This window comes from Variovorax sp. Varisp46, assembly GCF_059491885.1.
Window position 1 is genome coordinate 5129056 of the sequence record NZ_CP168515.1, and the last position, 109412, is coordinate 5238467.

The window sequence follows — 109412 nt, forward strand, 5'->3', positions numbered from 1 at the left end:
GTTCGATGCCAGCGCCGTAGTCGTCGCGGCAGCAGTAGTCGAGATACCAGCGCAGCTGCGCGTCGCTGAATCCTTCGCTGTCGAGCCAGCCCGCGAAGGTGATGGCGTCGAGCGCCAGCAGCTCGGGCGTGACGGCGACCTTGAGCGTGGGAATCGCAAAATGCGCCGCGTGCTGCAGCGCATCGATGCGCTGCGCGAACTTGCGGTACTGCGCGAGCGAGCCTTCGCCCACGCCGTGCATGGGCAACAGGCCGTCCTGCCACTCGCCGCGGAAGAACAGGCGCTCCTGCGGGCTGTGGCAGAGCGTGGCCTCGTCGTATTCCCAGCGGCCCGCCACGCGGCGGCGCAGGCCGAGTTCCTCGAGCAGGTCCTGCACTTCGCGCGCGTCGTCGCCCGGCACGGGCAGGTAGTGCGCACCGAGCGGGCAGGCGATGCCGTTGACCACGCCGCCGCGTGCGTTGCCGCCGGCGGTGTCCTCGAGCTCGAGCAGCGTGAAGTCGTCGATGCCCGAGAGCCGCAGGGCGCGTGCAGCCGCAAGGCCCGCGACGCCGCCGCCTGCGATCACCACGTGCGTGCGCTTCACGACGGCGGGCGCCTGGCTCTTGAGCGCGCCATCGCGCATCGCGTGGCCGCGCGCCATGTCGATGCCGGTGAAGCCACCTTCGACGGGCGTTGGCGGCGCCTCGCAGCCGGCAAGCGCCAGCGCGCCTGCCGCCATTCCGAGAAATTCGCGCCGTTGCATGACTCAGCTAGTGCGCCATCACCTTGCCCCACTCCTGCTCGTAGGTGGTGACAAGGGTCTGGTTCGACAGCCGGTTCACTTCGGCCGGCACGCGCGCCATGTCGAGCGGAAAGTCGAACATCAGCGGCAAGGTGGAAGGCGAGAGGAAGCGCAGGCCCGAAGGCAGCGCATCGGGCATGCGGTAGGGCCGCCGGCTCGCGATGATGTAGCCCCATTCGCCGAAGCTCGGCACATGCGCGTGGTACGGTGTGGCACGCAGGCCCACCGATTCGATGGTGGTGGCCACGGTCCAGTAGCTCTTGCGCGCCACCAGCGGCGAGGTGGTCTGGATCACCGCATAGCCGCTGGCCGAAAGGCGCCTCTCGAGCAGCGCGTAGAAGCTGTTGGTGTAGAGCTTGCCGATGGCGAAGTTGGTCGGATCGGGAAAGTCCACCACGATGACGTCGAAGGTGTCCCCGGGCTGCTGCAGCCACTGGAAGGCGTCGGTGTTGACGATCTTCACCTTGGGCGACGAGAGCGAGTGGCCGTTGAGCGCGGCCAGGGTCTCGTGCTCGGTGAAGAGTTGGGTCATGTTCGGGTCGAGCTCCACGAGCGTGACCGACTCGACCGAGGGGTACTTGAGAATCTCGCGCACCGCCATGCCATCGCCGCCGCCCAGCACGGCGACCTTCTTCGGCGCGCCCTGCGCGGCCATCACCGGATGCACGAGCGCCTCGTGATAGCGGTACTCGTCGCGCTCGGCGAACTGCAGGTTGCCGTTGAGGAACAGCCGGTGCCCGAGCAGCCCCCGCGTGACGACGATGCGCTGGTAGGGCGAGGTGGCACTGAAGACGATGCGGTCCTGGTAGAACTTGTCCTCGGCCAGCGTGGTGATGTGATCGGCCCAGGCGAAGGCCGCGACCAGCGCGGCCAGCGCGAGAAAGCACGCGACCGCATGCGCGCCGACGCGGCGCAGTTCATGCCGGAACAACCACAGCGCCCACACCGCCACGGCCGCGTTCATGAAGCCGAACAGCAGGCCGGTGCGGATCATGCCGAGCTGCGGCACGAGGACGAGCGGAAACGCCACCGACACCGCGAGCGCGCCGAGGTAGTCGAAGGTGAGCACCTGCGACACGAGGTTCTTGAGCACGATGTTGCGCTTCAGGATGCGCATCACCAGCGGAATCTCGAGCCCCACCAGCGTGCCCACGACCGTCACGAGGCCGTACAGCAGCAGCCGGAAGGCACTCGGCATGTACGCATTCGCGAGGAACAGGATCGCCGGCAGCGCACCGCCGATCAGCGCCACCATCAGTTCGATGCGAAGGAAGTGCGCCGGCAGCTGCCGCTCGAAATAGCGTGAGAGCCATGAGCCCACACCCATCGCGAACAGGTAGGTGCCGATGATGGTGCTGAACTGCAGCACCGAGTCGCCGAGCAGGTAGCTGCTCAGCGCGGCCGCGCTCAATTCGTAGACAAGCCCGCAGGCGGCGACCACGAACACGCTGGCGAGCAGCGCGATCTCCACGGGTTGCGGCCCCCGCGCATCCGGGGTGCGCGCGGGCAGGGCCGCGTCGCTCAATGGATTGCTGCGGCGACGATGATGCTGATGCCGAGGCTCATCGCGGCAACCACCAGCCCCAGCGCCACGTTCTGCTTCTCGACGATCTCGCCCCACAGGTCATACGGCGTGATCTTGTCGATGATCAGGAAGCAGAGCCAGAAGACCAGGACGCCGATCAGCGCATACACGAGCGATCCAAGGACCACGCCCGGTTTCAGCCATTCAAATCCCATGATGAGGACCTCCAGTCAAAGTTGATTCAGTTTGCACCCAGTCACCGCACAACGCGCGCCAGAACTGGCGCCCCCCAAGTCGGGGAACACCGCAGAACCGGCTTCGCCGGGCTGCAGGTGTTGCCCCCGGTGAGGGGGAAGGCGAAGCGACACGAAGTGCGCGAAGCCTGGGGGCGGTCATTTGTGCCCGCCGCCACTCGAATAGCCGCCGTATGACCCGCCCGAGCTGCGGTAACCGCCCGTGGAGCCGCTGGAACTGCTGCAGGTGCTCATGATGATCAGCACGATGATGATCACGACGACGATGAGGACGATGGTGCCGCAGCCCATGCCGGATGCGGCACTCACGGGCAGCGCGTCGGCGCGCTTGAACATGTCCTTGCGCGCGTCGAGCTTGAAGGCGGTGGCCACCAGGCCGCTGTCGAGCTTGCTGCCCGACGACCACGTGAGTTCGTTGGCCGAGCGCTCCATCGACAGCAGTGCGCCGCCGCTGGCGAAGTCGCGGTTGAAGGTTTTCTGCCCGCGCTCGACCTGCCAGTAGAACTCGCCCGCCACGTAGGTGGTCTCGGCGTTGTAGGCGTACTGCTGCTGGTAGCGCTTGTTGAGGTAGGTGGCGGTGTTGCCGCTCTCGGCCATCACGGGCGCGCCAGTGGTCGGCTTGACCATGCTCCAGCCGTCCTCGGCGTCCACCAGGAAGCTGAAGCCGCGCTTCTTGTTGTAGAGCAGGTACTCGTCCCAGCCGAACAACTCGTCGTCGCCGGGCGCGCTGCCCATGCGGTGCTGGAAGCCGACCACCTGCCACTGCGCGCCCTGCAGCTGGCCCATGCTGCCCAGCGCGATGAGCGGGCGCACGGGCTCGTCCTGCGTGGCGTGCTTGAGCTCGCCGCCGATGCCTTGCGACAGGTCGATGATGCTGTTGCACGAGCGGCAGGTGATGCTCTTGCTGTCGGCGAGGTTGACGGTGACGGGCGAGCCGCAGTTGGGGCAGTTGAAGCTGCGGCCCTTTTCGTCCTTTGCGGATTCCTCGCGCAGGCCGGTGAGCTGCAGGTCTTCGAGCTGCACCGAGCGGCCGAGGTAGCTCGCGGGCGGCTGCGTGCCGTAGTCGATGCTGAGGACCAGGCCCTTGTCGTTGCGCAGCTCGACCATCGCGAAGGAACGGCCGAGCTCGGGCAGGTGCGGCAGTTCGCCCTGCGCGGAGGTCAGCGCCACCTGCTCGTTCGAGGTGACGGCGTAGCTCTGGCCCGCGAAGGCGGTGGTGGCGCCCACGCGCAGTTCGTTCCAGGGCGGTGCGGTGCGCTGCAGGTCGAAGGGCAGCGCGAAGACGTAGGCACCGTTGTCCTCGCTGAGCACGCCGGTGCGGTCGCCGTCGAGCGCGGCGATCCACTCGGTCCAGCGGCCGCCGGGGTAGGTGTACTGCAACCGGCCGATCAGCGTGAAGGGCTTGCCCTGGATGCGGCCGGCGGCGAACAGCTGCAGCGGGCTGAAGTCGTCGAACAGCTCGGCCATCTTGCCGGTGCGCGCAAGCGTGTCGCCCTGGCGCACGACGGTGCTCTGGCAGTAGGGGCAGACCGCGTGCGTCGACTGCGCCGAGCGGAATTCGACGGGCGCGCCGCAGCCAGGGCAGGGCGCGCGGTAGTAGCGTTGGTTGCCGGTTTCCTCAGCCATGGCGGCTCAGGAGATCGACGGCTGTAACCACGGATGCAGTTGCGGGAAACACCACGGAACCGGCTTTGCCGGGCCGTCGGTGTTGCCCCCTGCAAGGGGGGAGGAGAAGCGACACGAAGTGCGCGAAGCCTGGGGGTTAGACCAATACTGGGTCAGACGAGCTTTTTGAGGAGTTCCACCTTCTTGGCGTCGAACTCTTCCTGCGTGAGGATGCCCTTGGCCTTGAGTTCGCCGAGCTTCTCGAGCGTGGTCATCACGTCGGTGGGGCTCACCACGGCCACGGCCGGCTGCTGCTGCGTCGCCGCAGCCTGGGCGGCCGCATTCGGGCTCAGGCCCTGCGCGAGGTTCTGCGCCAGCACCTGGCCGAGCGCCACGCCGGCGCCCAGGCCCATCGCGTCGCCCGCGATGCCGCTGCCGCCAGCGGCGCCTTCTGCGAATTTGGGAATGGCCTGCGCGGTCTGGTACTGCATGAACTTGCCCATGTCGTTGCCGACCATGCCCATGCCGATCTTCTGGTCGAGGATCTTCTGGAGCTCTTCGGGCAGCGAGACGTTCTGCACCGTGATGTTCTCGAGCTTGATGCCGATCTTCCCGAACTCGGGCACCAGCTGCGCGGCGAGCGCCTGCGCAAACTGGATCTGGTTGGCCGCGAGGTCGAGGAAAGGCACGCCGCTCGAAGCGATGGCGTTGCTGATGTTCTGCAGTACCAGCCCACGCAGCTGGCCGTCGAGGTCGGCCACCGAATAGATGTCGCGCGTGCCGGAGATCTCGGTGTGGAAGGCCTTGGCGTCGCCGATGCGGAAGCTGTAGTTGCCAAAGGCGCGCAGGCGCACGGCGCCGAAGTCCTTGTCGCGGATGGTGATCGGCTGGGGCGTGCCCCACTTCTGGTCGACCTGCTGGCGGGTGCTGAAGAAATAGACGTCGCTCTTGAAGGGGGACTCGAAGAGCTTGTCCCAGTTCTTCAGGTACGTGAGCACGGGCAGCGTCTGCGTCGTGAGCTTGTACGTGCCGGGGCCGAACACGTCGGCCACCTTGCCTTCGTTGACGAAGACGGCAACCTGCGATTCGCGAACGGTGAGCGAGGCGCCGTTCTGGATTTCCATCTCGGCCATCGGGAAGCGCCAGGCCAGCGTGCCGTCGCCGGTCTCGGTCCACTGGATGATGTCGATGAACTGCTTCTTGATGAAATCCATCAGTGCCATGGTCGCTCCTCGTTTTTTCAGGTTTTGTCCGAACCGTGCATATTGCCACACCGGTTTGACGGCGCACCCGGCTTTTCGCCATGGCTACCACCGGCCATGCGACGTATGGCCGGTGCGCAGCGAGGTCTACAATCGGCGCCCCCAGAAGAAGCGCCACCAGGAGCTACGGCACATGTCAGATTCGACCCCCTCGACCTCATCGACTCCCACGCCCGAAGACAAACGCGCCGAGTTGCGACGTGCCGCCCTCGAGTACCACGAGTTTCCCGTGCCCGGCAAGATTGCCATTGCGGCGACCAAGCAGATGATCAACCAGCGCGACCTGTCGCTGGCCTACTCGCCCGGCGTTGCCGCGCCCTGCGAGGAAATCGTCAAGGACCCGGCCAACGCGTTCAAGTACACCTCGCGCGGCAACCTCGTGGCCGTCATCAGCAACGGCACCGCCGTGCTGGGCCTGGGCGACATCGGCCCGCTGGCGTCCAAGCCGGTGATGGAAGGCAAGGGCGTTCTCTTCAAGAAGTTCGCCGGCGTGGACGTGTTCGACATCGAGATCGACGAGAAGGACCCGGCCAAGCTGGTCGACATCATCGCGTCGCTGGAGCCGACCTTCGGCGCCATCAACCTCGAAGACATCAAGGCCCCGGACTGCTTCTACGTCGAGCGCGAGCTGCGCAAGCGCATGAAGATCCCGGTGTTCCACGACGACCAGCACGGCACGGCCATCACGGTGGCGGCCGCCATGGTCAACGGCCTGAAGGTGGCGGGCAAGAAGATTGAGGAAGTCAAGCTGGTCGCTTCGGGCGCGGGCGCCGCGGCGCTGGCCTGCCTGAACCTGCTGCTGAAGGTCGGCCTGAAGCGCGAGAACGTGTTTGTCACCGACCTCGCCGGCGTGGTCTACGAAGGCCGCACCGAGCTGATGGACGACGACAAGCGCCAGTACATGCAGAAGACCGACGCGCGCACGCTCGCCGAGGTGATCGAGGGCGCCGACGTGTTCCTGGGCCTGTCGGCCGGCGGCGTACTGAAGCCCGCGATGGTCGCCAGGATGGCCAAGCGCCCGGTGATCTTCGCGCTGGCGAACCCGAATCCCGAGATCGCGCCCGAAGACGCCCATGCGGTGCGCGACGACGTCATCATGGCCACCGGCCGTACCGACTACCCGAACCAGGTCAACAACGTCCTGTGCTTCCCGTACATCTTCCGCGGTGCGCTGGACTGCGGCGCGACGACGATCACCGACGAGATGGAAATCGCCGCGGTGCACGCCATTGCCGACCTGGCACAGGCCGAGCAGAGCGAGCGCGTGGCTGCGGCCTACGTCGGTGAAAAGCTGTCCTTCGGCCCCGAATACCTGATTCCGAAGCCCTTCGATCCGCGTCTCATGATGAAGATCGCGCCCGCCGTGGCCAAGGCGGCCGAGGATAGCGGCGTGGCGTCGCGTCCGATCAAGGACATGGACGCCTACCGCGACAGGCTGCAGAGCTTCGTCTATGCCTCGGGCACCACGATGAAGCCGATTTTCGACAGCGCCCGGCGCGCGTCGAAGAAGCGCGTGGCGTACTGCGAAGGCGAGGAAGAACGCGTTCTGCGCGCCGCGCAGATCGTGGTCGACGAGGGCATTGCGCGTCCGACGCTGATCGGCCGCCCGGCCATCATCGCCCAGCGCATCGAGAAGTTCGGCCTGCGCCTGAAGGAAGAGCTCGACTACGACATCGTCAACGTCGAGCAGGACCACCGCTACCGCGATTTCTGGCAGACCTACCATCGCATGACCGAGCGCAAGGGCCAGACGGTGCAGACCGCCAAGATCGAGATGCGCCGCCGCCTCACGCTGATCGGCGCGATGCTGCTGCACAAGGACGAGGTGGACGGCATGATCTGCGGCACCTGGGGCACCACACTGATCCACCTGCACTACATCGACCAGGTGATCGGCAAGCGCCCCGGCGGCTGCGAAAGCACGCCGCAGGACGTGCCGGTGTACGCCTGCATGAACGGCCTGCTCCTGCCGGACCGCCAGGTGTTCCTGGTCGACACGCACGTCAACTACGACCCCTCGCCCGAGGAACTGGCCGAGATCACGACGATGGCGGCCGAGGAAATGATGCGCTTCGGCCTGAAGCCGAAGGCGGCGCTGCTGTCGCATTCGAACTTCGGCACCAGCAACGAGCCCAGCGCCATCAAGATGCGCAAGACGCTCGAACTGCTGCGCGTGCAGGCCCCCTGGCTCGAGGTGGATGGCGAAATGCACGGCGACGTGGCGCTCGACAGCAAGCAGCGCGCGATCGTCATGCCGCACAGCGCACTGGCCGGCGACGCCAACCTGTTGGTATTTCCGAACATCGATGCCGCCAATATTTCGTACAACCTGCTCAAGACGGCGGCTGGCGGCAATATCGCGATCGGCCCGGTTCTGCTTGGCGCGGCCAAACCTGTGCACATTCTCACGGCCAGCGCGACTGTTCGACGCATCGTGAACATGACAGCCTTGACAGTGGCTGACGCAAACGCCGAAAGATAGGCCCTTTGGCGAGAGTGGTCGCCAACTTAAAGTACCACTCACTCCCCTTGCGACTGCTCAAACTTTGAGCAGTCGCTTGCTATTTTCGCCAGCGTGGTGCACACTCGCGGGCTTGAATTTGCGGGTTAACCCCGACGTTGATCGCCGATTCGAACCCCCCGCTCTTTTCTTGTGGTGCCCCATGGCGGCTTACGCCTCGATCACGTCCTCGTTCACAAAGTTTGCGCTCACCAGCCTGATGTTGGCGGCGTTGACGACGGGGGCCGAGGCCCGCGGATGGTTCGGCGCCGGAAAAACGTCCGCCGAGGAAACAATTGCACTGTCCGACTTGCCAGTGCAAGGCCAGCGAACCTACCAGGCCATCCTCAGTGGCGGCCCCTTCCGGCATGACAAGGACGGCACCGTGTTCGGCAATCGCGAGCGTCTTTTGCCGCCGGCGCGCCGTGGCCACTACCGCGAGTACACGGTGCAGACGCCCGGTTCACGCAATCGTGGTGCACAACGGATCGTCTGCGGCGGCGAGCAGCGCACGGCGCCCGAGGCCTGCTGGTACACGGCAGATCACTATGCGAGTTTCAGACGGATTGCGCCATGAGCGATGAAAACGACCTGGGCGGCGCCCCGAAGCGCCCCGAAGAAATGATGATGACTATGGAAAGACCAGCGGAGATGACCTTATCCCTTCGTGCCGTACGCCCGAACATCGTGCAATCGATCCGCGCGTTCCGCGTGAGCGACCTGCAGGACGCTGCCAACGCAGCCGGCCAGCACTTCCTGTACGCCAACCTGGGCAACGCCCAGACCAAGCAGGACGTGCTCGACCTGATCGCGCAGCAGTTCACGTTCCCGGCCCATTTCGGGAAGAACTTCGACGCGCTGTACGACTGCATGACGGACCCATTGCATAAATCGGGCCCACAGCCTGGTTTCGTCATCGTCCTGGAGCAGATTCCGGCCAACGCCAAGTTCGACAAGGAAGCGCGCGAGCAGCTGCTCGACATCTTCCGCGACGCCTCGGACTACTGGGGCGACCGCAAGGTCCCGTTCCGGTGCTTCTATTCTTTTCTGTAGCCCGTTCTGCATCTACCAGCCAAGCAGAACGGGCGAACGAGGCTCAGCCGAACGCTGAAACCCTCGATGGCATCGAAGTGAACCCCAACGCCGCCGCAACGGCCGCCGCCGGCACCGAGCCGGCCGGTGAAAAAATGCCGACCGACAAACTGGTCGACGTGTCGCCCCTGGCGCTGCGCATGAGCAGCCCTTTCAACGCCGGCTACTGGCTCGCCGCCGCGTAATCGGTTCACCCCCAGGCTGCGCGCACTTCGTGTCGCTTCGCCTACCCCCTTCCGAGGGCGGTGCTGGCCGACCGGCAAAGCCGGATCGGCGGCACCATGGAATTGAAAAAGCCCCGCTTCTGCGGGGCTTTTTCATGGGGGAACAGCTTGGGCCAGGGTGACGTATTCGGCTACCGGCACCTCCTCGGCGCGGCGCTGCGCATCGAATTCGCCTGTGTAGCCGTGCGTTTCCAGCCATTTGCCCAGCGTGTGCCGCAGGATCTTCCGGCGCTGACTGAAAGCCACCTGCACGATCTCGCCGAGCCGCGCCGCATCCACGGCCGGCGGTTCGGCCAGCGGCACCATGCGCACCACGGCGCTGTCCACGCGCGGCGGCGGGTCGAAGCTCTCGGGCGGCACGAACAGCACGTTTTCCATCTCGTAGCGCCACTGCAGCATCACGCTCAGGCGGCTGTAGTCCGAGGTGGCGGGTTTCGCCACCATGCGGTCGATCACTTCCTTTTGCAGCATGAAGTGCTGGTCGGCGACCAGGTGGGCATAGCCCAGCAGGTGGAACAGGATCGGCGTGGAGATGTTGTAGGGCAGGTTGCCCACCACGCGCAGGGGCTTCGACGCCCTGGCCGCGAGTTCGGCGAAGTCCACCTTCAGCACGTCGGATTCGATGACATCGAGCTGCGGGTGCTCGCGCAGGCGCTTGGCCAGGTCACGGTCGAGCTCGATGACCGTCAGGCGGCCGAGCCGCTCGACCAGCGGCTGCGTCAGCGCCGCGAGCCCCGGGCCGATCTCGACCATCGGATCGCCGGGCTGCGGTGCAATCTCCTGCACGATCGCGTCGATGATCCCGCCGTCGGACAAGAAATGCTGCCCGAACCGCTTTCTGGCGATGTGCTGAGCCATACCGTCAAGCCACCGTCAATGAGAAGAAAGAGAAGTTGCGCCAGGAACGCCGCGGAACCGGCTCTGCCGGGCCGCTGGCGTTGCCCCCTGCAAGGGGGTGGGCGAAGCGACACGAAGTGCGCGCAGCCTGGGGGTGTGCCATCAAGACTGGGGCGGATCGCGGTATTCGACGTAGGCGCGCGCACGCACTTCCTGTACCCAGGTGGTGAAGGCTTCGTCCACGCGCTGTTCGCGCAGCGCGGCGCGCGCGGCTTCGCGCTGCTCCGACTGGCTGAGCTTGGCATCGCGGCGGCCGACCACCTGGATCAGGTGCACGCCGAAGCGCGACACCACGGGGTCGCTGATCTGGCCCGGCGCGAGCCGGTCCATGGCTTCCTCGAATTCGGGCACGAACTGGCCCGGGCGCGACCAGCCGAGGTCGCCGCCTGCCTTGGCGCTGGCGTCCTGCGAGTTGTCGCGGGCCAGGCCGGCGAAGTCGGCGGTGCCGGCCTGCACGCGGCGTTTGAATTCGGCCAGCTGCGCCACCGCCTGCGCCGTGGTGCGCTTGGGATCGTTGAGCAGCAGGATGTGGCGCACCTGAGTCTGGGTGACCGTCGCGTCGCCCGAACCGATCTGGGCCTTGGCCAGCACCTTGAGCACGTGGAAGCCGGCGCTGGAGCGCACCGGCCCGGCGATGCCGTTCACCGCCGTCGATTGCGTGGCCTCGACGAACAGCGACGGATAGCGGTCGGCACTGCGCATGCCGATGGCGCCGCCATTGGCGCGGTCTGGCGAATCGGAGTTCTCGCGCACCAGCTTGGCGAAGTCTTCGCCGGAGCGGGCGCGCTGGGCGAGGTCCTGTGCCTTCTTCTGCGCCGCGGCCACCTGCGCGTCGGTGGCATTCTCGGGAACGGCCACCAGCACCTGCGCGAGGTTGAGGTTTTCCAGCGCCGCATTCTTGACGGCGAGGTTGCGCTGGTCGCGCAGGTATTCGTCGGCCTCGGCGTCGCTGATCTTGATCTTCGATTCGACTTCGCGGTCGCGCAGGCGCGTGAGCAGCAGCTGATCGCGCAGGTCGTTGCGGAAATCCTGCAGCGCGATGCCCTCGTCGGCCACGCGGCGGCGCAGCTCGACGAGACTGATCTCGTTCTGGCGCGCCACGGTCTGCTCGGCCTGGTCGATGGCCACTTCGTCGACCTTGAGTCCGGCTTCCTTCGCGAGCTGAAGCTGCGCACGTTCCGTGATCAGCCGCTCGAGCACGAGCCGCGTGAGCTCGCCGCGGGGGACGCGTTCGGCGTCGGGGTTCTCCTTGATCAGCCGCGACACGCGCGTCTGCACGTCGGTGTTGGTGATCGGCTCCGAGTTGACCAGCGCAACGATGTATTCGGCCGAGCGCTGCACGGGCGCCGCAGCGGGCGCAGCCGCCGGCGCACGCGCTGCGGGCGGGCCCAGGCGCGGCCCGGCGCGCATGATGTCCGTGATGCCGCTGCCGGCGCGGTAGCCCTGCGCGCCCGAGCTTGCAGCGATTGCCGCGAGGCAGCCCAGGGTGATGATGGAACGGATGTATTTCATGGCGTCGCTCAGTCGTCTCAGTCGTAATTGGTGAAGCGGCTCGGCGCCTCGCCCGGTTGGCGCAAGGGTTCGTAGCGCTGGATGTTCTGCCGCAGGGCCTGCATGGGGCTGGAGCCGATGCTCGAGAAGCCGACGAATTCGAGCTGGAACATGATGCGGGTGTTCGCCGTCACCTGGCCCGTGGTGATGCGTTGCAGCACCACGCGCCCGATCCAGCAGCAGCCGTCGTACTCGAAACCGAGCACGCCGTCCGTGAGTTTCTTGTCCTGCAGGCTGTAGTTGAGCCGGCCGACCGCATACCAGCGGCCGCCGCCCTGGCCCTTGCCGGGGCCGAGGTTCTTGCCCTTGTCACCCCAGAGGTCGTTGATCGGCCATTGCCAGCCCACGTCGATCGACTTGTTGCCGTCGGTCGCGGTCGGGGTGCTGGGCGCCTGGTAGCGGAAGGCCGCGCTCAGGTTGTGGTACGGCTCGGGGTTGTAGCGCGCGCTGATGGCCGATCGCTCCGACTTGCGCGTGTCGGGGTTGTACTGCACGACGGTATCCAGGCTCCACTTGGGCGTCCAGTTGATCTGGGCGCCCACGAGCAGGTCGCTCTTGCGGTCGGTCACCGGCGTGCCGCCGGGCAGCGTGACCTTCTGGTCGCTGAAGCGCAGCCGCTGCGCGATGCCGAAGCGTGCGGCCTCGACGCCGGTTGCCGGATCGATCAGGCGCGAGGTCACGCCCAGCGTGAGGGCGTTGGTGTCCGAGATGCGGTCGCCGCCCGAGAACGCGTTCTCGGTGTAGATGGTCGCGAAGCTGAAGTCGTTGGCCGCCGAGTCGTAGTTCGGCAGCATGCTCTGGTTGCGGTACGGCGTGTAGACGTAGTACGCGCGCGGCTCCAGCGTCTGGCGGAAGGCGCGGCCGAAGTAGCTGGCGTCGCGCTCGAAGATCAGGCCGCTGTCGAGGCTGAAGGTCGGAACCGTCCGGTTGCTGGAGGTCGGGAAGAAATACAGCGAGTTGGCGTTGTAGGGCACGCCATTGACGTACTGGACCCCGTTGAGCGTCAGCTTCGGAATGTCCGACTGCGGCAGGTAGTAGTTGTACGAGGCCGCGTTCAGCATCAGCTTGGGAATGACGAACGAACTCGGCGTGATGAACGGCCGGCTGATCGAGGCGACGGCCGAGGCGCGGTCGCCGTCGGGTTGCGACTGCTGGGTGGCGTCGTAGCCGGGCTGCCCCGCCAGGATCGTGTTCACGCGAAAGCGCGTGTAGTCCAGGTTGAGCGCCACGTCGAAGCCGTGCCAGTCGTACTTGTTGTAGTTGGCCGTGACCTGCGGCAGCCGGTCGTACGCGGGCACGATCGGCGACAGGTTGTACTGCAGGTTCTGGTACTTCAGAGTGCGGACCATGCCGCTCCAGTCGCCCTTGCTCCAGTTGAGCGATGCGTCGTTGGGCAATTGGCGCTGCGTGAGCGACGGCGTGCGCGTGAAGTCGCGCCAGTAGTCGTTGTCGCTCACCCTGTTGATGGCGATATTGGCGGACAACGAATCCAGGCCCAGCGCCTTGGCATCGAAGTCCTGGTGATGCGTGGCCCACAAGCCCCAGCGCTTGGTGCTGCCGGGCGCCGGGGTCAGGTCCTTGGCCTGGATCTCCCCTTTGGCCAGCTGCTGGAGCTGGCTGGCGCGCAGCTCGTTGTAGCGCTGGCCCACGAGCCGGTCGCTGCCCATCAGGTCGAGGCGCATCGTTCCGCTGTAGCCTTTCTCGAGGTAGCGGAACTCGTTGCTGAAATCGACACCGCGCTTGCTCATGACCGTCGGCGTGAACGTGGCGTCGCGGTTGGGCGCGATGTTCCAGTAGTACGGCTGCGCGATCTCGATGCCGTTGATGTTGTCGACGCCGATGGTGGGCGGCAGCAGGCCGCTCTTGCGCTCGTTCGACAGCGGGAAGCTCACGCTCGGAAGCGGCGGCGTGGTGATGCCCATGAAGCTCAGCCGCGCATTCTTGGCCACGCCCTCGTTTTCCTCGGTGTCCGTGGTCATCGTGGTCGCGGTGAGCAGCCAGGCCGGCATCCAGCCCGGGAAGTCCTCGCGGCGGCAGGTGGTGTAGGTGGCTTCGCGGGCCACCGACACGTTGGCGTCGACGAAGTCGATGCGCTTGGCCTCGCCGTGCGCTTCGTTCGCGAGGAACTGGTAGCGCACGTTGTTGAAGAAACCCTCGAAGGTCTCGAGCTTGAGCTGCAGCTCGGGGCCTTCGTACACGTTGCCGGCCTGGTTGACCCGCACGTTGCCGGTGGCCTTGGCGCGGTCGTCCGGCTGGTAGTACTCGAGCCGGTCGGCAGTGATGGACACCGCGCCGCGCCGCAGCGTGGCGTTGCCTTCGACCACGGTCTCGAGGTCGGGCCGGCCGGAGATGCGGTCGCCGGTGATGATGCTGGGCATCTGGCTGCGGTCCGCGGGCGTCAGGGTTTCGGTCAGCAGCGGCGTGCGCTTCAGCGTGAGCGGCCCGTCGAGGTTGCCGGCCTGCTGCGCGGACGCGCCATGCGCGTGCATCAGGGCCAGCGACAGAACGGCCAGCGGCAGCGGCGGGGTGGAGCGCCGCAGGGCGACACGCCGGCGCATCAAGCCACCCGCCCCGCTGTTCCGAGGGAAGCCACCGACTCCCCGAGGGAGAGCGGCAGCGAGCGCACAAGGTGCCAAGCGTGGGGGCTTTGGGTCGTAGGCATCGGTTCGGAACGAAGGATCGTCGGGAGACGGCGCGGCAGGCCGGCGGGTTGCAGGGGCCAGCAGCAACCCGCATCGGCCGGAAGCCGGCCAAGGGGGATTGCCGCGCCAGGCGGATTTGTAGAATCGATTATCCATGACAGCACCCCCGCCCCCGGCCTCATTGGCCCCAAGCCCCGCCGAGACCATCCCCTGGACCGATCCGCAACGGGCCGAAGCGTTCCGGGCCTGGGTGGCCGCCGTCGCGCCTGCCCACCGGTTGCTGCCCGACACGGTGCGGCTCGCCTCGGCCGACGCGAGCTTCCGCCGCTATTTCCGCCTCGACACCGCCGACCCCGCCGCGCCGACGCGCATCGTGATGGACGCCCCGCCGGACAAGGAAAACAGCGCCCCCTTCGTCCAGGTGGCGCAGCTGATGGCCGGCGCCGGCGTACTCGCCCCCATGGTGCTCGAATGGGACCAGCCCCGCGGCTTCCTGCTGCTCGACGACCTGGGCCGCCAGACCATGCTGGACGTGATCGATCCGGCCCGGCCCGACGCGAGCCGCCCGCTCTACGACCAGGCCATCGACGCATTGATCCGCTGGCAGCTGGCCTCCAAACCCGGCGTGCTGCCGCCCTACGACCGGGCGCTGCTGGAGCGCGAGCTGGCGCTGTTCCCCGAGTGGTACATCGGCCGCCACCGCGGCATCGCGGTCGAGGGCAAGCTGAAGGAGCGGCTGGAGCGCAGCTTCAAGCTGATCGTCGAGAGCAACCTCGCATCGCCCAGCGTCTACGTGCACCGCGACTTCATGCCGCGCAACCTCATGGCCGGCAACGGTCCCGCGCTCGGCGTGCTCGACTTCCAGGACGCGGTCTACGGCCCCATCACCTACGACGTCGCCAGCCTGATGCGCGACGCCTTCCTGAGCTGGGACGAGGAATTCGTGCTCGACGTCACCATCCGCTACTGGACGGCGGCGCGCAAGGCTGGCCTGCCGGTCGACGAGGACTTCGGCGCCTTCTACCGCGCAGTCGAGTGGATGGGGCTGCAGCGCCACCTGAAGGTGGCCGGCATCTTCGCGCGCCTCACGCTGCGCGACGGCAAGCCCAAGTACCTGGCCGACACGCCGCGCTTCATCGCCTACATCCGCGCCACCGCCAGCCGCTACATGGAGCTGACGCCGCTGCTGCGCGTGATCGACGAAGTCGAGGGCACCTCGGCCCTCACCGGCTTCGCCTACGGCCGCGTCTGAAGGAAAACGGCTGCCCACGCCATCGATTTCACAGCATGCCGCGTTTTCACTGTTCCGTGCCGCTGACCGCCGGCGCCAGCCTGGCGCTGCCGGCCGGCGCCGCACGCCATGTTCAGGTGCTGCGGATGCAGCCCGGCGATGCGCTCACGCTGTTCGACGGCGCAGGCGGCGAATACGCGGCGACGGTCGAGCGCATGGGCCGCAGCGAGGTCGCGGTGACGGTCGGCGCGCACCAGCCGGTGGAGCGTGAAGCCCCGCGCGCCGTGCATCTCGCGGTCGGGATGCCGGCGAACGAGCGCATGGACTGGCTGGTGGAGAAAGCCACCGAGCTCGGCGTGGCGAGCATCCAGCCGCTGGCCACGGCCCACGGCGTGCTTCGCCTCTCGGGCGAGCGCGCCGAGAAGAAGCGGGCGCACTGGGAGGCGATCGCGGTCGCGGCCTGCGAGCAGTGCGGGCGCAACCGGGTGCCGGTGGTCCTTCCGGTGCAGTCCTTTTCGGGCTGGCTCGATGCGCAGCACGACACGGGATCGACCGCCGTGCGCCTCGTGCTGAGCCTTGCGGAGGGCACGCGCACCCTTCCTGCGGTGCAGATCCCCGATCGCCACGGCGCAGTCGTCCTGAGCGGCCCCGAAGGCGGCCTGAGCAGCTCGGAAGAACAGCAGGCCATCGCCCGCGGCTTCGCCCCCGTCACCCTCGGCACGCGCGTGCTGCGCGCCGAAACCGCGGCGCTGGCCGCGCTGGTGTGCCTCGCCGGGCCCTAGGCAGGCCGCGCAAGGTGGTGTTTTCCGCAACGCGCGCGCGGAAAGCCTGAGAAACAATCGTTACTCTACTGAGACAAAAGAAGGACTTTCGATGTCCCGCTCGCCTGGTCCACTGCGCCTCGCCCCTCTCGTCCTTGCCGCGCTGGTGTGCGCCGCACAGGGCGCGCTCGCCCAGAGCCCGGCTGTCGCCCCCACGCCCGCGCAGGTCAGCCCCGATGTCGACAAGGTCTATGCCCAACTGATGGCAGCACCGGCCATCCAGAAGCTGCTCGACGCGGTCAGGGCCGACCACGAGCGCTCGGTCGAAGACCTGAGGATGCTCACCGAGATCGAGGCGCCGCCGTTCAAGGAACAGAAGCGCGCCGAAGCCTTTCTCGCGCGCATGAAGGCGTTCGGCCTGACGCACGCGAAGATCGACGCCGAAGGCAACGTGGTCGGCCTGCGCAAGGGCACGGGCAACGGGCCGAAGCTGCTGATCTCCGCGCACCTCGACACGGTGTTCCCTGCAGGCACTGACGTGAAGGTGAAGGAGCGCGACGGCCGGCTCCACGCGCCGGGCATTGCGGACGACACCCGCGGGCTCGCCGTGCTGCTGTCATGGCTCAAGGTGCTCAACGACAACAAGGTCCAGACCGTGGGCGACCTGCTGTTCGTCGGCAACGTCGGCGAGGAAGAGCTCGGCAACCTGCGCGGCATCAAGGCCGTCTTCAACGACCACCTCGACATCGACGGCATGGTGGGGCTGGAGCCGTCGCCGCCGGGCGCGGTGCTGGTGCTCGGCACCGCGAGCCACCGCTACGAGGTCACGTTCCAGGGCCCGGGCGGCCACAGCTTCGGCGCCTTCGGCCAGGTGCCCAGCGCCATCCACGGCATGGGCCGCGCCATCGCGAAGATCGCCGAGATCCGCACGCCGAGCTTCCCGAAGACGACCTTCACCGTCGGCACCGTGGGCGGCGGGACCTCGGTCAACACCATCGCGCCGGATGCGCGCATGGCCATCGACATCCGCTCGGACGACATGGCCTCGCTGCTGGAGACCGAAAAGAAGATCCTCGCGGCCATCGACGAAGCCGTGGTCGAGGAAAACAAGCGCTGGAACGTCAACACGCTGAGCGTGAGCGCCAAGCTCATCGGCAACCGCCCCGGCGGCCGCACGCCGCCCGACTCGGTGATCGTGGAGGCCGCCGTCCGCTCGAACAGCGCCTTCGGTCACAAGACCCTGCTGCGCGGCGGCAGCACCGACGCCAACGTGCCGATCTCGCTGGGCATTCCGGCCATCATCGTCGGCGGCGGCGGCAAGGCCTCGGGATTCCATTCGCTGAGCGAGTCCATCGACGTGACAGACGCGTGGAAAGGCGCGCAGAATTCGCTGCTCACCGTGCTGGGCCTGGTGGGAGTGCAAGGGGTCAGTCCCGCATTGCTCCCCAAACGGACGGCCCGTACCAAGTAATTTGTCACGTTGCCAGTTTGAAAGTGATGTTCCACTTTCAGCTTATGGCCCGCGGCGCCTAACAATGCTGTCGGTCTGTCACACACCAAAAGGAAAAGCCATGGGATTGCTCGATTCAGTACTCGGTCAGGTGCTCGGGGGCGCGGCCCAGCAGCAGCAACCGCAAAGCGGTGGACTGGGCGATCTGGGAGGCCTGGCCGGCGCGCTGGGCGGCCTGCTCGCCAACAACGGCGGGCAGGGCGGCCTGGGCGGTCTGGTCTCGAAATTCGAGCAGGCGGGCATGGGCGACGTCATCGGCTCGTGGATCGGCAAGGGGGAAAACCAGCCGGTTTCGGGCGATCAGCTGCAAAACGCGCTGGGCAGCGACACCATCGCTGCCATCGCGTCCAAGCTCGGCATCAACGCGCAAACGCTGCTGCCGATGCTGGCCACCATGCTGCCAGCGCTGATCGACCAGCTCACGCCGCACGGCAAAGTCCCGGACCAGGGTCTGGGCAACCACGACGACCTGCTGGGTTCGCTCAGCGGCCTGCTGCAAGGCAGGCAGTCCTGACCGAAGGACTGTCTTCTCCTGAATTCATGCGCCCGCGAGGGCGCTTTTTTTTGGCCGCGCGTGTTGGCCGACAATCCCGCTGGCATCAATCGAGGGAAATGGCATGGCGGGCAGTCGCAAGTCGAAGGAAGAAGGTCTGGACGCGCAGCCCGATGGCACCGTGCGGTGGTCCAAGGGCATGCGCGAGGCGCTCGCGCAATTCAACGACCGGCCCTGCGGCCACTGCGGCGGCCTGCTCTGCGACGAACGCCGCCTCTGCGACAGCCTCGACTTCTTTCGCCGCCACCGCTCCCGCTTCTACCCCCCGCGCGCCGCGCGGCTGCGCATGCTCGACATGCACGGCGTCGCGGCGGCGGAACTGTTCTTCGAGCCGTCCCCGCACAAGGAAGCGGTGACCGACCTGCTGGCCATCCACGATCCGGCGGTCGTTGGCTTCTTCGTGGCCCAGGTCAAGCAGATCGACTGCAAGAACGCCCTCGTCAAGCAGGCGGGCCGCTGGCCGTTGTTCGTGCTGCGCGAGTTGCTGTCGGCGAACCCGGCGCGGCACCAGGCCGGCGCCGCGCTGGTCCTGGAGCTGCTGGCCGCGAACCCCGACTGGCAGAAACCGCTGGAAGCCTCTTGCGACGACGCCCAGCGCAAGACGCTCGCGCGCCTGCAGGAAGACAGCTCCGTCGGAGTGACCGATGCCGCTGTCGATGCCTGGCCCGCGCTGCTGCGGCGCCCGCCGTGGAAGAACCGGCAGGCGCTGCCCGTCATCCCGACGCTGGCCTTGCAGCCCCTGCCGCCGACGGCGCGGCTGCACTGGAGCGATCTGCCGCCACCGCAATACCTGCAGGCCACGGGCGAATCGTCCGACTGGCTGGCCCGCGAACTCCGGGTCTCGCGCGAAAGCGCCGACCGGTGGATGAACGAGTTCGCGCGCAACCAACCCGACGCGCCTGCAGAGGTGCGCGAGGGCGGCACGGTTCACAAGGCCTTGTGGATGCTGGGCCTGCGCCCCGAGCTCATCGAGGCCGTCGCAGCGAACGGCCGCGAGATCGGTCCGGAAGACTTCGGCACGCTGCCGGGCAGCCGCTGGGGCGTCGCCGAACGCATCTGGCACCTGCCCCTGCCGCTGGCTGTCGCGGTATTCATGCATGGGCCGCCCCCCATCCTGTACTCGGGCGATGTCTCGCGCGTGCGGCCCATCCTCCATGCGTTCGGCGCTGCCGCGCTGCCGGGGCTGCCGCGCTTTCTCAAGCAGGGCTCTCGCGCAATGTTCGAGCTGGCCTCGGTCATCGAATGGGATCCGCTCGCCGGCTGGATCGCCAGGGGCTTTCACACCAACCGCTGGGTCCGGCGCGAAGCCGGCGAGTGGCTGGCGCGCTATCCCGACACGGCTGCGCGCGGCCTTGTTCCCGTCGCGCTGGGCGAACCCGGCCCCGCGCGCGAGGCGGCGCAGGCCGCGCTGCGCTGGCTGCACGGCGCCGGCCACGCCGAAGCGGTGCGCAACCAGGCCCACGCCTACGGCGCCGAAGCCGCCAATGCGGTGGCGCAGCTGCTGGCCATCGCGCCCGAAGAACTCCTGCCCGACAACCTGCCCGTGGTGCCGAAGGCCTTGCCGCTGGTAGCGCTTCCCCGCCTGATCCTCAAGGCAGGCGGGGAAGCGCTACCGCAGGCGGTGGTGCCCGACGTGCTGATGGCGATGATGCTCGGCAAGCCCGACGCCCCCTATCCTGGGCTGGCCGGGCTGCTGGATGCACTCACGCCCGATTCCCTCGCGCGCTTCGGCCGCGCGCTGCTGGCCTGGTGGATCGGCAACGGCCGCCCGGCCAAGGAGCGCTGGATGTTCACGCTGCAGGGCCGCCTCGGCGACGGCGAGACCGCGCGCCAGCTCTACGGCCTGCTGCGCCAGTGGCGCGTTGCGCTCGACCGCGTGCGCGCCTACGACGCGATGGCGATGCTCGGCGAGATCGGCAGTGATGCCGCGCTGATGCACCTGGCCGAACTCGCGCGCCAGACCCGCCACGACGACCTGCGCACGCGCGCTGATCGCATGCTCGGCGAAGTGGCCGAACAGCGCGGCCTCAGCCTCGACCAGCTGGCCGATCGCACCGTCCCCGACCTCGGCCTCGACACGCGCGCCCGGCTGACGCTCGACTTCGGCCCGCGCAGCTTCGAAGTGCGCATGGACGACAACTTCCAGCCTGTGGTGCACGACGCCAGGGGCAAGGTGCTCAAGACGCTGCCCAAGCCGGGCGCCAACGACGACGCCGGCAAGGCCGCCGCTGCGACCACGCAGCTGAAGGAGCTGCGCAAGCTCGCGAAGACCGTGGCCACCACGCAGGTCAAGCGCCTCGAGGCCGCGATGTGCGCGCAGCGCCGCTGGGGCCCCGACGAATTCATTCCCTTCTTCGCCAACCATCCGGTGCTGCGGGTCTTCAGCCGGCCGCTGGTCTGGGGCCTGTTCGACGCATCGGGCAGGCAGCTCGAAGGCATCTTCCGCATCAGCGCCGAAGGCGAGCTGACCGACCTGCAGGACGACGCCGTCAAGCTGCCCGAGACCGCGCGCATCGGCCTGCCGCATCCGCTCGAAGTCGCGGCCCTCGACCCGTCGCTGGCAACTGCCTGGGCCGCCGTGCTGGCCGACTACGAAATCGTGCAGCCCTTCGAACAGCTGATGCGCCCGGTCTTCGTGCTCGACGAAGCGCTGCGCCCGCGCCGCGAGCTGCCGCACTGGGCCGGCCGCGCCATATCGAACGCCGCCCTCATGGGCCTGGAAACGCGCGGCTGGCAACGCGAGGTGGGCGACGGCGGCATGGTCGACAGCTTCAACAAGGCCGTGCCCGGCGGACGCCGCATCTGCCTGCAAATCGAAGAAGGCTGGTTCGTGCAGGACAGCCCCGACGGCAAGGAACTTCAGACCGTGCGCGCGGTGGCGCTCGACGGCACCGAAGGCACGCTGGGCGACCTGCCGCCTGTCGTTTTCAGTGAAATCGAACGCGACCTGCAACGCGCGATTCGGGACACACCATGAACCGCAACCTCTGGCTGCTCGCCATCTGCCAGGGCCTGCTCCTGACCAACAACGTCACCTTCATCGCCATCAACGGGCTGGTGGGCCTGAGCATCGCGCCGCGCGGCTGGATGGCGACGCTTCCGGTGATGAGCTACGTGATCGGCGGCGCGCTCAGCACCGGGCTGGTGGCCCGCACGCAGCAACGCCTCGGCCGGCGCGGCTCGTTCCAGACCGGGTTGGCGGTGGCGCTGGTGTCGGCCTTGCTGTGCTGCTACGCGGCTGCCACGAAGAATTTCTGGCTGCTGTGCTTCGCCACGGTGGTCGCGGGCTACTACAACGCCAATGCGGGGCTCTACCGTTTTGCCGCAGCCGAGCTCGCCGCGCCGGCGTGGCGCGAGAAGGCGGTGTCGGTGGTGATGGCGGGCGGGCTGATCGGCGCGGTCGCGGGGCCCAACCTCGCGACGGCCACGCGCCAGGTCTTTGCCGTGCCGTTCGCGGGCGCCTATATCGCGCTGGCCGCGGTGGCGCTGCTGTCGATGGCGGTGATGCACTTCATCGAATTCCCCGCCGCGCCCACGCGCACGGGGCCCGCCGGGGGCCGGCCACTGGGCGAGATCATGCGGCAGCCGGTGTTCATCGTGGCCGCCGCCGCGGGCGCGCTGGGCTACGGCGTGATGAACCTGCTGATGGCCGCAACGCCCATCGCGATGCAGATCTGCAGCCTGCCGTTCTCCGATGCCGCGCTGGTGCTCGAATGGCATGTGATCGGCATGTTCGCACCGGGGTTCTTCACCGGCCATTTGATCCGCCGCTTCGGCGCGCTGCCGGTGATGGGCGTGGGGCTGGTACTCAACCTCGGGTGCATCGCGATCGCGCTTTCGGGCGTCGAGCTGCACCACTTCGTCGTGGCGCTGTGCCTGCTGGGCGTGGGCTGGAATTTCCTGTTCACCGGCAGCACCACGCTCTCGCTCACGACCTACACCGCCGAGGAGCGCAACCGTGCACAGGGTGCGCTGAACTTCTGCGTGTTCGGCACGCTGGCGGTGACTTCGTTCGCCTCCGGCGTGCTGGTCACCACGCAGGGCTGGCGACTGCTGAACCTCGGTTCGCTGGTGCCGGTGGTGCTGACGGGCGCGGCGCTGGTCTGGCTGGCGCGCAGGCGTGCCGTCAGGCCGGCGACGGAAAGCGCCGGTTGAGCCAACGCTGCAGCGCCTCGAAGACAGGGTCGGCTTCGAGCTCGTTGAAGATCTCGTGGTACAGCTTGTCGAAGCAGTGCGCCTCGACCTTGCCGCCGGGCGCAGCGGCCGCGGCAAAGGCGCGGCTGGCGGCGGGCACCACGAGGCGGTCGTCGCCCGCGTAGAGCAGCAGTGTCGGCACGGGCCAGCTGGCGGCCCGCTGCTGCACCGTCGCGCCTTCGTACGCCAGGAAGCGCGCGAGCCGGCCGCCGATGCGGTCGTGCGTGAGCGGGTCGTCGCGGTAGGCCTGCACCACGGCCGGGTCGTGCGAGAGGTAGTTGTCGTCGAGCCCGTTGCCCACGCGCAGGTTGGGCGCAATGCGCGGCAGCACCGCGAGCAGCGCCTTCTGTAAACCGCCCAGGCCCGGATCGAGCCCTGGCGATGAAAGCACCAGCCCATCGACCGGCCGCACCCCGCGCGCCACCAGGCTCGCGGCCACCAGCCCGCCCAGGCTGTGGCCCAGCAGCACGAGCGGCAGGCCGGGGTTCTCGCGGCGCGCATCGTCGATCACGAGGGCGAGGTCGTCGACCAGCCGCAACTCGCCGGGCAGGCCGCCGCGCGCGCCGGTCGATTCGCCATGTCCGTGGTGGTCGTGCGCCCACACGGCGAAGTCCCATTCGTGCAGGCATTCCGCAAGCGCGTGGTAGCGGCCCGCGTGCTCGCCGAGCCCATGGACCACCACGATCACGGCGCGCGCCGGACCGGGCGCCGGCAGCCGGCGCAAGGCGAGCGTCTCGCCGTCCGGCGTGGACAGCGACACGCGCTGCGGCAAAGGCAGCGCCTCGCTCAAGCGGCGGCCGGCTCCGATGCAGCGGCGCGGTGCGCGGCCGGCAGCGCGGCGATCACCTCGGCCACGGCGGCGGTGAGCTTCTTGGCGTAGGGCACATGCAGGAACTCGTTCGGGCCGTGCGCGTTGCTCTTCGGACCGAGCACGCCGCAGACCATCATCTGCGCCTTGGGGAAGCCGGCGCTGAGCATGTTCATCAGCGGGATCGTGCCGCCCTGGCCGATGTAGCCGCATGAGGCGCCGAAGTGCGCCTGCGAGGCCTTGTTGAGCGCGTCCTCGAACCACGGCGTGATCGTCGGCGCGTTCCAGCCGGTGGCTCCGCCGCCGCTTTCGAATGTGACGCGGGCCTGGTAGGGTGCGTTGTCCTCGAGCAGCGCCTTGAGCTTCTGCACCGCTTCGGCCGCATCGACCAGCGGCGGCAGGCGCAGCGAGAGCTTGAACGCGGTGTACGGGCGCAGCACGTTGCCCGCGTCCTTCAGCGCCGGGAAGCCTTCGGCGCCGGTCACCGAAAGCGTCGGCTTCCAGGTGCGGTTGAGCAGCGCTTCCACCGGGTCGGTGGTGGTCGGCAGCGCGAACATGGTGGAGCCGCCGCAGTCGTAGTGCGCCCACGGGAAGCGCTTGTAGACCTCTTCGCCGAGGATCGCCGCGGTGGCCTTCGCCTGCGCCAGCCGGTCGGCCGGCACTTCGCAGTGGAAGCTCGCAGGCAGCAGGCGGCCGGTGGAGCTGTCCTCCAGGCGGTCGAGCACCTGCCGCATGATGCGGAAGCTCGAAGGCACGAGGCCCGAAGCGTCGCCCGAGTGGATGCCTTCGGTCAGCACCTCGACCTTGAGCGTGCCGCTGGCCATGCCGCGCAGCGAGGTGGTGAGCCAGAGCTGGTCGTAGTTGCCGGCGCCGGAGTCGAGGCAGATCACCAGTTCGACGCTGCCCAGCCGCGGACGCAGCGCGTCGACGTAGGGCAGCAGGTCGTAGGAGCCGCTTTCCTCGCAGGTCTCGATCAGGCCGACGATGCGCGGATGCGCCGCGCCCTGGTTCTTGAGCGCCTGCAACGCGGCGATGCTGGCGTACACGGCATAGCCGTCGTCGGCGCCGCCGCGGCCGTAGAGCAGGCCGTTCTCGTACTTGGGCGTCCAGGGGCCGAGGTCGTTGCGCCAGCCGGTGAATTCGGGCTGCTTGTCGAGGTGGCCGTACATCAGCACGGTCTCGCCCATGTCGGTGCCGGTGGCAGCCACTTCGAAGAACAGCACGGGGGTGCGACCTTCGAGGCGCACGATCTCCAGCTTCAGGCCCTCGACCTTCTGCGCCTCGACCCAGGCCGCGGCGTTGCGCAGCACGGTCTCGAGGTGGCCATTGGCCGACCAGTCCTTGTCGAAGCCGGGCGACTTGGCGGGAATGGCGATGTAGTCGGTAAGCTGCTTGAGGATGTCGCCGTCCCATCGGGCGGTGACGTCGGACAGGGCACGCTCGGCGTCGAGCGTGCCGGTGGGCATTTCGCGGTGCAGGGGGGCGTTCATCGAAGGGTTCTCCGCGGGTGACGAAAAAACGCATTTTGCGCCCGGCGGCGAGCCCGCGTAGAGTGCGGGCGATCTCAACCCGGAGCGCAATGTGAGCAAGGCAGCATCGACTCGGATCAAGGTGGGCATAGGAGGCTGGACCTACGAACCCTGGCGCGATAACTTCTATCCCAAGGGCCTCGCGCACGCGAAGGAGTTGAACTACGCAAGCCGACAGGTCAGCGCCATCGAGATCAACGGCACCTACTACAGCACCTTCAAGCCTGATACTTTCCGCAAGTGGCACGACGAAGCGCCCGAAGGCTTCGTGTTCTCGATGAAGGCCTCGCGCTTCACCACCAATCGCAAGGTGCTTGCCACCGCGGGAGACTCGATCAAGCGCTTCATCGACAGCGGCGTGAGCGAACTCGGCGACAAGCTCGGACCGATCGTGTGGCAGTTCATGCCGACCAAGCAGTTCGATGCGGAAGACTTCGAGGCTTTTCTAGAGCTGCTGCCCAAGAAGGAGGGCAGCCGCGTGCTGCGGCACGTGATGGACGTGCGGCACGAAAGCTTCATCGTGCCCGCCTACAAGGCACTCGCGAAGAAGCACAAGGTCTCGACCGTGTTCACGGACGCCGACAAGTTTCCATCGTTCGAGGAGCCCGAGGGCGATGTCGCCTACGCACGGCTCATGATGGCCGACGCCGAGCTCAAGACCGGCTACGCCCCCAAGGCGCTCGACACCTGGGCCGCACGCGCGCAGGGCTGGGCCGAGTCGCCCAGGAAGCGCGACGTGTTCGTCTACTTCATCAACGGCGCCAAAGAAAAGGCACCGGCCGCGGCCGGTGCCTTGCTGGAGCGCCTGGGATGGAAGCCTCCCGTGGTGGAGGCTTAAGCCGCCGCGTGCAGCGACGGCTTGGCGCCGAAGCTGATCTCGCCCGACAGCTGGCCGCCTTCTTCGATCACGATCTTGCCGTAGCGGATCTTGCCGGTGACCTTGCCGGTCGAGTGGATCACGAGCTTTTCGCGCACCGTGAGGCTGCCGTCGAACACGCCGCGGATTTCGGCGATATCGATCTCGGCCGAGCCCTTGAACTCGCCCTGCTCGGCGATCTGCATCAGGCGCGAGTCCATGGTGGCCTCGACGAGGCCTTCGACCACGAGCGTGTCGCAATCGGTGATCTCGACGCCCTTGAGCTTGATGTTCGGGCCGACGGTGAGCTTGCTGCCGCCTTCCTTGGCGGCAGGTGCGGCGGCCGCGTTCAGGCCGCCTTGCTGTGCGGTCAGCGACGAGGGATTGACGGGGGTTCCGGAGAGATTGGTGCCCGAACCGACGAGCGGTGCAGGGCGCGATGTCAACGAATCGGTGTCACGATCACGCTTGCCGAAGAAGGGGGACTGTGTAGCCAAGGGGGAGCTCCTCAAGAAAGGGACTATCGTAAGAACGCGCTCACGGCCTGCGGCACTTCATTGCGCAATAAGCGTAACCGAATAAGTCGGCCATGGACATGACAATGTGGCGCCATGAGCCGCTCGAACACCGACAACCTCTCCGCCGCGCACACCTCGCGCGCCATGTCGTCCGCCACCGATTCACGCTTCGACAAGCCCACGCACGGCTGGCGGCGCACGCTCTTCACGGTGATCTTCGAGGCCGACACGCGCGCCGGGCTGATGTTCGACCTGGCGCTGATCGCGGTGATCGTGACCAGCGTGCTGGTGGTGATCCTCGACAGCGTGCAGCCGATCCGAGAGCAGTGGCGGCCGCTGTTCAATGTGCTCGAGTGGGTGTTCACCATTCTCTTCACGCTGGAGTACCTCGCGCGGCTGAGCTGCGTGAACAAGCCGCTGCGCTATGCAACGAGCTTCTACGGCGTGATCGACCTGCTGGCGCTGCTGCCGACTTTTCTCGTGGCCTTCGCGCCCGAGATGGCCTACCTGATCGACGTGCGCATCCTGCGGCTGTTGCGCGTGTTCCGCATCTTCAAGCTGTCGCGCTACTCGGTGGAGTACCGCGCACTGGTGTCGGCGGTGGCATCGAGCCGGCGCAAGATCACCGTGTTCGTCGGCTTCGTGATGCTGGTGGTGCTGGTGATGGGCACACTGATGTACGTGGTCGAAGGGCCGGTGCATGGCTTCACCAGCATCCCGGTGGCGATCTACTGGGCCATCTCGACGATGGCCACGGTGGGCTTCGGCGACCTCGTGCCCAAGACCGACCTGGGCCGCGCGATCGCCTCCGTCATGATGCTGCTGGGCTGGGGCGTGCTCGCGGTACCGACCGGCATCGTGACCGCGGAGATGGCGCGGCGCGGACCCGATGACGAAGCAATGCCATTGGCGCCGCGCGGCATCCTCGCGATGACGGCGCCGCTCAGCGTGCCGCCGAAGCGCGTTACGCCTGCGGCCAGACGACGCGCCCTTGCGCAGCATCGCCGAGGCGGGCGATGAAGGCATCGGCATCGGGCTCGGGGAGCGAGAAGGCGAAGGCGACGTCGTCGCCATGCTGCACGCCGTCGAGCACCGCCCCGGCCGCGGCGAGTTCGCGCCGCACGAGTCCTTCGAGCGCATAGGGCACGGCGCAGCGCAGGCTGCGCTGGCGCAGCAACGGCACGAGCGTGGCGCCGAGCAGGGCCTGTGCAACCGCGTCGGTGTAGGCCCGCACGAGACCGCCCGCGCCGAGCTTCACGCCGCCGAAGTAGCGCACCACGGTCGCGAGCGCGCCTTCGACCTGCTGGTGGTGCAACACCTCCAGCATCGGTCGGCCGGCCGTGCCGCCGGGTTCGCCGTCGTCGTTCGCGGCCGACTGGCCGCCGGCCATCAGGGCCCAGCACACATGTGCGGCCGCGGGGTGTTCGGCGCGCAGCGAGGCAACCACGGCCAGCGCGGCCGCTCGGTCGGCCACCGGCTGCACGCAGCCGATGAAGCGGCTTTTCTTGATGAGCAGCTCGCTGTGGACCGGCTGTGCAAGCGTGAAGCTCATCCGGCGTTCTTCGTGGCGTTCAGCCGCCGCCGCGCTCGAACTTGAAGACCGCCGTGCTGGCGCGCGCGTTGGGCAGCCAGCGCACGTCGCGCCCGTTCTGCAGGCCGAAGGCGTCGAGCACGCGCAGGTTGTTCTTGCCGGCCAGCACCTCGAAGTCCTTGAAGGTGCCGACGCGGATATTGGGCGTGTCGTACCACTGGTAGGGCAGGCGGCGCGTCACCGGCATGCGGCCGCGCGCCACGCTCAGGCGGTTGGGCCAGTGCGCGAAGTTGGGAAAGGCGACGACGCCGATGCGGCCCACGCGCGCGGTCTCGCGCAGCATCACCTCGGCATTGCGCAGGTGCTGCAGAGTGTCGATCTGAAGCACCACGTCGAAGGAGGCGTCGTCGAACATCGCGAGGCCTTCGTCGAGGTTGAGCTGGATCACGTCGACGCCGCGGCGAATGCACTGCAGCACGTTGCCGTCGGCGATCTCCACGCCGTAGCCGGTACAGCCGCGCTCGCGCTGCAGCAGGTCGAGCAGGGCGCCGTCGCCGCAGCCCAGGTCGAGCACCCGCGCGCCTCGCGGCACCAGCTCGGCGATCAATCGTTGATGCTCGAGGTCGCTCATTGCAGGAACTCCTTGGCGACGCGCTCGAAGTAGGAGCGCACCACGCCCATGTAGCGCACGTCGTCGAGCAGGAAGGCGTCGTGGCCGTGCGGCGCATCGATCTCGGCGTAGCTGACGTTGCGGCGGTTGTCGAGCAGCGCCTTCACCAGTTCGCGGCTGCGCGCGGGCGAGAAGCGCCAGTCGGTCTTGAAGCTCACGAGCAGGAACTGGGCGGTGGCCTGGGCCAGCGCGGTGCTGAGCTTGCCGCCGTGGCTGCGTGCGGGGTCGAAGTAGTCGAGCGCGCGGGTGATCAGCAGGTAGGTGTTGGCGTCGAAGTACTCGCTGAACTTGTCGCCCTGGTAGCGCAGGTAGCTTTCGATCTGGAACTCGACGTCCTGCGTGGAGTAGCGGTAGTCGAGCCCCGCGGCCTCGCCCTCCACGGCGCTGCGCAGGATGCGGCCGAACTTGGCGTTCATCACGTCGTCGCTGAGATAGGTGATGTGGCCGATCATCCGCGCGATGCGCAGGCCGCGCTTGGGGATCACGCCGTGTTCGTAGAAGTGGCCGCCGTGGAAATCGGGGTCGGTGACGATCGCGCGGCGCGCAACCTCGTTGAAGGCGATGTTCTCGGCCGTGAGGTTGGGCGCGCTCGCCACGACGACGGCGTGGCGCACGCGGTCGGGATACTGCAGCGTCCACGAGAGCGCCTGCATGCCGCCGAGGCTGCCGCCCATCACAGCCGCGAGCGTGCGGATGCCGAGCGCGTCGAGCAGCACGGCCTGGGCGTCCACCCAGTCCTCGACCGTGACCACCGGGAAGTCGGCGCCGTAGACGCGGCCCGTGGCGGGGTTGGCGTGCATCGGTCCGGTCGAGCCGAAGCAGGAGCCGAGGTTGTTCACGCCGATGACGAAGAAGCGATCGGTGTCGACGGGCTTGCCGGGACCGACCATGTTGTCCCACCAGCCTTCGGAACGGGCCTGGCCTTCGTAGACGCCCGCGACGTGGTGCGACGCATTGAGCGCGTGGCAGACCAGCACCGCATTGCTGCGCTCGGCGTTCAGGGTGCCGTAGGTTTCGTAGGCGAGCGTGTAGTCGCTGATCGACGCGCCGCTGCGCAGGGCCAGGGGGCCTGCGAACTGCATCGACTGCGAGGTGACGACCAAGGATGGTGACGACGACATGAATGAAAAAACCCGGCCTCGCCAAAAACGAGCCGGGTCTGCCGCGCCTGTCTTTAGCTGGATTTATAAAGCGCCCGCAAGCTGAAGCAAATCGGCGCTGGACAAGTATATCCCCCAGGCTGCGCGCACTTCGTGTCGCTTCGCCAACCCCCTTCGGGGGCAACACCTGCGGCCCGGCAAAGCCGGTTCCGCGGTGTTTCTGGAAGGGCCCCCTGCCTTTTTCTTACCAGCCGATGATCATGATGATGCCCAGCACCAGGAAGATCGCGGCCGAGATGCCGTGCACGAGCTTGATCGGCACGCGCCGCACGATCTTCTCGCCGAGCCATACCACCGGCGCGTTGGCCAGCATCATGCCCAGCGTGGTGCCCGCCACCACCCAGAAATAGTCGTGCGTGAAGCGGGCGGCGAGCATGACGGTGGCGATCTGGGTCTTGTCGCCCATCTCGGCGAGGAAGAACGCGATCACGGTGGTGCCGAAGACCCCGAACTTCGACGCGCCCGGGGCGTCATCGTCGTCGAGCTTGTCTGGAATCAGCATCCACGCGGCCATCGCGATGAACGAGCCGCCCAGGATCCAGCGCAGCACATCAGGCCCAAGCCAGCGCGTGATGTAGTTGCCGACCGCGCCGGCAAGCGCGTGGTTGATGAGGGTGGCGGCGAAGATGCCGAGGACGATCGGCCAGGGTTTCCTGAAGCGGGCTGCGAGCAGGAGGGCCAGGAGTTGGGTCTTGTCGCCCATTTCGGCGAGCGCAACCACGCCGGTTGCAACCAGAAAAGCTTCCATGATGAGGGGTTCCTTGGGCCGAAGGACGCAATTGACCGTGCAACACCTTCGGCCATATTCCCGAAGTTGCACGGTCAAAGGTCTCGCCAGGTGTGTTCACTGCACGCGCCATGTCCTGTGGGGCAGGACAAGTCTGTTGACGCGGGCCCCTCTCGCAAATCGGAAGGCGGCTACTCCCCAATGACGGGCGGATTCTACATGTAGCACCAAGGACCTCGCCCCGCTCCGCAAGTAGGCGCCAGCTTCCAGAGGTTTTGACGGGTGCTACCTCAAGACGCAAATTCCTGCTTGCATTTCGGCTATTTCACCCATAATGCACGAGCCTCCCTCTTCATTTTGGTCGGGGGGCAAGTTCGGTGATCGGTCAGTTTCGCGCGGCTCGACGGCTCTCGTTTGAGTGATGCTTTCCGGGACTCCATCGCTTTTCTTGATGTGTTTATAGGAGTCCCTTGATGGGCAACAAACTGTACGTCGGCAACCTGCCTTACTCGGTGCGCGACGGAGATCTCGAACAGGCCTTCGGGCAGTTCGGCGCAGTGACCAGCGCCAAGGTCATGATGGAACGCGACACGGGCCGCTCGAAGGGCTTCGGCTTCGTCGAGATGGGCAGTGACGCAGAAGCACAAGCCGCCATCAACGGCATGAACGGCCAGCCCCTGGGCGGCCGCAGCGTCGTCGTCAATGAAGCACGTCCGATGGAAGCACGCCCCCCGCGCAGCGGTGGTGGCGGCGGTTACGGCGGCGGCGGTGGTGGTTATGGCGGCGGTGGTGGCGGTGGCTACGGCGGCGGTGGCGGCGGCTACGGCGGTGGTGGTGGCCGCAGCGGCGGCGGCGGTGGCGGCGGCTACGGCGGTGGTGGTGGCCGCAGCGGCGGCGGCGGTGGTGGTGGCGATGGCGGTTTCCGCAGCCCCTACGGCGCCGGCCCCCGTGGCGGTGGCGGCGGTGGCCGTTCCGGCGGCGGCGGTGGCGGCTACGGCGGCGGCAACAGCGGCTACTGAGCCCTGCACTGCAAGGCGCACACAGACAAAAGGCTCCCTTGGGAGCCTTTTTCATTGGCCGATCGCTCGGCACGCGCGGCTCGTCAGGCCTCGCCGCTGCGCTTCTTGCGCGCGCGCCCCTGCACCGCCCGGTCCAGCACGGCGTTGGGCAGCATGCGCATGATCTTGGCAACCACGCCCATCTGCCACGGGATCACGCGATAGCTCGTACCGGCCTCGATGGCGCGCAGCGCCTGGGCGGCGAAATCCTCGGCCTTCATGAGGAAGGGCATGCCGTAGCGGTTGCCCTGCGTCAGCGGCGTATCGATGTAGCCCGGGCACAGGGTGACGACCTTGACGCCGCTGCCGTGCAGCTCGCCGCGCAGGCTCTCGCAGTACGCCACCACGCCGGCCTTGCTGGCGCAGTACGCGCCGTGCCCCGGCAACCCGCGGATGGACGCCACGCTGCCGATGCCCACCAGCCGCCCGCTGCCGCGTTGCACCATCGCGCGCACGAATGGATGGAAGGTGGCGGCCAGGCCGACGTTGTTGGTGGCGAAGGTCTGCGCCAGCACGTCGAGGTCGGAACGCTCGGCCGTGTCGATGCCGACACTGATGCCCGCATTGGCGATCACCACGTCGGGCAGCCCCTGTTGCGCGATGCAGGCATTGCCGGCAGCGACGACGCTGTCGGTCTGCGCCACGTCGGCACTGTAGATCCGGTAGCGGTCTGCGCTCAGCTGGCGCGCCGCAGCCCACGATTCGATCTCGCCCGTGCGCCGGGCGACCAGCGCCAGGCGGTAGCCCGCATCGTAGAAGCTCGCAGCCAGCGCCTGGCCGATGCCGCTCGAGGCGCCGGTGATGAAGACAAGCGGGGATGGAGTCATTCAGCGCTTCCCTGAAGGAGCGGCCGCCGAAGGAATCAGCACACCGCGCACCCGGCCGTTCAGATTCGCCACGCCGCTCAGGTTGTCGTAGTCGAGCGTGTCGCCGGTGAACTGGTCGGTGCCGCGAATCAGCGTGACCGGCTTGTTCGACGTGACGCGCTCGGTGTCGACGTAGGCGTGCAGGAAGTCGCCACGGAACTCGAGGCGCGGCGCAGGCTTGCCACCGGGCCCCACGGACGGATCGCGGATGACGATCGCATTGCCGAACAGCTGGATCTCGCTGCCGTCGGAGTTCGACACGCCCCGGTCGGCCGTTGCGCGCGTCACGAGGCCTTCGGGCGACACCGTTCGCATGCGCACCTTGTCGACCTCCATGGTGTCCGAGTCCGGGTAGTGCCGGCCTTCGGTGCCATGCAGTTCGCTGCGCAGGTCGCCGTTGGGCAGGAAGTTCTTGATGACGAAATCGCGCATGAAGTAGTCGGGCTCGTGCGTGGGCGCGGCCTTGGCCGTGGGCTCCAGCAGCTTGGGCGCGTTGCGCACCAGCCAGTAGGTGCCGAGCGCGACGGCCGCCGTCAGGATGATCGGCAGGTAGATCGTGGCGCGGTCGAGGACGTCGCGCACCATGCCCCATGCGCGTTTGACATTGTTCATGTATTCGGGCCCCGGGCTGCGTCGAGCATGACGCGGTACTGGCCACAGGCCGTGAGCAGCAGGTCGCAGAACTCGCGCGCCGCGCCTTCGCCGCCCCGCGCGCGGGTGACGTAGCGCGCGATGCCGCGCACTTCCGCGTGGGCATTGGCCGGCGCCGCGGCGAAGCCCACGCGCAGGAGCACCGGCAGGTCGGGCCAGTCGTCGCCGATGGCCGCGGCCTGCGCCCAGGTGAAGCCGAGCTGGTCGAGCATGGCCTGCGCGGCGGGCAGCTTGTCTTCGGTGCCGTAGCGCACGTGCTCGATGCCCAGCGCCTCGAGCCGCACGCGCAGCGGCTTGGAGTCGCGTCCCGTGATCACGGCCGGCACGATGCCCGCCTTGCGCAGCAGCTTCAGGCCGTAGCCGTCGAGGATGCTGAAGCGCTTGAGCGTCTCGCCGTGCTCGGTGAAGTACACGCCGCCGTCGGTCAGCACGCCGTCGATGTCGAAGAAGACGATGCGCACGTCCTGCGCGGCGAGCAATGTCTCGGCCTGGAACTCGAGCGGCATCAGATGACCTTCGCGCGCATCAGGTCATTGGTATTGATGGCGCCGACGATCACGCCCTCGCCGTCGATCACGAACAGGCGGGTGATGCCGCACTGCTCCATGAGCTCGGCCGCCTCCACCGCCAGCGCGTCGACGCGGATGGTGCGCGGGTTGTGGTGCATCACTTCGGCCGCCTTGGGGCTGCGCAGGTCGGCACCGGCTTCGATCAGGCGGCGCAGGTCGCCGTCGGTGAAGATGCCGAGCGCGCGGCCGTCGGGCGCGACCACCGCCGCGGCGCCGAAGCCCTTGTTGCTCATGGCGCGCATCAGCTCGCCGATGCCAGCGTCGGGTGCCACGCGCGGCACATCGTCGTCGGAGCGCATGACGTCGCTCACGTGGGTGAGCAGCTTGCGCCCGAGCGCGCCGCCCGGGTGCGAGCGCGCGAAGTCTTCCGAACCGAAGCCGCGCGCGTCGAGCAGCGCCACGGCCAGCGCGTCGCCCATCGCCATCTGGGCGGTGGTGCTCGCGGTGGGGGCGAGGTTGAGCGGACAGGCCTCCTTGGACACGCCGGCGTCGATCACGATGTCGGCATGGCGCGCGAGGGTGGATTCAGGGCGGCCGGTCATGGCGATCAGGGGCACGCCCTGGCGCTTGACGACCGGCAGGATGACGGTGAGTTCTTCGACCTCGCCGCTGTTGGAAATGGCGAGCACCAGGTCGACGGCCTTGATCATGCCAAGGTCGCCGTGGCTGGCCTCGGCCGGGTGCACGAACATCGCGGGCGTGCCGGTGGAGGCGAGGGTGGCGGCGATCTTGCGACCGACGTGGCCGCTCTTGCCCATGCCCATCACGACCACGCGGCCGCGCACTTCGAGGATCTTGCGCACGGCCTCGACGAAGCTCGGGCCGACGCGGGTCTTCAGACCGGTGACGGCTTCGGCTTCGATGTCGAAGGTGAGACGTGCCCGAGCGAGGATGGCTTCGGGGTCGACCACGGGGGCCGGGACGGGACGGGAGCTCATTGCCGGATTTTACGGGTCGGAGGGTTGCCCCCACGCCCGGCACTGCGTGTCCTCGCTGCCCCCCCGAGGGGGCGCTCGCGCCTTGGGGCGGCCCGGCGGCGCTCGTTGCCCCCACGCTCGGCACTGCGTGTCCTCCCCGACGCGCTGCGCACGGGTCTTGCTCTAGCATCGCCGCCTATGTCTTCGTTCGATCTCACGCTGTTGTATCTCCTCGCCGCGGTGATCGGCGTGGTGGCGTGCCGCTCCCTCAAGCTGCCGCCGATGCTGGGCTATCTCTCGGCCGGCGTGCTGATCGGGCCGCATGCCTTCGCGCTGGCGCAGAACACCGAAGGCATCCAGCACCTGGGCGAATTCGGCGTGGTGTTCCTCATGTTCGTGATCGGGCTGGAGTTCAGCCTGCCCAAGCTGCGCGCGATGCGAAAACACGTTTTCGGCCTCGGCCTGCTGCAGGTGCTGCTGACGATGGCCATCGCCACGGCCGGCGCGCTGCTGATTGCCCACTGGCTGCCGCCGTCGTGGCGGCTCGGCTGGCAGACCGCGCTGGCGCTGTCGGGCGCGCTCACCATGAGCAGCACGGCCATCGTGGTCAAGCTGATGGCCGAGCGGCTCGAACTCGAGAGCGAACACGGCAAGCGGGTGATGGGCGTGCTGCTGTTCCAGGACCTGGCCGTGGTGCCGCTGCTGGTGCTGATTCCCGCACTGGGCGCGCCGCCCGAGGCGCTGGCCAAGGCGCTGGGCTTCGCGCTGCTGAAGGCGAGCTTCCTGATCGGCGTGCTGCTGTACGGCGGCCCGCGCATCATGCGCTGGTGGCTCACGCTGGTGGCGCGGCGGCGCAGCGAAGAACTCTTCATCCTGAACGTGCTGCTGATCACGCTGGGCCTGGCCTGGCTCACCGAACTGGCCGGCCTGAGCCTGGCGTTGGGCGCCTTCATCGCGGGCATGCTGGTGTCGGAGACCGAATACAAGCACCAGGTCGAGACCGACATCCGTCCTTTCCACGACGTGCTGCTGGGGCTGTTCTTCATCACCGTGGGCATGTCGCTCGACTGGCACATCGTGGTCGAACGCTGGCTGCTGGTGGCCGTGCTGCTGCTGATGCCGCTGGCGTTCAAGCTGGGGCTGGTGACGGTGCTGGCGCGGGTGCTGGGCGCCACCTCGGGCGTGTCGCTGCGCACCGGCCTCTACCTGGCGCAGGCCGGCGAGTTCGGCTTCGTGCTGCTGACGCTGGCGCAGGAGCGCAGCCTGTTGCCGCCATGGCTGGCCAACCCGGTGCTGGCGTCGATGGTGCTGTCGATGCTCACGACGCCGTTCATCATCATGTACAGCAACGCCATCGTGCGAAAGCTCGTGGCCAGCGACTGGCTGCAGCAGTCGCTGCAGATGACGACCATCGCGCGCAAGACCATCAACACGGCGCAGCACGTGATCATCTGCGGCTACGGGCGCTGCGGCCAGAACCTGGCGCGCATCCTCGAACGCGAGGGCATCCCGTACATGGCGCTCGACCTCGACCCCGACCGCGTGCGGCAGGCCGCCGCCGCCGGCGACTCGGTGGTGTTCGGCGATGCGGCGCGGCTGCAGGCCTTGATGGCGGCCGGCTTGGCGCGCGCGAGTGCCGTGGTCGTCACCTACCTCGACGTGCCCGGCGCGATGAAGGTGCTGGCCAACACGCGCGCCCATGCGCCGCACGTGCCGGTGATCGTGCGCACGCAGGACGATCACGACCTGGAAAAACTGCAGGCGGCCGGAGCGACGGAAGTGGTACCCGAGGCCATCGAAGGCTCGCTCATGCTCGCGAGCCATGCGCTGGCGCTGGTCGGCGTGCCGATGCGCCGCGTGATCCGCGTGGTGCAGGATCAGCGCGACGCCCGCTACAACCTGCTGCGCGGCTATTTCCACGGCGCCGACGACGACAACGCCGACGAACTCGATCACGAGCGCCTCAACAGCTTCACGCTCAACGCCGGCGCGCGCGCGGTGGGCCAGCCGCTGGAACGGCTGGCGCTGTCCACGCTCGGCGTGCGTGTGGCCAGCCTGCGCCGGCACGACGGCCAGCGCGCGCGGCTGGCCGACGGCACGGTGCTGTCGGAGGGCGATACGCTGGTGCTGTCCGGCAAGCCGGCTGCGCTGGCGATCGCCATCGACCGCCTGCAAAAAGGCTAGTTTCTTGTTCGGGAACGCCGCGGAACCCGCTTCGCAGGGTGCCCCCGGTAGAGGCGAGCTCAGTTGATCAGCGTCGGGTTGCGCTTTTCTTCTTCGATGCGCTGCTGGCGGCGCACCGCTTCGCACTGCGCGTGGGCCTTGAATTCGGGCTTCAGGCACTGGGCCGCCATGCATTGCGCCTTGGCAATGAAGTTGCGGTCGCCGCACATGGCCTGGGGCTCGGCCGCAGCGACAGGTGCCGGCGCCGGGGCGGGGGCAGCGACCGCGGCAGCGGGTTCGGGCGCGTTCGACGGCAGTGCGGCAGTGGTCGCCTGCTTGTTGCGCGGCTTGGCAGCGGGCTTGGGCGCCGCGGCGGCAGCCGGTGCGGTTTCAGCGGCAGGCGGCATCGCGGCCGGCTCGGCGGGCTGAGGTTCGGGCGCCGCCGGCGAAGGTTCGGCGAGCGACGGCGACGATGGGGCCACGGGCGCGGGAGTTTCGGTAGCTGGGGCGGTGGCCTCTTCAGCGGCCGCAGGCGCCTTTCGCGTCCCGTTGCCGGACCAACCGGCGACGATCATTGCCACCGCGACCACCAGCAGACCGAGCCACAGCAGGATCACGCGCTTGCGCGGCGGCCGTTCGGCCGGCACGGATTGCCGGACCTTGGCCCGGCTTCTCCTTTTCGTTCCGGACTTCGGGGCCCAGGTCGACTCCAGGCCCGGCGGCGAAGCGGGCGGCGCGGGTGTCCGCGGCAGTTCGTCGTCGTGCACCATGAGCACGGTCTGTTCATGCTCGTCGCTCTGCCGCGCGGCCGACCTGCCGAAAAAAGATCCGCGCGCAGGCAGCGGCTCGTCCGGATCGAACAGCGGCGCCGGAATGGTCGGCGCGCGCAACTGGGCGGGCGCGGTGGTGGCCCATTCGCGTTCGGGGCTCGGCGACGGGGGAATCCGGTCTCCTGCGGCAGGCAGCTTGACGCCGCAGCTCCTGCAGAACTTCGCGCCGCCGCGGTTTTCCGTGCTGCAGACCGGACAGATCAAGGCCATGGATTGCTTACTGACTACTCTCGGGGGTCAAAACGAAAAGCTGGCTGGCCTGCCCGCATGTGGCAGATCGATCCGCCGGCGGACAGCGCAGCCTCAGGTCACGGCGACGCGCTTGGAGCGGTGCGCCATGCGCTTGGCGATCACGGCGCCGAGCGCCATCGCGATTTCCAGCGCCATGTTGGGCTGGCGGTTCGACATTTCCGCAAAGCGGATCGCCGTGAGCCGCCACACGCGGCCTGCGCCGGTGACCACCACGTTGGCCGAATGCGGCTGGCGCGAGAAGAACGAGCCTTCGCCGACCACCGAGCCGGGCGTGAGCACGGCCAGCCGCATCTGCTCCTTGCTGCTGACGCGGTGCACGCTGATGGCACCGCTCTCGATGAAGAAAACCGAGCGGTCCGGCGTGCCCTGTTCGATCAGCACGTCGCCAACGCCGGTATCGATGGGCTGCAGATAGCCCGCCAGTGTTTCCCACTGCTGGACGTTGAACGTCAACGCAAACGCGTCGGTGCTCGTGTTCTCCGCGATGGCGCGGCTCAGGTTCTGGATGGACATGTTTTCTTCGGCCCCCGCATGTGAGCCGAAGTATCGGGGATGCTCAGGAGATTCGGCTACAACTGTTTACGTTTTTCAAACCGGCTGTCGCTATTTACCAATGCAGAAGCGCGAAAAGATGACGCCCAGCAGGTCGTCCGCGCCGAACTCGCCGGTGATCTCGTTCAGGGCGTTCTGCGCCAGCCGCAGTTCTTCGGCCAGCAGGTCGAGCAACTGGGCCTGCGCCGCCAGATGGCTGGCCGCCAGCGCCAGGTGCGTTTCGACCCGGGCCAGCGCCTGCACGTGGCGCGCCCGCGCGAGGTACACGCCCTCGGGCACGGCCTGCCAGCCGGCCATGGCCAGTAGCTGTTCACGCAGGGCCTCGATGCCCAGGCCGGTCTTGGCGGACAGGGCGATGCCGTGCCCGGCATGGGCGTCAGGGGCGGCGTCCTGCTTGTTCCAGACGTCGAGCACCGGCACGCTCGCAGGCAGCTTCTGGCGCAGGCCGGCCAGGATGCCGGCATCGGCGGTGGCGTAGTCGGCCAGATGGGCGCGCGTCAGGTCGTGCAGGAACAGCACGGCGTCGGCGCTTTCGATCTGGCCCCAGGCACGCGCCACGCCGATCTGCTCGACCTCGTCGCTGCTCTCGCGCAGGCCGGCGGTGTCGGCCACGTGCAGCGGCACGCCGTGGATCTGGATGGTCTGCGAGACCACGTCGCGCGTGGTGCCCGCCACTGCGCTCACGATGGCCAGTTCGGCACCGGCCAGCGCATTGAGCAGCGAGCTCTTGCCCGCGTTGGGCTGGCCTGCGATCACGACCTTGATGCCTTCGCGCAGCAGCGCACCCTGTTTCGCGCGCTGCTGCACGGCTGCGAGCTGCGACTGCAGCTTTGCCAGTTGCCCGGTGGCATCGGCTTTCTGGAGGAAATCGATCTCTTCTTCCGGAAAGTCGAGCGTCGCTTCGACCAGCATGCGCAGGTGGATCAACGCATCGCGCAGCGTGTGGATCTCGCGCGAGAACGCGCCCGATAGCGAACGCCCGGCGCTGCGCGCAGCCGCCTCGGTGCTGGCGTCGATCAGGTCGGCAATGGCCTCGGCCTGTGCCAGGTCGACCTTGCCGTTGAGAAAGGCCCGCTGGCTGAATTCGCCGGGCTCGGCCACGCGCAAGCCGGGCAGGCGAGCGCGGCCGGTGACGGGATCAGGCTCGGCCGCGGCTTCGAGGCAGCGCGCCAGCAGCAGCTGCAACACGACCGCGCCGCCGTGGGCCTGCAGTTCGAGCACGTCCTCGCCGGTGAAGGAATTCGGCGAGGGAAAGTGAACGGCCAGGCCATGGTCGACCGGCTCGCCGTGCGCATCGCGAAACGGCAGGTAGGTGGCTTCGCGCGGCTTGAGCGCGCGGCCGCAGATGGCATCGATCAGCGGCGCCAGCCTGGCCCCCGACACGCGCACGATGCCGACCGCGCCGCGTCCCGAGGCAGTGGCGATGGCGACGATGGGATCGGTGGTGCGGGCAAGCATGGTACGGATTCTTTCAGCAAAAAGGGCCGCTTTCGCGGCCCTTTCGGGGGATGACTGGGGCGTCGTGCGGCTACTTCTTGGCGCCGAGCACGCCCAGGCGCTTGTTGATGAACCACTGCTGCGCGATCGACAGCGTGTTGTTCGTGATCCAGTACAGCACCAGGCCGGCCGGGAAGAAGATGAACATCACGCTGAACGCGAGCGGCATGATCCACATCAGCTTGGCCTGCATCGGATCGGGCGGCGTCGGGTTGAGCCAGGTCTGGAACAGCGAGGTGGCCGTCATCACGATCGGCAGGATGTACCAGGGGTCCGGTGCCGACAGGTCGGTGATCCAGCCGATCCACGGGGCGTGGCGCATTTCGACCGACGACAGCAGCACCCAGTAGAGCGCGATGAACACCGGGATCTGGATCACGATGGGGAAGCAGCCACCCATCGGATTGACCTTCTCGGTCTTGTAGATCCGCATCATCTCCTGCTGCATCTCTTGCGGCTTGTCCTTGAGCCGCTCGCGCATCTCCATGATCTTCGGGTTGATGGCCTTCATCTTGGCCATGCTGGCGTAGGCCTTGGCGTTGAGCCAGTAGAAGGCCGCCTTCAGCAGCACCACCAGCGCGACGATCGACCAGCCCCAGTTGCCCAGGATGCCGTGCAGCTGGTTCAGCAGCCAGTACAGCGGCTTGGAGATGATCGCGAAGATGCCGTAGTCCTTCACCAGGTCCAGGCCGGGCGCGATGGCTTCGAGCTTCTTTTCTTCCTCGGGGCCGGCGAACAGCGTGCTGTTCACGACCTGCGTGGCGCCGGGGGCGATCTTGGGCAGCGTGGCCACCATGGCCACGGTGAACAGGTTGTCGCCCAGGTCCTTCACGCGGAACTCTCGGCGCAGCTGTTCGCTCGCCGGGTCGCCCTTGAGCAGCCAGGCCGACACGAAGTAGTGCTGCACCATCGCGATCCAGCCGTCGTTGGCCGGCGGGGGCGGTTCGATCTTGCCCTTGGCGATGTCCTTGAAGTCGAGCTTGTGGAACTTCTTCTCGTTGGTGTACGCGGCGGGACCGGTGAAGGTGTTGGTGCCGAACATCGTGCCGGCGGCCACGGTGCCATGGCGCAGCAGCTGCATGTAGAGCTGGGCGTCGCGCGGCTGGTCGCTCGTGTTGACCACCTCGTGGCGCACGCCGATGGCGTAGTCGCCGCGGTGGAACACGTAGGTCTTGACGTACTTCAGGCCGCCGACGGGGGCACTTTCGAAGCCCACTTCCAGCGTGTTCTGGCCATCGGCCATCTCGCGCGGGCCGGCCTTCGGCGTCATCTGCGTCAGGTGGTTGGGAAAGCGCTCACCCGAGTCGACGGGATTCAGCAGGCCGGTCTGCGCCACATAGCGCGTGGCCGGCGAGCCGTTTTCGAACAGCACGACGCGCTTGGTGCGGTCGGCTTCGTCGTACTTCAGCAGTTCGAGGTGGTTGACCGTGCCGCCTTCGCTGTCGATCGTGGCCTTGAACAGGTCGGTGGTCACGCTGACCTGCTCGCGCGGCGCGGCTGCAGCGGCTTGCGTGGGCACGGCACCGGCGCTGCCGCCGCTCGCGCCCGACGAAGATGCAGCCGGCACGCCGTTGCTGGCAGCGGGTGCACTGCCCGCGGCCGGGGCGGAGGCCACCGCGGCCGGCTTGCTCGACGGCAGGAAGGTCGGCTTGTTGCCGTTGAAGACCTGCCATTGGTCCCACAGCAGCACCAGCGAGAACCCAAAAATCACCCACAGGATCGTGCGGCGTATATCGTTCATGACGAAGACTTCTTGTCGGAGGAGAGAAGAGACGAAAACAGCGAGCCTGACTTGTCAGTGCGACGCTGTGATTTCGGTGGAACCGGATCGTGCCCGCCATCGCACCATGGCTGGCAGCGCGCGATGCGGTGCAGAGTGAGGTAACTGCCCTTGAGCGCGCCATGCACTTCCAGCGCCTCGATCGAATACACCGAACAGGTCGGCGTGAAGCGGCACGACTGGCCGAGCCAGGGGCTCAGCAGCAGGCGGTAGCCCTTCACAAGGCCGATCAGCAGGCGTTTCATGACGAGGAGGAAGCGGGCGGAGGTGCCGAAGCGGGCGCGGAAGAACGCGCCGCCCGCGCCAGCAGCTGCTGGAGCTCGGCGCGCACCGCTGCCTTGAGCTTGTCCGATGTGGCGCTCACGAATTCCTTGCGGTCGAAACCGGCGCGCAGCCGCACCACGTGCGCAGCACGTGGCAAGCCGACGCCGGGTGCGGCGCTCACCGTATAGATCTGGCGCTTGATGGCATTGCGCGTGACCGCGCGACGCGCCCAGCGCTTGGGCACCATGGCGCCCAGCCAGACATCGTCGGACGCGAACAACGGCTGTGCGCCCGATGCGAGATCGAGCGCACAGCGATGCAATGCGAAATGAGCAGTGCGCGCCACGGTGGCACCTGCGAGGACGGCCTGGAATTGCGCGCGGGTCTTGAGCCGCTGCATGGAAGCCGGACCGGATACGCCGGAAGCGCTGGCTGTGGAAGCCTGCGCTGACGTGTCGGCTGCTGGCAACGGCAGGTGGGCTGCCGTCAGACGGCCAGGCGCTTGCGGCCCTTGGCGCGGCGTGCGTTGATGACGGCGCGGCCGCCGCGGGTCTTCATGCGGACCAGGAAGCCGTGGGTACGGGCGCGGCGGACTTTGGATGCTTGATAAGTGCGTTTCATGGTGATTTCCTATTTCCCTGTTCGCGCCGGTTCTTCGCACAAAAAGCATGAAGTACCTGCGGGCCGCCGGGGGAGCGTGTTTCGGATGGTCCCCGAAAGACGCAAGAGGTTTTCAGGGAAACCCGCAATTATCGCAAACATTGGCCGCCGGAACAATCTTCGAGTGGATTTGCGGGCCTTTCGATCGGCCCGGCGGCGTGTGGATAAGGTTTTGACAAGTTAGAATGCCGGGCGCCTTCCAGCAGAGAATATCCACAATACCTATACCAAAAAATGCCCGAGGGTCTCATCACTTTTTCAAGCGCCCATGTCGACTGACGGCATCGGCGAAAGCCTCTGGCAGGCCTGCGTCGACCAACTCGCGCAGGAGCTGTCAGAGCAGCAATTCAACACCTGGATCAAGCCCCTGACTGCGCAGGTCGCCGACGACCTCTCGCGCATGACGGTGTTCGTCGCCAACCGCTTCAAGCTCGACTGGATCCGGGCTCAGTACGCCGGCAAGATCGCCGCCATGGCCGAGAAGATGTACGGCCAGCCGGTCGCCATTGAGTTAGCGCTTGCTCCTCGCGAAGCGGCCGTACGCCCTGCACCTGTGGCCGTCATGGCCGAAACCGACGTGCCGCGCGACGTGGCCGGCCCGGGCGAGGAGCCGGCCGCCGCGGGCTTCAAGAACAGGCTGAATTCCGGTCTCACCTTCGACACCCTGGTCGAGGGCACGGCCAACCGCATGGCGCGCGCCGCGGCCATGCACGTGGCCGGCATGCCGGGCCATCTTTACAACCCGCTTTTCATCTACGGCGGCGTCGGCCTGGGCAAGACCCACCTGATGCACGCTGTGGGTAACCGGCTGCTGGCCGACAAGGCGGATTCCAAAGTTCTCTACATCCATGCCGAGCAGTTCGTCTCGGATGTGGTCAAAGCCTATCAGCGCAAGACTTTCGATGAGTTCAAGGAGCGCTATCACTCGCTCGATCTGCTGCTGATCGACGATGTGCAGTTCTTCGCCAACAAGGACCGGACGCAGGAAGAATTCTTCAATGCGTTCGAGGCCCTGCTCGCCAAGAAGTCGCACATCGTGATGACCAGCGACACCTACCCGAAGGGCCTGGCCGACATCCACGAACGCCTGGTGTCGCGCTTCGATTCGGGCCTCACGGTGGCCATCGAGCCGCCCGAGCTCGAGATGCGCGTGGCCATCCTGATCAACAAGGCGCGCGCCGAATCGGCCGAAATGCCGGAAGAAGTGGCCTTCTTCGTCGCCAAGAACGTGCGCTCCAACGTGCGTGAACTCGAAGGCGCGCTGCGCAAGATCCTGGCTTACTCGCGCTTCAACCAGAAGGAGATCTCGATCGCCCTGGCGCGCGAGGCGCTGCGCGACCTGCTGTCGATCCAGAACCGTCAGATCTCGGTCGAGAATATCCAGAAGACGGTGGCCGACTACTACAAGATCAAGGTCGCCGACATGTACAGCAAGAAGCGTCCGGCCAGCATTGCGCGGCCGCGGCAGATCGCGATGTACCTGGCCAAGGAGCTCACGCAGAAAAGCCTGCCCGAAATCGGCGAGCTGTTCGGCGGGCGCGATCACACGACGGTGCTGCACGCGGTGCGCAAGATCTCGGGCGAGCGCCAGCAGCTTACCGAGCTCAACCAGCAGCTTCACGTGCTCGAGCAGACGCTCAAGGGCTGACCGCCGAATGTCATCAAGAAAGCCCCTCGCGACAGCGGAGAATGGCGCCCTTACAAGCTGATTCAAAGAGATAGAGAAGAGGAAGAAGACATGATCGTTTTGAAGGCAAACCAAGACAAAGTCCTCGCCGCGCTGCAGTCGGTGGCGGGCATCGTGGAGCGGCGTCACACCTTGCCGATCCTGGCGAACGTGCTGATCCGCAAGACCGGCGGCCAGCTGCAGCTGACCACCAGCGACCTCGAAATCCAGATCCGCACCACCGCCGAGCTCGGCGGCGACGAAGGCAGCTTCACAACCACCATCGGCGCGCGCAAGCTGATCGACATCCTGCGCACCATGCCGGCCGACCAGACCGTGAGCCTCGAGTCGAGCGCGAGCAAGCTGGTGCTCAAGGGCGGCAAGAGCCGCTTCACGCTGCAGTCGCTGCCCGCCGAAGACTTCCCGCTGGTGCAGGAAGCCGCCAATTTCGGCCCTGTGTTCAGCGTGCCGCAGAAGACGCTGAAGGACCTGCTCTCGCAGGTTTCGTTCGCGATGGCCGTACACGACATCCGCTACTACCTGAACGGCATCCTGTTCGTGGCCGAAGGCAAGCAGTTGAGCCTGGTCGCCACCGATGGCCACCGCCTGGCGTTTTCCTCCGCCATGCTCGACGTCGAGGTGCCGCGCCAGGAAGTCATTCTTCCGCGCAAGACCGTCATCGAAATGCAGCGCCTGCTGTCGGACGCCGAAGGCGCCATCGAGATGCAGTTCGCGAACAACCAGGCCAAGTTCAGCTTTGGCGGCATGGAGTTCGTCACCAAGCTGGTCGAGGGCAAGTTCCCCGACTACAACCGCGTGATCCCGAAGAACCACAAGAACAGCGTCACGCTGGGCCGCGCGCCGCTGCTGGCCAGCCTGCAGCGCACCGCCATCCTGACGAGCGAGAAGTTCAAGGGCGTGCGCCTGAACATCGAGCCGGGCACGCTGCGCATCGCGTCGAACAACGCCGAGCAGGAAGAAGCGCAGGACGAACTCGACATCGACTACGGCGGCGACGCCATCGAGATCGGCTTCAACGTCACCTACCTGATCGACGCGCTGTCGAACATGGACCAGGACATGGTCAAGCTGGAGCTTGCCGACTCCAACAGCTCGGCGTTACTGACCATCCCCGAGAACGCATCCTTCAAGTACGTCGTGATGCCGATGCGTATCTAGCAGACAGACCCCGAAGCGCCTTGCGCACACAGCCCGCGGCCCTCCGCGGGTTTGCGCTTTCAAGAGGCGGCGAATTGAGCTTTTGAGAGCCCGAAAAATCACGTGAATGCCGTGAGAGACAGAGGAATATCCGAATGAGTGCTGAAGAAAACAAGCCCGAAGTGCCGCACACCGAGCCGGTCTACACGCCTGAAGTTCAGGTCGTGCCGCCCGAGGCCATAGCCGCCGACACCAGCTATGGCGAAGGCTCGATCACGATCCTCGAAGGGCTCGAGGCCGTGCGCAAGCGCCCCGGCATGTACATCGGCGACACCTCCGACGGCACCGGGCTGCACCACCTGGTGTTCGAAGTCGTGGACAACTCCATCGACGAGGCGCTGGCCGGCCATTGCGACGACATCGTCGTGACCATCCACTCCGACAACTCGATCTCCGTCACCGACAACGGCCGCGGCATCCCGACCGGCGTGAAGATGGACGACAAGCACGAGCCCAAGCGCTCGGCCGCCGAGATCGCGCTGACCGAACTGCACGCCGGCGGCAAGTTCAACCAGAACAGCTACAAGGTGTCGGGCGGCCTGCACGGCGTGGGCGTGAGCTGCGTGAACGCGCTGAGCGTGATGCTGCGCCTCGTGGTGCGCCGCGAAGGCAAGATCCACGAGCTCGAATTCAGCCGCGGCTTCGTGCAGGACCGCCTGCTCGAAACGGTGAACGGGGTCGAAGTCTCGCCCATGAAGATCATCGGCGACACCGACAAGCGCGGCACCGAGGTGCATTTTCTGCCCGACACCCAGATCTTCAAGGAGAACTCGGACTTCCACTACGAGATCCTCAGCAAGCGCCTGCGCGAACTGAGCTTCCTGAACAACGGCGTGCGCATCCGCCTGAAGGACGAGCGCACCGGCAAGGAAGACGACTTCTCCGGCGCCGGCGGCGTGCGCGGCTTCGTGGAGTTCATCAACAAGGGCAAGACCGTCCTGCACCCGAACTCGTTCTACGCCGAGGGCGAGCGCCCGGCCGACACCTACGGCGGCATCCCCGGCACGCACATCGGCGTCGAGGTGGCGATGCAGTGGAACAGCGGCTACAACGAGCAGGTTCTCTGCTTCACCAACAACATCCCGCAGCGTGACGGCGGCACCCACCTGACCGGCCTGCGCGCGGCGATGACCCGCGTCATCAACAAGTACATCGAAGAGAACGAGTTCGCGAAGAAGGCGAAGGTCGAAGTCACCGGCGACGACATGCGCGAAGGCCTGTGCTGCGTGCTGAGCGTGAAGGTGCCCGAGCCCAAGTTCTCCAGCCAGACCAAGGACAAGCTCGTGTCCAGCGAAGTGCGCGCGCCGGTGGAAGACATCGTCGGCAAGCTGCTGACCGACTACCTGCAGGAACGCCCGAACGACGCCAAGATCATCTGCGGCAAGATCGTCGAGGCTGCCCGCGCCCGCGAAGCCGCCCGCAAGGCCCGCGAAATGACGCGCCGCAAGGGCGTGCTCGACGGCATGGGCCTGCCCGGCAAGCTGGCCGACTGCCAGGAAAAGGATCCCGCCCTGTGCGAGGTCTACCTGGTGGAGGGCGACTCCGCCGGCGGCTCCGCCAAGCAGGGCCGCGACCGGAAGTTCCAGGCCATCCTGCCGCTGCGCGGCAAGATCCTGAACGTCGAGAAGGCGCGCTACGAGAAGCTGCTGACCAGCAACGAAATTCTCACGATGATCACCGCGCTGGGCACCGGCATCGGCCGCGCCGGCGCCACCACCGCGGGCGGCGGGGCGGACGACTTCAACGTCGCCAAGCTGCGCTACCACCGCATCATCATCATGACCGACGCCGACGTCGACGGCGCCCACATCCGCACGCTGCTGCTCACCTTCTTCTACCGGCAGATGCCGGAGCTGGTGGAGCGTGGCCACATCTACATCGCGCAGCCGCCGCTGTACAAGGTGAAGGTCGGCAAGGAAGAGCAATACCTGAAGGACGGCCCCGCGCTGGACGCCTTCCTGCTCAAGGTGGCATTGAAGGACGCGAGCCTGCAGACCGGCGGCGCGAACTCCACCACGCTCGCCGGCGATACCCTGGCCGAGCTGGCGCGCAAGCACCAGGTGGCCGAGGCCGTCATTGCGCGCCTGCGCAACTTCATGGACGCCGAGGCGCTGCGCGCGATTGCCGACGGCGTGGCGCTCGACCTCGACACCACGCCCGCCGCCGAGGCTTCGGCCGTCGCGCTGCAGGCCAAGCTGCGCGAGCTCAACACGACCGGTGTGCCGGCCGAGGTGAGCAGCGAATTCGACGCCCGCACCGACAAGCCGCTGCTGCGCATCAGCCGCCGCCACCACGGCAACATCAAGAGCAGCGTGCTCACGCAGGACTTTGTCCACGGCGCCGACTACGCAGCGCTCGCCGAAGCCGCCAACACCTTCCGCGGCCTGCTGAGTCCCGAAGGCGCGCTGGTCAAGCGCGGCGAAGGCGAACGCGCCAAGGAAGAAAAAGTCGACGACTTCCGCCAGGCCATGAAGTGGCTGATCAGCGAAGCCGAACGCGCCACCTCGCGCCAGCGCTACAAAGGCCTGGGCGAGATGAACCCCGAGCAGCTGTGGGAAACCACCATGGACCCGACCGTGCGGCGCCTGCTCAGGGTGCAGATCGACGACGCGATCGAAGCCGACCGCGTGTTCACCATGCTCATGGGCGATGAGGTGGAGCCGCGCCGGGAGTTCATCGAGCAGAACGCGCTGCGGGCGGCGAATATCGACGTGTGATGATGGTCGTCACCCACATCCGCGGTCCCGTGCCGCACCGCTGAAGAGCCTGAAAACGCCCGGTCACCCGGGCGTTTCTCATTGCAGGCGCAAGGTTGTGGCGAGCCCGCCGTTCGAGCACGGGCCGTCGGAGTATTCGGCTTCGCCCGACGGGCCGATGCACTTGGTCACCTTGACGGTGGGCGTTGCCACGCGGGGAGGCTCGACAGGGGCACCCTCCAGCGGAACGAGAGACGCGACGGGGAGGGCGGCCGGCCTCACAGGCCGCGCAGCTTCCTCGCGATCGCTCGTCACGGGCGGCTGGACGAACGCAGCCGGGACGCTCGCCTGAACCGGCGCGCGTGCCGCGCTTTCCCGTACCAGCCCCTGGAGGGTCGCATAGAACAGGAACATCGCCACGAGTGCCACCCCGAGGCACGGTGCCCAATACTGCGGCGGCCCCCAAGGCCCAAAGGACCGGCCAGGCCGTCCTCTCAGCGCCGCAGCCATGGCCAGCCCCCGGCCTGCAATGCGCCCGCCAACCGGGCGATCCCTCCGGTGCCGCTCGCCGCGCGCCCGATCAGCGCACCGCCGGCCGCACCGACGGCGATGCGCGCCAGCAACGAGCGGCTGCGGCCCGCCGCCAGCAGCAGCAAAACGCCGGCGCCCAGCACGGCGAGATGCTCACCGGGATAGTCGGCGCGCGCGGCATCCACTTTCCTGAAGTCGTCGATGGTCGATTGGAATGTCATGGCCGAAGCTCCTTGTTTGCGTTCAGCCGTTCTTAACCCGCGCCGCCATGTGCGGCTGTAGGCGCGCGCCATGCCCGCCGGCGGAATCCGTCCCGAAAACGCCGCAGACCGAGGCACATCAGGGTTTCCCTCAGGCTTGTCAGTAAAAGTACCGGCAATGCACGTCACAAGGCCGTCATCAGCTATGAAAACAATAGCATTCACCTCCAATCCGAAGATCGTTCCTCGTAAACGCTATATCTAGCCCGACTCTTGCTAAGCAAAATCCCCGACGGATTTCACGTCACGCAAGATCGAGGACCACACAGCAATGAACCCTACGCGTCTCCGCCGGCCCCTGGCCGCGCTGGTATTGGGCGGTACAGCAGCATTCCTCGGGGCCGTGACTTCAGCCCACGCGTTCTCGAACCCGCCCATCCAGGTGGCGCAGGGCATCGAATACATGTGCGGCGGCACCGCCAAGGACGAAGCCGCGTTCATGGAAATGGTGTCGCCGCGCTGGGCCGCGACCATCGATTTCGGCGTCAGCGACGGCAAGGGGGCAGGGGTGCCCGGCTTTCCCGCCAAGGCCCTCATTGAAGTACGCCAGAAATACACCGGCCAGGTTGTGATGGACGTGCAGTCGCAAGGCCCCTACATGCTGGCGCGCCTCAATCCGGGCGCCTATGACGTGAACGTGACGCTCGGCGGCCTCACGCTGACGCAGTCGCTGGTGGTGATTGCCGGCATGCCGGCGCGTGCGTCGTTCGTGTGGCCCTCGAATTTCGACATGGCCTCGGTCGCGCCTTCGTTGCCACAGGCGCTGGCGCAGACGTCCACCGCCCGCTGAGCTTTTTTCCGGTCAGCCTTTCCTAAGCCGCGAACCGCACAGTGACGTCGTGGCTTCTCGCCACGACGACAAGGAAAGGATTCCGACCATGAGCACCCGTTTTCCATCATCGCGCGCGATGCGGCCGCTGGCGGCGGCTCTGTTCTGCGCCGCCGTTGTGCTCGGCGCGCTTTCGCCCGCCCAGGCGGCGGTGAACCCGCCGATCTACATGGCGCACGGTGTCGAATACATGAGCGGCGGCATAGGCAGCGACGAGGCCCAGCTGATGGAGACGGTGTCGCCGCGCTGGCCCGCCACCTTCGAATTCGCGGTCAAGGACAGCAAGGGCGCCGACTTCGCGGCCAACGTGCACGTGACGGTGCGCGACAGCAGCGGCACCGCACTGCTCGACAACGTGGTGTCGGGCGGCCCGTTCATGGTGGCGCGCCTCGATCCGGGCACCTATGAGGTCGAGGCCCGCATCGGCAGCCATGTGCTGAAGCAACAGCTGCACGTACTGCAGGGCGCGCCGGCCAAGGCGAGCTTCATCTGGCCGGCAGGCACCGACATGGCTTCGGCCGGCACGCGCACGGTGCAGTAACGCGGCGAAAGTGGGCGCCGGCACCGCGGCGGACCGGTACCGTTCTTGTGGGTCCGGCAGAGCCTTGAAGCCTGCTATCCGGGCGCATTGCGCTATAGAAAAAATAGCTATCGCCGCACTTCCCGGCGCCTTGAATGCGCGGCATGCGCCTTGCAGATGAGGTGTCCCGGGCAGTGCCCGATTTCATTGCCCCGATGCCGATCCGTCCCCTGAGCGCCCTGACCGCGCTGTTGCACGTCTATATCGCGCTGCGCCTGCTGCCCGCGCTGGCCGTGCTCACGCCCGCGTGGCCGCTGGCGCTGTTCGCGCTCGCGGTGTCCGCGGTCACGATTCCGCTGCCTTTCGTGTCGCGCCGCATCGGGCGCGACGCCGCCACGGGCGATGTGCTCAAGTGGATCGGCCTGATCGGCATGGGCTGGTTCTCGTCGATGTTCGTGCTCACGCTGCTGCGCGACGCTGGCCTGCTGCTCGCCTGGCTCGCAAGCGCGTTGGGCGGTGTGCCGGTGCAGTGGAATGTGCTGCAGCCATGGAGCGCGCTGGCCGTGCTGGCGATGGCCACGGCCACGTCGGCGATCGGTTTCCTCAATGCGCGCCGCACGGCCGGCGTGAAGCGGGTGGACGTGCCCATCCGCGGCCTGCCGCAGGCACTCGAAGGCTTCACGATCGCGCAGCTCAGCGACATCCACGTGGGTCCGACGATCCGGAACGCGTACATCCAGCGCATCGTCGATGCGGTGAATCGCCTGGGCGCGGACGCCATCGCGATCACCGGCGACCTGGTCGACGGCACCGTGCCGGAACTGCGCGAGCACATCGCGCCGCTGGCCGGTCTGCGTGCGCGCCACGGCACCTTCGTGGTCACGGGCAACCACGAGTACTACGCGGGCGCGCATGCCTGGATCGACGAGCTGCGCCGGCTGGGCCTGAAGGTGCTGCTCAACGAGCACGTGGTGCTGCAGACGCGCAACGTGCGCGGCGCGCAGACCGATGAAGAGCTCTTCGAAAGCGCGCTCGTACTCGCCGGCGTGACCGACTTCACTGCCGGGCACTTCGACGCGGCGCACGCCAGCGATCCGCACCTGGCGCTGCACGATGCGCCGCCGCTGGTGCACACGCGCGTGCTGCTTGCGCACCAGCCGCGCAGCGCGCCGCTGGCTGCGGCGGCCGGCTACCAGCTGCAGCTGTCTGGCCACACGCACGGCGGCCAGTTCTTTCCCTGGAACCTGTTCGTGCCGATGCAGCAGCCTTTCACGGCCGGCCTGCACCGCCTGCAGGACATGTGGGTGTACGTGAGCCGGGGCACCGGCTACTGGGGCCCGCCGAAGCGCTTTGGCGCGCCTTCCGAAATCACGCTGCTGACGCTGGTGCCGGCGAAGTCCTGAAGAGCCTGCTCAGGATTCGAGTTCGGCCAGCCGGCGTGCGTTGGAGGTCGCCGCCGCGTGGATCGGCTCCAGGCCCTCGCGTGCGATGCGCGCCGCGATTGCCGGCAGCTGGCTCGCGGCATCGACCGTGCCTGCGGCCGATTGCACGAACGCATCGCCATGCGCGGCCGCCTGGGCCGGCGTGACGCTGCCCGCCAGCAAGAAGAAGGCCGTCGTGCCCTGGACCCATTGCTGCAGCACCCGGCTGGCGAGCGAGAAATGGCTGCTGTGCCACTGCTTCGCCATCGCGATGCCAGCCTCGCTTGCAGCCGCCAGCTTTTCCTGCCCCATGAGCTGGAATTCCGCGAGGTCGGCCGCACTGGGCGTGAGCCCGGCCTTGGCGATGCGCTCGGTGCGCATGCGGATCACGGAGCCGGACGACAGCAGCATCTCATGGGTCTTGAAGGCCAGGTCGAACCACTGCATGAGCGGATTGGCCAGGCGGGCGGCGGAGGTGAGGGAGGGCATGAGGGCAGTGCGCTGGAGGAGGTCGGACCACTATAGGCTTCGCCGGCCCGAAAATGCTGCAGTGCAACAAAGCCGGCACTGCATTTTTATTGATCGGGTCCTACTTCCCGATGTGGAAATTACGTGCCGAGCGAATGCTGAACAGGGTTGAGATTGATGATGTCTTCCTGTTTCATGTCACTCATTACGGGCCGCATCATGAGATTTCGCGTCGCCACACCCCTCCGGGCCGCCCTGTTCACGGCCCTTTCGGCTCTTCCGGGCGCGGCGGCCCATGCATTCGAAGACAGCGCAACGGGCATGTACGTCGAGGGAGGCCGCGCCCCGCACGGGCAAATGGGCAGCGCCGATTCGGCCACGGTGGGCATGACCTTCCCATGGTCACCGCGCCAGCCGGTGCGCGAAGGCGCACTCTCGGGCTACTGGGATGTGTACCTGAGCAACTGGCATGCGCCGGCCCTCGGCAACGGCCCGCGCAACTACACGCAGATCGGCGCCATCTACACCTGGCGCTACCGCTTCGACCATGGCGACTCGCCCTGGTTTGCCGAAGGTGGCGTCGGCGGCAGCGTGATGGATCACGTCTACAGGACGCCCGACCGCAGCTTCAGCACCGCCTTCCAGTTCACTGAGGTGCTGGGCATCGGACGCAGCTTCGGCGAGCACGGCGCGCATGAACTGTCGCTGCGCGTGCAGCACTTCTCGAATGGCGGCATCAAGAAGCCGAACCCGGGCGAGACCTTCGTCCGGCTGCGCTACGCCTATCGCTTCTAGCGCCCCGCCATCCCCAGCCGCTTCGCTCTCGCCTCCGTCACCAGATAGCCCAGCGCGGCCACCATCAGCGGCAGCAGGTAGTACAGGCCGCGATAGGCCAGCAGCGCGCCGAGCAGCTGGGCTTCCGGCACCTCGTGCGACAGCAGCGCCACGAACACCGCCTCGAGCACGCCGAGCCCCGCCGGCACGTGCGTGACGACGCCGGCCACCGCCGCCACCAGCAGCACCGCGAGCACCTGCGGATAGCCGACCTGACCCTGCAGCAGGAACCAGATCACGCCGCCGATCAGCGACCAGTTGGTGCATGACATGGCGAGCTGCAGCAGCGCCATCGCCAGCCCCGGCGTCCTGAACGCATGGCCGCGCACGCGCCAGACGCGCCCCTTCGCCGCTGCGCACAGCACCAGGTAGGCCAGGGCCACCATCAGCAGCACCGCGCCGAGCATGCGCAGGTCCTCGTGGTCGAATTTCCAGCCGGGCGGCAGCCTCATCGGCCAGAAAAGGAATGCTGCACCGGCCACCACGAGGTAGCCGAGCCAGTTGGTCAGCATGCTGAAGCCGAGCACGCGAGTGATGGTCTCGTTCGCGAGGCCCAGGCGCGAATAGAGCCGGTAGCGGAAGGCCACGCCGCCCACCAGCGACCCGAGGTTGAGGTTGAAGGCGTAGCTGATGAAAGTCACGCCCATCACCGTGCCCGTGCCGAGCCGGTGCCGCGTCAGGTGCCGGCCCAGCAGGTCGTAGGTGCTGTAGAGCGCGAAGCTGCAGGCCGCCAGCGCGCCGGCCGCAAGCAGCACGGCGGCAGGCAGCAAGCGGATCGCGTCGAACACCTCGTCCCAGTGGATGGTGCGCGCCTGCCGCACGAGCAGCCACGCGATCAGCGCGAAGAAGCCCCACGTCGCCGCGCGGCGAATCCAGGGCCACCAGCCGTGGTGGGAGAGGGCCATGGTGCTCATCGATTCGATGCGGCGCTCCCGCTCAGGCGGCCTCCGTCCGGGTGGCGCCGCCGGCCGGGTCGCTGCGGCCGCTGCCGCGCCGGCTCGCGAGGTCGGTGGCCTCGGCCGGCGTCAGGCGCGGCGCGTGTCGCGGCAGGCGGCCCAGCAGGGCCGGGTACCAGCGCAGGATGTGGAAGACGAAGAAGCTGCGCACCAGCCGCCAGCCGCTCCATTCGCTGGCGAGATCGGCCGCCTCCACCTGTTTGCAGCTGTGCTGCATCAGCCGGTCCATGCGCTCCCACAGCACCTGGTTGAAGGCCGCGTCGCGCACGATCACGTTGGCCTCGAGGTTCAGCGACAGGCTCAGCGGGTCGAGGTTGCTCGACCCCACGGTGCTCCACCTGTCGTCCATGAGCGCGACCTTGCCATGCAGCGGACGGTCGCAGTATTCGTAGATGCGCACGCCGGCATGCAGCAGGTGGTGGTAGAGCATGCTCGCGGCAGTCTTGACGATCGGCATGTCGGGCTCGCCCTGCAGGACGAGCCGCACGTCCACGCCGCGCCGCGCCGCGCGCCGCAATTCCTTGATGAGCAGGTAGCCCGGAAAGAAATACGCATTGGCGATCACGATGCGCTTGCGCGCCGCGCGGATGGCCGCACGGTACTGCCGCTCGATGTCGTTGGTGTGGCGCCGGTTGTCGCGCGTGACGAACATCGCATCGGCCTCGCCGGCGCGGACCTGGTTCACGGGCGGCGCCAGCTTCAGCCGGCGGCGGAACCAGCTCGCGCCCTTGCCGCCGAGCGCGATGGCGCGCAGCACGAACTGGTGGATCTCCCCCACGATCGGGCCCGCGAGTTCCACCGCATAGTCCTGCTTGGCCTTGGGTCCGAAGTCGAGCAGGTGGTCCGCCGAATAGTTGATGCCGCCGACGAAGGCGCGCTCGCCGTCGACCACCACGATCTTGCGGTGCATGCGGCGGAACACGTTCAGCCGCTGGCCCATGAAGCGCTGACCCGGATCGAACACCCGCACCTTCACGCCGGCCGATGTCAGGCCCTCGATGAACTCGCGCGAGAGATCCGGCGAACCGAAGCCGTCGATCATCAGGTCGATCTTCACGCCACGCTGCGCCGCCTCGCGCATGGCGGCGTGCAGCTGCAGGCCGACCTTGTCCTCGAACAGGATGAAGGTCTCGGCGATCACCTCGCGCCGTGCCTTGCGGATGGCGTCGAACACGCGCGGGAAGAACTGCTCGCCGTTCTCCAGCAACTCGATGCGGTTGCCGCCGGTCCAGTGGTTGTTGTTGTTCCTGCTGCTCATGGCTCGCGCGCGCACTGCGCTCACAGGTCGATGTCCGCCACCAGCGGGGCGTGGTCCGACAGGTGCGACCACGGCCGGCGCGGCAGCACCACGGGCGCGTGCACGCCGGCATTGCGCACGTAGATGCGGTCCAGCGGCAACACGGGGAAGCGGGCGGGAAAGGTCCTGGCCGCGCGGCCGTTGGCATGCACGAACACTTCGCGCAGAGCGGCGCCTTTTTCCAGGATCTCGTGCGCGCGGCCGCGCCAGTCGTTGAAGTCGCCCGCCACGATCAGCGGCGCGTCGGCCGGCACCTCGTCGCGCACGATGTGGCAGAGCAGCTCGAGCTGCTGCTGCCGGTGCGCCTCGGCCAGCCCGAGGTGGGCGCAGACCGCGTGCACGTCGACGACGCGGCCCGGCAGCCGCAGCACGCAATGCAGCAGCCCGCGCTTCTCGGGACCGCTCACGGACACGTCGTGGTTGCGGAAATGCACGATCGGGAATTTCGAGAGCAGCGCATTGCCGTGGTGGCCTTTCGGATACACCGCATTGCGCCCGTAGGCGAACTGCGGCCACATGGTGTCGGCCAGGAATTCGTAGTGCGGCGCTTCGGGCCAGTTGCTTACCCTGCGCGAATGGCGCGAATGGGTGCCGAGCACTTCCTGCAGGAACACCACGTCGGCGCCCACGGTGCGCACGGCGTCGCGCAGCTCCGGCAGGATGAACCGGCGGTTGAGCGCGGTGAAGCCCTTGTGGGTGTTCACCGTCATGACCTTGAGCGAGGTCGGCGCGGCCTGCGCGGACGCCGCGGCGTCTGGAATGGGAGAGGAGGACATCGTTGTGCAAGTTGTACGTTGCCGCGCCCCTCCTGACTGTAGGAACTCGCCACCTCCTTCCGCCCCCTTTCACGCGTGGGCGGCCGGCTCCTACAGGCAGGCCTGCCGCACCCCCACACGGTGGGAATTTCGCTGCTTCTACGGTGATTTTCGAGGGCTCGGAAAGCAGCCCGCGTTTCATCCTCGACACCGACACAAAGCCACAAGGAGCACATCCATGAAGCAAATCACTTTTCACGCCACGGTTCTCGCCGCGTTGCTGGGCATGGCCGGCATCGCGTCGGCACAGGCCACGTCCATTCCCGCCCAGCCCGACCCGTCGGTGGGCGGCGAAGCCAGCACCATGACGCCTGCCGGCGTCGCAAATCCGCCGCAGCGCCCCGACGCCTCGATGCCCATATCGCGCGAGGCGGTGAAGGCCGAGGCCCGTGTGCAAAACCGCAACAATGCCAACAGCGTGGTGCCCAAGGGCGAGGCGTCCACCACCGTCAACCACCAGCCCAACGCCATGCCGCAGCCGACCGGCGAGATGTCCCGCGCGGAGGTCAGCCAGACGGGGCGCAAGGTCAAGCCGCAGTTCGGCCAGAAGGGCGAACGCCCTGACGTGGTGACCAATCCGACGGACAAGACGGGCACGCCGCAGTAAAACCCGCCCGTCGATGAAAAAAGCCCGCAGCGCTTTCGCGTTGCGGGCTTTCATTCGATGGCGCCGTCACCGGCGCAGCGGGTGTGGATCAGCCCTTGGCAGGTGCCGGCGCACCGCGCTGGCCTTCATGGCCGCGATGGCCGTCGTGGTCGCCCCGGTGGCCGCCGAAGTGCACGGTCTCGGCGTCGAAGGTCTTCTGCTGCTCGGGCGTCAGCGCAGCGTAGAAAGTCTTCGTGGCTTCGGCGCGCTTGGCGAACATCGCGCTGCGTTCGGCACGGCGAGCCTCCATGCGCTCCAGGCGCTGCGGCGTGGTCAGCTTGGCGAACTCGGCACGGTCCATGTGCGGACGCGGACCGCCGGGCGGCTGCGTCGCGGCGGTGAAGGTGCTCCATGCGCCTTCCTGGGCCGCGGTGAGCTTGAGCTTGTCCTTCAGGGCGGCAAGACGCTTGGTGCGGCGCTCCTGCATGCGCTCCATGCGCTGGGCGGGGTCCATGCGCTTGTGCTGCGCCTTGGGCACCGCGGCGTTGTCGGCCTGGGCCACCGCGGCGGCGGGTGCGGCTGGGGTGGAGGCGGCCGGCGCTTGAGCGAACGCGCCCGAAGAGGCGAGGGCGGCCGAACCCAGCAGGCTGGCCCAGACGATGCGTTGGCGAAGAGAAATCATGAGAAGTGCTTCCTTTCGAAGAAGCCCGCCACCGATGGGCAGCAGGTGAGACGAAGTGTGGAAGCGCTCTGTATCGCCTCCGTTAGGCCGGCGTGAGCTTGCGTAAAGAATGATGTACAGCGAGCGCGAAAGCGGCCTGTTGGCGTGACTTTTTACTTGGGCCGGGGCCGCTTCAGCCCGCGGTCTGGCACCTGCAGCCTGCCGGCGCGCAGGTCGCCGACCGCCCGGGCGACGGCGCGCGCCACGTTGCGCACTTCTTCCTGCACGTCGGCATCGGCATCGAGCGCGTCGTGGCTGGTGGCGTAGGGTTCGTAGTAGCCGATGTAGCGATCGAGCAGCGCCTGCGTGCCGGCGTCGACCAGCCCCATCCAGTCGAGCCAGTCGACGAGGCTTCGGCGCACGCTTTCCACGCCTGTCACGTCGCCGTGCACCACCACGCCGTAGACGCGGCCGTCGAGGTGCTTGGGATAGCCCCAGCCTTCGAGTTCGAGCGCCTTGGCTTCCTCGGGATTCTTGCCATGCGTGCTGGTGGGGTCCGGGTTGCCGCCGTCGGCGCACACGAGGCGGTCGATCATGAGCTTCAGCGGACTCGCCGCCTGGTACCAGTGCGTGGGCGTGAGCAGGATCACGCCATGCGCGGACACCCAGCGTTCGTAGATCTCGTTCATCCAGTCGCCGGTCTGGCGCAGCGAATGGTTGGGATAGCAGCTGCAGGGCCAGTGGCACAGCGGCATGGCGGTGGAGACGCAGCCCTTGCAGGGGTGGATCTGCCGGCCGTACTCGGAAGCGAGCAGGCTCAGGTCGAGCAGGTCGGTCTCGATGCCGCTGCCGTCGAGCACCTCGCGCGCCAGTTCGGCCAGCCGCCATGTCTTGGAGACTTCGCCGGGGCAGGTGCCGTCGTTGCGCGGCGACCCGTTCACCAGCAGCACGCGCGAAGGCGTCTGCGGCAGGCCCCAGGCCAGCTGCGCCGCGTCGATGCGGGCCTTGGCTTCGAGCCAGTCGACGGACAGTTCGTAGTCCGGGTCCGCATAGCCGGGCCCCGCCCTGCGGGTGACGGGCGCCTTGCGGCCTTGCTCATAAGCTTCCCAGGCGATGAGTTCGATGCGCCGCAGCGACTCGGCCTCGGCCTGGAAGGCCGGGTCCTGGAAGGGCTGCATGAAGCGTTCGTGGAACTGGGCGCGTTGCAGCGTGGCCGGCGCCTGTCCTTTTCGGATCGTGGTGGGCATGAGCGCAATCTAGGGGGCCCATGCGGTGGCCGGAACCCTGCCCGATGCCGACTTTCGGTAGGCGGGCGACTACAGGTTCAGCCCAGCTTGCCGTTCTGGAAGTCGTGCACCGCCTGCTGGACCTGCTCCTGCGTGTTCATCACGAAAGGGCCGTACTGCGCGATGGGCTCGTGCAGCGGCTTGCCGGCAATGAGCAGCGCACGCGCGGGGCTGTGGTTGGTCGCGCCGGCACGCAGCACCACGCCGTCGCTGCCCGCGTCGTTGGCCAGGATCGCCATGCGCCGCGTCGGGACTTCGCTGCCCGCGATCCACAGCGATTCGCGGAACACGTAGACCAGCGCGTTGTGGTCGTACGGCAGCGGTTGCGCGAACTCCGCGCCCGGCGGCAGCGTGACGTCGAGGTACAGCGGCTCGGTGTGCTCGCGCCGCACCGCACCCTCGATGCCGTGGCTGGCGCCCGCGATCACGCGCACGTGCGCGCCGCCGGTGGTGGTGAATTCCGGGATCTCCTCGCTCTGGATGTCGCGATACCAGGGCTCGCGCATCTTGTCCCTGGCCGGCAGGTTGAGCCACAGCTGAAAGCCTTCCATCAGGCCTTCTTCCTGCTCGGGCAGTTCGCTGTGCACGAGGCCGCGGCCGGCGGTCATCCACTGCACGCCGCCGTTCTCCAGCAGGCCTTCGTGGCCGGCGCTGTCGCGGTGGCGCATGCGGCCGGCGATCATGTACGTGACGGTCTCGAATCCGCGGTGCGGATGGTTGGGAAAGCCGCCGATGTAGTCGCCCGGGTTGTCGCTGCCGAAGGCATCGAGCATCAGATAAGGGTCGAGCCGCTTCTGCAGCGGCTGCTGAAGCACGCGGGTGAGCTTGACGCCGTCGCCGTCGCTGGTGGAAACACCGGCCACGATGTGGTCGATGCCGCGCGGCGTGGCGACGGGATCGGTGGGATGGTTGGCGTGGTGGTTGGCGTTCGTCATCCGTCCATGGTGGCACTAACGCGCCCACCGCGCCACCCGCGGCCTGTCAGCGGGCGGCTTGACATGTCACGGCCACTGCTGGCGCTGCCAGTAGCAGTATTTCCACTGCGTTTCGAAGCCGGCGCGGCGATACAGCGACAGCGCCGCATGGTTTTGCGCATCGACCTGCAGGAACACCCGCTCGAAGCCACGTGCCGACGCGGCTTGCGCCAGCCCGGCCAGCACGCGCGCCGCCAGGCCCCGCCCCCGCTGCGCCTGCTCGGTGCGCATGCCGTGCACGCTGGCCCAGCCGTGCCCGAACGCCATCGCCCCCGCCGCCACCGTGCGGCCGCCTTCGCGCACGCTCGCATAGAGCGAGCCTTTGGCCCGCGACAGCATCCGCACGCGATGGGCCCCGTCCACCGGATCGAAGCCCTCGCCGAGGAACAGCGCCGACCAGGCGGCGTCGGGCGCATGATCGACGTCGGCCAGCGCGGCGCCTGCGACCACCTGCCGCATGCGCTGCGCCGAGCCGACCTGCACGCAGGTCGGGCTGTCGTCGATGTAGTGGCGCCGCTCCAGCTCTGCGCGCAGGCCCTCGAAGCACGGTGCTTCGGCCAGCCGCAGCGCGGGCGTGACCTGGCGGCTGTCGTAGCGGTCCTCGATGCGGTCGAGCGTGCCGTGGTCGACCTCGCTGCGGTGCAGCGGCACGGCCGACCTGGCGCGTTTCACGGTGCCGCCGGCAAAGGGCAGCAGCCAGCCGTCGAGCTCCTCGGTCAGGTCGGGCGACACCGCCGCGATGGTGGCGCGCTCGATGGCTTCGATATCCGGGATGCCCAGGGGTGTGGTGTTCATTGTTTCGTGGCCTCCGGCGCCGTGAACTTCGCCGCGGCCACGCCCTTGAGCAGCGCTTCGCGCTGGTTCCGGCTGATCCCGCGGATACCCTCGGCAATCCACTTGATGCGGTCGGCGTCGACGTGGCCATCCTGCCGCCATTGTTCGAGCACGGCCTGCGGCTTGTGCAGCATGGCGGCGAGCCACACTGCCTGTGCCGGCTCGAGCGTGCGCGCGCTGCGCTTGAAGTAGCGGCGCGCCGCGGCCTCGGCGCCGCAGGCGTTGCCGCCCCACGGCGCGTTGTCCAGGTACAGCTGCAGGATGCGGGCCTTGCCCAGCGTCTGCTCCATCTCGACCGCGTAGAGCAGCTCGCGCAGCTTGCGCTCGGCGGTGCGGTCGCTGCCCGTCACCAGCAGCTTGGCCAGCTGCTGCGTGATCGTGCTGCCGCCGCGCCGGATCTGGCCGGGCTTCTGGTTGTTGTCGATCGACGCGAGGATCTCGGTCAGGTCGTAGCCGTTGTGGGTGAAGAAGCGCTGGTCTTCGGCGGCGATGACGGCACGCGCCAGCCAGCTGTCGTTGGCAAGCCTGGCCGACGGTCCGCAGCTGGTGCGCGCGTTGAGCATGGCCTCGGTGCCCAGCCCTTCGACGGTGAACTGGCTGATGACGGGCTGCACGGCGAAGGTGGCCTCGGGCAGTACGAGCTGGCCTCGCAGCGCGAGCGTGCCGCCGATGCGCGCGCGCTGCAGCTCGGGCAGCTGGGGCACCAGCACCGCGTACCAGCGCTCGATGGGCGCATCCTGCACGCTGGCGTTGAGCTGCAGGTTCTTCAGCGTGACCTTGCCGTCCCAATGGCCCTGCAGCCGGGTGGTGTCGGTGCTCTGGGGCGTGGCTTCGAAGGTGCCATTCAGCGTGTTGCCGTCGCGCTTCACGGTGGCGAGCAGGCGCTCGATCCTGATCGGCTGGGTGCCGAGCGCCGGCACGTCGGCGCTGCAAGGCGCGCATTGCATCTCCAGCAGCTCGCCGGCCGGCTTCCAGGCGAAGCGCACGGTGCCGAAGCGGGTGTCCAGCGAACGCCCGTCGAGATGCGGCGCGAACCACGGCGAGGTGGCCACGCGCACGGCCGTCGGAACGCCGATCTCGAAACTCAGCGGCCCCGCCTTCACCGTGGTGCTCCATTCGCCGGCGGCCGGCGCGAGCGCCAGCTTGGCTATCAGGAAGATAGCCATGCAGGCCGTAATGACCAGGGCCAGCAGGCCGAAAAGCACGAATCGCAGGGTCTTCTTCACAGGCACGTTCTCAGATCGGTCTCGCCACGGTGACAGCTTGCCACGGCCCATGGGATTGGCCGCTGGCCGCTGCCCAGTACCAGCTTGAAGTGTCTGTGAAAGCGGTGCCCCGGGCATCGACGATGCGCTCGCAAACGCGGATTTTTTGCGCTCCGTGCCGTTGCGCAACAAAACAGCGCCACAACCGTTCCTGCGCATCGCGTTCCAGGCGCGCCTGTTCGATGCGATAGCCCAGCGCGCGGTAGCAGTCCGCTGCCGGATGCAGCATGCGCGTGGGCTGCGTCACCTCGCGCATCACCAGCGTCTGCGTGCCGTCGGTCATGCGGCCGATGGCGCCGGGGAAGCGGTCGGCGAAACGCTGTTCCACGTCGCTCAGGGCCAGCGGGCGCAACGGAGCGCCGTCCCATTCACTCGGCCATTCACGCGGCACGGCGGCGGCGACCGGTTCGGCCGGCGTACGCACCGCCGCGGCGACCGACCACAGCACGCACAGCAGCATTGCCAGCGCGAAGGCGGCCTTGTGGCCGATGCGATTGATGAAATGGTTCGCAAACCAGCGCTCAAAGAACGGTGTCGACATGGCGGCCTCCCTGGGTGGTGATCAGGCCCGGGATGGGCAGTTCGGCCGGTTCGGGCACGGGTCGTGCCGGCACCATGAGGCGGGCGATGGCGCCGCACACCACGGCCAGCACCAGCAGGCCCAGCGCGTTGTGCGCCCAGGGTGCGAGCGGAAGGCCCGCGCCTTCCAAGGCGATCAGCACGCTGTTGCGCACGATGTTCCCGGCCAACACGAGGAGGCTGACCATCGGCAGCCGGCGCAGGAAGGCCCGGTCGCTGCGCGACGCCCACAGCGCGACCGCGCAGGCCGTGAAGTAGCCGAGCCACACCATCTGCACGCCGGAGCAGGGCGCATCGACGACCACGAGCCGGCCGTCGACCACCAGGCTCGCTCCTTCACGCGCCACCTCGAAAGCGGGCGCAAGCAGCCAGCGGCTGGCCTCGGCCGTCACCACGCGCAGCGGATAGCCGGCATAGAACTGCAGCGACGACAGCAGCGGCAGCGCGAGCACCGACAGGCCAGCCACCGGCAGCGCAGCCACGCGGCGCGGCAGGAAAGCGAGCAGCCCGCACGCCAGCGACAGCACGGCCACCAGCCCCGCCGCGAGCGGCGGCAGCGCGGGCATGAAGCCGAGCCCGGTGCGCAGCAGCGTCGCGAGCACGGTGCCCGCGCCCGCCAGCGCGAGCCAGCCCAGGCGCGGCGAGGCGCGCAGTTCGCGCCGGCGGCTCCAGGCCAGGGCGGCGAGCGCGACCAGCGCCAGCAGCCCCATGGGATCGTCGGAGCCGTCGCGCATGCGCTGTGCCATCCAGGCCCAGGTCGGCATCAGCGCGACGAGCTGCAGCCCGAGCCAGCCTGCGGCCGGCGTGCGGTCGATGTGGATGCCCCAGTCCACGATGCGCGGGTGGCGGTGGGCGAGCGTTGCCAGAGACATTTTTTCTTTCTCGATGGATCAGGCGGTAAGGCGGCGGGCGTCGTTGCGGCGCGCGCGGCGGCGCAGCATGGCCAGCATCGACAGCACGACGGCGATGGCGCCCAGCGATTCGGGCTCGGGCGTGCTCGGCACCTCGGCGCCCAATGCAAGGTCGCTCACGCCTTGCGGCAGCGGCAGCGGCTGGTTCACGTCCACGCTGTTCTGCGGCGCCGCATTGCGCACCACCTTGTCGACGGCGATGAAGCTCGTGTACTGCGTGAGCAGGCTGTACTTCAGGCCGAGTTCGGTAATGCGTTCCTTGAAGGCCACGCCGCCTTCCAGCGTTTCCTGGTCGCTCAGGCTCTGGATGCGGTGGCGGGCCCACAGCGTGCGCAGTGCGGCCGTGTCATGGCGGGTGCGCTCGTCGATGCGCACTTCCTGGCGGTAGGGCCCATTGGCGCTGCGGCCTTCGATGATCACGCGGCCCTTGGCTTCGCCGCGCCACTTGCCGAACACGATCACCGGGCGCTCGCCGAGCACGTCGGGCAGCGCCTGCGGCTCCACGTCGTACACGTCGAGCCCGCCGAAGGTGGCCTTCACGCTGGTGAGCACCGGCGCCTCGACCATGCGGCGAAAGCGCGCGGCCTGCTCGGGCGCCTGCACCGGGTCGGTGATGATGAAGGGCTCGCCCATGCCGGCGCGCGCAATGCCTTCCATCAGGCTGCGGTTGACCGACGAGCCGATGCCGAAGGCGAACACATTGGCCTTCGAGAGGTTGTTGCGCACCAGCTCGAAGGCTTCGCGCTCGACCGTCACGTAGCCGTCGGTCACCACCACCACGGTGCGCGACACACTGTCTTCCTTCGGTTCGGCGTACACGCGCTTGAGCGCCGGAATGAGTTCAGTGCTGCCGCTGCCGCTGTAGTTCTGGATGGTGGCCAGCGCCTGCTCGATGTTGGCGCGCGTGGCCGGCACCGACTTCGGCGAGAGCATCCTGTTGCTGCCCGAGAACAGCAGCACGTTGAAAGTGTCGCTCGGCCGCAGGCCGCCGATCAGGCGTTCGAGCACCGTCTTCGCGGTGTCGAGCGGAAAGCCGTGCATCGAGCCCGAGATGTCGACCACGAAGATGTAGTCGCGCGGCGAAATCGCGCTGGCGGCCACGGCCTTGGGAGGCTCGACCATGGCGAGGAAGAAGTTCTCGGCGCTTCCATCCGAGTTTTGTCCCTGGCCCTTGTAGAGCATCAGGCCCGATTCGATTTTTTCACCCGCCAGGCGGTAGTCGAGCACGAAGTCGCGGTTGTCGGCGGGGCGGCCGTCGGCGGTGAGCACGATGTCGGCGTGCTGGTCTTCGTCGCTCTTCTTCACGTCGATGGCGTGCGTGGCCGAGCGGATTTCCTTCAGGCCCATCGGCGTGTCGATGCTGGCCTTGAGCTTGAAGCTGGTGTTGGGCGCCACGCCCGCGGCCAGCGTCGGTTGCGCGACCCATTTCGCTTGCGCGTTCTCCGACTGCGGGCTGTTGTAGCGCGGCCCGACCACGGTCGGGAACACGAACTGGTAGTTGCCCGACTGCGGCACCAGCAGCTCGGTGTAGCGCAGCTCCACCTTCACATCGTCGCCCGGCAGGATGTTGGCGACGTTCATCTGGAACACGTTGGGCAGGTGCTGCTCGAGCAGCGCGGCGGTCTTGCCTTCCTTCTTCGCCGTGTCGTACTCGATCTGTGCCTGCTGCTTCTCGCGGATCTGCGCGGTGATGAGCCGGTCGGCCAGGCGCACGTTGAGGCCGCTCACGGCGGCCTTGGTCGAGCCGGGAAACACGTATTTCGCCTCGATGGCGCGCTGGCCCTCGTTGCGGTAGGTCTGCGTGACCGTCACGTCGGCGATCACGCCCGAGATCTTCACCGAGACCTCGGTGCCCTTCAGGGGCAGGCGGTCGACCGAGGGGTCGTCGCTCTTCACGAAGAAATAGGGGCTCTCGGTCTTCAGGCGCGCTCCGGCGGGCGCTTCCTGCGCATGCGCCGGGCGCACGCCCGTGGCGATGAAGCCCGCAGCCGCCAGGCTCACGGTGGCGAGCCAGAGCCAGCGGCCGGGACGTGGGGTGGTGTGGGCATCCATGGCGGGGTTCCTTGTCCGTGCGAACTTGCACAGCCGCAACTGTCGGCACCGCACGAGAAGGCAGTTGGAAGGCGCGTTGAAGTCGAACGGCGCCATCGGCCGCTGTGTGAAGTCTGTGTGAAGCGAGGCGGCGCGCACGCTTCACACGGCCTTCGGGTCGCGCGGCGAGCATCGCGGCTTCGCTACAGACGAGGAGAGAAGAAAATGCTTCAGTTGTTCAAGGCCGTGCTGAATTCCATGCTGGCCAAGGTCGCCGGCCTGTTGTTCCTGCTGCTGCTCCTGTGCATTCCGCTGGGGGAGATCCAATCGCTCAACCGCGCCCGCGGCGAGAGCCAGCGCGAAGCGGCCGACGAGCTCGCCGCCACCTATGCCGGGCGCCAGACGATGGTCGGCCCGCTGCTGCTGGTGCCGTACGTGGAGCGCTGGATGGAGCCGCTGCGCAACGCGCAAGGCAAGGTGATCGGCCAGGAGCCGCGCAGCAAGGAAATGGCCCACGTGGTGTTCCCGGACAAGCTGCACATCGAGGGCTCGATGGCGCCGCAGGAACGCTACCGCGGCATCTTCAGGATTCCGTTCTACACACTCAGCGCCACGCTCACCGGTGGCTTCGCGGCCTTCGACCCGAAAGCCGTGGCGCACAGCGAGGCCGATTCGAAGATCGAATTCAAGGCGCCCTTCATCGCCTTCAACGTGAGCGACCTGCGCGGCCTCGACGGTTCGCCAGCGATGACGATGGGCGGCGAGGCGCTGCGTTTCAGGCAGCGCGTGCCGGGCCTGGCCGATAGCGCCTGGTTTGCCGACGGCATCCACGCACCGGTCACGGGCGCGGCGCTCACCGCATGGCAGGCCGGTACGCCGGTTTCTTTCGACATGAAGCTCGGCCTGGTCGGGCAGGACACACTCGCCATCGCGCCCATCGCCGAGGAAACGACTGCGCACCTGAGTTCGCCCTGGGCGCACCCCAGCTTCGGCGGGCGTTTTCTCGCAGCCGAGCGCAGCGTGACGCCACAGGGCTTCGACGCGCACTGGCGCGTGTCTTCGCTCGTGACTTCGGCGCGCGAACAGGTGCGTGCGGGTCTCTCGGCCCGCGGCGGTCCCACCGACGACAACGCCGCCGCCGCAGTTGTTGCCACCGCCGCGCACCGCAACACAGGTCCGCTGCAGACCTTCGACGTGTCGCTCGCGCAGCCGATCAACGTCTATTCGATGAGCACGCGCGCCGGCAAGTACGGCGTGCTCTTCATCGGGCTGGTGCTGATGGCCGCCTTCATGTTCGAGCTGTTCCGCAAGCTGCGCCTGCACCCGATCCAGTACGGGCTGGTCGGCCTGTCGATCGCGCTGTTCTTCCTGCTGCTGCTCGCGCTCTCCGAGAAATTCGCGTTCTGGATGGCCTACGCGGGCGCCGCCGCGGCGAGCGTCGCCCTGCTGGCCGTGTACTTCAGCGCAGTGCTCGGAGGCTGGCGGCGCGGCCTGTCGTTCGGCGCCTTCGTTGCGCTGCTCTATGGCGCGCTCTACGGCCTGCTGGCTTCCGAAAGCAACGCGCTGCTGCTGGGTGCGCTGCTGATCTTCGGCATGCTGGCGGTGCTGATGCTGGTCACGCGCAAGGTCGACTGGTATGCGCTCTCTCGCCGCGTGGAACCGGCTTCGGTCGCGGCACCCGAAGCGCAGGCGCCATGAAGCTGCAGAGGGCGCGCGGCCGGAAACCGTTTCAAGACGTGTCGAAACATTCGGATGCCGCGATCATGCCGGGCCATGTCATCCTTGCGGAACTCGACGCCGAATATCCGGTCTCTTTCTCGCGCAAAATCGTGCAACAGGTGATTCGAGGCGAATGGGGCTGTCAGGGCCTGCTCGTCACCGACGATTTCACGATGGGCGCGGCCTGCAACCGCGGTCTCTGCGATGCCACCGTCCGCGCCCTTGGCGCCAGGGTGGACCTGTTGCCGATCGCCTTCGACCAAGACAAGTATTTCGATGCCATGCATTGCGCGCAGCAGGCGGCGCAGTGCGGCGCGCTCGACCTCTCGATGCTGGAACGCAGCAGCGCGCGGCGGCTCCAACCTTTCGCCAGCCAGTAGCCAATTCCTATGTTCAAACGCTCAAGCCCCCAACCTTCCGACGACGACAGCGCGGCGCCGGTCGATCCCCGCCACCGCTGGAAACGCATTGCCGGCTGGGGCGCCATCGGGGTGGGCTCCGGCGCGCTCGTGGTGCTGGTCGCGGCCATCGTCGCGGTGGTTGCCATCTACCCGAAGCTGCCCGATGTCTCGGAGCTTTCCGACTACCGCCCCAAGCTGCCGCTGCGCGTGTACTCGACCGAGGGCCAGCTGATCGGCGAGTTCGGTGAAGAGCGCCGCAACCTCACGCCCTTCGCCAGCATTCCGAAGGTCATGAAGGACGCTGTGCTGGCCGTTGAAGACGCACGCTTCTACGACCACGGCGGGGTGGACTACAAGGGCTTCCTGCGCGCCGCGGTCGCCAGCCTGAAGGGTGGCCGCAAGCAGGGCGCATCGACCATCACGATGCAGGTGGCGCGCAACGTGTACCTGAGTTCCGAACGGACGATGAGCCGCAAGACCTACGAGATCCTGCTGGCGCTGCGGCTCGAACGACAGCTCACCAAGGACCAGATCCTCGAGATCTACCTGAACCAGATCTACCTCGGCAACCGTGCCTACGGCTTTGCCGCCGCCGCCGAAACCTACTTCGGCAAGCCGCTGCAGAACGTCACCGTCGCCGAAGCCGCGATGCTGGCCGGCCTGCCGAAGGCACCCGGCGCCAACAACCCGGTGGCCAACCCGCGCCGCGCGCGGGCGCGCCAGCTGTATGTGATCGACCGCATGCACGAAACCGGCTTCATCACCGCCGAGCAGGCCGCCGAAGCCAAGAAGGAAGAACTCCACCTGCGCGACGCCGGCGATCCGAACCGCCTGCATGCCGAATACGTGGCCGAGACGGTACGCCAGATGATGTACGCGCAGTACGGCGACAGCATCTACACCAGCGGCATGAAGGTCTACACCTCGCTCGTGGCGGCCGACCAGGCCGCAGCCTACCGGTCGCTGCGCAAGGGCATCATGGACTACGAACGGCGCCAGCCTTATCGCGGCCCGGAGAAGTTCGTCGACCTGCCGACCGAGCAGAAGGAAGTCGACGAGGCCGTGGACGACGCGCTCGCCGAGCATCCCGACAACGGCGACGTGGTGGCTGCCGTGGTGCTCGACGCGAACGCCAAGGAAATCAGCGCCGTGCGCGCCAATGGCGAAACCATCCAGATTACTGGCGATGGCCTGAAGCCCGCGCAGTCCGGCCTTGCCGCGAAGGCGCCGCCCAACATCAAGATCCGCCGCGGCGCCGTGATCCGCGTGGCGAAGACGCCGAAGAACACCTGGGAAATCACGCAGCTGCCGGAAGTCGAAGGCGCCTTCATCGGCATGGACCCGCGCAGCGGCGCCATCAAGGCGCTGGTGGGCGGTTTCGATTTCGGCAAGAACAAGTTCAACCACGTCACGCAGGCCTGGCGCCAGCCGGGCTCGAGCTTCAAGCCCTTCATCTATTCGGCCGCACTCGAAAAGGGCTTCACGCCCGCCACCGTAGTGAACGACGCGCCGCTGTACTTCGATGCCGCCGCCAACGGCGGCCAGCCGTGGGAGCCGAAGAACTTCGAGGGCACCTACGAAGGCCCGATGCCGCTGCGCACCGCGCTGATGAAATCGAAGAACCTCGTCACTCTGCGCGTGCTGCAGTCGATCGGCGCGCCCTATGCGCAGGACTGGGTCACCAAGTTCGGCTTCGACAAGGACAAGCATCCCGCCAACCTGCCGATGGGCCTGGGTGCCGGTTCCGTCACGCCGATGCAGATGGCGGTGGGCTACTCGGTTTTTGCCAACGGCGGCTATCGCGTCAATCCGTACCTCGTCACGCGCGTCACCGACCTGAGGGACAAGGTCATCATGGAAACCGAAGCGCCGGTGCTCGACGAAACACGCCGCGCCATTCCGCAGCGCAACGCTTTCATCATGGACTCGCTGCTGCAGAGCGTGGTGAAGAGCGGCACCGGCTTCAAGGCCCACCAGGCGCTGAAGCGCGACGACCTCTATGGCAAGACCGGCACCACCAATGATTCCTTCGACACCTGGTTCGCGGGTTTCCAGCCGACCATGGTCGGCATCGCGTGGATCGGCTACGACACGCCGCGCCAACTCGGCGTGCGCGGCGAAACCGGCGGCAGCCTGAGCCTGCCGATCTGGATCGGCTACATGCAGACAGCACTGCAGGGCGTGCCCGTGACGCAGCCGGCCGAACCGGCGGGCGTGGTGAACGTCGACGGCGAGTGGTACTTCGACGATTTCACGCCGGGCCACAGCGTGGCGAGCCTGGGCCTGGAGAACAGCGAGACGCCGCCACCGCCGGCCGAAGAACTCACGGGTGCGCCAATCGGGGCGCCGCCACCGCCCGAAGAGCGCAACAAGATCCTCGATTTCTTCCGCTAGAAGTCGAAGCGGAAAAAGCGAAGGCGGGTCGCGGTGCCTACACTCGGTGCTGCTTCCCGCCTTCTCTTTTTTTCTCCACGCATACATGGAAATTCTTACTCTGGTGGCGCTTTTTGCCACCGGCTTCTACATCCTCAAGTCCAGGGAACAGCGCCTGCGCATCGCACTGCTGGCCAGCCACCTCGGCCGCCACCAGATCGAGAAGCTGATGGAAAGCCTCACCTCCGGCTACATGCGCTGCCTCGGCGAAGACGACGCCGAGCGCCGCCAGCAGATCTGGCACTTGCTGGACGCCACCGAGGAAAAGCTCTCCGCCCAGTTCGACAGCTTCGCCGCCGAGTTCTCGCGCTTGCCCGAAGCTGTCACGCGCGTGAGCAAACTGCCGGTTGCCATTCCGATGTTCACCCACTTCTTTCCGGCCGCGACCTTCGACATGCGGCAGGCCCTGCTGATCCACGCGAGCGGCATTGCCGGCGTCATGCGCAACGAAGCCGGCCGTACGCCCAAGTCGAAGGCCTTCACCATGTCGGCCGAGCTGTTCCTGATGCAGCACACCTGCCACTGGTACTGCCGCTCGAAGACGGTGGCGTCGGCACGCATGATCGCGCAGCACCAGACGCAATATCTGCAGGCGCTCGGGGCGGTGAGCCCGGAGACGCGCCGTGCGTACAGCGCGCTGATCGGCCGTCCCGCGGCTCAATGATTTGACAGCAGCGGCAGCGTGAGCGTCGCCACGGCCCCGCCGCGCGACGCATTGCCGAGCTCGATGCGGCCGCGGTGCAATGCCGCGATCTCCTTCACGAACGCCAGCCCCAGCCCCGTGCTCTTCTTCTGGCTGTGCGGCCTGGCGAGCGAATAGAACTTCTCGAAGACCTTTTCCTGCGCGTACTCCGGAATGCCCGGACCACGGTCGCGCACGCTCACGCGGGCGAGCTTCGACGTGGTTTCCAGCGTGAGCAGCACTTCGCTGTCGCGCGGTGAAAAATCGATGGCGTTGTCCAGCAGGTTGCTGATCGCGCGGCGCAGCAGGAACGGGTCGCCTTCCGTGCGGGCTTCGTCGCGGATGTTCACGAGCAATTTGATGTTGCGCCTTGCAGCCGCTGGCTGCGCGCTGATGGCGATGTCGTCGATCAGCGAAGCCAGCGCCACCGGCTCGGTGCGGTCCAGCGTGCGCCGCGTCTCGAGCGCAGTGAGCTCCATCATGCGGTCGACGATTTCCTGGATGCGTTGCGTCTCGCCTTCGATATTCTTCAGGAAGCGTTCGCGCTCGGCATGCGGCATCGACGGCTCCTGCAGCAGCTCGGCCGCGCCGCGGATGGCGGAGAGCGGACTCTTCACCTCGTGCGTGAAGGTCTGCACGTAGTCGGCCACGTAGTTGCGGCCGGTCAGCGCATCGCGCATCTCGCTGAAGCCGGTACGCACGCCGTCGACCGCGCGCCGTGCCATGCGCGCCAGGCTCAGGCTGCGCTGTGCGCGCACCCAGGTCCAGTAGTCGCGGATCAGGCCGAAGGGGCGCACCAGCCACACAGAAACGATGAGCGTGAGCAGCAGCAGTGCGAGCGCCGAACCGACGCCGACCCAGATGGTGCGCACGCGTGCGTCTTCCACGAACTGGCCGAAGCTCTGCACCGGCTTGCCGACGCTGACCATGCCGACGATCTCGTTGTTCCAGCGAATGGGTGCGCCCACGTACATGACCGAAGTGCGCGGATCGCCATCGACGTCGCGCGAAGTACGTGCGCCGTACAGGCCGGCGAGCGTGCGGCTCACGTCGCTCCACTGCGAATAGTCGGCGCCAAGGTGTCTGCCGAGCGAATCGAACATCACACGCCCGCTGCGGTCGGTGACGTAGACGCGCAGCTCGACGCGGCTCTTGTGCAGGTTGTAGATCTGCGCCGAGAACTCGCGCGCGTAGACGGTGCGGAACAGCGGCTCGAGCCGTGCGGTGTTGATGGCCCCGGCAATCACATCCTGCTCGACCAGGCTTGCCACGAGCTGGGAGGTCTCGACCAGCGATTCCTCGGCCGACTCACGGTAGCGCGGATCGATGTCGGAAACAACGCGATAGAGGAGGAAGGCGATGCCCGCCGTGTAGATCAGCAGGATGCCGATGAAGATGCGCGTGCGTCTTGTCACGACGCCTTGGTCGGCAGTTCTTCGTTCAGTGCGTAGCCGGTGCCGCGCAGCGTGCGGATCGGCTCGACTTCGGGCGCGATCGCCTTGAGCTTGGCGCGCAGGGTCTTGACGTGCGCGTCGACCGTCCGGTCGAAGCTGTCGCTGGAATCGTCCCAGACCAGTTCGAGCAGTTCGTCGCGCGTGAAGACGCGCCCCGGGCGCTGCACCAGCAGTCTCAGCAGGCCGTATTCGTAGCGCGAGAGCTCGAGCACGCGGCCGTAATAGCGGATCTGCATGCGCTCGTGGTCGAGCGAGAAGGGCATTGCGGGTGCTTGAGGGCTCTCAGGAGGCGTCTGGGCCGGAATTTGATGGGGCACCCCATGGTTTGCAACCGCGGCTGTTGCCGGGGCTCCTGCGCCGTTTCTCGCGCTGCGCCGCAGGATGGTCCGCACGCGGGCGACGAGCTCGCGCGGCGAGAACGGCTTGGCGATGTAGTCGTCCGCGCCCAGTTCGAGGCCCACCACGCGGTCTATTTCGTCGCTGCGGGCGGTCAGGAACACCATCGGCACCTCCGGGCCGCCCATGGCCTGGTTCAGCGCCTGGAGGCGCTTGAAGAGTTCGAAACCGTTGAGATCGGGCAACCCGATGTCCAGGATGGCCAGGGCCGGCGCCTCCTGCGCGAACTGGGCAATGGCTTCCTCGGCCGTGGCACACCACACCGGCGTGAATCCGTCGCTTTTCAGGACGTACTGCAGCGTGTCGGCGATGCCCGATTCGTCTTCGGCGATCAGGATCCGGGGTTTGAAGCTCATCCGCGGATGTTAGCGAGGGGAACGCGCCGGGAGGACCGGTTTGGACCGGAGGCGCCGTGGACCGGCGCGGCCGTTCGCGGCTTTTTTTCGGGCGCAGCTTTCCCCTTTCCCATCTTCTTATTCTTCTTATTCAAATTAGTAGTAGTAGATAAGGGTCGCCCACTTCTGTGGACATGCCGCTTTTTTCGTTATGCGACAAGCACTTGTCATACCTCTGTCACTGTGCGCAGCCGTGCTTCGGGTTTGTACCCGGCATATGAACAACATGGGGTACCCGCTCCGGCCTGTGGATAACCGATGCCTTGTTCAAAAAATGTCCCCAGAGTTGTCCTTTGACGCACTCCGGAAAATCTGCGAAAGGCGGTTTCCGGCGCGAGAAATCCATTGCTGAAAATTTGGGCAAACTGTTTATTTCCCTTGTAAATCAATGACTTGCCGAACCCCTACACAGAAGTGCCGACGTTATCCACAGAGTTGCCCAAGGTTTGTGGGGAGAACCGGCGGCGGAACCTTCGCCAGCCATGGCGACCGAACCGGATCATTCATATTGCGAAATTTCGTACAAATGACACCTTCAGAAACAAAGTCGATAGTTACCCTGTCGCTGCTGGCTGCCTTTGTCGACGGCGAGAAGCACGAGCGCGAGCGCGCCGAGATCAAGCGGATTGCCGAGGGCCTGTCGCAGGCCGACGGCCTGAACCTGCCGACGCTCTACCAGGACGTGCTGATGAAGCGCGTGTCGCTGGCTTCGGTGGCCGGGGAGCTGAAAAGCACCGAGTCGAGGCAGCTGGCCTACGAGATGGCGGTGTGCGTGTGCGATGCCGACGGCACGCAGTCGGAGGCCGAGCGGATGTTCCTGGCGGACGTGCGAACTTCGCTGGGGCTGGATGCTTCGGCGGCCGCGTTCTCGCAGCGCGCGGAAGACATCGCGGCGGTGCCGGTGGCTACCGCCGCTGGGGGCAGCGCCGTGGCGGCGCCCGGTACGCCGGACAGCGCCGAGCTCGACAAGTCGATCCTCAATGCCGCCATCCTCAACGGCGCGCTGGAACTGCTGCCCGAGACGCTCTCGACCATGGCGATCATTCCGCTGCAGATGAAGCTGGTCTACCGCATCGGCCAGTCGTACGGCTACCAGCTCGACAGCGGTCACGTGAAGGATTTCCTGGCGACTGTCGGCGTGGGCCTGACCTCGCAGTACCTGGAGCAGGCCGGTCGCAAGCTCCTCGGCGGATTGCTCGGCAAGGTCGGCGGTGGCTTGCTGCGCGGGCTGGGCAACCAGGCCGTGAGCTCGGGGATGAGCTTCGCCTCGACCTATGCACTGGGCCATGTGGCCAAGCGCTACTACGCCGGCGGCCGGACCCTTTCGACGCAGATGCTGAAGGACGCGTTCTCGGGCGTGGTGAAGGAAGGGCAGAGCCTGCAGACGCAGTACCTGCCGGCGATCCAGGAAAAGGCCCGCACGCTGGATGCAGGCAAGGTTCTTTCGCTGGTGCGGGGCGCCTGATCTAGACCTTGCTCAGGTCATCGAGGATGGGGCAATCCGGTCTGGCGTCGCCGTGGCAGCAGTGCACCAGGTGGGCCAACGTGTTGCGCATGGATTGCATGTCCGCAATGCGCTGCTCAAGTTCGCCGAGGTGCTTCTCGGCGATGCGCTTCACGCTGGCGCTCGTGCGTCGGCGGTTGTGCCACAGGCCGACGAGTTCGGCGATTTCTTCCATTGAAAACCCGAGGTCGCGCGAGCGCTTGATGAAGCGCAGCGTGTGGATGTCGGCATCGCCGTATTGGCGATAGCCGCTTTCGGTGCGCGCCACCGCCGGCAGCAGGCCCAGCCCTTCGTAGTGGCGGACCATGCGGGCCGACACGCCGGAGCGCTGCGCCGCTTCGCCGATGGCGACGTGGCCCGCGCTCATTGAACGGCGTAGCCCGCGTTCTCGATCGCGGCGACGATGTCCTTGCGCGGCTGTTCGCTCAGCACGTCGACATGGCCGGTCTCGAGGTCGACCGTGACCTGTGCTTCGGGGTCCACCGTTTGCACCGCGTTCTGCACCGCGCTCACGCAGTGGCCGCAGCTCATGCCCGTGACCTGGAATTTCTGGCTCATCGTGATGGCTCCTTGGAAGTGATGGAAGTATGTGAGACGCAAGTTTGAACCCTCTCACGATGTCAATGTCCAGCAAAGGGACACTGGATCTGCCGCTTGACCTTGCCATCGTGTGAGGCTTTAGCCTCGGGGCATGGAAAATCTGCAATCTCCTCCAATGACGCTGGACCTCTCGGTCGGCGGCATGACCTGCGCCTCGTGCGTGATGCGCGTCGAGCGCGCGCTCAAGAATGTACCGGGCGTGCAGGACGTGAGCGTGAATCTCGCGACCGAATCGGCCCGCGTGGTCACGAGCGGCAACGAAGGCATGGACGTTCGCCTGCGCCGCGCCGTGCGCGCCGCCGGCTACGAGCCGCGGGCGGCAAGCACCGCGGCCGACGAAGCCGCTGCGCTGTCGCCCTGGCACGGTTTCGGCCCGGTCGCTGTGGGCCTGGCACTGTCGATCCCATTGCTGGCGCCCATGCTCGGTGATCCTTTCGGGCAGGACTGGATGCTGCCGCCATGGTTGCAGCTGCTGCTCGCGACACCGGTGCAGTTCTGGCTGGGCGCACGCTTCTATCGCGCTGGCTGGCATGCGGCGAAAGCGCGCACCGGCAACATGGACCTGCTGGTGGCTCTCGGCACCAGCGCGGCCTTCGGCCTGTCGCTCTGGCTCTGGCTCTGGTGGCGCGTGGCGACCGGCGAGCATGCGGGCCATGGCGAGATGCCGCACCTGTACTTCGAGGCTTCGGCGGTGGTGATCACGCTGGTGCTGCTCGGCAAGTGGCTGGAGGCGCGCGCCAAGCGCCAGGCCACGTCAGCGATCCGCGCGTTGCAGCAGCTGCGGCCCGAAGTGGCGCACCTGGTGGGTGCGCGCGGCAAGGAAAGCGACGTGCCGCTGGCCGAGGTGATGGTGGGCGACCGCCTCGCGGTGCGGCCCGGCGAGCGCGTGCCGGCCGACGCACGGGTGATCGAAGGGCAGTCCGAAGTCGATGAATCGATGCTCACCGGCGAGCCGCTGCCGGTGGCCAAGGGACCGGGCGATGCGTTGACCGGTGGCGCCGTCAATGGCGACGGGCGCATGGTCATCGAAGTGAGCGCGGTCGGCGCCGAGAGCGTGCTCGCGCGCATCATCCGGCTGGTCGAAGACGCACAGGCTGCGAAGGCGCCGATCCAGCGGCTGGTGGACAAGGTGGCGGCCGTGTTCGTGCCGGTGGTGCTGGTGATTGCGCTCGTCACGTTCGCTGGCTGGATGATGGCGGGCGCAGGCATCGAGACCGCATTGATCCACGCCGTGGCCGTGCTCGTCATTGCCTGTCCATGTGCGCTGGGCCTTGCGACGCCGGTCGCGGTGATGGCAGGCACGGGCGTGGCGGCACGGCACGGCATTCTGATCAAGGATGCGCGTGCATTGGAAATTGCGCACCGCGTCGATACCGTCGCGTTCGACAAGACAGGCACGTTGACGGTGGGCCGGCCGGTGTTGACTGCGCTGGTACCGGCGGCGGGTATTCGGGCACCCGAAGACCAACTGCTGGCAACTGCCGCCAGCTTGCAAAGCGGCAGCGAGCATCCGCTGGCCAAGGCCGTGCTGGCCGCCGCAGCGCAGCGCAACCTGCAGCCACGCGCATTGAGCGCGATGCAGGCGATGCCGGGCCGGGGTGTGCGCGGCGATGTCGATGGCGTCACCTGGGCTATCGCCAGCCTGCGCTGGTGCCGCGAACTCGACGCGATGCCCGAAGCCGCCGATGTCGACGGCCTGCAGGCGCAAGGTGCCACCGTGTCTGCATTGCTGCGCTTCGATCAGGCGGGCGCCGCGCATCTACAGGCATTGCTCGCTTTCGCCGACGAGCCCAAGCCGCAAGCCGCCGAAGCCATCCGCACGCTGCATGCGCGTGGCCTGCGCGTGGTGATGATCTCGGGCGACAACCTGCGCGCGGCCCAGGCCATGGCCGCACGGCTCGGCATCGCGGCCGAAGACGTGCGTGCCGACGTGCTGCCCGCCGACAAGGCGGCGCAGGTCGGTGCGCTGAGGAAGAACGGACACGTCGTAGCGATGGTCGGCGACGGCGCCAACGATGCGCCCGCGCTGGCAGCGGCCGACGTGGGCATCGCGATGGCGCCTTCGGGCGGCGGCACCGACGTGGCGATGGAAGCAGCCGGCATCACGCTGATGCGCGGCGACCTCGCGCTGGTGGCGCAGGCCTTCGAGCTTTCGGGCCGCACGGTCGCGAAGATCCGGCAGAACCTGTTCTGGGCCTTCGCCTACAACGTGGCCGGCATCCCGCTTGCGGCCTTCGGCCTGTTGAGCCCGGTGGTGGCCGGTGCTGCCATGGCGTTGTCGAGCGTGAGCGTGATGGCCAATGCGCTACTGCTGCGGCGCTGGAGGGCCTGAGGCTTGCCGCTCAGTCGATCAGCAGCGCCATGACGTGATCGTCGATGGCCTGCGCATCGCCGGCCCGCTTGTAGAACTTGCGCAAGGTGCCTTCGCGTTCGAAGCCGAGTTTTTCGTAGAAGCGCATCGCAGGTGCGTTGTCGCTTTCGACGAAGAGTTCGATGCGCCTGATGCCGATGGCCTTCAGTGCGTCGATGGCTTCGCTCACCATGGCGAGCGCGACGCCCTGGCCGTGAAATGCGGGATCGACCGCGAGCGTGCCCAGGCAGGCCACGTGCCGCACCCGGCCCGGGTAGCGCGTGGCCCGGTAGAAACCGGCGATGCGCCCCTCGCGCTCGTAGACGTAGAAGTTGCGGCCGTCGAGCAGTTCCTGGTAGATGGCGCGGAAGTCCTCGATCGGCATCGGGTCGTAGCCCAGGAAGGGCACGACCTTCTCGTGCATGTAGAGGGCGAAGACCGTGTCGATGTCTTCATGTGTGGCCAGCCTGCGCATGATGGGTGCCTTGCAACGATGAAGGCGCCGAGCATAGCGGGGGCGAGCGGATGTCGATCAGGTGAAGAGCAGCACCGCAGACATCGCCAGCAGTGCCGCCTGCGCGCACCAGGACCAGCGCAGCCGAAGCTGCGAATCGAGCACCGCGCCGATGGACCAGAAGCCGCCGACCGCCAGCAGGAGCAGCGTCAGCCCGGTGTGGAACGCGAGGTCGTCGGCGCGCCAGAGAAAGGCCAGCGTCACGCCGACCCAGCATGCGAAGTGGAGGGCGGCCGACGCGACCTGCGGGCGCGTCAGCGCGGGGGCGTGGATGTGCATGGCTTCTTCCAGCGAAAAAGGCGCTTCCGGAAACCGCGCCGCGACATCGGCCGGCCGCCAGCCCGGGGGCTTGAACCACACGGCGATCTTGTCCCGCCAGCGCTTCGTATGCCATGCGTCGCGCAGCAGCGGCACATAGGGGCCGAGGATCGCGCGCATCGGGTCGAAGCTCGCGAGCGCCTTGCGCGTGCCGTAGACGCAGCGTTCGGTTTCCTCGGCGAAGGTGCCGAACATCCGGTCCCACACCACGAGCATGCCGCCGTAGTTGCGGTCCAAATAGCCGTCGTTCACCGCGTGGTGCACGCGATGGTTCGAGGGCGACGAGAACACGCGGTCGAACCAGCCGAGCTTGCCGATGTGCTCGGTGTGGATCCAGAACTGGTAGACCAGCACGATGAGTCCCGCCAGCCCGAACTGCTCGGGCGGCACGCCCACCACCGCCATCGGCAGGTAGAAGGACCAGCCCAGGAAGACCACGGTGCTTTCCTGGCGCAGCGCGGTGGAAAAATTGAAATGCTGGCTCTGGTGGTGCACCGAGTGCGCGGCCCAGAACACGGCCGACTCGTGGCCCGCGCGATGCAGCCAGTAGTCGAGGAAGTCGAACAGCAGCACGGCGGCGATCCAGCCTGCGGCGCTGTCCCAGAAGCCGGGCCGGGTCCAGATCGCGACCAGCGGATAGACCATGGCATAGAGCCCGATCTGGAACAACTGCGTGCACACCGCGAGTGCCTGGCTCAGCAGCCCCTGGCTCAGGCTGCCGAGCGTGTCGCTGAAGCGGTAGGTGTTGCGCCGCTGGAGCCAGCCCCAGGCGAACTCGCAGGCCATGAGCAGCGCGAACACAGGCACGACGAAAACGACCAGCCGGTGCACCGCGTTCGTTTTTTCAGAGAGTGTTCAGCGAATCTTCAGCGTTCGCACGCGCGGCCGGCCACGATGACGGCGTTGGTGCCGCCGAAGGCGAAGGAGTTGGACAGCGCATAGCGGATGCCCTTGGCCTCGCGCGCCTCGCCCTGCACGAAATCGAGGTCGAATGTGGCGTCGGGCGTTTGCAGGTTGGCGATGGGCGGCAGCGCCTCGCGCGCCAGTGCGCGCAGCGCGGCGATGAGTTCGATGGCACCGCCGCCGCCGAGCACGTGGCCGTGGATCGCCTTGGTCGCGCTGACCGGCGTGGCCCTGCCGAACACTTCGCGGATCGATGCGGCCTCGGCTGCATCGCCGGCCGAGGTGGCCGTGCCGTGTGCGTTGATGTGGCCGACGTCCGAGGCCTCGATGCCCGCGTCGCGCAGCGCAGCGCGCATCACGCGCACCTGGCCCGCGGTGTCGGGGTTGGTGATGTGCGTGCCGTCGCAGTTGGTGGCGTAGCCCGCGAGCACGAAGGGCGCGGCTTCGGCGCCGCGTGCGGCCGCATGCGCTTCGGATTCGAGCACCAGCGCGGCCGCGCCTTCACCGATGGCGAAGCCCGCGCGGTCGCCCGAGAACGGACGGCAAGCCGAGGAGGGCGCATCGGCCGGCGGCGGCGCCATCACGCGCATTGCGTTCCAGCTGGCCATCACGCCGGGCGTGAGCATGGCGTCGTGGCCGCCGACGATGGCCACGTCGATCCAGCCGCCGCGGATGGCGCGCATCGCCTCGCCGACGGCCACGGCCGAGGAGGCGCAGGCACAGGCGTAGGCAATGGCCGAACCGCGCGCGCCGAAGTGCAGCGCGAGCTCGGCCACGGCGGCGTTGGGCATCACGGTGAGCACGGTGGTCGGACGCATGCGGCGCTGTTCGCCGTAGAGCGCGCTGGTGGTGTTGTCGAAGGTGCCGGCGCCGGCGAGGCCGCTGCCCCAGAAGATGCCGAGGCGGTCGCGGTCGATGGTGTCGAGGTCGATCTTTGCTTCCAGCGCCGCGTCCTGCGCCGCAGCCAGGGCCATGGCGGTGCCCCGGTCCAGCGGCAGGCGGGAGGTGCTGCGCATGCCATTCGAATCGAAGTCGCAGGCGGCGACGGCGAGCGCCATCGGGTCCATGCCCTCGATCTCCAGCGTTTGCGCACGCACGGCCGAGCGGCCCGCGAACAACGCCTCGTCGAAGGCCTCGATGGTGCGGCCAATGGGCGTGACGAAACCGATGCCGCTCACGCGCACCGGCGCCGAGGCGGCGCGTGTGGCCGAAGCGGCGAGCACGGCGTGGGCGGCGCCGCTGCTCATGCGGCCGCTTCGGCGGGCTGGACGGCGGCCGCGGGGGCGCTCTCGGCGTCGATCACGTCGCACAGGCGTTCCAGCGTGATGCCGGCTTCGCGCGGGTCGAGGCGGTCTTCGGGAATGCGCAGGTGGAAGGCGTCCTCGACGGCGAAGACGAACTCCATCAGCGCGAGCGAGTCGAGGCCGAGGTCCGACAGCGCGGTGGCCGGCGAGATGGCCGAGCGCTCGATGCGAAAGTCGGTCTCGAGGATCGCCGCGATGCTGTTGAAGGTGGGCGAAGCGGAAGAAGACATGGAGATGCTTTCCTTTCAGGCGTGTCGAACGAGGTCAGGCGTACAGCGGATGCTCTGGCGTCGTGCCATGCGCCACGGCATCGGCGAACGATACCGTTTCGCGTACCACCTGCTGGCGGTCGTTGTCTATCGTGATCATGTGGTAGCTGTTGGCGACCACGACGGTGCGGAAGTCGCGGCAGCGCAGGCCGCGCGCGAGGATGTCGAGGTTGGCCACGCTGGCCACCTCGTCCTGCTGGGCATGCAGCGCGAGCACGTTGCCGCATTGCACGCCGTTGAGGTTGCGCCGCACGTGGCGTATGAGCCGGTCGTGCTCGCGCAGATGTCCCACGCCGATGACGGAACTTCCGGCGCGCGAAACCTTGCGATGGCGCAGCTCGCGCTCGATCCAGGCGCGCACGCGCTCGTTCTTCACGCCGTAGGGCGGGCGCTCGCGGTATTGCCAGAACCGGCCGAGCGGCGTGTAGAAGGCCAGCGGCAGCAGGAATTGCGTGCGCGGGATGGCCCAGCCGTCGAAGCGCAGCGTGGTCGACATGAGCACCAGCGCATCGACGTCGCTGCCGCAGCGGATGGCCGCGCCGAGCGCGAGCGAGGCGCCGGCGGAAATGCCGACCAGCATCACGCGGTCGTGCTGCGTGCGCAGCGCCTTCACATGGGCCTGGATGGCGTCGAGCCAGCGTTCGTACGGCGCGGCGCGCTGCAGCGGCGCAGCGGCATCGAACGAATAACCCTCGATCGACAGCGGGTGCACCGGGTAGCCGCGGTTGCGCAGTGCGGACTGCACGGTCAGCAGCTCGTCAGGCGTGCTGCATAAACCATGCAGCAGGACCACGGCGGTGCGCTGCACTTGCGGAGGCACAAGGCTCAACAGATCGGAGGGTTCACGCGCACTCATCGTGTGGTGCCAGCCATGAAAATGGCCCGTGTTTCATCGTGCTGTCGTATGCTCATGCGGCGTTTATCGCTTGGAGCGACTGACCGGCCGCTGACCCGTCGTTCGCAAGGCAGATTACCCCCCAACCATTCAAACACCATGCGAATTCTGCTTGTCGAAGACGACGCCGTTTTGCGCGACGTGATGGTGCGCAGCCTCGCGGATGCCGGCCATCGCGTCGACGTTTCGACCAACGTCGAGGACGCCGACCACCTGTGGCGTGTGCAGCCCTTCGATGCCGTGCTGCTCGACCTCAACCTGCCGGCCACCGCAAGCCCGACCAGCGGCCTCGCGAGCGGCCTCAACGCGCTGCGGCAGGCGCGCGCGCGGGGCGACCGCACGCCGGTGCTGGTGCTCACGGCGCGCGGGCGTACCGAAGAACGCATCGCGGGCCTCGACGCGGGTGCCGACGACTACCTCGGCAAGCCCTTCGACCTGGCCGAGGTCGAAGCGCGCCTGCGTGCGCTGGTGCGCCGCGCGAAGGGTACCGAAGACCTCGTGCTGCTGGGCCAGCTGAAGCTCGACCGCAAGGCGCGCCGCTTCTCGACCGCGAGCGGTCCGCTCGACCTGCCGGCACGCGAGTTCGAGGTGCTGTGGGAACTCATGAGTCCGCCGGGCCGCACCGTGAGCAAGCGGGCGCTGTCCGACAAGCTCTCGAGCTTCGACGAATCGCTGGGCGACAACGCGCTCGAGGCCTTCATCTCGCGCCTGCGCAAGAAGCTGCAGGGCTCGGGCGCGAGCATCCGCACGCTGCGCGGCATCGGCTACCTGCTCGAAGCCGAGGTGTGATCCGAGCGTGACCGAGCAGACGACAGAACCGCAGCCCGCGGCCGTTCGTGCGCCATCGCTCACGCGGCGCGTGCTGCGTAACGTGCTGGTGCCGCTGGCGCTCACGTGGATGGTCGGTGCGGTCATCGCGCTGGTCATCGCCAACTATTTTTCCGAGCAGGCCTTCGACCGCGGCATGCTCGACGACGCCTATGCGCTGTCGGCCAACGTGCAGGCGGGCGAACGCGGCATCGAGCTGCTGCTGACGCCGCGCGAGGTGGCCACCGTGCTCTTCGACCAGGTCGACAAGGTGTATTTCGCGGTCCAGCGGCTCGACGGCACGCTGATCTCCGGGCAGCCGGGCCTGCAGGCGCCGTTGCCGGCGGACGGGGCGCGCTACCGCTTCGCCGACATCGACTACGAGGGCAGCGTGCTGCGCGCCGTGGTGCTCGAGCACGACGCCGAGCCCGACATCAGCATGCCGTACCGCGTGGTGATCGCGCAGACCACGCTGAGCCGGACTGCACTGGTGCGGCAGTTGCTTGGCTACGCGCTGGCGCCGCAGATCGTGCTGCTCATCCTGCTGGCCATCTGGCTCTGGTACGGCATCCGCAGCGACCTGCGGCCGCTCGGCGACCTGCAGCGCGCGCTCGACCGGCGCGACGTGCGCGACCTGTCGCCGGTGGCGGTGGCGCAGACCTCGCGCGAGATCCAGCGCCTGGGCAACGCGGTCAATTCGCTGTTCGAGCGGCTCGGCCACAGCGTGCAGGCGCAGCGCGAGTTCGTGGGCAACGTGGCGCACGAACTGCGCACGCCGCTGGCGGGCATCCGCGCGCTGGCCGAGTACGGGCTGGCGCAGCACGACACCAATGTGTGGCGCGAGCAGCTGGAGCGCGTCTCGGAACGGCAGGCGCGCGCCAGCCACCTGATCGACCAGCTGCTGGCGCTGGCGCTGGCCGAGGAGGCGCGTACCGAGCTCAAGCGCGTGCCGGTGCGGCTCGACGTGCTGGCCGAGCAGACGGTGCTGCGGCACCTTGCGCGCGCCGACGCGCGTGGTGTCGACCTGGGCGCGCGGGGCCTCGACGACGGCGTGGTCGTGCAAGCCAACGAGGCGCTGGTCGAAGGCATCCTCGACAACCTGATCGACAACGCGCTGCGCTATGGCGGGCGCACCATCACGGTCGAGCTCGCGGGCCACACGCTGAGTGTGATCGACGACGGGCCGGGCATTCCGCTGGAGGCGCAGCGCGACCTGATGCAGCGCTGGGCGCAGGGTCCGGCCGGCGAGAAGCTGGGGCAGGGCTCGGGACTGGGGCTGTCGATCGTGGCGCGCTATGCCGAGCTGCTGGGCGCCGAGCTGAGGCTCGAAGCGGCGGAGCCCACTGGCTTGCGCGTCAGCGTGGCATTCGGCGAAGCGGGCTGAAGCGCCGGCAAGCTAGAGCGGCGTACCCTGGTGGAACGCCATGCGCCAGCGGCCATGCCGGCGCTTCCACAGAGAGCTGCGCAGCGAGTCCGCTGCAGGTCGCTGCGCAATGGCTTGGCGGTGCGCGCGGTAGGTGACCAGTGCCACGTCGGGTGCCACGCGCAGCACGCGAAAGTCCGACATCGTGCGTGCCGAAAAGGCCTCGCCACGCAGCGCATCGATGATGGCATCCCGCGTCCAGACCGTGCCGGAGACGCCAAGTTCGTGGAAGTCGTCGTCGAGCAGTTCTTCGAGTTTCGCGGCGCTCGCGCGCACCTCGCGAAGATGCAGTGCGCCTTCGAGTTCGAACAGTAGCGCCTCGAGGTTCCCGGCCGGCGCGGCCTCGTAGAGTTCGAGCGGAAGACCGTCGGGATCGGCGAAGAAGGTGAAGCGGCGGCCCGTGTATTCGTCGATGCGCAGCGGCTCGACCGCGATGCCTTGCGATGCGAGTTCATCGGCCGCAGCCTGCAGGTCGTGCACTTCGAACGACAGGTGGCGCAGCCCTTGCGCTTCGGGCCGCGTGGGTCGCGCGGGCGCACCGGGAAAGGAAAAGAGTTCGATCTGCGAGCCGTCGGGCAGGGCGAGGTCGAGCTTGTACGAGTCGCGCGCGGCGCGATGGTTTTCGGCGACCACGCGCAGGCCGAGCACCTCGGTGTAGAAGTGCTTCGACACCACGTAGTCGGCGCAGATGATGGCGGCGTGGTGAATGCGGTCGAGTTGCATCGGAAGGATCAATTCAAAGGCTTGCGCAGGAACACGCGGGCTGTGCGGCGATCACGTCGACCAGAAAGCCTTCGTCGACGGGGCTCATGCGCCGATTTCCACCTCGCCCTCGATCTCGACCGGGATGTTGAACGGCAGCTCCGCCATGCCCACCGCACTGCGGGCATGCGCGCCGATGTCGGGGCCGAACAATTCGAGGATCAGGTCGGAGAAGCCGTTGATGACGGCGGGCTGCCTGTCGAAGCCGGGTGCGCTCGCGACCATGCCGAACACGCGCGTCCACGCGGTGATGCGGTCGAGGTCGCCGAGGGCGCGCTGCAGGCTGCCGAGCATCGCGAGTGCCGTGAGGCGCGCGGCTGCGCAGCCCTGCTCGACGTTCAGTTCGCGGCCCAGCTTGCCGAGCGGCGCGGCGATGGTGCCGTCGGCGTTGAGCGGACCGTGGCCGGAGATCAACGCGCGGCGGCCGACGACGCGCACGAACTGGAAGGGGAGGATGACGCCGGCCGGCGGGATCGCAGGCGGCGGCAGCACGAGGCCGAGCGAGGCCAGTCGTTGCGCAATGAGGGCCATGGCATTTCTCTCCTGTCGGCGGATGACGGCGGATGGATGGGTCCGCCGCATCTTGCCATGGCCCCGTACCACGGCGTGGCTCAGGCCAGTGCCGGATAGTCCGTGTAGCCCTTCGCGCCGCCGCCGTACATGGTGGCCTTGTCGAGCTCGTTGAGCGGCGCGTTTTCGCGCAGGCGGCGCACGAGGTCGGGGTTCGAGATGAAGGGCTTGCCGAAGGCCACGAGGTCATCGCCTTCCTTCAGCGCTTCCTCGGCCAGCGGTCGGTCATAGCCGTTGTTGACCATCCACGCGCCCTTGCCGCCGGCTTGGCGGTACGCGGCCTTGAGGGCCTCGTAGTCGAAGGGGCGGTCTTCGATTTCGCGCGGGCCGCCGGTGGCGCCTTCGATGATGTGGATGTAGGCCAGGTCGAGCGTGGCGAGCTGCTTCACCACGTAGGTGAACAGCGGCTGCGGGTTGCTGTCGTGCGCGTCGTTGGCAGGCGTCACGGGCGACAGGCGGATGCCGGTCTTGCCGCCGCCGACGGCGTCGACCACGGCGCGCGCGGATTCGAGCAGCAGGCGGGCGCGGTTCTCGATGCTGCCGCCGTAGTCGTCGGTGCGCTTGTTGCTGCCGTCCTTCAGGAACTGGTCGAGCAGGTAGCCGTTGGCACCGTGAAGTTCCACGCCGTCGAAGCCGGCGGTCTCGACCGCGCTGCGTGCAGCCACCGCATAGGCGTGCACGATGCCGGGCAGCTCGCCCGCATCCAGCGCGCGCGGTTCGGAGGTCTCGACGAAGGTCGGCACGCCGTCCTTGATGAGCACGGTCTTGGTCCTGGCGGTGATGGCCGAGGGGGCGACGGGCTTGCCGCCACCGGGTTGCAGTTCGCTGTGCGAGACGCGGCCCACGTGCCACAGCTGCACCACGATCTTGCCGCCCTTGGCGTGCACGGCGTCGGTCACGCGCTTCCAGCCGTCGAGCTGTTCCGTGCCGTAGAGGCCGGGCACGTCGGCGTAGCCCTGGCCCTGGTGGCTGATGGCGGTGGCTTCGGTGATGAGCAGGCCGGCGCTGGCGCGCTGGGCGTAGTAGGTGGCGGCGAGGTCGGGCGGGATCGCATTCGGCGAGCGGTTGCGCGTGAGCGGCGCCATGACGATGCGGTTGGCGAGCTTCAGGTCGCCGGCCTGGATGGGGTCGAAGAGGTTGGACATCGTGCGATCAATGGCAGAGTTGGAACAGGCGCAAGGCTAAGCGCCCGGCCTCAACCCTGCTGTCGCACGGTTGTCCCGAATGGTGCTAGAGAAGCAGCGCCAGCAGTGCCGGGCTCACGCGCAGCGGCATGGCGAGCAGGATCTGACCCATGCCCTTGCCGAGCGGGTCGTTGCGCAGCGAGGCCATGCCGCCGCCGCCCAGCGCCTGCTCGCAGACGAAGTTGAAGGCATCGATGCCCGGCACCTCGTAGCGCGTGACGCGGCCCTTGACAAGGTGTGCGAGCCATTCGGCCACGCGCGCCTCGGTGAGCTGTTCGCGCAGCAGCGGCAGCAGGGCGGGGTGGCGTGCGATGACGCCGACGTTCGAGGTGTCGCCCTTGTCGCCGCTGCGCGCCCATGCGAGGCGCAGCAGCGTCACTTCGACGGCGTCCGCGGGCACAGGTGCTTCATGCGTTTCCGTGGCTCTGGCAGGCTGTGAAACGGACCCGGCGTGCGGCGCAGGCGCTGTGGCGCGGGGCACGTCGATGCACACGCCGTCGATGCCGACGCGAGCCTCGACCTGCGACTTGTCGAGCAGGAATGCGTACTGCCGGATCGATGGGGAGACCGAGGCGCGCCCGCCGCCCGCGCCGGTGGTGCCGGGCGCCCACGAGGTGCCGGCCGGCGCGACCTCGCGCGCGAACAGTTCCAGGGCTTCCTTGCGCGAATGCGTCACCGCGAGCCGCAGCACAGCTTCGCGCGTCTGCAGGGCCCGCGCATGCGGGCCGTAGCATGACTCCGCGCCGAGTACTTCGAGCAGTGCGCCGCTGTAGGGGCCGAATCCCTGCTGCGAGAACAGCGCACCCGTGCGCGCGAGGATCGCCTCGCCCGTGCGCCTGGCCTTGGCCACCGCATCGAAGCCGACGATGGTGAGCTGCGCCGCGGCTTTGAAGCCGTCGACATAAGTGGCGCAGACCTTGTAGCTCGCGGTCGGCGCACGCCCGCGCGCGCCGTGCACGCGCACGCGGTGTTCGCCGGCCTGCTCGATGCGCACCTGCGTGAAGTCGGCCACCACGTCGGGCAGCAGGTAAGCCGCGGGATCGCCGATCTCGTAGAGCATCTGCTCACCCACCACCGCGGGCGTGAGCTTGCCGCCGGTGTCAGCGGGCTTGGTGACGACGAAGCTGCCGTCGGCGCTGCATTCGACGATGGGGTAGCCGATATTGGGCCAATCGGGCACGGTGTCCCAGTCGGTGTGCAGGCCGCCGGTGGCCTGGCAGCCGCATTCGATGATGTGGCCCGCGAGGCTGCCGGCCGCGAGCAGGTCGAAGTCGCCCGGCTGCCAATCGAATTCGTGCATGAGCACGCCGAGCGTGACGGCCGAGTCGACGCAACGCCCGGTGATGACGACCTGCGCGCCCGCATCGAGCGCGGCCTGGATCGGCCGTGCGCCCAGATAGGCGTTGGCAGTGAGCACGCGTTCGGGCAAGGCGGCGCCGCTCTGCAGCTCGCGCACGGGCGGCTGCGACTGGCGCAGCTGCGGCAGCAGCGGGGACACGTCGTCGCCGCTCACCACAGCGATCTTCAGCGCGATGCCCTGTTCGGCGGCCAGCGCCGCGAGCGCATCGGCGCAGCCTTGCGGGTTCACGCCGCCGGCGTTGCTCACCACGCGGATGCCTTGTTTCACGACGTCCTTCAGCACGGCCTTCATCGCGACGGAGACGAAGTCGGTGGCATAGCCCAGCTCGGGCTTCTTGAGCCGCGCGCCCGCGAGGATCGACATGGTGAGTTCGGCAAGGTAGTCGAACACGAGGTAGTCGACCTGCCCGCTGCCCACGAGCTGCGGCGCGCCCACGCTGCTGTCGCCCCAGAAGCCGGAGGCGCCGCCGATGCGGACGGTGCGTTCGTTGCCGCTGTTCATCGGCCGCTCCATTGCGGCTTGCGTTTCTCGCGGAAGGCGAGTTGCCCCTCGGCCGCATCTTCGGTGAGTGCGAACAGGCCGATCTGGCTTTCGGTGAAGGCCATCGATTCCTCGAAGGCCATCGCCTCGATCTTCTTCATCGTGTAGAGGCCGCGCCGGATGGCGGCGGGCGACTTGTCGAGCATGCGGCCGAGCAGCCAGTCGACGCTTTCGTCGACGTCGTCGCTCACGCGGTTCACGAGCCGCAGTTCGAGCGCCTGCGCGGCGGTGATGGGTTCGCCGGTGATGCACATCTCGGCCAGCACCCGGCGCGGCAGCAGGCCGCCGAGCACGCTGAGCACCTGCGCAGGAAAGAGGCCGACCTTCACCTCGGGCAGGCCGAACACGGCCTGGCTGCTGGCCACCGCCATGTCGCACATCGCCATGATCCCCATGCCGCCCGCCATGCAGGCGCCGTTGACGCGGGCTATCAGCGGCACGGTCGACTGGCGTGCCTGGCGGAACAGGTTGGCGATGTTCTGGTAAGGCGCGGCATAGTCGAACTTGAAGGAAGTGCCGCTGTGCAGGTCGGCGCCTGCGCAGAAGGCGCGCGTGCCGGCGCCGGTGATGACCACGGCGCGCACGGCGTTGTCGCTGTTGGCGCGGGCAAGAGCGTCCGACAGCCGCGCGACCACCGCGCCGTTGATCGCATTTCGGCGCTCTTCCCGGTCGATGGTGAGCCACATGACGGGCCCTCGCATCTCTTCGCGCAGTTCGGGAGGGGTCTTCTCGGGCATGGTGGAGATTCCTTCTTCGGTCTTCTGAAGCCTTCCCGTAGCGTGCGCCATAAAAAAAGCCGCATCGTGCGGCTTGTGGCTGAAGCGATGCGGGTTTTCCCTAGGAGGGGCTTCGCTCGCTTCGCTGCTTCTGCACGCTTTCGCGTGCTTCGGCTTACTTCAGGAGGCCTTCGGCCTTCATCGCTTCCTGTACGGCGGGCCGGGCACCCACGCGTGCGTGCCAGGCCAGCAGGTTGGGAAAGTCAGAGATGTCGACGCCGGTCGGCTTGGTCCAATTGGTGACGGTGAACAGGTAGCCGTCGGCCACGCTGAAATGATCGCCCATCAGGAACTGCTTGCTGGCCAGTTCGCCGTCGAGCCACTGGAAGCGCGACTTGAGCTTGTCCTTGAAGATGCCCTTGGCTTCTTCGGGCATGCCCGGGTTGAACAGGGGGCTGAAGCCCTTGTGCACTTCGGTGCCGATGAAGGTCAGCCACTCCTGCAGGCGGTAGCGTTGCATGGTGCCGGCGGCCGGCGCGAGGTTCTTGGTGGGGGCGAGGTCGGCGATGTACTGGAGGATGGCCGGGCCTTCGCGCAGGCGGGCGCCGTCGTCGAGTTCGAGCATCGGCACGTAGCCCAGCGGATTGATGCCGTAGTAGTCGGTGCCGTCCTGCAGCTTGTGGCTCTTGGTGCTGGCCAGTACCGGCTCGAAGGCGAGGCCTGCCTCGTGCAGCGCGATGTGAGGGGAGAGCGAGCAGGCGCCTGGCGAGTAATACAGCTTCATTCGAAAAAACTCCAATGGATGACGGAGGTTGATTTTGTGGGAGACCGCAGCGGATGCTAGCGGGTTTGGCAACCTCGCGTTCTTGTCCTACGGCGGCTCGCGCGCGGTGACCATCGAGCGTATCGACCGCTCTTCTAAGCTCCGCGGCACGGTGGCATGAGGCTGCCGGAAGGAGTTTCCGATGTTGAAGTACGCGATCATTTTTGCGGGCATCTCCCTTGTGGCCGCGTTGCTGGGCTTTGGTGGCGTGGCAGCGGGTGCTGCCGGCATTGCGAAGCTGCTGTTCGGCTTGTTCCTGGTACTGGCGGTTCTGTTCATCGTGCTGGCCGCGCTTGGCATTGGCGCGGTGAAGAAGACGCTCGATTGATGCCGCCCGATTGCTATAAAGTACATAGCAATCTGTTCAATGACAACGGGCGTTGGGGCGCAACTGGGCAGGCGCCCCTAGCTTGTCCACACAGCGGGCGCAAAGGGGCCTGGACGATTAAAATTGGCGCCCCCTTTTGCGCCGCGCACGCGTCAGTTGTGCGCTCCCATTTCAAATGCTGTATCCCGAAGAATTCGACGTGATCGTCGTTGGCGGCGGCCATGCCGGCACCGAAGCCGCGCTCGCTGCCGCGCGCATGGGCGCCAAGACACTGCTGCTCTCCCACAACATCGAGACGCTGGGGCAGATGAGCTGCAACCCATCGATAGGCGGCATCGGCAAGGGCCACCTCGTGAAGGAGGTCGATGCGCTCGGCGGCGCGATGGCAATTGCGACCGACGAAGCCGGTATCCAGTTCCGTATTCTCAACTCGAGCAAGGGCCCGGCCGTGCGCGCCACCCGTGCGCAGGCCGACCGGATCCTGTACAAGGCAGCGATCCGCCACCGCCTGGAAAACCAGCCGAACCTGAGCCTGTTCCAGCAGGCAGTCGACGACCTGATGGTGGAGGGCGATCGCGTGGTCGGCGCCGTCACGCAAGTGGGCATTGCCTTTCGCGCGCGCACGGTGGTGCTGACCGCGGGCACTTTTCTCGATGGCCGTATCCACGTCGGCCTCGATAACTACCAGGCTGGCCGGGCGGGCGATCCGCCGGCGATCAGCCTGTCGGCGCGGCTCAAGGAGCTGAAGTTGCCGCAGGGCCGCCTGAAGACCGGCACGCCGCCGCGGCTCGACGGCCGCAGCATTGATTTTTCGAAGTGCACCGAACAACCGGGCGACGGCATGCCTGGTGGGGCAGGGCCGATGCCGGTGTTCAGCTTCATGGGCCGCACCGACATGCACCCGCGGCAAATGCCCTGCTGGATCACCCACACCAACGCGCGCACGCACGAGATCATCCGCTCGGGTTTCGACCGCAGCCCCATGTTCACGGGCAAGATCGACGGCGTGGGTCCGCGCTACTGTCCCAGTGTGGAAGACAAGATCAACCGCTTTGCGGACAAGGAAAGCCACCAGATCTTCCTGGAGCCCGAGGGACTGACGACCAACGAGTACTACCCGAACGGGATCTCGACCAGCCTGCCGTTCGACATCCAGTACCAGCTGGTGCGCTCGATGCCGGGCCTGGAGAACGCGCACATCCTGCGGCCTGGCTACGCCATCGAGTACGACTACTTCGATCCGCGCGAACTCAAGAGCAGCTTCGAGACCCGCTCGGTCAAGGGCCTGTTCTTTGCCGGGCAGATCAACGGTACGACCGGGTACGAAGAAGCCGCTGCCCAGGGCCTGTTCGCCGGCATCAACGCCGCGCTGCAGTGCCGTGGCGAAGACGCCTGGCTGCCGCGTCGCGACGAGGCCTACCTGGGCGTGCTGGTCGATGACCTGATCACCAAGGGTGTGACCGAGCCTTACCGCATGTTCACGAGCCGCGCCGAGTTCCGTCTGCAGCTGCGCGAGGACAACGCCGATATGCGCTTGACCGAAGCAGGGCGCAAGCTTGGCTTGGTCGACGACGCACGGTGGGACGCTTTCAGCCGCAAGCGTGATGCTGTTTCACGTGAAACAGAGCGTCTCAAGTCGATCTGGGTGAACCCGCGCAACCTGCCGGCCGCCGAGTCGGAGCGGGTGCTGGGGAAGGCCATCGACCATGAATACAACCTGGCCGACCTGCTGCGCCGGCCCGACGTGAGCTACGAAACGCTGATGTCACTGGACGGCGGCAAGTACAACGCGCAGGTGGCGCTGAGCGAAACCGAGATCGAGCAGATCGAGATTTCGGCCAAATACTCAGGCTACATCGAGCGCCAGCACGACGAGGTGGAGCGCGCGGCGCACTTCGAAAACCTCAAGCTTCCCGCCGACTTCGACTATGGCCAGGTCAAGGCGCTGAGTTTCGAGGTGCGGCAGAAGCTGGACAAGCACCGTCCCGAGACCTTGGGTTTGGCCTCACGTATCTCCGGTGTGACGCCAGCCGCCATTTCTTTGCTGATGATTCATCTGCGCAAGGGTGGCCACAGGGCCTTTGCCAGCGACACCGCCACCACGGAAGCAGCCACCGAGCCGCAGTCTGCGGAATGACGGCGCCGATCGATACGCTGCGCGCAGGCGCGGCTGCGATGGGAGTCGCCCTGTCCGACAGCCAGGGCGAGCGCCTCTTGGCTTACGGCACGCTGATGCTCAAGTGGAACAAGGTCTACAACCTCACGGCCTTGCGCGATCCGGCCAGCGTACTCACACACCACCTGCTCGACAGTCTTGCGGCCATCGCACCGCTGCAACGCGAGTGGGCAGGGAAGGGCAAGTTGCTCGATGTCGGCTCCGGCGGCGGTTTGCCCGGCGTGGTGATCGCCATCATGCGGCCCGATCTCGAGGTGAGCTGCCTCGATGCGGTCGCCAAGAAGGCGGCCTTTGTCCAGCAAGTGGCAGCCGAACTGGAACTGCCGAACCTTCGCGGACTGCATGCCCGAGTCGAATCCCTGGCTGGCAGCTACGAGGTCATCAGCTCGCGCGCCTTCGCATCGTTGTCAGACTTCTTCAACGGTTCCATGAACCTCCTCGCGCCTGGCGGCGTTTGGCTGGCCATGAAGGGCAAGGTGCCTACCGATGAACTTGCAGTCCTGCCCAAGGGCGTCAAAGTGTTTCACGTGGAACAACTGACGGTTCCGGGCCTGGATGCCGAGCGCTGCATCGTTTGGGCGCGCAAGGACCTCGCCCAAATCAGCGACTGAATACGCAAAAGAAGCGGCGGCACCGGTAAAAGCCGGTGTCGGAACAGTCTCTGCGACGGCGTGCTCGCTTAGACTCGATGCCTCCCTTCGGTCTCTCTTCCGACTCGCTTTTTCGAGGCAAAACCCATGTTCGGCATTGCTGACTACGGCGCATTCGTCGCCGCCATCGTCCTGTTTCTTCTGATTCCCGGTCCGGGCAATCTGGCGCTGATCACCTCGACCAGCAAGGGCGGCATCCGAGGCGGCCTGGCTGCGACGGCCGGCGTCATCATCGGCGACCAGTTTCTGCTGTGGGCGGCGGTGGCTGGCGTGTCGGCCGTGATGGCGGCTTACCCGGCCGCCTTCAAGGCTGTGCAGTGGCTGGGTGCTGCCTATCTGGCCTGGATGGGCATCAAGATGCTGCTGGCCAAGCCCGGTTCGGCACCCATCCTCAATATCAAGCCCAGCCATTTCATGCGCCAGGCGTTCACCATCACGCTGCTGAACCCAAAGGCGATCGTGTTCTACATGGCTTTCTTCCCGCTGTTCGTGGATCCGGCCCGGCACCAGGGCCTGATCACCTTCGGCGCAATGGCGGTGACCATCGCCGCGCTGACTTTCCTGTACGGCCTGACCTCCACGCTGCTTACGCATTTCCTGGCCGAGCGCATCCGCGCGAATCCCCGCATTTCCACTACGCTCGAAAAGCTTGCCGGCAGTTTCCTGATCGCCTTCGGCGTCAAGCTCGCAATCTCGCGCTGATCGATCGATCCCGGTACTCACATGGCCAAGATTTTCTGCATCGCCAACCAAAAGGGCGGCGTCGGCAAGACCACTACCACCGTCAATCTGGCCGCCGGCCTCGCCAAAGTCGGCCAGCGCGTGCTGATGATCGACCTCGATCCGCAGGGCAATGCCACCATGGGTTCGGGCATCGACAAGCGCCAGCTGGAGCTGACGGTGTACGACGTGCTGCTCGAATCGGCCTCGGTGTCCGAGGCCCGCGTCAAGGCGGACAAGCTGGTGGAGGGTGGTTGCGGCTACGACGTGCTGGGCGCCAACCGCGAACTGGCCGGCGCGGAAGTCGAGATGGTGGCACTCGATCGCCGAGAGAAGCGCCTGCGCACCGCGCTGGCCGCCGTCGGTGCCGAGTACGACTTCGTGCTGATCGACTGCCCGCCGAGCCTGAGCCTGTTGACGCTGAACGGCCTGTGCGCCGCCCACGGCGTGATCGTGCCGATGCAGTGCGAATACTTCGCGCTCGAAGGGCTGACCGACCTGGTCAACACCATCAAGCAGGTGCACGCCAACCTCAACAAGAACCTGCAGATCATCGGCTTGCTGCGCGTGATGTTCGATCCGCGCATCACGCTGCAGCAGCAAGTGAGCGAGCAGCTCAAGTCCCACTTCGGCGACAAGGTGTTCGACACGGTGATTCCGCGCAATGTGCGGCTGGCCGAGGCACCAAGCTACGGACTGCCGGGCGTGGTGTTCGATCCAGCCGCCCGCGGCAGCCAGGCCTTCATTGCCTTTGCCCAGGAGCTGATCGACAAGATGCCACCCGCAAGCGCTTTTGCCTCGGGCGCGGTGGCGCCGCCGATCGCACCGGTCACGCGCATTGCGCCGGACCTGCCCATTCCCGACGACGTGATGGCGCCTGCTGTCGCGCCTGCATCCGATTCCACCAGTGAAAACAACGCCTGACGCATGCCACCGGCTGGCAATGCGCTATCGAGTTAGTAGCAAATGACAGATCCTCGCATCCTGCTGCTGCCAGGTTGGCAGAACAGCGGCCCCGGCCATTGGCAAACCCTGTGGGAGTCGGTTTACGGTGATCGCCGTGTCGAGCAGCACGATTGGATGCGACCGCTGCGCGGCGACTGGTCTGCGCGGCTCGAAGAAGAGGTGCTGGCCTCGCCCGGCCCGGTGGTTCTTGCGGCACACAGCCTCGGCTGCATCCTCGTCGCGGCCTGGGCCGCGCATTCGCGCAACACGCACAAGGTGCGCGGTGCGCTGCTGGTGGCACCTGGCGATGTGGAGCGCGACGACCTGCGCCAGCTGATTCCAGGCTGGGCACCGATCGTGCGCAAGCCGCTGCCGTTTCCGGCGGTGATGATCGCCGCCAACGACGACCCGTACTGCGAAGCCCCGCGCTCGCAGCAGCTCGCCAGGGATTGGGGGGCGCGCTTCATCGATGCCGGCCCGGGCGGCCACCTGAATGCTGAATCCGGCCTCGGCGACTGGCCTGAAGGACGGAAGCTCCTGAACGAAATCTCGAAAGAAAAGAACTGATGGCGACCAAGAAACCCAAGGGCCTGGGCCGCGGCCTCGAGGCGCTGCTCGGCCCGACGGCCGCGCCTTCCGTCGACAACGGATTGAACGGCAACGTGGGCCCGGAAGAGGGCGGCGCGCCAAGGAACCCGAACACGCTGATGCTCGAGCAGATGGTTGCTGGCGTCTACCAGCCGCGCACGCGCATGGACGAAGGCGCGCTCTACGAGCTGGCAGAGAGCATCAAGGTGCAGGGCATCATGCAGCCGATCCTGGTGCGCCGGCTCGATGCCGAATCGGCTGCCACCAAGAACGCGGAATACGAAATCATCGCGGGCGAGCGCCGTTTTCGCGCCGCCAGGCTCGCGGGCCTCGACAGCGTGCCGGTGCTGGTGCGCGACGTGCCCAACGAGGCCGCGGCGGCGATGTCGCTGATCGAGAACATCCAGCGCGAAGACCTCAACCCGCTCGAAGAAGCCCAAGGTCTGCAACGCCTTGTGAGCGAGTTTGGGCTCACTCACGAGCAAGCGGCGCAGGCTGTGGGCCGCTCGCGCAGCGCGGCCAGCAACCTGCTGCGCCTGCTGAACCTGGCCGAACCCGCACAGCAGATGCTGATGGCTGGCGACATCGACATGGGCCACGCCCGCGCGCTGCTGTCGCTCGATCGCGGCACGCAGATCACGGCGGCCAACCAGATCGCCGCCAAGAAGATGTCGGTGCGCGAGGCCGAGTCGCTGGTGAAGAAGCTCGCGGCCGAGTTCACGCTCACGCCATCGCGGCGCAGCAACGACGGCGAGAAGTCGCGCGACCTGCAGCGCGTGGAAGAAGAACTGGCCGACCTGCTCACCGCCGAGGTCGAGGTGCGCATCAAGAAGCGCAGCAAGCGCGGCGGCCGGGTCGAGGAAAGCGGCGAGCTCGCCATCCACTTCGGCTCCATCGAGGCCCTCAACGGATTGATCGAGCGCATCCGCCGAACGGCCTAGTGTTGTGAACCGAGGGGCTGGCGTTCGTTTGATTGATTCCTGCAATCCTTTGCGCGTATCCTCGACCGCTGTTTTTCCAACCCCAGATTTCTTGAATAAACGGAGGGAGTCCACCATGCTGTTCACCAAGTTCCCGCTCGCGGCCATCACCGTCGGCGCACTTCTCCTCACCGGTTGCGCGGCGACCGACATGCAGATGGGCAGCCAGTCGGCCAAGACCATGGCCACCGGCAGCGCCGCAGGCAGCGCCACCGCCGGCGAAAGCAGCCAGCTCGAGCGCTGCGAATCGCCGCTCGGCACGGTGTCACTGATCGAGAACGTGAATGCAGGCTGGTACACCATCCTTACCGGCGAATACCGCCTGCCGCCCACGGCCAACCTGCTGCGCCTGCTGGTGCAGCAATCGAACTGCTTCATCGTGGTCGAGCGCGGCGCGGCTGGCATGAACGCGATGACGCGCGAGCGCGCGCTGATGCAATCGGGTGAAATGCGCGGCGGCAGCAACTTCGGTCGTGGGCAAATGGTGGCCTCCGACTACGGCCTGTCGCCCGAGATCGTGTTCAGCAACAGCGACGCGGGCGGCATCGGCGGGGCGCTGGGCGGGCTGGTGGGTGGCGGCCGTGGCCGCGCACTGGCGGCCATCGGCGGCAACATGCAGACCAAGGAAGCCAGCGCCCTGCTGACACTGATCGACAACCGCTCGGGCGTGCAGGTCGCGGCCTCCGAAGGCAGCGCCTCCAAGACCGATTTCGGCGCCTTCGGCGCGCTGGCCGGCCGCAGCGCGGGCGGCGGCCTCGGCGGCTATACCAACACCGCGCAGGGCAAGGTGATTGCCGCGGCCTTCATGGACGCCTTCAACCAGATGGTGCGTTCGCTGCGCAACTACAAGGCGCAGACGGTGCGCGGCCAAGGGCTCGGCGGCGGCGGCCGGTTGGGCGTGGATGGCGGTGCGGCGCCGTCGCAGACCTATGTGCCGGCGGAGCAGGCACCGGCACGCCGCCGCAAGTAAGCGCGCTCGCCGGTCGCATCGTCGACAAAAAAAGCCCGGGGCTCTCGCGAGCCGCCGGGCTTTTTCACGGGGCGTCGCCCGAACGGATCAGAGGCTGAAGATCTTCCCGGGGTTCATGATGTTCTTCGGGTCGAGCGCGCGCTTGATCGTGCGCATCATGTCGATCGCGCCGACGCCCGCCTCGGTCACCAGGAAGTCCATCTTGTGCAGCCCCACGCCATGCTCGCCGGTGCAAGTGCCTTCGAGCGCCAGCGCGCGGCTCACCAGCGCATGGTTCAGCGCCTCGGCCTTCACGCGCTCTTCGGGAATGTTCGGGTCGAGCAGGTAGCCGAAGTGGAAGTTGCCGTCGCCCACGTGGCCGACGAGGAAGTAGGGGATGCCGCTCGCATCGGCTTCGGCCACCGAATCGAGCAGGCAATCGGCCAGGCGCGAGATCGGCACGCAGGTGTCGGTCGAAATCACGCGGCAGCCCGGGCGCGACTGCACGGCTGCGAAGTAGCTGTTGTGCCGCGCCGTCCACAGCCGCGTGCGTTCTTCCGGCGTGCTGGCCCATTCGAAGGCGTTGCCGCCATGCCCGCTGGCCAGTTCCTGCACCGTCTCGGCCTGCTCCTTCACGCCGGCCGGCGAGCCGTGGAATTCCATCAGCAGCATCGGCTCTTCGCGCAGGTTCAGCTTGGCGTAGGCGTTCACCATGCGCACCGTGTTCACGTCGATCAGTTCCACGCGCGCGATCGGCACGCCGAGCTGGATGGTCTCGATGGTCGTGCGCACGGCCGCCTCGATGCTCGGGAACGAGCAGATTGCCGCCGACACCGCCTCGGGCAGCGGGTAGATGCGCAGCGTGATCTCGGTGACCACGCCCAGCGTGCCTTCGCTGCCCACCATGAGGCGCGTGAGGTCATAGCCGGCCGAAGACTTCTTCGCGCGCGTGCCGGTGCGGATGACGTCGCCCGCGGCCGTCACCACTTCGAGCGCCAGCACGTTCTCGCGCATCGTGCCGTAGCGCACCGCGTTCGTGCCGCTGGCGCGCGTGGCCGTCATGCCGCCGATGGACGCGTCGGCCCCCGGGTCGATGGGGAAGAACAGGCCCGTGCTCTTGATCTCTTCATTGAGCTGCTTGCGCGTGACGCCGGGCTGCACCGTCACCGTGAGGTCGTCGGCGTTGACCGACAGCACACGGTTCATGCGCGACACGTCGATGCTGATGCCGCCCTGCACCGCCAGCAGGTGGCCTTCGAGCGAGGAGCCCACGCCGAAGGGGATGACCGGCACGCTGTGCTCGCTGGCCAGCTTCACCGTGTCGGCCACGTCCTGCGTGTTCTCTGCGAACACCACGGCGGCTGGCGGCGGCGCATCGAAGGAAGATTCGTCGCGCCCGTGCTGCGTGCGCACCGCCATGGCCGTGGAACAGTTGGCGCCGAAGCGCGCCTTCAGTCCGTCGATCAGGGCCGCAGGCACGTCGCGCAGATGAAGCTCCGGCATCAGGTGCGAGGTGGAGGTCGGGGCGTTCATCGTGTGTCTCCTGGCAGCGTGAGGGTGATCGGCCATTCTACGGAGCGCGCACCATAATGCGCTTCGGAAAAAACATGAACCCCACGACCCTCAGCGCTCTCGCCGCCTTCCCGTCGCAGTTGGAAGCCCACTACGCGGCCATTCCCACGGCCTTCCGGCATTGGGCGCCGCCCTCGTGGGAGGGTGTGCCCAGCGAGGCCTTCACCGCCATCGAGCAGCTCTGCCACGTGCGCGACATCGAGATCGAGGGCTACCACGTGCGCTTTCGCCGCACGCTGCAGGAGACGCATCCGACGCTGGCGTCGATCGACAGCGAGCCGCTGGCCATCGCGCGTGCATACGGCACGGCCGACGCGGCGAAGGTGCTGGCCGACTTCCGCATGGCGCGCGTGCAGACGATGGAAATCATCTCCAGCCTGAGCGACGCACAGCTCACGCGCACGGCCGTGTTCGAAGGCTACGGCCCGCTCACGATGCGCAGCCTCATCCACTACCTCTGCAGCCATGACCAGCAGCATCTTGCCGGCCTGCAATGGCTCGCGGGCAAGATAGACGCTTCGACCGTCGAGCTGTAAAAACAGGAGCCACCATGGGCAACCGACTTTCCCAGATCGCCACCCGCACCGGCGACGACGGCACCACCGGCCTCGGCGACAACACGCGCGTGCCGAAAGACCACCTGCGCGTGCACGCGATGGGCGACGTGGACGAACTCAACTCGCAGATCGGCCTGCTGCTGTGCGAGCCCATGCCGGAGCCCGTGCGCGAGCTGCTGGTCGACGTGCAGCACCAGCTCTTCAATCTCGGCGGCGAGTTGTCGATGCCGGGTTTCACGCTGCTGAAGGCCGATGCGCTGCTGCAGATCGACAACGCGCTGGCCGAGCACAACGCCGCGCTGCCGCGCCTTGCCGAATTCATCCTGCCCGCGGGCACGCGCGCAGCCTCGCTCGCGCATGTGTGCCGCACGGTGGCGCGGCGGGCCGAGCGTGCGGTGGTCGCGCTCGGCGCGGCGGCCGAACTCAACGACGCACTGCGCCAATATCTCAACCGGCTCAGCGACCTGCTCTTCGTGCTCGCGCGCGTGCTCAACCGGATGGACGGCGGCGACGACGTGTATTGGAAGAGCGAACGCATGGCACGCGCGGCCGCAGCGGAAGCAGACGACACCAAGGAGACTCCATGAAACTCTCGAACATCTTTCGCACATCGCTCGTCGCGGCGATGGCCGCCGCACTGTGGCTGCCGGTGGGCGCGCAAGCCCAGAGCGCAGACAACCCGCCGCAGGCCCGACGCGCTCACACCATCAAGTCACCCTCGCGCAGCGGCAAGGTCGTGGGCAGCGTGCAGCGCGGCACCGACGCCGCGGGCCGCAGCGTCAACCGCGCGGATGCGGCCACGCGGCGCGGCGTCAACAACGTGTCGGAGAAAGCCAGCCGGCCGGTGCGCAACGTGGGTGAGGCCTTCGGCCGCAAGCTCTCGCCGGGCTCGAGCGGTCGCGCGGCGCCGCCGTCCGTGGGGCCGCAGGGCAACGCGCCTTGACCGCCAATCCAGGAACACCGTGGAACCGGCTTTGCCGGGCCACTGGTGTTGCGCCGGAAGAGGGTGGCGAAGCGACACGAAGTGCGCGAAGCCTGGGGGAGAGCCTGATATGGCAAGAAACATCGAAATCAAGGCCCGCATCGACAGCGTGGAACGCGTGGCGCGCATCGCCGAGACGCTGGCCGACCACGGCCCCGTCGAGATCGCGCAGGACGACACTTTCTTCCGCTGCGCCGACAGCGCTGACCGCCTCAAGCTGCGCACCTTCGCGCCTGGCCGTGCCGAGCTGATCTTCTATCGCCGCGCCAACAGCAGCGGCCCGAAGGAATCGTTCTACCTGATCACGCCGTGCGCCACGCCAGACGTGCTGCGCGAATCGCTCGCGCTCGCGTGGGGGCAGGCGGGCCGCGTGCGCAAGCAGCGCCGGCTGTTCATGGTCGGCCGCACGCGCGTGCACCTCGACCGCGTGGAAGGCCTCGGTGAATTCCTCGAGCTCGAGGTGGTGCTGGAAGAAGGCGAATCGTCCGAGGCCGGCATCGCAGAAGCGCATGCGCTCATGGCGCAGCTGGGCGTGGGCGCCGACCAGCTGGTGCGGGGTGCCTACGTCGACTTGCTGAATGCCTGATCAGCGCCAGCCCGCGGCCTTGAGCTGGTCCGCCAGCAGCTGCGCGACCTTTTCATAGCCTCGTGCATTGGCATGGATGCGATCGGAGCGCAGCGACGCATCCGACAGCACGCTCGAATACACGTTCGCCACGAGCAGCGCCTGCCCCGACTTCGCGATCTCTTCGTAGAACGGCGCATCGCTGAGCGAGCCGATCGCCGCGCGCATGGCGTCGGGCGCCGGCGTGGCCAGCAGCGCGACGTATGGCGTGTGCGCCCGCGCTTCACTGACCAGGGCCGCGATGTTGTCGCGCGTGGCCGCGGCCGACATGCCGCGCAACATGTCGTTGCCGCCGATGCCGATCAGGATCGCGTCATAGCTGCCCGCGCCCAGCAGCCCTGGCAGGCGTTGTAGCGCGCCATCCGAGGTGTCGCCGTTGATGCCTGCGTTCTCGACCTGCCAGCCCGTGAGCTCGCCCAGCTTCACGGGCCACGCCGCATTGGGCGGCGCGCCGTAGCCGTAGGTCAGGCTGTCACCCAAGGCCAGCACGCGGGCATCGGATTTCAGTGCGGCGGCCGAGCCCCTGCGCTTGCCGCAGGCCACCAGAGCGGCCATGGCAGGTGCGCTGGCCAGCAGGTGCAGGAGGTGTCTTCGCTTCATGTGGCGCGCAGCTTAAACGCAGCTCGCAGGCGCTTGTCCCTTGCCAGTGAATGGAGGAGGGCAGCGGCACTCGTGCGAGAGGCTCGACGCGCCTCCTTGAAGGACAAGGCGCCGCGCGGATACCGGCGCTTACCGGACTTCACCTGTCCGCGACCCGAAGCGTCCGTAGCGGACACATGCGCGGCCCACAATGAATTCGTCATCAACGCATGAAGGATTTCCAGATGATCACCAATTCAAAGAGCATGGCCGTCGTCGCTGCAGCGCTCGCGATGTGCATGGCGGCGGGGAGCGCCTTTGCGCAGGACCGTCACGGCGATGGCCGTCCGGGCGACGGCCGCTACGAACAGCGGGATCAGCGGGATCAGCGCGACCGCAACTTCGACCGGCACGGTCCGCAAGGCGGCTACTACCGCGGCAACCAGGACTTCCGCGACGGCCGCCAGTTCGATCGACGTGGCTTCCCGCAGCCGCACGCCGAATGGCGCCGTGGCGGCCGCGTGCCGGCCGAGTACCGTGGCCGCAACTACGTGGTGCAGGACTGGCGCGCCTACCGCCTGCAGCAGCCGCCGCGGGGCTACCAGTGGGTGGGGGTAGGCGGTGACTTCGTGCTCGCGGCGATTGCCACCGGAGTGATCGCGAACATCATCGCAGGCCAGTAAACAAACGTCGTTCTTCGCAACGGACGAGCGCCGCAGGCCGCGAGGCCTGCGGCGTTTTTTTCAGACCAGCGCAGTGGGCACCGACTGGGCGCAGACGTTGCGCCCGGTGATGGTCAGTCGAAGGCCGCCACCATGCCATTCGAGCCAGTTGAGGCTCACGTACGCGTCGATGTCAGCATCGTCGATGCGGTCTGCCTGGCGGCTTTGCAGCAATTCGACCGTTGCAGGCAATGCCCGTCTCAACCGCTCGCGCCGTTCGGCTGCATCGGCCGCCTTGAGGGCGGCCCTTGTTTGCTGTTGCTGCTGCGAGGTCGATGCCATTGCTGATCCGTTTCCAGGAAGCCAGGGAATTAATCAGAATGTACGCTCCCTGTGTGAAGCTGCATGCTTCTTTTTAAACCCCCCTGCCGCCTGCAGTACACACCGCGCAACAGCCGCTGGACAAGGCCTAGATTTCGTAGTGCGAGGCCCCGGCATCGTCGCCCAATGCCTTCTCCACCACGGCGCGCGTCAGCGTCGGTGCGAACGACTCGATGAAGGCGTGGACGTACTTGCGCAGGTAGGTGCCGCGCCGCACCGCGAGCTTGGTGAGGTTGATGCCGAACAGCCGCCCTGCATCGAGTGCGCGCAGCTGCGTGTCGCGCTCGGCCTCGTAGGCCACGCCGGCCACGATGCCTACGCCAAGGCCCAGCTGCACGTAGGTCTTGATCACGTCGGCGTCCATCGCGGCAAGCACGATGTTGGGCTGCAGCCCGCGCTGCCCGAAGGCCTCGTCGATGCGCGAGCGGCCCGTGAAGCCCGTGTCGTAGGTGATCAGCGGATAGCGCGTGAGCGCGTCGAGCGTCAGTGGCGCGTCGAGCAGCGGATGCCCCGGCGGCACGACCACGGAATGCGTCCAGCGGTAGCAGGGCAGGGCAACAAGCTGCGGGTAGTCGCCCAGCGCTTCCGTGGCAATGCCCACGTCGGCCTCGCCGTCGAGCAGCATCTGCGCGATCTGCTTGGGCGAGCCCTGGTGCAGGTGCAGTTTCACGTTCGGAAACTGCATGCGGAATTCCTGCACCGCCACCGGCATCGCATAGCGCGCCTGCGAGTGCGTGGCCGCCACCGAGAGCAGGCCGCTCTGCTGCGCGACGAACTCCTGGCCCGCGTGCTTGAGGTTGCTGCTCTCCATCAGCATGCGCTCGATGATCGGCAGCACGTGCCCGCCCGGCTCGGTGAGCCCCGTGAGCCGCTTGCCCGCGCGCACGAAGAGTTCGATGCCGAGCTCCTCCTCGAGCTCGCGGATCTGCCGGCTCACGCCGGGCTGCGAAGTGTGAAGGGTATGGGCGACTTCGGTCAGGTTGAAGCCGCAACGAACGGCCTCGCGTACCGAGCGCAGTTGCTGGAAGTTCATCTGGCGCGAGAAGAGTCATGGAGCCCCGGCTGGGGCCGACCGCGGATTCTCGGCACAAGGGCTCGTTCGGGGAACGATGCGTTTGTTGGTTTCACATGAGCAAAACATCTTTAAGGCACTCCAGCAGGGCTCGTTTGCAATTTCGCACGAGTGTGCTAAAGTTTGTGGCATGGACGCCAAGACCCAGAAGAGCGAACTCACCCGCGCCGCCATCGTCGGCGCGGCGATGAACCTTGCGCTGGCCGAAGGCCTGGAGGCGATCACGCTGCAGGCCGTCGCGAGCCGGCTGGGCCTTTCCAAGAGCGGCGTGTTCTCCCGCGTGGGTTCGCGCGAGGCGCTGCAGAAGGCCGTCATCGAGGAGTACGGCCGCGGCTTCCTGGCCGAGGTGTTCGTGCCCGCCATGCAGAAGCCGAAGGGCCTGGCGCGGCTCAACGAGATCGTCGCGCGCTGGATCGCCCGCACGCGCGACGTCGAGATGCACACCGGATGCCTCTACATGGCCGGTGCCTTCGAGTTCGATGACCGCGAGGGCGAGCTGCGCGACATGCTGTTCGACGAAATCACGCGCTGGCGCGCCGCGCTGCGCCGCACCGTGCTGCAGGCCATCGAGACCGGCGAACTCAAGGCCGACACCGACCCCGCGCAGCTCGTGAGCGAGCTCAACGGCGTGACCATGACCCAGCTGCACGACGCGCGCTTCCTGCGCGATCCACAGGCCGCCGAGCGCGCCGTGCAGACCTGGCAGCGGCTTCTTTCCAGTTATCTCGCCTGAGCCGGCCACGAAGCAGGCGGTCCTCGACGTTTCCATTTGCCAGAATTTCGCACGGCTGTGCGATAAAAAGGAGAAGCACCATGCTGATCATCGCCCTCTTTCTCGCCGCCTATGCGGCCGTCCTCGGCGCGAAGGGCTTGCGCGACACCCTGCGCAGCCTGCCTCGCAGCAACCGCGACTGGGTCTGGTACTGAACGCCCGGAAGGAACGCCGCGCCATGACGACCACTTCCACGCCAGCCGCCGGCCATGCCGCGCAGTCGAACTACTACCGGCCCAGCCGCACGATGCGCGCGCTGCGCTTCGGCCTGACCACCTCGCAGCGACTCTGGCCCGCACTCGGCGTGCGCGCCGCGTATCGCCTGTTCGGCACGCCGCTGCCGCCCAAGTGGCTCTATCGCGGGCAGGGCCCCGGCGCGGAATGGCGCCGCGAGGGCTGGGCCTTCGAGGACGCGGGCGTCGGCATCTACCACCTGGCCGCGCAGGACTCGGGTGCGGAGTCGGCGCCCGTGGTGCTGCTGGTGCACGGCTGGGGCGGGCACGCGGGGCAGATGCTGCCGCTCGCGCAGGCCGTGGCTGCGGCAGGGCTGCGGCCCGTGCTGCTCGAGCTGCCGGCGCATGGCCGCAGCGCGGGCACGATGAGCAACTCGCCGCAGTTCGCACGCGCCATCGCCTACGTGGCAGCCCGGCTCGCGGCCGATGGCCACGCGTTGCGCGCCGCCGTCGCGCATTCGCTGGGCGCCAACGGGCTCGCTCTTGCGGCGGCGCGCGGCCTTCCGGCGCAGCGCCTCGTGCTGCTGGCGCCGCCTGCTTCGCCGCGCGAATACACGCGCTACTTCGCGCACACCTTCGGCCTCAGCGAAGCCACGCGGGGGGCGATGCAGCGGCTGTTCGAATCGCGTGAAGGGGTCCTGATGGCGCAGCTGGAGCCGGCCGCCGTGGGCCCGCGCATCGTGCAGCCGACGCTGATCGTGCACGACCGAGACGACCGCGTGAACCGCTTCGCCGATGCCGAGGCCTACCGCGATGCGATCCGCGGCGCGCAGCTGGCGGCCACGCAGGGGCTCGGGCACCGCCGCATCCTCCAGGCGCCGGAGGTGCTCGAGCAGGTGCTGCGCTTTCTTGCGGACCCCGTGCGCTGAGGTCCGCGAAACCCGTCAGCGCGCCGGCGCCGGGTCGGGCAGCTCGATCTTGATGTCGAGCACTTCGAGGTTGTCCTGGGTTTCCAGGTGCACCTTGATGTCGTCGGCGTTGATCGACACGTACTTGGAAATCACCGCCACCAGCTCGCGCTGGAGTTCGGGCAGATAGTCGGGGCGCTTCTTGCCGCTGAGGCTGGAGCGCTCGTGCGCGAGGATGATCTGCAGGCGCTCTTTCGCGACGCTTGCAGTCTTCTTCTTCTCGCCAAGCAGGAACGAGAGAAACGACATGCCTACTTGCCTCCGAAGATCCGCTTGAAGAAGCTGGGCTTCTCGGCGTCGACGAAGCGCATCGGCTTGTCCTCTCCGAGGAAGCGCGCCACCACGTCGCTGTAGGCCTGCGCCACGTCGGTTTCCTTGTCGTGGATCGCGGGCACGCCCTGGTTCGAGGCATGCAGCACGCTTTCCGACTCGGGGATCACGCCGATGAGCTTGATGCGCAGGATGTCCTGGATGTCTTCCAGCGAGAGCATCTGTCCGCCCGCCACCCGGTTCGGGTTGTAGCGGGTGATCAGCAGGTGCTCCTTGATCGGGTCGCCGCCTTCCTTGGCGCGCTTGGTCTTGCTGCTGAGCATGCCCAGGATGCGGTCCGAGTCGCGCACCGAGGAGACTTCGGGGTTGGTGACGATCAGTGCTTCGTCGGCGAAGTGCATGGCCATCATGGCACCGGTCTCGATGCCCGCCGGCGAGTCGCAGACGATGTAGTCGAACTCCATCGCGGCGAGGTCGGTCAGCACCTTCTCGACGCCCTCCTGCGTGAGCGCTTCCTTGTCACGCGTCTGCGAGGCGGCCAGCACGAACAGGTTGTCGCACTGCTTGTCCTTGATGAGTGCCTGGCTCAGGTTGGCTTCGCCCTGGATGACGTTGATCAGGTCATACACCACGCGGCGTTCGCAGCCCATGATCAGGTCGAGGTTGCGCAGGCCCACGTCGAAGTCGATCACCGCCGTTTTCTTGCCCGCGAGCGCGAGGCCCGACGCGAAGCTGGCGCTCGTCGTCGTCTTGCCGACGCCGCCCTTGCCCGAAGTCACCACCACAATTTTGGCCATGGCCATTCCTTCTTGTTTCGATTCAGTTGTTGGTTATGCGAGATGCGGCCGCCGCCGGGCCGCCCCAAGGCGAGCCGCGCCTCCCCCTCGGGGGGGGCGAATGACACGCAGCGAAGCGGAGTGCAAAGCCGGGGGGCGCATCAGATTGCGTCGATCGCGATTTTCTTGCCATCGAGGCGCACCTGGGCCGGCTTGCCCAGCACCGTGCCGGGCAGCGGCACCTCGTTGGTGCGGTAGATGCCCGCAATGGCCACCAGCTGCGCTTCCATGCAGGTCGAGAAGATCCGCGCCTCGGTGTTGCCGCGCGCGCCGGCAATGGCCTTGCCGCGCAGCGGTGCGTACACATGCACGTTGCCGTCTGCGATGACTTCGGCGCCGAAGCTCACCACCGCGGTCACCACCACGTCGCCGCCACGGGCGTAGACCTGCTGGCCCGAACGCAGCGGCTTGTCGATCAGCAGCGTGCCGTTGGCCGGCACCGGCACTTCGCGCACGATCTGCGGGGCTTCCGATGCGGGCGCCTCGGCCGGCGGCGCCGGGGCACGGGGCGCGGGGGCCGCGGGCATGGCCGCCACCGAGAGGCCTGCGGCGCGCGCCGCGGCGTTCTTCGCGGCGTTGCCGCCGCGCACTGCGATGGGTTGGGTCTGGTGGCGCGCCAGCAGGCCGCGCAGGGCGGCGAAGTCGAGTTCGCCCTCGCCTTGCTCTTCCTGCAGCAGCGAGAGATCGATCACCACCGGCTCCTGCTCGAAGAAGTCGGGCGAATCGGCCAGCTGGGCGTCGAGCGCCTCGGCCAGCACGTCCAGGTCGGACGTCTTGAGGATCACTGCGATCAGCGGCAGCGTGGCGCTCTTGAATTCGAAAACCGCCTTGGTGCGCGCGGCGGAGACATCGGCCATTGGGAAAACGTCGGTGCGAAAAGCGTTGGAGTCTAACGGGCGCGGGCCAAACCCCAATGAACAGGCCCTGCTTCGGGCCCCCGGGAGAACACTTCTTTCACGAGGTTGCACTTTTCCGGGGTGCCTAGCGTCAGTTCTTCGAGCGCCCCAGCAGCGCGTAAAGAAGGATCGCGCCGAAGGTCGCGGTGCCGATGCCACCGAGCGCGAAGTCGCCGAACTTCAGCGTGAAGTCGCCGGTGCCGATGATCAGCGTGATGGCCGCGACGATCAGGTTCCTGTTCTGCGAGAAGTCGACCTTGTTGTCGACCCAGATCTTGGCGCCCGCGATCGCGATCAGGCCGAACACCACGATGCTCACGCCGCCCATCACCGGCAGCGGAATCGCCTGGATCAGCGCACCGAACTTCGGGCTGAAGCCCAGCACCAGCGCGATGAGCGCCGCCACCACGAACACCGCCGTCGAGTAGATGCGCGTGGCCGCCATCACGCCGATGTTCTCGGCGTAGGTCGTCACGCCCGTGCCGCCGGCCGCGCCGCTCACCACCGTGGCGATGCCGTCGCCGATGAAGGCGCGGCCCATGTACGGGTCGAGGTTGCGGCCCGTCATGGCCGTCACCGCCTTCAGGTGACCGAGGTTCTCCGCCACCAGGATGATCGCCACGGGGGCGATCAGCAGCATCGCGTTGGCCGTGAACACCGGCGCCGTGAAGGTCGGCAGGCCGAACCAGGCCGCATTGGCGATGCCGCTCAGGTCGACCGGCTTGCCCATGCCCAGGATGTTGGTCAGCATCGCATAGACGATGGTGGCCAGGACCAGCCCGACCAGGATCAGCAGGCGCTGCAGCATGCCGCGCGTGAACACCGCCACCAGCCCCACGCAAAGGAAGGTCACGGCCTGCATCCACGAGTCGAAGTTGCTGGCCGCCATGTTCTTGATCGGCACGCTCGCGAGGTTGAGCCCGATCACCGCCACCACGGCGCCCGTGACCACCGGCGGCATGACGCGCTCGATCCAGCCGGTGCCGATGGCCTGCACCAGCGCCCCGATCAGGATGTACACCACCCCGCAGGCCACGATGCCGCCCAGCGCCACCGCGATGTTGGGGTTGGGCCCCTTGCCCGCATAGCCGCTGGCCGCGATCACCACGCCGATGAAGGCGAAGCTCGAGCCCAGGTAGCTCGGCACCTTGCCGCCGGTGACGAAGTAGAAGATCAGCGTGCCGATGCCGCTCATCAGGATCGCGATGTTGGGGTTGAAGCCCATCAGGATCGGCGCCAGCACCGTGGCGCCGAACATCGCGATGACGTGCTGTACGCCCATGGCGCCGGTCTGCAGCCAGGGCAGGCGCTCGTCGGGCGCGATGACCGCGCCGTTGGCCAGCGCGGACGCGGGCCTTTCAGTCCACTTGAACATTGCTTTCATCTCCTCTTGTTGGTGGGGCGTGATTGTGGTCGATGAACCCCGGCCTGAACACCGCCGCAAGAGAAGAACGAAAGAGCGGCGCTCAGCGCGCCTGCAGCACCGCCATGGTGATGCGCGACACGCAGGTCAGCTCGCCCGCCTCGTTCGTCAGCTCGATCTGCCAGACCTGCGTGCTGCGGCCGCGGTGCACCGGCCGCGCCGTGCCGATGACCCAGCCGCTGGTGACGGAGCGGATGTGATTGGCATTGATGTCCAGGCCCACGGCGCGGTCGCCCTCGGGCGCCGAGTAGTGCGCGCCGCAGGAGCCCAGCGTCTCGGCCAGCACCACCGACACGCCGCCGTGCAGGATGCCGTAGGGCTGGCGGGTGCGCTCGTCCACCGGACAGCGGGCGCGGATGAAGTCGTCGCCCACCTCCAGGAATTCCATGCCCAGCGCGGAGACGGCGGTGCCGACGTGGTTGCGGGTCAGCTCCTCGACGGAGACTTCTTTTTTCCAGATACGCATTCGGTACTTCCTTCTTGCCTGTAAAAGGGGACTCAAAACTATAGCGATGGCGACTGACAAACCGAGTCGCCTTTGCGTGCTAGCTTGCACCGATGAAGCACCCCGTCCGCCGCTGGCTCCTGGGCATCGCCGCAGCGCTGCTGCTGGGCGTGGGCGCGCTGGTGTGGGTGGTGAGCATGCGCCTGCCCTCCGACCAAGAGGTGGCCGCGAAGATCGCCGAAGGCTTCGAGAAGCGCTTCGGCGTTGCCCTGAAGGTCGGCGGGGCCCACTGGTCGCTGCTGCCGGTGCCCGTGCTGGCGCTGTCCGAGATCGCCACCGACCAGCCGCGTCCCATCACCCTGCGCCGCCTGACCCTGCGGCTGAAGCTCGCGCCGCTGCTGCAGCGCATCGTTGCCGTTGACGATCTCGAGATCGAAAGCCTGGTGCTGCCGCGCGCCTCGGT

General features: G+C 67.4%; 109 protein-coding genes and 1 riboswitch (2 of these 110 only partly in view). Of the genes, 46 read left to right on the top strand and 63 right to left on the bottom strand.

Going from position 1 to position 109412, the window contains the following annotated elements; translation table 11 throughout:
- The 5 genes from ACEN9N_RS24320 to ACEN9N_RS24340 all read right to left on the bottom strand — a co-directional run.
- On the bottom strand, nucleotides 1-742 hold the start of the coding sequence (locus ACEN9N_RS24320; protein WP_495654713.1) for an FAD-dependent oxidoreductase. 893 nt of this gene lie to the left of the window's left edge; 742 of the gene's 1635 nt are visible here — the first part of the coding sequence; it begins with the start codon at nucleotides 740-742; its stop codon lies beyond the left edge, outside the window.
- Between the two features lie 7 nt (nucleotides 743-749).
- Complete coding sequence (locus tag ACEN9N_RS24325; RefSeq protein ID WP_413313668.1) at nucleotides 750-2306, bottom strand: polyamine aminopropyltransferase; 1557 nt, start codon at nucleotides 2304-2306, stop codon at nucleotides 750-752.
- Entirely contained in the window at nucleotides 2303-2521 is a 219-nt protein-coding gene (locus ACEN9N_RS24330) for a DUF350 domain-containing protein (protein WP_007828540.1), read from the bottom strand. The genes ACEN9N_RS24325 and ACEN9N_RS24330 overlap by 4 nt, the downstream gene beginning before the upstream one ends.
- 177 nt (nucleotides 2522-2698) lie before the next feature.
- Nucleotides 2699-4186: a DUF4178 domain-containing protein gene (locus ACEN9N_RS24335; protein WP_495654714.1), complete on the bottom strand. Its 1488-nt coding sequence runs from the start codon at nucleotides 4184-4186 to the stop codon at nucleotides 2699-2701.
- A gap of 152 nt (nucleotides 4187-4338) precedes the next feature.
- The gene (locus tag ACEN9N_RS24340) at nucleotides 4339-5388 is read right to left on the bottom strand and encodes an SPFH domain-containing protein (RefSeq protein ID WP_495654715.1); all 1050 of its coding nucleotides are present in this window, start codon (nucleotides 5386-5388) and stop codon (nucleotides 4339-4341) included.
- 172 nt (nucleotides 5389-5560) lie between these two features.
- Between ACEN9N_RS24340 and ACEN9N_RS24345 the strand changes: the two genes are divergently transcribed.
- The 4 genes from ACEN9N_RS24345 (at nucleotide 5561) to ACEN9N_RS24360 (ending at nucleotide 9204) form a co-directional block, all read left to right on the top strand.
- Entirely contained in the window at nucleotides 5561-7909 is a 2349-nt protein-coding gene (locus ACEN9N_RS24345; RefSeq protein ID WP_007828534.1) for an NADP-dependent malic enzyme, read from the top strand.
- A 181-nt stretch (nucleotides 7910-8090) separates the two neighbouring features.
- Nucleotides 8091-8504 (top strand): guanyl-specific ribonuclease, encoded by a 414-nt coding sequence (locus ACEN9N_RS24350; protein ID WP_007828532.1) that lies wholly within the window; start codon nucleotides 8091-8093, stop codon nucleotides 8502-8504.
- A 50-nt stretch (nucleotides 8505-8554) separates the two neighbouring features.
- Nucleotides 8555-8980 (top strand): barstar family protein, encoded by a 426-nt coding sequence (locus ACEN9N_RS24355; protein ID WP_157610139.1) that lies wholly within the window; start codon nucleotides 8555-8557, stop codon nucleotides 8978-8980.
- Between the two features lie 77 nt (nucleotides 8981-9057).
- Nucleotides 9058-9204 carry a hypothetical protein gene (locus tag ACEN9N_RS24360; protein ID WP_162130814.1) on the top strand — a complete coding sequence of 49 codons (147 nt, stop codon included), beginning with the start codon at nucleotides 9058-9060 and terminating at the stop codon, nucleotides 9202-9204.
- 132 nt (nucleotides 9205-9336) lie between these two features.
- Here the strand turns inward: ACEN9N_RS24360 and rsmA are convergent, their stop codons facing one another.
- From rsmA to ACEN9N_RS24375, 3 genes are all read right to left on the bottom strand, one after another.
- Complete coding sequence (gene rsmA, locus ACEN9N_RS24365; RefSeq protein WP_413313666.1) at nucleotides 9337-10101, bottom strand: 16S rRNA (adenine(1518)-N(6)/adenine(1519)-N(6))-dimethyltransferase RsmA; 765 nt, start codon at nucleotides 10099-10101, stop codon at nucleotides 9337-9339.
- Between the two features lie 141 nt (nucleotides 10102-10242).
- Nucleotides 10243-11652 (bottom strand): peptidylprolyl isomerase, encoded by a 1410-nt coding sequence (locus ACEN9N_RS24370; protein WP_007834884.1) that lies wholly within the window; start codon nucleotides 11650-11652, stop codon nucleotides 10243-10245.
- Nucleotides 11653-11669: 17 nt separating this feature from the next.
- On the bottom strand, nucleotides 11670-14249 hold the full coding sequence (locus tag ACEN9N_RS24375) for an LPS-assembly protein LptD (RefSeq protein ID WP_495654716.1): 2580 nt from the start codon (nucleotides 14247-14249) through the stop codon (nucleotides 11670-11672).
- A 238-nt stretch (nucleotides 14250-14487) separates the two neighbouring features.
- On the opposite strand from ACEN9N_RS24375, the gene ACEN9N_RS24380 reads away from it, so the two are divergent.
- The 6 genes from ACEN9N_RS24380 to ACEN9N_RS24405 all read left to right on the top strand — a co-directional run bounded on the left by ACEN9N_RS24380 (nucleotide 14488) and on the right by ACEN9N_RS24405 (nucleotide 22543).
- Nucleotides 14488-15585, top strand: coding sequence for an aminoglycoside phosphotransferase family protein (locus tag ACEN9N_RS24380; protein WP_413313663.1), 1098 nt, complete (start codon nucleotides 14488-14490; stop codon nucleotides 15583-15585).
- 35 nt (nucleotides 15586-15620) lie between these two features.
- Nucleotides 15621-16346: a 16S rRNA (uracil(1498)-N(3))-methyltransferase gene (locus ACEN9N_RS24385; protein WP_495654717.1), complete on the top strand. Its 726-nt coding sequence runs from the start codon at nucleotides 15621-15623 to the stop codon at nucleotides 16344-16346.
- 91 nt (nucleotides 16347-16437) lie between these two features.
- The gene (locus ACEN9N_RS24390; protein ID WP_495654718.1) at nucleotides 16438-17796 is read left to right on the top strand and encodes a M20/M25/M40 family metallo-hydrolase; all 1359 of its coding nucleotides are present in this window, start codon (nucleotides 16438-16440) and stop codon (nucleotides 17794-17796) included.
- Between the two features lie 100 nt (nucleotides 17797-17896).
- Nucleotides 17897-18349 carry a YidB family protein gene (locus tag ACEN9N_RS24395; RefSeq protein WP_007834874.1) on the top strand — a complete coding sequence of 151 codons (453 nt, stop codon included), beginning with the start codon at nucleotides 17897-17899 and terminating at the stop codon, nucleotides 18347-18349.
- Nucleotides 18350-18452: 103 nt separating this feature from the next.
- A complete protein-coding gene (locus tag ACEN9N_RS24400) occupies nucleotides 18453-21365 on the top strand; it encodes a DUF4132 domain-containing protein (RefSeq protein ID WP_495654719.1) in 2913 nt (970 codons plus the stop codon).
- On the top strand, nucleotides 21362-22543 hold the full coding sequence (locus ACEN9N_RS24405) for an MFS transporter (RefSeq protein WP_495654720.1): 1182 nt from the start codon (nucleotides 21362-21364) through the stop codon (nucleotides 22541-22543). The genes ACEN9N_RS24400 and ACEN9N_RS24405 overlap by 4 nt, the downstream gene beginning before the upstream one ends.
- Here the strand turns inward: ACEN9N_RS24405 and ACEN9N_RS24410 are convergent.
- Complete coding sequence (locus ACEN9N_RS24410) at nucleotides 22515-23372, bottom strand: alpha/beta hydrolase (RefSeq protein WP_495654721.1); 858 nt, start codon at nucleotides 23370-23372, stop codon at nucleotides 22515-22517. The two genes, ACEN9N_RS24405 and ACEN9N_RS24410, sit on opposite strands and share 29 nt — an antisense overlap.
- On the bottom strand, nucleotides 23369-24880 hold the full coding sequence (locus ACEN9N_RS24415) for a M20 family metallopeptidase (RefSeq protein WP_413313658.1): 1512 nt from the start codon (nucleotides 24878-24880) through the stop codon (nucleotides 23369-23371). The genes ACEN9N_RS24410 and ACEN9N_RS24415 overlap by 4 nt, the downstream gene beginning before the upstream one ends.
- A gap of 91 nt (nucleotides 24881-24971) precedes the next feature.
- Between ACEN9N_RS24415 and ACEN9N_RS24420 the strand changes: the two genes are divergently transcribed.
- Nucleotides 24972-25757, top strand: coding sequence for a DUF72 domain-containing protein (locus ACEN9N_RS24420; protein ID WP_413313657.1), 786 nt, complete (start codon nucleotides 24972-24974; stop codon nucleotides 25755-25757).
- Here ACEN9N_RS24420 and ACEN9N_RS24425 read toward each other — a convergent pair.
- Nucleotides 25754-26272, bottom strand: coding sequence for a bactofilin family protein (locus ACEN9N_RS24425; protein ID WP_007834862.1), 519 nt, complete (start codon nucleotides 26270-26272; stop codon nucleotides 25754-25756). The genes ACEN9N_RS24420 and ACEN9N_RS24425 overlap by 4 nt on opposite strands.
- Nucleotides 26273-26386: 114 nt before the next feature.
- Here ACEN9N_RS24425 and ACEN9N_RS24430 point away from each other — a divergent pair, with 114 nt between their 5' ends.
- On the top strand, nucleotides 26387-27313 hold the full coding sequence (locus tag ACEN9N_RS24430; RefSeq protein WP_413313656.1) for an ion transporter: 927 nt from the start codon (nucleotides 26387-26389) through the stop codon (nucleotides 27311-27313).
- On the opposite strand, the gene ACEN9N_RS24435 is transcribed toward ACEN9N_RS24430, so the two are convergent.
- From ACEN9N_RS24435 to ACEN9N_RS24450, 4 genes are all read right to left on the bottom strand, one after another.
- Nucleotides 27258-27845, bottom strand: coding sequence for an IMPACT family protein (locus ACEN9N_RS24435; protein ID WP_495654722.1), 588 nt, complete (start codon nucleotides 27843-27845; stop codon nucleotides 27258-27260). The genes ACEN9N_RS24430 and ACEN9N_RS24435 overlap by 56 nt on opposite strands.
- A gap of 19 nt (nucleotides 27846-27864) precedes the next feature.
- On the bottom strand, nucleotides 27865-28455 hold the full coding sequence (gene metW / locus ACEN9N_RS24440; RefSeq protein WP_007834857.1) for a methionine biosynthesis protein MetW: 591 nt from the start codon (nucleotides 28453-28455) through the stop codon (nucleotides 27865-27867).
- Nucleotides 28452-29615 carry a homoserine O-succinyltransferase MetX gene (metX, locus tag ACEN9N_RS24445; RefSeq protein ID WP_042673612.1) on the bottom strand — a complete coding sequence of 388 codons (1164 nt, stop codon included), beginning with the start codon at nucleotides 29613-29615 and terminating at the stop codon, nucleotides 28452-28454. Before metX ends, metW begins: the two co-directional genes overlap by 4 nt.
- A 223-nt stretch (nucleotides 29616-29838) precedes the next feature.
- Nucleotides 29839-30402: a TMEM165/GDT1 family protein gene (locus tag ACEN9N_RS24450; protein WP_007834845.1), complete on the bottom strand. Its 564-nt coding sequence runs from the start codon at nucleotides 30400-30402 to the stop codon at nucleotides 29839-29841.
- A gap of 5 nt (nucleotides 30403-30407) precedes the next feature.
- A riboswitch (yybP-ykoY riboswitch) is annotated at nucleotides 30408-30593 on the bottom strand.
- A gap of 261 nt (nucleotides 30594-30854) precedes the next feature.
- On the opposite strand from ACEN9N_RS24450, the gene rbp reads away from it, so the two are divergent.
- A complete protein-coding gene (gene rbp / locus ACEN9N_RS24455; RefSeq protein ID WP_495654723.1) occupies nucleotides 30855-31400 on the top strand; it encodes an RNA-binding regulator in 546 nt (181 codons plus the stop codon).
- Nucleotides 31401-31483: 83 nt separating this feature from the next.
- On the opposite strand, the gene ACEN9N_RS24460 is transcribed toward rbp, so the two are convergent.
- From ACEN9N_RS24460 to ACEN9N_RS24475, 4 genes are read right to left on the bottom strand one after another with little or no spacing between them, the layout of a single operon-like run.
- Nucleotides 31484-32266 (bottom strand): SDR family oxidoreductase, encoded by a 783-nt coding sequence (locus ACEN9N_RS24460; RefSeq protein ID WP_495654724.1) that lies wholly within the window; start codon nucleotides 32264-32266, stop codon nucleotides 31484-31486.
- Complete coding sequence (gene lptC, locus ACEN9N_RS24465; protein ID WP_007834842.1) at nucleotides 32267-32917, bottom strand: LPS export ABC transporter periplasmic protein LptC; 651 nt, start codon at nucleotides 32915-32917, stop codon at nucleotides 32267-32269.
- Nucleotides 32914-33462, bottom strand: a complete 549-nt coding sequence (locus ACEN9N_RS24470; protein WP_007834841.1) for a KdsC family phosphatase — start codon at nucleotides 33460-33462, stop codon at nucleotides 32914-32916. The genes lptC and ACEN9N_RS24470 overlap by 4 nt, the downstream gene beginning before the upstream one ends.
- The gene (locus ACEN9N_RS24475; RefSeq protein ID WP_413313654.1) at nucleotides 33462-34463 is read right to left on the bottom strand and encodes a KpsF/GutQ family sugar-phosphate isomerase; all 1002 of its coding nucleotides are present in this window, start codon (nucleotides 34461-34463) and stop codon (nucleotides 33462-33464) included. The genes ACEN9N_RS24470 and ACEN9N_RS24475 overlap by 1 nt, the downstream gene beginning before the upstream one ends.
- A gap of 177 nt (nucleotides 34464-34640) precedes the next feature.
- On the opposite strand from ACEN9N_RS24475, the gene ACEN9N_RS24480 reads away from it, so the two are divergent.
- Entirely contained in the window at nucleotides 34641-36626 is a 1986-nt protein-coding gene (locus tag ACEN9N_RS24480) for a monovalent cation:proton antiporter family protein (RefSeq protein WP_495654725.1), read from the top strand.
- A gap of 59 nt (nucleotides 36627-36685) precedes the next feature.
- Here the strand turns inward: ACEN9N_RS24480 and ACEN9N_RS24485 are convergent, their stop codons facing one another.
- From ACEN9N_RS24485 to rpmH, 7 genes are all read right to left on the bottom strand, one after another.
- The gene (locus ACEN9N_RS24485) at nucleotides 36686-37645 is read right to left on the bottom strand and encodes a zinc ribbon domain-containing protein (RefSeq protein ID WP_495654726.1); all 960 of its coding nucleotides are present in this window, start codon (nucleotides 37643-37645) and stop codon (nucleotides 36686-36688) included.
- Between the two features lie 93 nt (nucleotides 37646-37738).
- The gene (locus ACEN9N_RS24490) at nucleotides 37739-38200 is read right to left on the bottom strand and encodes a Crp/Fnr family transcriptional regulator (protein ID WP_007834835.1); all 462 of its coding nucleotides are present in this window, start codon (nucleotides 38198-38200) and stop codon (nucleotides 37739-37741) included.
- A 90-nt stretch (nucleotides 38201-38290) separates the two neighbouring features.
- A complete protein-coding gene (gene mnmE / locus ACEN9N_RS24495; protein WP_495654727.1) occupies nucleotides 38291-39697 on the bottom strand; it encodes a tRNA uridine-5-carboxymethylaminomethyl(34) synthesis GTPase MnmE in 1407 nt (468 codons plus the stop codon).
- Between the two features lie 70 nt (nucleotides 39698-39767).
- Nucleotides 39768-41477, bottom strand: a complete 1710-nt coding sequence (gene yidC, locus ACEN9N_RS24500; protein WP_007834833.1) for a membrane protein insertase YidC — start codon at nucleotides 41475-41477, stop codon at nucleotides 39768-39770.
- Entirely contained in the window at nucleotides 41474-41761 is a 288-nt protein-coding gene (gene yidD, locus ACEN9N_RS24505) for a membrane protein insertion efficiency factor YidD (RefSeq protein WP_007834832.1), read from the bottom strand. Before yidD ends, yidC begins: the two co-directional genes overlap by 4 nt.
- The gene (locus ACEN9N_RS24510) at nucleotides 41758-42180 is read right to left on the bottom strand and encodes a ribonuclease P protein component (RefSeq protein WP_413313650.1); all 423 of its coding nucleotides are present in this window, start codon (nucleotides 42178-42180) and stop codon (nucleotides 41758-41760) included. The genes yidD and ACEN9N_RS24510 overlap by 4 nt, the downstream gene beginning before the upstream one ends.
- A gap of 86 nt (nucleotides 42181-42266) precedes the next feature.
- Nucleotides 42267-42401, bottom strand: a complete 135-nt coding sequence (rpmH, locus tag ACEN9N_RS24515; protein ID WP_007834827.1) for a 50S ribosomal protein L34 — start codon at nucleotides 42399-42401, stop codon at nucleotides 42267-42269.
- A 307-nt stretch (nucleotides 42402-42708) separates the two neighbouring features.
- Here rpmH and dnaA point away from each other — a divergent pair, with 307 nt between their 5' ends.
- The 3 genes from dnaA (at nucleotide 42709) to gyrB (ending at nucleotide 48041) form a co-directional block, all read left to right on the top strand.
- Entirely contained in the window at nucleotides 42709-44088 is a 1380-nt protein-coding gene (gene dnaA / locus ACEN9N_RS24520) for a chromosomal replication initiator protein DnaA (protein WP_007834823.1), read from the top strand.
- Nucleotides 44089-44178: 90 nt separating this feature from the next.
- Nucleotides 44179-45285: a DNA polymerase III subunit beta gene (dnaN, locus tag ACEN9N_RS24525; protein WP_007834821.1), complete on the top strand. Its 1107-nt coding sequence runs from the start codon at nucleotides 44179-44181 to the stop codon at nucleotides 45283-45285.
- A gap of 134 nt (nucleotides 45286-45419) precedes the next feature.
- Complete coding sequence (gyrB, locus tag ACEN9N_RS24530; RefSeq protein ID WP_007834820.1) at nucleotides 45420-48041, top strand: DNA topoisomerase (ATP-hydrolyzing) subunit B; 2622 nt, start codon at nucleotides 45420-45422, stop codon at nucleotides 48039-48041.
- A 473-nt stretch (nucleotides 48042-48514) separates the two neighbouring features.
- Here the strand turns inward: gyrB and ACEN9N_RS24535 are convergent, their stop codons facing one another.
- Nucleotides 48515-48772 (bottom strand): hypothetical protein, encoded by a 258-nt coding sequence (locus ACEN9N_RS24535; protein WP_007834816.1) that lies wholly within the window; start codon nucleotides 48770-48772, stop codon nucleotides 48515-48517.
- 310 nt (nucleotides 48773-49082) lie between these two features.
- Here ACEN9N_RS24535 and ACEN9N_RS24540 point away from each other — a divergent pair, with 310 nt between their 5' ends.
- From ACEN9N_RS24540 to ACEN9N_RS24550, 3 genes are all read left to right on the top strand, one after another.
- Entirely contained in the window at nucleotides 49083-49601 is a 519-nt protein-coding gene (locus ACEN9N_RS24540; RefSeq protein ID WP_413313649.1) for a peptidase associated/transthyretin-like domain-containing protein, read from the top strand.
- Between the two features lie 88 nt (nucleotides 49602-49689).
- Entirely contained in the window at nucleotides 49690-50181 is a 492-nt protein-coding gene (locus ACEN9N_RS24545; protein ID WP_495654728.1) for a hypothetical protein, read from the top strand.
- Nucleotides 50182-50315: 134 nt separating this feature from the next.
- The gene (locus tag ACEN9N_RS24550) at nucleotides 50316-51563 is read left to right on the top strand and encodes a metallophosphoesterase (RefSeq protein ID WP_413313647.1); all 1248 of its coding nucleotides are present in this window, start codon (nucleotides 50316-50318) and stop codon (nucleotides 51561-51563) included.
- A gap of 9 nt (nucleotides 51564-51572) precedes the next feature.
- On the opposite strand, the gene ACEN9N_RS24555 is transcribed toward ACEN9N_RS24550, so the two are convergent.
- A complete protein-coding gene (locus ACEN9N_RS24555; RefSeq protein ID WP_495654729.1) occupies nucleotides 51573-52070 on the bottom strand; it encodes a polyhydroxyalkanoate granule-associated phasin in 498 nt (165 codons plus the stop codon).
- A gap of 198 nt (nucleotides 52071-52268) precedes the next feature.
- Here ACEN9N_RS24555 and ACEN9N_RS24560 point away from each other — a divergent pair, with 198 nt between their 5' ends.
- Nucleotides 52269-52844 (top strand): acyloxyacyl hydrolase, encoded by a 576-nt coding sequence (locus ACEN9N_RS24560; RefSeq protein ID WP_413313645.1) that lies wholly within the window; start codon nucleotides 52269-52271, stop codon nucleotides 52842-52844.
- On the opposite strand, the gene ACEN9N_RS24565 is transcribed toward ACEN9N_RS24560, so the two are convergent.
- The 3 genes from ACEN9N_RS24565 to ACEN9N_RS24575 are packed head-to-tail and all read right to left on the bottom strand — an operon-like array spanning nucleotide 52841 to nucleotide 55912.
- Nucleotides 52841-53797, bottom strand: coding sequence for a lysylphosphatidylglycerol synthase domain-containing protein (locus tag ACEN9N_RS24565; RefSeq protein WP_495654730.1), 957 nt, complete (start codon nucleotides 53795-53797; stop codon nucleotides 52841-52843). The genes ACEN9N_RS24560 and ACEN9N_RS24565 overlap by 4 nt on opposite strands.
- A 22-nt stretch (nucleotides 53798-53819) precedes the next feature.
- Complete coding sequence (gene clsB, locus ACEN9N_RS24570) at nucleotides 53820-55097, bottom strand: cardiolipin synthase ClsB (RefSeq protein ID WP_413313689.1); 1278 nt, start codon at nucleotides 55095-55097, stop codon at nucleotides 53820-53822.
- A 20-nt stretch (nucleotides 55098-55117) separates the two neighbouring features.
- The gene (locus ACEN9N_RS24575; protein WP_413313643.1) at nucleotides 55118-55912 is read right to left on the bottom strand and encodes an endonuclease/exonuclease/phosphatase family protein; all 795 of its coding nucleotides are present in this window, start codon (nucleotides 55910-55912) and stop codon (nucleotides 55118-55120) included.
- A gap of 217 nt (nucleotides 55913-56129) precedes the next feature.
- Here ACEN9N_RS24575 and ACEN9N_RS24580 point away from each other — a divergent pair, with 217 nt between their 5' ends.
- Nucleotides 56130-56558: a hypothetical protein gene (locus ACEN9N_RS24580; protein WP_007834801.1), complete on the top strand. Its 429-nt coding sequence runs from the start codon at nucleotides 56130-56132 to the stop codon at nucleotides 56556-56558.
- An 88-nt stretch (nucleotides 56559-56646) separates the two neighbouring features.
- Here the strand turns inward: ACEN9N_RS24580 and ACEN9N_RS24585 are convergent, their stop codons facing one another.
- The 8 genes from ACEN9N_RS24585 to ACEN9N_RS24620 all read right to left on the bottom strand — a co-directional run bounded on the left by ACEN9N_RS24585 (nucleotide 56647) and on the right by ACEN9N_RS24620 (nucleotide 65099).
- Nucleotides 56647-57219, bottom strand: a complete 573-nt coding sequence (locus ACEN9N_RS24585; protein ID WP_413313642.1) for a Spy/CpxP family protein refolding chaperone — start codon at nucleotides 57217-57219, stop codon at nucleotides 56647-56649.
- A gap of 152 nt (nucleotides 57220-57371) precedes the next feature.
- Complete coding sequence (locus ACEN9N_RS24590; protein WP_495654731.1) at nucleotides 57372-58445, bottom strand: flavodoxin family protein; 1074 nt, start codon at nucleotides 58443-58445, stop codon at nucleotides 57372-57374.
- A 77-nt stretch (nucleotides 58446-58522) separates the two neighbouring features.
- Nucleotides 58523-59419, bottom strand: a complete 897-nt coding sequence (locus ACEN9N_RS24595; protein WP_413313640.1) for a pirin family protein — start codon at nucleotides 59417-59419, stop codon at nucleotides 58523-58525.
- Nucleotides 59420-59485: 66 nt separating this feature from the next.
- Nucleotides 59486-60253, bottom strand: coding sequence for a GNAT family N-acetyltransferase (locus ACEN9N_RS24600; protein ID WP_495654732.1), 768 nt, complete (start codon nucleotides 60251-60253; stop codon nucleotides 59486-59488).
- Nucleotides 60250-61518, bottom strand: coding sequence for a biosynthetic peptidoglycan transglycosylase (locus tag ACEN9N_RS24605; protein WP_495654733.1), 1269 nt, complete (start codon nucleotides 61516-61518; stop codon nucleotides 60250-60252). The genes ACEN9N_RS24600 and ACEN9N_RS24605 overlap by 4 nt, the downstream gene beginning before the upstream one ends.
- A gap of 10 nt (nucleotides 61519-61528) precedes the next feature.
- Nucleotides 61529-62098: a hypothetical protein gene (locus ACEN9N_RS24610; RefSeq protein WP_495654734.1), complete on the bottom strand. Its 570-nt coding sequence runs from the start codon at nucleotides 62096-62098 to the stop codon at nucleotides 61529-61531.
- The gene (gene xrtQ, locus ACEN9N_RS24615; RefSeq protein ID WP_495654735.1) at nucleotides 62079-63008 is read right to left on the bottom strand and encodes an exosortase Q; all 930 of its coding nucleotides are present in this window, start codon (nucleotides 63006-63008) and stop codon (nucleotides 62079-62081) included. The genes ACEN9N_RS24610 and xrtQ overlap by 20 nt, the downstream gene beginning before the upstream one ends.
- Before the next feature lie 18 nt (nucleotides 63009-63026).
- Entirely contained in the window at nucleotides 63027-65099 is a 2073-nt protein-coding gene (locus tag ACEN9N_RS24620) for a VIT and vWA domain-containing protein (RefSeq protein ID WP_413313635.1), read from the bottom strand.
- Nucleotides 65100-65303: 204 nt separating this feature from the next.
- Between ACEN9N_RS24620 and creD the strand changes: the two genes are divergently transcribed.
- From creD to ACEN9N_RS24640, 4 genes are all read left to right on the top strand, one after another.
- Entirely contained in the window at nucleotides 65304-66776 is a 1473-nt protein-coding gene (gene creD, locus ACEN9N_RS24625; RefSeq protein ID WP_495654736.1) for a cell envelope integrity protein CreD, read from the top strand.
- On the top strand, nucleotides 66773-67177 hold the full coding sequence (locus tag ACEN9N_RS24630) for a glycoside hydrolase family 3 N-terminal domain-containing protein (protein WP_495654737.1): 405 nt from the start codon (nucleotides 66773-66775) through the stop codon (nucleotides 67175-67177). Before creD ends, ACEN9N_RS24630 begins: the two co-directional genes overlap by 4 nt.
- Nucleotides 67178-67186: 9 nt before the next feature.
- Nucleotides 67187-69592 (top strand): penicillin-binding protein 1A, encoded by a 2406-nt coding sequence (locus ACEN9N_RS24635; protein WP_007833633.1) that lies wholly within the window; start codon nucleotides 67187-67189, stop codon nucleotides 69590-69592.
- An 85-nt stretch (nucleotides 69593-69677) separates the two neighbouring features.
- Nucleotides 69678-70295, top strand: coding sequence for a hypothetical protein (locus ACEN9N_RS24640; RefSeq protein WP_413313632.1), 618 nt, complete (start codon nucleotides 69678-69680; stop codon nucleotides 70293-70295).
- Here ACEN9N_RS24640 and creC read toward each other — a convergent pair.
- Entirely contained in the window at nucleotides 70289-71728 is a 1440-nt protein-coding gene (creC, locus tag ACEN9N_RS24645) for a two-component system sensor histidine kinase CreC (protein WP_413313631.1), read from the bottom strand. The two genes, ACEN9N_RS24640 and creC, sit on opposite strands and share 7 nt — an antisense overlap.
- Nucleotides 71725-72519 (bottom strand): two-component system response regulator CreB, encoded by a 795-nt coding sequence (creB, locus tag ACEN9N_RS24650; RefSeq protein WP_413313630.1) that lies wholly within the window; start codon nucleotides 72517-72519, stop codon nucleotides 71725-71727. Before creB ends, creC begins: the two co-directional genes overlap by 4 nt.
- 565 nt (nucleotides 72520-73084) lie before the next feature.
- On the opposite strand from creB, the gene ACEN9N_RS24655 reads away from it, so the two are divergent.
- A complete protein-coding gene (locus tag ACEN9N_RS24655; protein ID WP_413313629.1) occupies nucleotides 73085-74023 on the top strand; it encodes a YcjF family protein in 939 nt (312 codons plus the stop codon).
- Nucleotide 74024: 1 nt separating this feature from the next.
- On the opposite strand, the gene cueR is transcribed toward ACEN9N_RS24655, so the two are convergent.
- Together cueR and ACEN9N_RS24665 are read right to left on the bottom strand one after the other, a co-directional pair.
- Complete coding sequence (cueR, locus tag ACEN9N_RS24660) at nucleotides 74025-74429, bottom strand: Cu(I)-responsive transcriptional regulator (protein WP_007833624.1); 405 nt, start codon at nucleotides 74427-74429, stop codon at nucleotides 74025-74027.
- Entirely contained in the window at nucleotides 74426-74620 is a 195-nt protein-coding gene (locus ACEN9N_RS24665) for a heavy-metal-associated domain-containing protein (RefSeq protein ID WP_007833622.1), read from the bottom strand. The genes cueR and ACEN9N_RS24665 overlap by 4 nt, the downstream gene beginning before the upstream one ends.
- A gap of 157 nt (nucleotides 74621-74777) precedes the next feature.
- Here ACEN9N_RS24665 and ACEN9N_RS24670 point away from each other — a divergent pair, with 157 nt between their 5' ends.
- Nucleotides 74778-76994 carry a heavy metal translocating P-type ATPase gene (locus tag ACEN9N_RS24670; RefSeq protein ID WP_495654738.1) on the top strand — a complete coding sequence of 739 codons (2217 nt, stop codon included), beginning with the start codon at nucleotides 74778-74780 and terminating at the stop codon, nucleotides 76992-76994.
- Nucleotides 76995-77004: 10 nt separating this feature from the next.
- Here ACEN9N_RS24670 and ACEN9N_RS24675 read toward each other — a convergent pair whose 3' ends face one another.
- The 5 genes from ACEN9N_RS24675 to ACEN9N_RS24695 are packed head-to-tail and all read right to left on the bottom strand — an operon-like array spanning nucleotide 77005 to nucleotide 81176.
- Nucleotides 77005-77487 carry a GNAT family N-acetyltransferase gene (locus ACEN9N_RS24675; RefSeq protein ID WP_495654739.1) on the bottom strand — a complete coding sequence of 161 codons (483 nt, stop codon included), beginning with the start codon at nucleotides 77485-77487 and terminating at the stop codon, nucleotides 77005-77007.
- A gap of 57 nt (nucleotides 77488-77544) precedes the next feature.
- Complete coding sequence (locus tag ACEN9N_RS24680) at nucleotides 77545-78675, bottom strand: sterol desaturase family protein (RefSeq protein ID WP_495654740.1); 1131 nt, start codon at nucleotides 78673-78675, stop codon at nucleotides 77545-77547.
- Between the two features lie 35 nt (nucleotides 78676-78710).
- Nucleotides 78711-79994: a beta-ketoacyl-[acyl-carrier-protein] synthase family protein gene (locus ACEN9N_RS24685; RefSeq protein WP_495654741.1), complete on the bottom strand. Its 1284-nt coding sequence runs from the start codon at nucleotides 79992-79994 to the stop codon at nucleotides 78711-78713.
- Nucleotides 79991-80281, bottom strand: coding sequence for a phosphopantetheine-binding protein (locus tag ACEN9N_RS24690; RefSeq protein WP_413313625.1), 291 nt, complete (start codon nucleotides 80279-80281; stop codon nucleotides 79991-79993). Before ACEN9N_RS24690 ends, ACEN9N_RS24685 begins: the two co-directional genes overlap by 4 nt.
- A 34-nt stretch (nucleotides 80282-80315) precedes the next feature.
- Complete coding sequence (locus ACEN9N_RS24695) at nucleotides 80316-81176, bottom strand: alpha/beta hydrolase (RefSeq protein ID WP_495654742.1); 861 nt, start codon at nucleotides 81174-81176, stop codon at nucleotides 80316-80318.
- 138 nt (nucleotides 81177-81314) lie between these two features.
- Here ACEN9N_RS24695 and ACEN9N_RS24700 point away from each other — a divergent pair, with 138 nt between their 5' ends.
- Together ACEN9N_RS24700 and ACEN9N_RS24705 are read left to right on the top strand one after the other, a co-directional pair.
- Complete coding sequence (locus ACEN9N_RS24700) at nucleotides 81315-82004, top strand: response regulator transcription factor (protein ID WP_007833605.1); 690 nt, start codon at nucleotides 81315-81317, stop codon at nucleotides 82002-82004.
- 7 nt (nucleotides 82005-82011) lie between these two features.
- Nucleotides 82012-83406, top strand: coding sequence for a sensor histidine kinase (locus ACEN9N_RS24705; RefSeq protein ID WP_007833603.1), 1395 nt, complete (start codon nucleotides 82012-82014; stop codon nucleotides 83404-83406).
- Between the two features lie 12 nt (nucleotides 83407-83418).
- Here the strand turns inward: ACEN9N_RS24705 and gloA2 are convergent, their stop codons facing one another.
- The 6 genes from gloA2 to gstA all read right to left on the bottom strand — a co-directional run bounded on the left by gloA2 (nucleotide 83419) and on the right by gstA (nucleotide 89361).
- Nucleotides 83419-84168 (bottom strand): SMU1112c/YaeR family gloxylase I-like metalloprotein, encoded by a 750-nt coding sequence (gloA2, locus tag ACEN9N_RS24710; RefSeq protein WP_495654743.1) that lies wholly within the window; start codon nucleotides 84166-84168, stop codon nucleotides 83419-83421.
- 84 nt (nucleotides 84169-84252) lie between these two features.
- Entirely contained in the window at nucleotides 84253-84738 is a 486-nt protein-coding gene (locus tag ACEN9N_RS24715) for a RidA family protein (RefSeq protein WP_007833599.1), read from the bottom strand.
- Nucleotides 84739-84818: 80 nt separating this feature from the next.
- Complete coding sequence (locus tag ACEN9N_RS24720) at nucleotides 84819-85922, bottom strand: alkene reductase (protein WP_413334909.1); 1104 nt, start codon at nucleotides 85920-85922, stop codon at nucleotides 84819-84821.
- Nucleotides 85923-86007: 85 nt separating this feature from the next.
- Nucleotides 86008-87822, bottom strand: coding sequence for an acyclic terpene utilization AtuA family protein (locus tag ACEN9N_RS24725; RefSeq protein WP_495654744.1), 1815 nt, complete (start codon nucleotides 87820-87822; stop codon nucleotides 86008-86010).
- Entirely contained in the window at nucleotides 87819-88598 is a 780-nt protein-coding gene (locus ACEN9N_RS24730) for an enoyl-CoA hydratase/isomerase family protein (RefSeq protein ID WP_413313620.1), read from the bottom strand. The genes ACEN9N_RS24725 and ACEN9N_RS24730 overlap by 4 nt, the downstream gene beginning before the upstream one ends.
- A 154-nt stretch (nucleotides 88599-88752) precedes the next feature.
- Nucleotides 88753-89361, bottom strand: a complete 609-nt coding sequence (gene gstA / locus ACEN9N_RS24735) for a glutathione transferase GstA (protein ID WP_056600082.1) — start codon at nucleotides 89359-89361, stop codon at nucleotides 88753-88755.
- Between the two features lie 181 nt (nucleotides 89362-89542).
- On the opposite strand from gstA, the gene ACEN9N_RS24740 reads away from it, so the two are divergent.
- From ACEN9N_RS24740 to ACEN9N_RS24775, 8 genes are all read left to right on the top strand, one after another.
- Nucleotides 89543-89728: a DUF1328 family protein gene (locus ACEN9N_RS24740; protein WP_413313618.1), complete on the top strand. Its 186-nt coding sequence runs from the start codon at nucleotides 89543-89545 to the stop codon at nucleotides 89726-89728.
- Nucleotides 89729-89903: 175 nt separating this feature from the next.
- On the top strand, nucleotides 89904-91865 hold the full coding sequence (gene mnmG / locus ACEN9N_RS24745) for a tRNA uridine-5-carboxymethylaminomethyl(34) synthesis enzyme MnmG (protein WP_495654745.1): 1962 nt from the start codon (nucleotides 89904-89906) through the stop codon (nucleotides 91863-91865).
- Complete coding sequence (rsmG, locus tag ACEN9N_RS24750; RefSeq protein ID WP_495654746.1) at nucleotides 91862-92515, top strand: 16S rRNA (guanine(527)-N(7))-methyltransferase RsmG; 654 nt, start codon at nucleotides 91862-91864, stop codon at nucleotides 92513-92515. The genes mnmG and rsmG overlap by 4 nt, the downstream gene beginning before the upstream one ends.
- 126 nt (nucleotides 92516-92641) lie before the next feature.
- A complete protein-coding gene (locus ACEN9N_RS24755) occupies nucleotides 92642-93256 on the top strand; it encodes a LysE family transporter (protein ID WP_413313616.1) in 615 nt (204 codons plus the stop codon).
- A 21-nt stretch (nucleotides 93257-93277) separates the two neighbouring features.
- The gene (locus ACEN9N_RS24760) at nucleotides 93278-94198 is read left to right on the top strand and encodes a ParA family protein (protein ID WP_007833577.1); all 921 of its coding nucleotides are present in this window, start codon (nucleotides 93278-93280) and stop codon (nucleotides 94196-94198) included.
- 42 nt (nucleotides 94199-94240) lie between these two features.
- Entirely contained in the window at nucleotides 94241-94786 is a 546-nt protein-coding gene (locus ACEN9N_RS24765) for an RBBP9/YdeN family alpha/beta hydrolase (RefSeq protein ID WP_495654747.1), read from the top strand.
- Nucleotides 94786-95748, top strand: a complete 963-nt coding sequence (locus tag ACEN9N_RS24770) for a ParB/RepB/Spo0J family partition protein (protein ID WP_413313614.1) — start codon at nucleotides 94786-94788, stop codon at nucleotides 95746-95748. Before ACEN9N_RS24765 ends, ACEN9N_RS24770 begins: the two co-directional genes overlap by 1 nt.
- Before the next feature lie 115 nt (nucleotides 95749-95863).
- Complete coding sequence (locus ACEN9N_RS24775) at nucleotides 95864-96757, top strand: CsgG/HfaB family protein (protein WP_495654748.1); 894 nt, start codon at nucleotides 95864-95866, stop codon at nucleotides 96755-96757.
- 87 nt (nucleotides 96758-96844) lie between these two features.
- On the opposite strand, the gene ACEN9N_RS24780 is transcribed toward ACEN9N_RS24775, so the two are convergent.
- The gene (locus tag ACEN9N_RS24780; RefSeq protein WP_413316185.1) at nucleotides 96845-98269 is read right to left on the bottom strand and encodes an FAD-binding oxidoreductase; all 1425 of its coding nucleotides are present in this window, start codon (nucleotides 98267-98269) and stop codon (nucleotides 96845-96847) included.
- A 74-nt stretch (nucleotides 98270-98343) separates the two neighbouring features.
- Here ACEN9N_RS24780 and ACEN9N_RS24785 point away from each other — a divergent pair, with 74 nt between their 5' ends.
- The 4 genes from ACEN9N_RS24785 (at nucleotide 98344) to ACEN9N_RS24800 (ending at nucleotide 100433) form a co-directional block, all read left to right on the top strand.
- Nucleotides 98344-98844, top strand: coding sequence for a DinB family protein (locus ACEN9N_RS24785; protein ID WP_413316184.1), 501 nt, complete (start codon nucleotides 98344-98346; stop codon nucleotides 98842-98844).
- 14 nt (nucleotides 98845-98858) lie between these two features.
- Nucleotides 98859-99452 carry a cob(I)yrinic acid a,c-diamide adenosyltransferase gene (locus tag ACEN9N_RS24790; protein ID WP_413316183.1) on the top strand — a complete coding sequence of 198 codons (594 nt, stop codon included), beginning with the start codon at nucleotides 98859-98861 and terminating at the stop codon, nucleotides 99450-99452.
- The gene (locus ACEN9N_RS24795; protein ID WP_007838735.1) at nucleotides 99449-99808 is read left to right on the top strand and encodes a hypothetical protein; all 360 of its coding nucleotides are present in this window, start codon (nucleotides 99449-99451) and stop codon (nucleotides 99806-99808) included. Before ACEN9N_RS24790 ends, ACEN9N_RS24795 begins: the two co-directional genes overlap by 4 nt.
- A 109-nt stretch (nucleotides 99809-99917) precedes the next feature.
- Complete coding sequence (locus ACEN9N_RS24800) at nucleotides 99918-100433, top strand: class IV adenylate cyclase (protein WP_495654749.1); 516 nt, start codon at nucleotides 99918-99920, stop codon at nucleotides 100431-100433.
- On the opposite strand, the gene ACEN9N_RS24805 is transcribed toward ACEN9N_RS24800, so the two are convergent.
- A complete protein-coding gene (locus tag ACEN9N_RS24805) occupies nucleotides 100434-101072 on the bottom strand; it encodes a GDSL-type esterase/lipase family protein (protein ID WP_495654750.1) in 639 nt (212 codons plus the stop codon).
- A 224-nt stretch (nucleotides 101073-101296) separates the two neighbouring features.
- On the opposite strand from ACEN9N_RS24805, the gene ACEN9N_RS24810 reads away from it, so the two are divergent.
- Nucleotides 101297-101734 carry an RcnB family protein gene (locus ACEN9N_RS24810; protein ID WP_413316181.1) on the top strand — a complete coding sequence of 146 codons (438 nt, stop codon included), beginning with the start codon at nucleotides 101297-101299 and terminating at the stop codon, nucleotides 101732-101734.
- Between the two features lie 60 nt (nucleotides 101735-101794).
- Here ACEN9N_RS24810 and ACEN9N_RS24815 read toward each other — a convergent pair whose 3' ends face one another.
- Together ACEN9N_RS24815 and ACEN9N_RS24820 are read right to left on the bottom strand one after the other, a co-directional pair.
- Nucleotides 101795-102055 (bottom strand): hypothetical protein, encoded by a 261-nt coding sequence (locus tag ACEN9N_RS24815; RefSeq protein ID WP_007836814.1) that lies wholly within the window; start codon nucleotides 102053-102055, stop codon nucleotides 101795-101797.
- A 127-nt stretch (nucleotides 102056-102182) separates the two neighbouring features.
- Entirely contained in the window at nucleotides 102183-103127 is a 945-nt protein-coding gene (locus ACEN9N_RS24820; RefSeq protein ID WP_007836816.1) for a CysB family HTH-type transcriptional regulator, read from the bottom strand.
- A gap of 169 nt (nucleotides 103128-103296) precedes the next feature.
- On the opposite strand from ACEN9N_RS24820, the gene ACEN9N_RS24825 reads away from it, so the two are divergent.
- Together ACEN9N_RS24825 and ACEN9N_RS24830 are read left to right on the top strand one after the other, a co-directional pair.
- Nucleotides 103297-103899: a TetR/AcrR family transcriptional regulator gene (locus tag ACEN9N_RS24825; RefSeq protein WP_007836818.1), complete on the top strand. Its 603-nt coding sequence runs from the start codon at nucleotides 103297-103299 to the stop codon at nucleotides 103897-103899.
- 217 nt (nucleotides 103900-104116) lie between these two features.
- On the top strand, nucleotides 104117-105040 hold the full coding sequence (locus tag ACEN9N_RS24830; RefSeq protein ID WP_495654751.1) for an alpha/beta fold hydrolase: 924 nt from the start codon (nucleotides 104117-104119) through the stop codon (nucleotides 105038-105040).
- A 15-nt stretch (nucleotides 105041-105055) separates the two neighbouring features.
- On the opposite strand, the gene minE is transcribed toward ACEN9N_RS24830, so the two are convergent.
- The 5 genes from minE to ACEN9N_RS24855 form a co-directional block, all read right to left on the bottom strand.
- A complete protein-coding gene (gene minE / locus ACEN9N_RS24835; protein ID WP_007836823.1) occupies nucleotides 105056-105328 on the bottom strand; it encodes a cell division topological specificity factor MinE in 273 nt (90 codons plus the stop codon).
- Between the two features lie 2 nt (nucleotides 105329-105330).
- Nucleotides 105331-106146, bottom strand: a complete 816-nt coding sequence (minD, locus tag ACEN9N_RS24840) for a septum site-determining protein MinD (protein ID WP_007836825.1) — start codon at nucleotides 106144-106146, stop codon at nucleotides 105331-105333.
- Between the two features lie 140 nt (nucleotides 106147-106286).
- Entirely contained in the window at nucleotides 106287-107042 is a 756-nt protein-coding gene (gene minC, locus ACEN9N_RS24845) for a septum site-determining protein MinC (RefSeq protein WP_495654752.1), read from the bottom strand.
- A gap of 130 nt (nucleotides 107043-107172) precedes the next feature.
- Nucleotides 107173-108456 carry a solute carrier family 23 protein gene (locus ACEN9N_RS24850; RefSeq protein ID WP_413316177.1) on the bottom strand — a complete coding sequence of 428 codons (1284 nt, stop codon included), beginning with the start codon at nucleotides 108454-108456 and terminating at the stop codon, nucleotides 107173-107175.
- Between the two features lie 91 nt (nucleotides 108457-108547).
- Nucleotides 108548-108970: a hotdog fold thioesterase gene (locus ACEN9N_RS24855; RefSeq protein ID WP_007836828.1), complete on the bottom strand. Its 423-nt coding sequence runs from the start codon at nucleotides 108968-108970 to the stop codon at nucleotides 108548-108550.
- A gap of 92 nt (nucleotides 108971-109062) precedes the next feature.
- Here ACEN9N_RS24855 and ACEN9N_RS24860 point away from each other — a divergent pair, with 92 nt between their 5' ends.
- Nucleotides 109063-109412: the beginning of an AsmA family protein gene (locus ACEN9N_RS24860; RefSeq protein WP_495654753.1), read on the top strand. Its footprint extends 976 nt past the window's final position; 350 of the gene's 1326 nt are visible here — the first part of the coding sequence; it begins with the start codon at nucleotides 109063-109065; its stop codon lies off the right edge, out of view.

What these genes read in the sequence shown, in the direction of transcription:
- ACEN9N_RS24485 (WP_495654726.1), bottom strand. Translation starts at nt 37,645, where the DNA reads ATGGCCTTGATCTGTCCGGTCTGCAGCACGGAAAACCGCGGCGGCGCG.
- ACEN9N_RS24810 (WP_413316181.1), top strand. Translation starts at nt 101,297, where the DNA reads ATGATCACCAATTCAAAGAGCATGGCCGTCGTCGCTGCAGCGCTCGCG.
- ACEN9N_RS24590 (WP_495654731.1), bottom strand. Translation starts at nt 58,445, where the DNA reads ATGCCCACCACGATCCGAAAAGGACAGGCGCCGGCCACGCTGCAACGC.
- ACEN9N_RS24400 (WP_495654719.1), top strand. Translation starts at nt 18,453, where the DNA reads ATGGCGGGCAGTCGCAAGTCGAAGGAAGAAGGTCTGGACGCGCAGCCC.
- ACEN9N_RS24470 (WP_007834841.1), bottom strand. Translation starts at nt 33,462, where the DNA reads ATGCCGCTCGAGTTCCAGGCCGAGACATTGCTCGCCGCGCAGGACGTG.
- ACEN9N_RS24490 (WP_007834835.1), bottom strand. Translation starts at nt 38,200, where the DNA reads ATGTCCATCCAGAACCTGAGCCGCGCCATCGCGGAGAACACGAGCACC.
- mnmE (WP_495654727.1), bottom strand. Translation starts at nt 39,697, where the DNA reads ATGCTTGCCCGCACCACCGATCCCATCGTCGCCATCGCCACTGCCTCG.
- gstA (WP_056600082.1), bottom strand. Translation starts at nt 89,361, where the DNA reads ATGAAGCTGTATTACTCGCCAGGCGCCTGCTCGCTCTCCCCTCACATC.
- ACEN9N_RS24780 (WP_413316185.1), bottom strand. Translation starts at nt 98,269, where the DNA reads ATGAACGCCCCGACCTCCACCTCGCACCTGATGCCGGAGCTTCATCTG.
- gloA2 (WP_495654743.1), bottom strand. Translation starts at nt 84,168, where the DNA reads ATGCAACTCGACCGCATTCACCACGCCGCCATCATCTGCGCCGACTAC.
- ACEN9N_RS24805 (WP_495654750.1), bottom strand. Translation starts at nt 101,072, where the DNA reads ATGAAGCGAAGACACCTCCTGCACCTGCTGGCCAGCGCACCTGCCATG.
- ACEN9N_RS24335 (WP_495654714.1), bottom strand. Translation starts at nt 4,186, where the DNA reads ATGGCTGAGGAAACCGGCAACCAACGCTACTACCGCGCGCCCTGCCCT.
- ACEN9N_RS24355 (WP_157610139.1), top strand. Translation starts at nt 8,555, where the DNA reads ATGACTATGGAAAGACCAGCGGAGATGACCTTATCCCTTCGTGCCGTA.
- ACEN9N_RS24600 (WP_495654732.1), bottom strand. Translation starts at nt 60,253, where the DNA reads ATGAACACCACACCCCTGGGCATCCCGGATATCGAAGCCATCGAGCGC.
- mnmG (WP_495654745.1), top strand. Translation starts at nt 89,904, where the DNA reads ATGCTGTATCCCGAAGAATTCGACGTGATCGTCGTTGGCGGCGGCCAT.
- dnaA (WP_007834823.1), top strand. Translation starts at nt 42,709, where the DNA reads ATGTCGACTGACGGCATCGGCGAAAGCCTCTGGCAGGCCTGCGTCGAC.
- ACEN9N_RS24480 (WP_495654725.1), top strand. Translation starts at nt 34,641, where the DNA reads ATGTCTTCGTTCGATCTCACGCTGTTGTATCTCCTCGCCGCGGTGATC.
- ACEN9N_RS24380 (WP_413313663.1), top strand. Translation starts at nt 14,488, where the DNA reads ATGACAGCACCCCCGCCCCCGGCCTCATTGGCCCCAAGCCCCGCCGAG.
- ACEN9N_RS24395 (WP_007834874.1), top strand. Translation starts at nt 17,897, where the DNA reads ATGGGATTGCTCGATTCAGTACTCGGTCAGGTGCTCGGGGGCGCGGCC.
- ACEN9N_RS24375 (WP_495654716.1), bottom strand. Translation starts at nt 14,249, where the DNA reads ATGCGCCGGCGTGTCGCCCTGCGGCGCTCCACCCCGCCGCTGCCGCTG.
- ACEN9N_RS24755 (WP_413313616.1), top strand. Translation starts at nt 92,642, where the DNA reads ATGTTCGGCATTGCTGACTACGGCGCATTCGTCGCCGCCATCGTCCTG.
- ACEN9N_RS24580 (WP_007834801.1), top strand. Translation starts at nt 56,130, where the DNA reads ATGAAGCAAATCACTTTTCACGCCACGGTTCTCGCCGCGTTGCTGGGC.
- ACEN9N_RS24545 (WP_495654728.1), top strand. Translation starts at nt 49,690, where the DNA reads ATGAGCACCCGTTTTCCATCATCGCGCGCGATGCGGCCGCTGGCGGCG.
- ACEN9N_RS24350 (WP_007828532.1), top strand. Translation starts at nt 8,091, where the DNA reads ATGGCGGCTTACGCCTCGATCACGTCCTCGTTCACAAAGTTTGCGCTC.
- ACEN9N_RS24450 (WP_007834845.1), bottom strand. Translation starts at nt 30,402, where the DNA reads ATGGAAGCTTTTCTGGTTGCAACCGGCGTGGTTGCGCTCGCCGAAATG.
- ACEN9N_RS24575 (WP_413313643.1), bottom strand. Translation starts at nt 55,912, where the DNA reads ATGTCCTCCTCTCCCATTCCAGACGCCGCGGCGTCCGCGCAGGCCGCG.
- ACEN9N_RS24760 (WP_007833577.1), top strand. Translation starts at nt 93,278, where the DNA reads ATGGCCAAGATTTTCTGCATCGCCAACCAAAAGGGCGGCGTCGGCAAG.
- ACEN9N_RS24550 (WP_413313647.1), top strand. Translation starts at nt 50,316, where the DNA reads ATGCGCGGCATGCGCCTTGCAGATGAGGTGTCCCGGGCAGTGCCCGAT.
- ACEN9N_RS24565 (WP_495654730.1), bottom strand. Translation starts at nt 53,797, where the DNA reads ATGAGCACCATGGCCCTCTCCCACCACGGCTGGTGGCCCTGGATTCGC.
- ACEN9N_RS24585 (WP_413313642.1), bottom strand. Translation starts at nt 57,219, where the DNA reads ATGATTTCTCTTCGCCAACGCATCGTCTGGGCCAGCCTGCTGGGTTCG.
- ACEN9N_RS24415 (WP_413313658.1), bottom strand. Translation starts at nt 24,880, where the DNA reads ATGAACGCCCCCCTGCACCGCGAAATGCCCACCGGCACGCTCGACGCC.
- ACEN9N_RS24630 (WP_495654737.1), top strand. Translation starts at nt 66,773, where the DNA reads ATGAAGCTGCAGAGGGCGCGCGGCCGGAAACCGTTTCAAGACGTGTCG.
- gyrB (WP_007834820.1), top strand. Translation starts at nt 45,420, where the DNA reads ATGAGTGCTGAAGAAAACAAGCCCGAAGTGCCGCACACCGAGCCGGTC.
- ACEN9N_RS24790 (WP_413316183.1), top strand. Translation starts at nt 98,859, where the DNA reads ATGGGCAACCGACTTTCCCAGATCGCCACCCGCACCGGCGACGACGGC.
- ACEN9N_RS24475 (WP_413313654.1), bottom strand. Translation starts at nt 34,463, where the DNA reads ATGAGCTCCCGTCCCGTCCCGGCCCCCGTGGTCGACCCCGAAGCCATC.
- ACEN9N_RS24740 (WP_413313618.1), top strand. Translation starts at nt 89,543, where the DNA reads ATGTTGAAGTACGCGATCATTTTTGCGGGCATCTCCCTTGTGGCCGCG.
- ACEN9N_RS24405 (WP_495654720.1), top strand. Translation starts at nt 21,362, where the DNA reads ATGAACCGCAACCTCTGGCTGCTCGCCATCTGCCAGGGCCTGCTCCTG.
- ACEN9N_RS24510 (WP_413313650.1), bottom strand. Translation starts at nt 42,180, where the DNA reads ATGCAGCGGCTCAAGACCCGCGCGCAATTCCAGGCCGTCCTCGCAGGT.
- ACEN9N_RS24725 (WP_495654744.1), bottom strand. Translation starts at nt 87,822, where the DNA reads ATGAACAGCGGCAACGAACGCACCGTCCGCATCGGCGGCGCCTCCGGC.
- creB (WP_413313630.1), bottom strand. Translation starts at nt 72,519, where the DNA reads ATGAGCTTCAAACCCCGGATCCTGATCGCCGAAGACGAATCGGGCATC.
- ACEN9N_RS24700 (WP_007833605.1), top strand. Translation starts at nt 81,315, where the DNA reads ATGCGAATTCTGCTTGTCGAAGACGACGCCGTTTTGCGCGACGTGATG.
- ACEN9N_RS24785 (WP_413316184.1), top strand. Translation starts at nt 98,344, where the DNA reads ATGAACCCCACGACCCTCAGCGCTCTCGCCGCCTTCCCGTCGCAGTTG.
- metW (WP_007834857.1), bottom strand. Translation starts at nt 28,455, where the DNA reads ATGAGCGACCTCGAGCATCAACGATTGATCGCCGAGCTGGTGCCGCGA.
- ACEN9N_RS24555 (WP_495654729.1), bottom strand. Translation starts at nt 52,070, where the DNA reads ATGCCCTCCCTCACCTCCGCCGCCCGCCTGGCCAATCCGCTCATGCAG.
- ACEN9N_RS24730 (WP_413313620.1), bottom strand. Translation starts at nt 88,598, where the DNA reads ATGCCCGAGAAGACCCCTCCCGAACTGCGCGAAGAGATGCGAGGGCCC.
- ACEN9N_RS24670 (WP_495654738.1), top strand. Translation starts at nt 74,778, where the DNA reads ATGACGCTGGACCTCTCGGTCGGCGGCATGACCTGCGCCTCGTGCGTG.
- ACEN9N_RS24855 (WP_007836828.1), bottom strand. Translation starts at nt 108,970, where the DNA reads ATGCGTATCTGGAAAAAAGAAGTCTCCGTCGAGGAGCTGACCCGCAAC.
- ACEN9N_RS24770 (WP_413313614.1), top strand. Translation starts at nt 94,786, where the DNA reads ATGGCGACCAAGAAACCCAAGGGCCTGGGCCGCGGCCTCGAGGCGCTG.
- metX (WP_042673612.1), bottom strand. Translation starts at nt 29,615, where the DNA reads ATGTCGTCGTCACCATCCTTGGTCGTCACCTCGCAGTCGATGCAGTTC.
- ACEN9N_RS24795 (WP_007838735.1), top strand. Translation starts at nt 99,449, where the DNA reads ATGAAACTCTCGAACATCTTTCGCACATCGCTCGTCGCGGCGATGGCC.
- ACEN9N_RS24435 (WP_495654722.1), bottom strand. Translation starts at nt 27,845, where the DNA reads ATGAGCTTCACGCTTGCACAGCCGGTCCACAGCGAGCTGCTCATCAAG.
- ACEN9N_RS24460 (WP_495654724.1), bottom strand. Translation starts at nt 32,266, where the DNA reads ATGACTCCATCCCCGCTTGTCTTCATCACCGGCGCCTCGAGCGGCATC.
- rsmA (WP_413313666.1), bottom strand. Translation starts at nt 10,101, where the DNA reads ATGGCTCAGCACATCGCCAGAAAGCGGTTCGGGCAGCATTTCTTGTCC.
- ACEN9N_RS24340 (WP_495654715.1), bottom strand. Translation starts at nt 5,388, where the DNA reads ATGGCACTGATGGATTTCATCAAGAAGCAGTTCATCGACATCATCCAG.
- ACEN9N_RS24640 (WP_413313632.1), top strand. Translation starts at nt 69,678, where the DNA reads ATGGAAATTCTTACTCTGGTGGCGCTTTTTGCCACCGGCTTCTACATC.
- ACEN9N_RS24655 (WP_413313629.1), top strand. Translation starts at nt 73,085, where the DNA reads ATGACACCTTCAGAAACAAAGTCGATAGTTACCCTGTCGCTGCTGGCT.
- xrtQ (WP_495654735.1), bottom strand. Translation starts at nt 63,008, where the DNA reads ATGTCTCTGGCAACGCTCGCCCACCGCCACCCGCGCATCGTGGACTGG.
- ACEN9N_RS24330 (WP_007828540.1), bottom strand. Translation starts at nt 2,521, where the DNA reads ATGGGATTTGAATGGCTGAAACCGGGCGTGGTCCTTGGATCGCTCGTG.
- ACEN9N_RS24635 (WP_007833633.1), top strand. Translation starts at nt 67,187, where the DNA reads ATGTTCAAACGCTCAAGCCCCCAACCTTCCGACGACGACAGCGCGGCG.
- minC (WP_495654752.1), bottom strand. Translation starts at nt 107,042, where the DNA reads ATGGCCGATGTCTCCGCCGCGCGCACCAAGGCGGTTTTCGAATTCAAG.
- yidD (WP_007834832.1), bottom strand. Translation starts at nt 41,761, where the DNA reads ATGAAACGCCTGCTGATCGGCCTTGTGAAGGGCTACCGCCTGCTGCTG.
- ACEN9N_RS24675 (WP_495654739.1), bottom strand. Translation starts at nt 77,487, where the DNA reads ATGCGCAGGCTGGCCACACATGAAGACATCGACACGGTCTTCGCCCTC.
- dnaN (WP_007834821.1), top strand. Translation starts at nt 44,179, where the DNA reads ATGATCGTTTTGAAGGCAAACCAAGACAAAGTCCTCGCCGCGCTGCAG.
- ACEN9N_RS24385 (WP_495654717.1), top strand. Translation starts at nt 15,621, where the DNA reads ATGCCGCGTTTTCACTGTTCCGTGCCGCTGACCGCCGGCGCCAGCCTG.
- cueR (WP_007833624.1), bottom strand. Translation starts at nt 74,429, where the DNA reads ATGAGCGCGGGCCACGTCGCCATCGGCGAAGCGGCGCAGCGCTCCGGC.
- ACEN9N_RS24830 (WP_495654751.1), top strand. Translation starts at nt 104,117, where the DNA reads ATGACGACCACTTCCACGCCAGCCGCCGGCCATGCCGCGCAGTCGAAC.
- ACEN9N_RS24825 (WP_007836818.1), top strand. Translation starts at nt 103,297, where the DNA reads ATGGACGCCAAGACCCAGAAGAGCGAACTCACCCGCGCCGCCATCGTC.
- ACEN9N_RS24540 (WP_413313649.1), top strand. Translation starts at nt 49,083, where the DNA reads ATGAACCCTACGCGTCTCCGCCGGCCCCTGGCCGCGCTGGTATTGGGC.
- ACEN9N_RS24690 (WP_413313625.1), bottom strand. Translation starts at nt 80,281, where the DNA reads ATGTCTTCTTCCGCTTCGCCCACCTTCAACAGCATCGCGGCGATCCTC.
- rbp (WP_495654723.1), top strand. Translation starts at nt 30,855, where the DNA reads ATGGGCAACAAACTGTACGTCGGCAACCTGCCTTACTCGGTGCGCGAC.
- ACEN9N_RS24815 (WP_007836814.1), bottom strand. Translation starts at nt 102,055, where the DNA reads ATGGCATCGACCTCGCAGCAGCAACAGCAAACAAGGGCCGCCCTCAAG.
- yidC (WP_007834833.1), bottom strand. Translation starts at nt 41,477, where the DNA reads ATGAACGATATACGCCGCACGATCCTGTGGGTGATTTTTGGGTTCTCG.
- ACEN9N_RS24595 (WP_413313640.1), bottom strand. Translation starts at nt 59,419, where the DNA reads ATGACGAACGCCAACCACCACGCCAACCATCCCACCGATCCCGTCGCC.
- ACEN9N_RS24390 (WP_495654718.1), top strand. Translation starts at nt 16,438, where the DNA reads ATGTCCCGCTCGCCTGGTCCACTGCGCCTCGCCCCTCTCGTCCTTGCC.
- ACEN9N_RS24685 (WP_495654741.1), bottom strand. Translation starts at nt 79,994, where the DNA reads ATGAGCAGCGGCGCCGCCCACGCCGTGCTCGCCGCTTCGGCCACACGC.
- ACEN9N_RS24345 (WP_007828534.1), top strand. Translation starts at nt 5,561, where the DNA reads ATGTCAGATTCGACCCCCTCGACCTCATCGACTCCCACGCCCGAAGAC.
- rpmH (WP_007834827.1), bottom strand. Translation starts at nt 42,401, where the DNA reads ATGAAACGCACTTATCAAGCATCCAAAGTCCGCCGCGCCCGTACCCAC.
- ACEN9N_RS24820 (WP_007836816.1), bottom strand. Translation starts at nt 103,127, where the DNA reads ATGAACTTCCAGCAACTGCGCTCGGTACGCGAGGCCGTTCGTTGCGGC.
- ACEN9N_RS24695 (WP_495654742.1), bottom strand. Translation starts at nt 81,176, where the DNA reads ATGAGTGCGCGTGAACCCTCCGATCTGTTGAGCCTTGTGCCTCCGCAA.
- ACEN9N_RS24665 (WP_007833622.1), bottom strand. Translation starts at nt 74,620, where the DNA reads ATGAGCCAGAAATTCCAGGTCACGGGCATGAGCTGCGGCCACTGCGTG.
- creD (WP_495654736.1), top strand. Translation starts at nt 65,304, where the DNA reads ATGCTTCAGTTGTTCAAGGCCGTGCTGAATTCCATGCTGGCCAAGGTC.
- ACEN9N_RS24715 (WP_007833599.1), bottom strand. Translation starts at nt 84,738, where the DNA reads ATGGCCCTCATTGCGCAACGACTGGCCTCGCTCGGCCTCGTGCTGCCG.
- ACEN9N_RS24800 (WP_495654749.1), top strand. Translation starts at nt 99,918, where the DNA reads ATGGCAAGAAACATCGAAATCAAGGCCCGCATCGACAGCGTGGAACGC.
- ACEN9N_RS24370 (WP_007834884.1), bottom strand. Translation starts at nt 11,652, where the DNA reads ATGAAATACATCCGTTCCATCATCACCCTGGGCTGCCTCGCGGCAATC.
- ACEN9N_RS24610 (WP_495654734.1), bottom strand. Translation starts at nt 62,098, where the DNA reads ATGTCGACACCGTTCTTTGAGCGCTGGTTTGCGAACCATTTCATCAAT.
- lptC (WP_007834842.1), bottom strand. Translation starts at nt 32,917, where the DNA reads ATGAACAATGTCAAACGCGCATGGGGCATGGTGCGCGACGTCCTCGAC.
- minE (WP_007836823.1), bottom strand. Translation starts at nt 105,328, where the DNA reads ATGTCGTTTCTCTCGTTCCTGCTTGGCGAGAAGAAGAAGACTGCAAGC.
- ACEN9N_RS24620 (WP_413313635.1), bottom strand. Translation starts at nt 65,099, where the DNA reads ATGGATGCCCACACCACCCCACGTCCCGGCCGCTGGCTCTGGCTCGCC.
- ACEN9N_RS24560 (WP_413313645.1), top strand. Translation starts at nt 52,269, where the DNA reads ATGAGATTTCGCGTCGCCACACCCCTCCGGGCCGCCCTGTTCACGGCC.
- ACEN9N_RS24775 (WP_495654748.1), top strand. Translation starts at nt 95,864, where the DNA reads ATGCTGTTCACCAAGTTCCCGCTCGCGGCCATCACCGTCGGCGCACTT.
- ACEN9N_RS24430 (WP_413313656.1), top strand. Translation starts at nt 26,387, where the DNA reads ATGAGCCGCTCGAACACCGACAACCTCTCCGCCGCGCACACCTCGCGC.
- ACEN9N_RS24765 (WP_495654747.1), top strand. Translation starts at nt 94,241, where the DNA reads ATGACAGATCCTCGCATCCTGCTGCTGCCAGGTTGGCAGAACAGCGGC.
- rsmG (WP_495654746.1), top strand. Translation starts at nt 91,862, where the DNA reads ATGACGGCGCCGATCGATACGCTGCGCGCAGGCGCGGCTGCGATGGGA.
- ACEN9N_RS24850 (WP_413316177.1), bottom strand. Translation starts at nt 108,456, where the DNA reads ATGTTCAAGTGGACTGAAAGGCCCGCGTCCGCGCTGGCCAACGGCGCG.
- minD (WP_007836825.1), bottom strand. Translation starts at nt 106,146, where the DNA reads ATGGCCAAAATTGTGGTGGTGACTTCGGGCAAGGGCGGCGTCGGCAAG.
- ACEN9N_RS24720 (WP_413334909.1), bottom strand. Translation starts at nt 85,922, where the DNA reads ATGTCCAACCTCTTCGACCCCATCCAGGCCGGCGACCTGAAGCTCGCC.
- ACEN9N_RS24535 (WP_007834816.1), bottom strand. Translation starts at nt 48,772, where the DNA reads ATGACATTCCAATCGACCATCGACGACTTCAGGAAAGTGGATGCCGCG.
- clsB (WP_413313689.1), bottom strand. Translation starts at nt 55,097, where the DNA reads ATGAGCAGCAGGAACAACAACAACCACTGGACCGGCGGCAACCGCATC.